The following is a 115,343-nucleotide window of genomic DNA, read 5'->3' as shown; positions in this document are numbered from 1 at the left end:
GGGTGCATAAATTCAAGTTCAGTATTTCTAATAACCTCACTATTTGTAATATGGAGTTTTTTCAATAAAGACTCAATAACACCCTTAAGCGTAAAGAAATCTGTATCTTTACCATACATACCTATCGTAAGCTTTTTGATTTCTTCTGGTAATTCATTTGTTTCTTGTATCAGATAAATCTTTCCTATTTCATAAAGTGCTGCTTCTTCTACTCTTCGATTGTAGTTGGTCGCAAGCGAGCTTAGAATACCATTTAATGTGGTTGTTCTCATAATACTAAAATCTTCCCCTAAAGGATTGGTGATCTTTAAAGTGTTTCTCAGACTGCTCATTTCATTAATGTTTAGCTTATCAAACACTTTTGGACTTTCAAAGGTATAAGTTAATGCCCCATGAATACCATACATACTCATAAAGTTCCTGATATCGTCACATACGGTTTGTTCAAAGTTTTTGCGCCCTATAGTTGGTTTGCCTCTTTCTAGAGTAGGCGTAATGCGGTCGTAGCCATATAGCCTCGCTACTTCTTCTGCCAAATCAGCCATCATCGTCACATCAGGTCTAAAGGTTGGAATTGTAACTTCTTTAGTTTCTGTATTTACTTTAAACTCTAGTACCCTAAAATAACCTGTCATTTCCTCCTCAGATAGACTTGTACCTAGAAACTTATTGATCCAATCCGGGTTATAGGCAATAGTAAGAGGTTTTCTAACATTTGGATAAACATCAATAATACCGCTTACAACTTCTCCAGCGCCAACTTCACCAATAAGCTGTGCTGCTCTTTCTAGGGCTAATGTAATCGTGTTAGGGTCAAGTCCTTTTGTGTATTTAGTAGAAGAATCGCTTCTAAGTCCAAGTTTTTTTGATGTTTGACGAATACTATAACCACTGAAATTCGCACATTCAAATAAAATAGTCGTTGTCTCTTCTGTAACTTTTGTATCTTCTCCACCCATTACGCCCGCTATAGCAACTGCCTTTTCCTGATCTGCAATAACCAGCATCGATGCATCTAATGTGAGCTCATCCCCAAAAAGTGTGGTTATCTTTTCACCATCATTTGCTGTTCTTACAATGATGCTGTGACCTGCAAGCTTATCATAATCAAAAGCATGCATAGGTTGTCCAAATTCAAGAAGCATATAATTTGTAATATCTACAATATTATTGATCGGTCTTAGTCCTGCTGATAAAAGCCTGTCCTTTAGCCATTTAGGAGATGAACCTACTTTTACATTTTTTATGATCCTTGCTGCATATCTAGGACATAGCACATCGTTTTTGATCTCGACTGTAGCCATACTCTTTGCATCTCCAGGTACTTCTTTTACCGTAATTTCCGGAAACTTAAAAGGCTTATTAAAAGTTGCAGCCGCCTCTCTTGCAATGCCAAGGATACTAAAACAATCTGATCTGTTAGATGTCACCTCATATTCTACTACAACTTCTCCTAGACCAAAGTAAGGTTTGACATCCATTCCTATTTCTATAGGCGTTTTAAAGATATAAACACCATTATGTGGTGCGTCTTCTATATCTTTCTCATCAAAACCAAGTTCTTCTACAGAACAAAACATTCCTTCTGAGCGTTCTCCTCTTAATTTGCCTGCTTTAATTTTAAGTCCCCCGGCAAGCGTCGCACCATCCAGTGCAACAGGAACGATATCCCCAAGACCTACATTGTCAGCCGCAGTTACAATCTGAAGTGGTCTTTCTCCTCCTACATCAACTTGCATAATACGCAGCTTATCTGCGTTGGGATGCGCACTTACTTCTAAGATTTTACCTGCTACTACCTTTGTAATCTCTTTACCGCTTTCTTCTACTGCTTCAACTTTTGATCCAGACATCGTCATCCGATCTTCAAAAGTCTTAAGATCTACATCTATATCTACATATTGTTTAAGCCATGACATTGGTACATTCATTTTATTTTCTCCTTTCCTTTGTCCTAGAATTGTGATAGGAAACGTATATCATTTTCATAGAATAGTCTTAAATCATTGATATTATATTTAAGCATTGTTAGACGTTCAAGACCCATACCAAATGCAAATCCCGAGTATTCATTTGGATCAATGCCTGCCATCTCAAGTACTTTTGGGTGTACCATCCCACAACCTAAAACCTCTATCCAACCAGTTCCTTTGCACACATTACAGCCTTTACCCCCACACATTACGCAACTTACATCTGCTTCAGCACTAGGCTCTGTAAACGGAAAATAATGCGGTCTGAATTTCACTTGTACTTTATCTCCAAAAAGCGCCTTTGCAAATTCTGCTAAAACGCCTTTTAGATCTCCAAAAGTTATGTTTTTATCGATAACTAATCCTTCTATTTGATGAAATACTGGTGAGTGTGTCGCATCTACTTCATCTGAGCGATAAACGCGCCCTGGTGCAATCATACGAATAGGAAGTCCTTGTGTTTCCATGGTATGCACTTGTACTGGAGAGGTAGCTGTTCTTAATACGATATTATTTGTAATATAAAAAGTATCTTGTTCATCACGTGCAGGATGTTCTTCGCCTAAGTTAAGAGCATCAAAGTTATAATAAGAGGTTTCTACCTCTCGTCCATCTATTATTTCATAACCCATGCCTAAGAAAATATTTTGAATTTCTTCGAGTGTCTTCTGCAATGGGTGCATATGCCCATAACTTAATACTTTTCCTGGCATAGTAATATCTATTGTTTCTTCATGCAGTTTTTGATTTTGTTCTAAGTTTTCTAACAAGCCTTTTTTAAGAACAAGACGCTTTTCAATTTCTTCTCTTACAATATTAGCAAGTTGTCCAATAACAGGTCTCTCCTCGGCACTTAGGTCTTTCATATTACGCAGAACTGCTGTAAGTTCACCTTTCTTCCCAAGATAGTATACTCTCAGTTCTTCAAGTGCACTTAAGCTATCTACCTGTTCTATACGCTCTATGGCACTCACTTTAATTTGCTCTAGTTGTTCTTTCATTGAGATTACTCCTTTCTGATTATAAAAATGATAAAGTGTTTTTTAAATAAAAAAGCTCCGCCCCTATAAAAGGGACGAAGCAACTCTCCGCGATACCACCCTGATTTTTATACATATGTGTCCTATAATATACACGTATAAACACTCATAAGCTTTAACGTAGCAACCGTTATTTCCTACTCCAAATTCAGAAATAAAGCTCAGATGTGAATTTCAAAAAATTATAGAACCTAAGGTACTTACAGCCAATGATACCTTCTCTCTATTAAGGATATAATTTTTCTACTATGCATCTTCATAGCCTTTTAAATTATGACATTCTATCATATATTTTACTATACATTAGTGCTTTGTCAAGTCAAACCTTTAAACACCTCACTTAAAATCTTATTTTGTCGATTGACCTCATTTAATTCTTTTGCTATGATAAGCTTAATATAAGCGGATAACGAAAGGAGCTTAACCTTATGAAAAAAAACAATAATTGTATTATCGGCCAATCTGGAGGGCCTACTGCTGCAATCAATGCTTCCCTTAGTGGTATTCTGCAGGAAATCCTAGCTTCAAATCTTTATGATACAGTCTATGGCATGGTAAATGGTATTGAAGGACTTTTACAAAATAAATACCTTAACTTATCTTCTCTTTTTGATACACAAGAAAAGTGCGATACACTGACAATCACGCCTGCTATGTTTTTAGGTTCTTGTCGTTTTAAACTCCCTAGTTGTGAGGATGCAGAAACTATTTATACTTCTTTGTTTGATTTTTTTGAGGCTCATGATATTAAGACATTTTTCTATATAGGTGGCAATGATTCTATGGATACTGTTCTTAAATTGTCATCTTACGCCAAAGCTCATAATAAAGCTGTTAATGTGATAGGCATCCCTAAAACAATAGATAACGACCTGCCTATGACAGATCACACGCCTGGTTTTGGTAGTGCTGCAAAATTTGTAGCTACCTCTTTACTAGAAATCGCTCATGACACTTACATTTACGATGTACCTTCTGTAACCATTGTAGAAATAATGGGGCGTAACGCCGGGTGGCTGACAGCTTCCGCTGTGCTTGCCCGTACCCATTACAGTCCTGCACCAGACCTAATTTATCTTCCTGAGGTGCCTTTTGATGCAGACCAATTTATAGAAGATGTGAAAAAACTTCAAGAAGTACGCAAAAATATTATTATAGCTGTTTCAGAAGGCATAAAAGCTAAAGATGGCAACTATATCTCAGCGTCTAGTTCAGCAGCAGACGCCTTTGGGCATAAACAACTTTGTGGGGTTGGCAAAACCTTAGAAAACTTATTGAAATCTACATTGAATTGCAAAGTACGCTCTGTCGAACTTAATGTCCTTCAGCGCTCCGCCTCGCACTGTGCTTCTGCAGCAGATTTAAATGAAGCTGTTCTTATAGGTCAAAAAGCTGCCAAACTAGGTGCAAGCGGTCAAACTGCTAAAATGTTATGTTATAGAAGAATAAGTAATACGCCTTATACTATCGAAGTCTTTGACGCAGATATTGCTAAAGTAGCTAATAAGGAAAAAAGCATTCCTCTTGAATGGATTTCTAAAGATTATAATAATGTTACCGATGATTTGACGGATTATTTAAGACCACTTATACAAGGAGAACCTGAACTTGTTTATAGAAATGGTATACCGCTTTACTGTGATATTACCCATTTACATCAAAAAGGTTACTTTACTAGATAAAAACACTTATTCTCCCATTATTTTTATAAATGTGGGAGAATTTTCTTTTTTTATGCGTATACTATACACCAACAAGTTAATTGATTGACATGTTTAAAATGCTCGGTGTACAATAAATGAGAAAAAATATATTAAAATGTATATTTATAACTATTTTAACACGCATGCTCAACTCATTTTTTATTAATATAAATTTTTTAGGAGGATTATTAAATGATTATCGTAATGAAACATAAAGCGTCTCAAGAAGACATTGCACAAGTAACTAAAGAAGTCACTAAATTCGGCTTAATGGTTAATGTATCTGAAGGCTCCGAAGTAACAGTTGTTGGTGTAGTTGGTGATAAATCAAAGCTTAATAGTGACGTAATCAATTCACTTTCAGGCGTAGATAAAATTGTTGCTGTTACTGAATCTTATAAACTTGCTAATAAAAAATTTCATCCAGATCCTACTATTATAGAGATGCCTAATTGTAAAATCGGCGGCAAAGAACTTGTTATTATGGCTGGTCCTTGTGCCGTTGAAAGCAAAGAACAGCTTTTTGAGTCTGCTGATGCTGTCCTTGGCGGAGGAGCTGCTATTCTTCGTGGCGGTGCTTACAAACCTCGTACTTCACCTTACTCTTTCCAAGGACTTGAAGAAGAAGGCCTTCAATTTATGCAGGAAGCTAAAGCTAAAACTGGTCTTTCTATAGTCTGTGAAGTAACGAGTATTCAAGCCGTAAATACCGCTGCGAACTATGTAGACATGCTACAGATAGGTGCTAGAAATATGCAGAATTTTGAACTTTTAAAAGCTGCAGGAAAAACTAAGATTCCTGTACTTTTAAAGCGCGGACTCTCAGCAACAATTGAAGAATGGCTCAATGCAGCTGAATATATTATGAGCGAAGGGAATCCTAATGTTATTTTGTGTGAACGTGGTATACGTACTTTTGAAACTGCTACCCGTAATACGATGGATATTAGCGCCGTTCCAGTTATTAAGTCTAAAAGTCATCTTCCCATTATTGTTGACCCAAGTCATGCCTGCGGTAAAAAGGAATATATCGCCAGTCTTTCTAAAGCAGCAATTGCTGCAGGTGCAGATGGACTAATGATAGAAGTTCATCCAAATCCTAAAGAAGCACTTTCTGACGGCCCACAGTCTCTTGATCCCCAAGAGTTTAAAACCCTTATGGAAGAACTTAAAATTATAGCAGCTGCATGTAATAGAACTTTATTATGAATATAGGCATTATTGGCTTTGGTTTAATCGGGGGATCACTTGCCAAAGCGATTAAAAAAGTTCATGCTCAAAACAGTTATATTATTGGTTATGATAAGCAGCTGACTTATACGAAAGCAGCTTACGAAGAAGGTGTCATAGATAGTATTGCAATGGATACAGAGCGTTCTTTTTCTAATTGCGCTGTTATATTTATATGTACGCCAGTTTCCTATACCTGTCAAACAATTGAAAAGTTGCTGCCCCATGTTGCAAATGATTGTATTATAACGGATGTAGGAAGTACCAAATATAATCTTGTTTGTGAAATTGATAAGCTGATAAAACAAACAACCAAACGTATTTATTATGTAGGCGGACACCCTATGGCTGGCTCAGAAAAATCTGGTTATGGTGCCTCTACCCCTTACCTTTTTGAAAATGCTTACTATATGCTGACACCAATGGGAGATACACCGGAATTCATTTTATTTATTCTACAAAAGATGATTGAAAGGATCGGTGCTATCCCGCTTGTTTTATCTGCCTCTTATCACGACTTTGCCACAGCTAATATTAGTCATATTCCGCATATAGTTGCAAGTAGTTTAGTGCATCTGGTAAAAGATAATGACGGCGACAGCAGACATTTACACGCACTGGCAGCGGGCGGTTTTAAAGATATTACACGTATTGCATCTTCAAATCCTGATATTTGGACAAGTATCTGTTTATCTAATAAACAGCAAATCAAAAAAGTCTTTAATAAATATGTCTCTATACTTAGCAAATTCTCTGAGGCACTTGATCTTGAAGACGAAAATCTTTTGTATTGTTTCTTTGATACAGCTAGAATTTATCGTAATACTTTTAGTGAAGGCGCTTCTAATGATGTTGCTAAAAGCTATGCACTTCACATAGATGTAAAAGATGAACCAGGTATTATTGCCTCTATTGCCACGCTGCTTAGTGCAAATCATCTTAACATTAAAAATATCGGTATTGTAAATGACCGCGAATTCGAATCAGGTGTCATCAAAATAGTTTTTGAAAGCAAATCTTCTATGCTGCGCGCTACCGAAATTCTTTCTCAGCATAAATACAATATTTATTACTAAAGGAGCTATTTTATGAACATTAATCCAATCTCTAGCTTACGGGGCATAATCAATATTCCTTCTGATAAATCTATTTCTCACAGAAGTGTAATGTTTGGCAGTCTTGCCCTAGGGACAACAACTATTTATAACTTTTTAATGGGTGATGACTGTTTATCGACTATACAGTGTTTTAGAGCACTCGGTATACCTATTTCAATTGATGGTACAACTGTAGTTGTTCATGGCAAGGGGATGCACGGACTTTCTGCCCCTAATGATTTATTAGACTGTGGCAATAGCGGTACTACTGTTAGATTATTATCTGGTATCTTGGCTGCACAAAATTTTGACGTGGCACTTACCGGTGATGCCTCTATCCAAAAACGTCCGATGAAACGTGTCATTGAGCCACTTAGACAAATGGGTGCTGACCTTAATGCTGCAAAAGATAACTTTTGTCCGATTCATATTAAGCCAAGTAAGTTAACCGGGATTACTTATCATTCTCCAGTAGCTAGTGCACAAGTTAAATCTTGTCTTTTACTGGCAGGACTCTATGGTTCTTCTCCTACAACTGTAGTAGAGCCTTCTGTTTCCCGTGACCATACTGAGCGAATGCTTGGGGCTTTTGGGGCCACTTTAACAAGACAAGATACTGCTGTTACCGTGGTGCCATGCGAAGAGCTTTATGCCACTGATATTACCGTTCCCGGTGATATCTCCTCTGCGGCCTTTTTCATGGTGGCCGGCCTTATTACACCAGATTCAGATATTACGATTAAAAATGTTGGTATTAACCCTACACGAAAAGGTATTCTTGATGTTTTACTGCAAATGGGCGGAGATATCACTGTTTTTAATGAAAAAATAGTTTGCGGGGAACCAGTGTGTGATCTACGGGTGAGATCCTCTAAACTTCACGGTACAACCATCGGCGGAAGTATTATTCCTACACTCATAGATGAAATCCCAATTTTGGCAGTTGCAGCTTGTTTAGCTGAAGGTAAGACAGTTATCCAAGATGCCGCTGAACTTAAGGTCAAAGAATCTAACCGTATTGCTGCACTTCATAGTGAGCTTAGTAAAATGGGCGCAGACATTACACCTACTGAAGATGGTCTTATTGTAAATGGTATAAAGGCATTACATGGTGCCGAACTTAATAGCTTTGATGATCATAGAATTGCTATGTCTCTAGCTATTGCCGCCTGCAATGCTTCATCATCTTCTGCTATCTATAATGCTGACTGTGTAAAAATCTCTTTTCCTAATTTTTACGAACTACTTCACGAGATTACAACACGCGAATAATCTATTCCAATGACAGATTTTTAAGATAATTGTACAATTATTAGCTTTTTTGAGACATTTAACTGTTAAATGTGGGCATCTTTACCAAATCAAATCATCATGCTATACTATAAACTGAAAGGTGGTGCCCCATGAAAAATAAATTATTCGTTATGCTTTTATTTTTATGGCTTATAGCTTATCCTGCATATGCTAATACGGCGTATGGCAATACAATGTATTCAATTAGCTTAAATGGACTAGCTTATATGCCTCAATATGCTGTTTATCAGCTTAACAACACGCTTTATCTATCTACAAGCGACCTTGCATCTCTTACATATAGCAAGATAACATCAGACAGTCCAAATACTTATACGATGAGTATCCAAAATCATACAATAGACTTTAGTCCGAATGAACGTATCGTTCGCATTAATCATAAACCAACGATACTTGTTCATATGCCTCTTATGCAAGGCGGCCAAGTCTATCTGCCTATTAATATTTTAGATACTGTTGAATATCCTTATCATGTGGATGAAAAAGAGAAGCACTTAGCGATTGTTCCCATTTCGCCTTATGCAAGAACAAGTGATTCCTATAAAGATCATATATTCTTTGATAGTAAAATTATCAATTTATCTGCTGCTATTAAAATGCTTGTTCCAGAAAATAAAGGAAATATTTTGCTCCAAGAAGCAAAGAAGAATGATTCTTATATCAGCTTTATTGATAATACAGATAAAGATTATTTACTTGATATCATGAGCTCTGATCTTCTAAAAGGCAAGTCACTTCAAGTTGCCTTTAGAGAAATAGATGTTTTATCATCTACGCCTAGTGTTTCAGGCTTAACCTTCATGCCCCTTAAAGTAAGCGTCGATCACACGCAGTTTACTGCTCAAATTGGTGAGGATTCTCTAACTTATAATTGTATCTGGGCAGCCTATATGCCTAGTGACAGTAATTTAAAGATAGATGTTTCTAAATCCTTAGATGCAACTTTAATGAGAATGCTTTACCAATATTATCGCGATCAATACGACCTCAAAGATGATTTATATTTTTCACCTGTCGTACCTATAAAAACTGGCCGTGTAGACTCACTATCCTTTACGACCTACTCTGATCATATTTTAGATCAGAACAATGTATATGATGTCATTATTTATAAAATAATAGATGCAAATACTATTACATATATGATAGACTTTATGATACATCATAAATGACCTGGTAAAAGGAGCCTCTTATCCATTTGATAAGAGGCTCCTTTTTAATTTCTAAATTCATCTTCTCGTACTATATCTCTATCCTTCAGTACACCTTGATAATTAATAAGTTTAGTAAGTTCTATAAATACTAAATCATATAACAAATCATGTCCTTTTTGACTAATAGAATAGCCATCGTCCCCTATGTATTCCATATAATCTCCTTTTGTGCTCATAATATGAAATAGATCAATAAGCGGACAATTATAGTTCCTAGCTATCTCTTTTATGACATAAACATATTGCTTAAGTCTATTATTTGTTCTGGAGGTTCCTGTAAGCGCTTCATTAACTGGAGCCGGCGTAATTAACAAAGGAATCGGTATACAGCCATTTAATCCAGTTCTGTTATTGTGTGCACGTATGGATGTAATGATTTCCTGCAGATTCTCTTCAAACTGTGTAAGACTAATTAAGTTATTTGAAATACTGCAGCTGTCATTAGATGAAAGATTTATAAAAACTATATTAGGATTATACACCAATACTTTATCTGTTAGATATCTTAGCATTTCTTTGGTCGTTGTCCCTTTTAGCACAGCATTATGAATATTCCAAGAAATCGCTGGATAATAAGTTGATAAATGATTATCTAACCGATAGATATAAGTTTCTATTAGTTTCACACTTATTTCTCCATATCCTACAATAGTTGTCCTGATCATCAGTAACTCCTCCATATTTGCTGGTAGTTATACAGGCTATACGCCTGTAATCTTTTATAAGCCTATAGATTCAACTTTTTTCTTCATTTTTTCTGTTTCCTTAGTATTTAATCTACTCACTATATAAATACTTACTATAGCAACTATAAAACCTGGTACGATTTCATAGAGCTGAAACAGTGCAATACCTTTTAATGTCTCAATGTTTTTAAATATTGGCCATATGATTGTTGTAATTCCTCCAAGTATCATCCCTACAGCTGCTCCATATTTATTAGTACCCTTCCAAAATAAAGCCATTAATATAACTGGTCCAAAGGTCGCTCCAAAGCCTGCCCAAGCATAAGAAACAAGATCTAATACTTGATTATTTGGATTAAGAGCAATAATAAGTGCAATAATGGCTACAACTACTACTGTTAAACGGCTTATCCAAATAAGTTCTTTTTCAGTTGCTTTAGGTTTAATAACCCCTCTATAAAAATCTTCTGAGATAGCCGATGCTGTCACTAAAAGCTGTGAATCTGCTGTACTCATAATAGCCGCAAGAATAGCAGATAACAAGACTCCTGCAAGAAGAACCGGTGAATAGTCTTTTACAAGCATAATAAAGATATGCTCTTTATCTACCACAACATCCTTAGCAAAAACAGCACTTCCAACTATCCCTATCACAACAGCACCTGTTAGAGAAATAATAACCCAGCTTATCGCAATAACTCTTGAACGTTTAATCTCTTCTGGATCTCTTACTGCCATAAAACGTGTTAAAATATGAGGCTGTCCAAAATAGCCAAGACCCCACGCGAGTGATGATATTACACTGACTACTGCAATAGACATTGAATTCGTTCCGCCTGATAGTATCTCCATATCCCAGAAGTTTAAAAACCCCTGTTGTATAGATGGAGAAATATTATCAATACCTCCATTTGCTGTAATAACCATAACCGGAAGTATGATTATTGCAAAAAACATTAATACACCTTGTATAAGATCTGTCCAGCATACAGCTAAAAAGCCTCCTAAAAATGTATAAGAAATAATAACAATTGTTCCTATGATAACTGCCCATTTATAGTTGATCCCAAATACACTATTAAGTAGCTTTCCTCCCGCTACAAATCCTGATGCCGTATACACCAAGAAAAATATAAGTATAAATAATGACGATGCTATCCTGATGATTTTTGAATTATCTTCAAATCTATTTTCAAAATAAGATGAAAGTGTAATTGAATCATTATACTTCTGTGTACTTACACGTAATTTTTTTGCTACAATCTTCCAGTTTAAATAAGTTCCAACAGCAAGTCCAATAGCAATCCAAGCCGCACCTGATACACCACTTACATAAGCCGCACCCGGAAGTCCCATAAGTAGCCATCCACTCATATCAGATGCTTGTGCACTTAATGAAGTCACCCATTTCCCTAGTTTCCTACCGCCTAAAATATAGTCTGATAAATTCTTGGTTTTAAAATAGAAATACCATCCTATACCAAGCATCATCGCCAGATACAAAGCAAAGGTCATTAAAATAATAATATTCTTATCCAAGCTTAATCCTCCTTTTTATAATGAAATAGGAAAGTTCGTCTTGCTTGCAAGGGACCAAACTTCACTATTTCACAAGCGCGTGCGCTTTTTGCACGCTTTCTTGTAAAACATTCTTATTTTGTATATTATACATTGTAATGCACCACATATCAAACTTTTAATGTATAAATCATCAATTTTGTTAAAATTTATAAAAAAACAGCTGCTCTACTCCAGCAGCTGTTTTACTAACTATTAAATATTTCAATAGCTAAAATAATTAGAGCATCTTTTTATATTATGATTATTCTAATAGCATACGTTTAATATTTTTTACTATTTTTTCTCTATCTGTTATAACATCATAAAAACCTTTGGCAGGATACAATCTTTGAATATCAACAGTCCTCATATCTCCTACTTGAAGCCTTGTGATAAAACTATTTGCAAAATCTTTAACTTCTATATCCATTTGAAATTCTCTATCAGCCTCCAAAGAATCTGGTTTTACCGAAGTTGTAGGTATAATAACAAATTTTGTCTTAAAATATTTAAATACATAACACCAATGTCCCCCGTAGAGCTCTTTTGGAAATCCCCTCGTTAAATTAAAATATGCGATTTGGTGAACCTGAGGCAGTTGCTTAGGCCTGTAAAATGTCGTTGAAGGATCTCCAGTCTGATTAGGTGTAAGTTCATCATAAAAATATTTAATTTGACCGACATGATAGTTAAGATCCTCTAGAAACCCCCGTTTTTGCTCATAGTTTTTAATGCTGCTAAATTCCAGCATAATTTTACGCATAAACTCGTCATTGTCCACATACATCCCCCTTCTCTCTCATTGTAATGCGACCAACTAAGAATTATTTATAAATACCCTATTTATTTTACCATGTCTTTCAATAAAAACAAAGTTATTTTGATACAATTCAATGAAATATTAAATATTTTATTGAATAAAAAGACAAAATCACATTCAAAATGTGATTTTGTCTTTTTATCTTTATTAATGTTTAAAATGTCTCATTCCTGTAAAAATCATTGCAATATTATTTTCATTGCATACTTTAATGGAATCTTCATCTCTTATCGATCCCCCTGGATGGATGATTGCTGTGACCCCTGCTTTTACTGCTGCTTTTACACAATCATCGTATGGGAAAAATGCATCTGAAGCCATAACACTTCCACGAACGCCCTCTTCACCTAAAAATTCTAATCCATGCTCTATCGCTTGATTTGTGGCCCATATTCTATTGGTTTGTCCACCACCCATACCTACTGACTGACCACCCTTTGCAAGTGCAATCCCATTGGATTTAACGTGTTTTACAAGTTTCCAAGCAAACATTAAATCTTGCATTTCTTTTTCTGATGGCGCTCTGTCCGTTACGATTTTTAGGTCCTCTTCTTTAAGAAGCAAGGTATCTTTACCCTGGACTATAAGCCCACCCCCCACTTTCTTCATATCTATTGTGAGTGCATCAACATACTCTATCGCCTCAAGCTGTAATACCCGTAGATTCTTTTTCGCTTTAAATACCTCTAACGCTTCATCATCATATGCAGGTGCAATAATAATTTCCAAAAATATTTTTGCCATTTCTTGGGCAGTTTCTGCATCAATCTTGCGGTTGGCAACTACAATCCCTCCAAAAATGGACACTGGATCTGCTGCGTATGCTTTTTGATAAGCTTTATAGAGTGTATCACTACTTGCAACACCACATGGGTTTGCGTGTTTTACAGCAACAACTGTTGGTTCTTTGAACTCTTTTAAGAGCTCTAAGGCACCATTGGCATCATTAATGTTATTGTATGATAGCTCCTTGCCATTTAGCTGTTTAGCACTTGCTAGAGTCCCTTTTGTTTTTCCTACTTCCATGTAAAAAGCAGCATTCTGATGAGGATTTTCGCCATATCTCATATCTTGCACTTTTTCAAAAGTCATCGTTAATTTTTCAGGTAGTGCCCTATCTCCTCTTTGCATTCTTAAATAATCTGCAATCATGCTATCATAGTTTGCAGTATGTTCAAATACTTTAGATGCCAGATAAAATTTAGTTTCTTTTGAAACTGTTCTGCCCTCTCTAAGCTCGTTTAATACAACTTCATAATCCTTAGGATCTACTACTACAGCCACATCTTGGTTATTTTTAGCTGCAGAGCGAAGCATAGTAGGCCCTCCTATATCTATATTTTCAATAGCTTCTTCTAGTGTCACACCTTCTTTTAGTATTGTTTCTTTAAATGGATATAAATTAACAACAACAATATCTATATTCCCAAGTCCCAGTTCTTTCATTTGTTTTTGGTGTTCCGCATTAGCTCTAATATTCAAAAGTCCAGCATGAATAGCTGGATGCAATGTTTTTACTCTGCCATCCAGACACTCTGGAAATCCTGTTATTTCAGAAATGCCTATAACATTTATCCCTTCGTTTTTAAGGGTATTATAAGTTCCGCCTGTTGATATAATTTCAACACCAAGATCTGCTAATTCTTTTGAAAATGCTACGATTCCTGTTTTGTCTGACACACTGATTAATGCTCTCATTTTATTGCCTCCTATTAATTTAATTAAATATAGTTTATTTATAAATAAAAACCGCCTGGGTAACTTATACTAAAGTTATGCCCAGGCGGTCGACTAAATTCAAACTATACTCCCTGTGGTGAATCCACTTATCCGCCAGTTGTATAGCTGCTTTTATTTAATTGAAATTATTTTTTCTTATTTCTTGTTTTTGAAAAATACATAGTAAATAATAGTTGCGATTACAATAACTGCTATTGTAAACTGTACGAATATAGTTTCTGCAAAAAACTTACCTAAGAATAAAACAGCAACCACTATAAGCATAAAGTTAAGTTTTTTGAAGTTTGCAGTAAGTAAGTTAATAATAACATATGAAACCACACCAAATACTATACCATCAGAAATACTATAAGTAAAGGCCATTCCCGCTATAGCTAAAAACGCTGGTATACCTTCACCGGCCTCGCTAAAATCGATCTTATTAATAGAGCCAATCATATAAAATCCAACAACAATAAGCGCAGGCGCTGTAGCAAATGCAGGAATCGCTAAGAAGATAGGAGATAGTAATAGTGAAACTGTAAACAAAACAGCTACTACCACTGCTGTAAGACCTGTCTTACCACCTTCTGATACCCCTGATGCACTTTCTACATAAGTTGTTGTCGTTGATGTTCCAAGAGCTGCACCAACTGTTGTTGCAACTGCATCAGCAAGCAAGGCTCCCTTTACTTTTGGAAGTTTACCTTCTTTATTTAAAAATCCAGCCTTTGAAGAAACACCTATTAAAGTCCCTAACGTATCAAAAACATCTACAAATAAAAATGCAAATACAATCGTAAAGAATTGTGGCGTTAAAATTTGGCTAAAATCAAATTTAAAGAATATTGGTGCAATACTAGGAATAGCTAAACCATTTGAGAAATTTGGAATAAGTGAGTATAAACCGCCTTCTATATAAGGCACATATAAACCTACAAGTTCTGAAATAAGTCCAAGACCATAAGTTATTAATATCCCCCAAAGAACTGAGCCTTTGATATTTTTAGCAATAAGTATGCCTGTAACAAGTACTCCTACTATAGTAAGTACAACTGTAATTCCAACATTATTAAAATTAAACTGTGCACCTTCAAATAACATATTCATTTTATTAATATCGAACATAGCTACTTTCGTTGCATTGTCCTTAATAACAATATTAGCATTTTGAAAACCAATAAAGGCTATAAAAAGACCAATTCCCGCACCCACTGCATGTTTTAGATTGGTAGGAATTGCATCAAATATGGCTTCTCGCACATTAAATAATGACATGATTAAAAAGATAAGACCTTCTATGAATACAGCTGTTAATGCAACTTCCCAGCTTATCCCCATCCCCAAAACAACTGAAAAAGCAAAAAAAGCATTTAATCCCATACCAGGAGCAAGTGCAAAAGGATAATTTGCAAAAACCGCCATACATAAAGTACCAAAAGCTGCTGCTAATGCTGTAGCTGTAAATAAAGCACCCTTGTCCATCCCCGTTGCAGATAAGATATCAGGATTAACCGCTAAGATATATGCCATCGTCATAAATGTAGTAATCCCTGCAATAACTTCTGTTTTAACTGTCGTATTATTTTCTTTAAGTTTAAAGAAATTCATATACACCCTCCTCTTAATATTCACGTAACTTCACATACATAATAACCCAAATATCAACCCGGGTCAATGTTTTTTTCGAACTTTTATTCCAAATACAACTATAATGTTCGGTTATTGCTTTAATTATTACTTACGCCATAATTTAATTAGATTTTTTTGATTCTATACCCTTATTTTAGCCTTACAATGAATATATTATCTTTATTTATATTCACCCTAATAACAATATGTTATACTACATGTAGCGCTTATATTTTACTCAAACTGCTAATGATTGCCACAGGCATAAATGTCTTTAATTCGATATTCTAACTCAGTAAAGTATAGACTTTTGTGAATAGGCTTATACTTTACTACAGAAAAAATAAATACTTAATATAACGAGGTTTTCTATGTATAATTATAAAATATTTATAGCTTATGATGGAACGAAATTCAATGGTTTTCAAAAACAAGTTCTTCACCCTGAAAAGACAATACAAGGTAAACTTGAAAATGTACTTTCTTTACTTTTTAAAGAACCTGTGCAAGTTATTGGATCGGGACGAACAGATGCTGGCGTCCACGCCAAAGAACAAGTATGTAATTTTCATACTTCCGTTCCGCTCCCCCCGGAAGATATACTCACCTACTGCGCACAATACTTACCTAAAGATATCGCTATACTTAACCTGACACTGGCATCACCTAGGTTTCATGCCCGTTATAATTCATCCCGCAAGAAATATTGCTATACTATTGATAATCAGTTTTTTGCAGATCCTTTTATGCTTAAATTTGCTTATCATATTCCGGATGAACTTAATGTTGAAAAAATGTCAGAAGCCTCCAAGAGGCTTATAGGCACTTATGATTTTAAAAGCTTTACCTCTCTTAAATCTAAAAAAAAATCAACAGTAAGAACCCTATATGATCTGAGCATAACAAAAGACAATCATCTGATTAAGATTTATTATGAAGCAGATGGTTTTTTACAGCATATGGTCAGAATTATAACAGGAACGCTTATTGAAGTAGGCCTGGGTTTACGCCAGCCTGATGATTTAACCATTATTTTGCAAAATGAAGCCCGTAGTACTGCAGGCCCCACCGCACCAGCCCATGGCCTTTGTATGGAAAAAGTTTATTATTAAATTAAGGAGATTATGTTCATGCAATCTTATGATATATCAAATAAGAAGGAACTTATGGCAAAACTCTTAAAATCGGATTTATTTGATACTTTTGAGGTAAGAGAAGTTATTTTGCATACTGCTTTTAAAATGGTACTAGAAGGCAGGCGCAACAAAGATTATTTTGATAAGGAGGATACTATTATAGATTCCCTGTATTTAGAATGGCGTGAGATGAGAAAAAATGTCTATGAACTCTTACAAGGCAATAAACCTCCTACCTATTTCAAAATTATATTAGCAGCGAGTACCGAAAAAACTGCTGTATTATCTCAAGATATAAATGCTTGCTACTTAAATATTCAATTTAAAGAAAATCATATTACTTGCAGCACCGGTGTAAGCTATAAACATTTTTCTCTTGATCAAAGTGCAGATAAGCTCTGGGATGAGCGTATAAAAGCGTTTCTATTTCAGTATCATTTTATAGAATAAAAGGGGGGATAGTAATGAATACGAATAAGCTAAAATTAAGTTTTTTACTGTTGCTTTTAATGACCATTATACAGTTTATTACAAGCTTATTCATTTTGCATAACCTACTTATAACTTCTTTATCATTAATAGCTTTTATCTTATGTTTACTAAGCTATGTATATATTACAAAGAAAACAAAATAACTATTAAAGCGGAATCTTCTATATGTCTATGAAAGATCCCGCTTTTTTATTTAAATTTATAAACTTAATGCAATAATTATATCATCTTAAGCCATAAAATAATTGTTGCTATCATTTTACAGCTTTTAGTTAACGATTTTGACTACTTAGCTCCCATTTGACTTTCTTGAGCTTGAATCATTCGTTTAACCATTTCTCCACCAATAGAACCTGCTTGTTTTGATGTTAAATCTCCATTATAGGTTTATCTCTTATATTTAATCCAAAATCTAGCTAATTTAGTATTGACATCTATACTAAAAAAGTTAATATTATAAATGAGCTAATTTTTAAATCAATTAGTTGCTAATATTAGAACTTAATCGAAGGAGGAACACATATGTCTAAACAAGGAAATTTATCTATTCATAGCGAGAATATTTTTCCTATCATCAAGAAATGGTTATATTCTGATCATGACATATTTACTCGTGAACTTATATCCAATGCTAGTGATGCAATTCTTAAGTTCAAAAAACTTTGTGATTTAGGCGAGATAAATGATCAGTTAAACGAACCATTTAAAATCACAGTTGCCGTAAATGAAGATCAAAAAACAATAAGCTTTTCTGATAATGGAATTGGTATGACAGAGGAAGAAATTGAAAAGTATATTACACAAATTGCTTTCTCCGGTGCAGAAGATTTTTTAGCTAAGTATAAAGATAAGATGGATCAGGAGCAGATTATTGGGCACTTTGGATTAGGTTTTTATTCTGCTTTCATGGTAGCTGAAGAGGTTGTTATTGACACATTATCTTATAAGGAAAACAAGTCTGTTAAATGGTCTTGTAATGGTGGCACTACTTATACCTTATCTGAAGGTTCAAGACAAACCCGTGGGACTACTATTACGTTATATATCAACGAAGAAAGTAAAGACTTTTTAAATCTTTATAAATTGACTCAGACTATAGAAAAATATTGTTCTTTTATGCCTATTCCTATTTATGTATTAGAGGAAGGCAAAGAGGCAAAAGAAGAAGAACCTAAACCTATTAATGAGACAACGCCTTTATATGTCAAACAACCTTCTGAATGCAGTGATGAAGCTTACAAAGAATTCTACCGCAAGTCTTTTATGGACTTTAACGAACCGCTATTTTGGATTCATTTGAATATGGACTACCCTTTTAAATTAAAAGGCATTCTTTATTTCCCAAAACTTGCCCATGAGCTTGAAACGATTGAAGGCCGTATTAAACTTTATAATAACCAAGTATTTGTTGCTGAAAATATTAAGGAAGTTATTCCTGAATTTCTGCTTCTTTTAAAGGGTATTATTGATTGTCCTGATCTGCCTCTTAATGTTTCTAGAAGCTTGCTTCAAAATGATGGATTTGTTAAGAAAATTGCAGACTACATTACTAAAAAAGTGGCTGATAAACTGATTAGTCTTTATAAAAAAGAAGAGGATAACTATAAGAAATTTTGGGATGATATTTCTCCATTTATTAAATACGGGTGTTTAAGAGAGTCTAAATTTTATGATAAGATGAAAGACTATGTCTTATTTAAGACAATACAAGATGAGTATTTAACACTTAATGATTATCTTGAAAAAAACAAAGATGTCGCCTCAAACAAGGTCTTTTATGTTTCTGATAAAAATCAACAATCTCAATACATTAAAATGTTTAAAGAAAATGATCTGTCCGCCGTTTATCTTGAGCATTCTATAGATAATGCATTCATTTCTCATATGGAGCGAGAAAATCATGAAGTAAAATTTGCACGCATTGACTCTGATATAGCCTCTACACTTAAAGAAGATGATGTAGATAAAACCCATGAAGAAAAGCTTACTGAGTTATTTAGAAAAACTTTAGCTAAAGATAATTTGAAGGTTTCTGTCGAAAATATGAAATCTAAGACAATTCCTTCTATGATCCTTATCTCTGAAGAAAGCCGCCGTATGCAGGAAATGATGAAAATGTATAATATGAGTGGTATGGGAATGAATCCTTTAAGTGATGAAATAACGCTTGTTCTTAATCAGAATCATCCGCTTATTCACACGATCTCTTATAAAGATCTTGGAGAAGAAAACACCAATCTTCTTTGTCTCCATCTTTATGACCTTGCAATGCTTGCCAACCAAACGCTTACACCAGATGCAATGCATGCATTTTTAGAACGCAGCAATAAACTGCTTGAAATGGCCATTCAATAAAACAAAAATTACGGGTGCATCATCACACCCGTAATTTTTGTTTTATTGATAAAAGCCTTCAGGATAATATGGATTAGGTACATAACAATTATCTATTCCAGCTGGTTTACATGTATCAAGTATCTTACATCCATATGACATAGTAAAAATGGTAAAACCTATAAGCAAAAAAGCACTCCCTGTAATTTTCTTACATTGATCATCTAAATTATTTGCAATTAATATACCAATTAGCGCAGAAAATATGACAACATTTGCTCCACATGTATTGAGTCCACATCTATTTGAATTAAACATATTTATACCACCTATTACTTATAATCTACTAATCAGTATATTATTTTTTTGAATTTTTGTTATTGTTTTCCATTATTTTTTTGATAATATTGCTTCTATCTCACAAACCTAAAAACTCTAAACTAATTAATACACTCTAAGTCTCTATTTGCCAGTAGCTTTTCTATATTAAATAAAGAAGGGCTATACTTATTAAATAGGTATAGCCCTTCTTCATTTATGGTTGTATGTTAATAAAGACTTCTTCTTGTAAAATCTCCGGTACTCCTATCTGTTTATCCATTTTCTCTGACTTACTAGGGATTACTTCATTCGATACTGAAGTACCCTCATCAGCCAAAAGCTTAGTATCATCTTGCTTTTCAAAAAAAGAATCCATTTCTTCTAGGACCAGCCCATTTATGTATAAGTATGCAGCAAGTTCTTTGCCTATGTATCTCACATGCCATGGTTCATACATGTATCCCGTGATATGTTCCTTACCCTTAGGATATCTAATAATAAATCCATAATGATGTGCATTTTCTGCCAACCATTTGCCTTCTTTTGTGTTTGCAAAATCTTGTGTTAAATGATATCTTACAGATTTAGCAGAAATATCCATAGCAAGTCCAGTTTGATGTTCACTATGCCCTGATTTTGCACTAACCTTTTCTGTATACGCTTCTCCATATTTGCTTATGTAATTATTATAAATAGTATTTTGCCTGCTATAAGATCGATATCCTGATATGGCAATTAAATGAATATTTTGCTTGGATGCCTGATTAAACATTATCTTTAAATAATAGGCTGCTGTGCTTTGCATATGCTTTTTCTCAAGCAAACCGACTTCCATAAACTTTACATTTGGGATCACAAGATCGGAAGGTTTATACGCTTTACCAACACCATTTTGCTTATTAACCAAAATATAAAAAGGATTATTTTTTGAATAAACCTGTGTATTCACCTGTGCCGCAGTTAAAAAACTATTTAATAGACAGATGATCATAGCCATCAAGATTATAAGTACTTTTTTTCTCATCTCTAGCCTCCAATTAATGTCAATTTTAGTGTTGATATACTTAATTATACTCTAAATTGACACTAATTGAAATATTAGGCTAAATAATTTGTATTTTATCTTTATTGCTATTTTTGCTTATAAAAGATCCTTCATAAGATCGCTTTCACTTCTAGCAGATAAGTAAGAAAGTGGTACATCAAATACAGTTTTTGCACCTACACTGCCTTCTTTATTCATTCTGAAAGCTGCTCTTGCATAAGCAACTAATACATTTGCAGTGAATTCTGGATTGCTATCTAACTTAAGCGAAAACTCAATAACATGATTGTGCTCCTCTTCATGTCCAGTTTTACCGCTTCTAAATACAAAACCGCCATGAGACATTTTTGCATGTTTAGCCTTAAGCTCTTCTTCACTGATAAAATGTACAATTGTATCATAATCTGCAAAATAATTTGGCATATTTTTAATAGTTGATTCAATCACCGCTAAGTCAGCACCTTCTTTGGCAACTACAAAACATTCTCTAATATGTTTTTCTCTCGTATTAAGTTTTGGATTTTTTGCATTTCTTACCTCTTCAACAGCCTCATCAACTGGAATGGTATATTGAATAGCATTTTTAACCCCTGGCACTCTTCTAATAGCATCTGAATGTCCTTGGCTTACGCCTTTTCCCCAGAACGTATAATCGTTACCAACTGGTAAAATAGCTCCCGCCATCATGCGTATCATCGAAAATAGACCTGGGTCCCATCCTACAGAAATAACGCTGGTTTTTCCAGCTATGCGTGCCGCATCATTTACAGCTTGATAATACTCTGGAATTTTAGCATGGGTATCAAAACTATCAATTGTATTAAATAACTTTGCAAGTTCTGGGCCTTGTATTGGAAGGTCTGTTGCTGAACCTCCACAAAGTATCATGACATCAATATCTGCTGTATAATGAACTGCTTCATCAATAGATAATACTTTTACGCCTTCTGTATGAACCCGAACCTCTTCAGGTGCTCGTCTTGTAAACACTGCCACAAGACTCATATCTGCATTTTGTTTAATTGCGGCCTCTACACCACGGCCAATATTACCATATCCAACTATCCCTACTCTTAGACTACGTATACTCACATTGCGCCTCCTTTATAATCTCTATTTAAAAATAACTGCAGTATCTAAGATCCACTTCCTTGTTCTACCCAACAATAGTAGTATCAAATAGTACTACTATAATACTACCTCTTTTTTAGGTTTTGTCAATATCATTTACTCCTTTTTATGGTAGAATAAAAAAATTTCTTCTATTATATATAAATAATTACTGGTATAGCTTGTGCTTATTACATTTAGATATCATAATGTCGACCTATTCTGAATAGTATAAAATTAAATAGTCTTCTTTAAATAGAAGCATTAATATTATTGTCCTATATTAATATTTTAAGGAGTGATCGTATATGAATGATATACCACAAGCAGAGGGGAAGTCTTTAGCCTTTACCGCAGCAAGCACTCATGGGCTTATTAACCTTTCTGATTATGCCGGTAAATGGGTAGTTCTTTTTTGCAACCCTGGTGAATTTAATGCTGTACACAGAAACGATTGGATTTCACTTATAAAATATGCCAAAGCATTTTCTAAAAAAGATATTCAACTTATTGGTCTTAGTACAGATAAAAACGCATCACACTTGCCATGGCTCTATTCTAACTATAGAAATGCTGTTTCCAGCCTCCCTTTCCCTATAATCGATGATCGCAAAAAAACTATTAGCCAAATTTTTGATCTTAGCAGCTCATCCGGATCTTCTAGATCAAGCAATGTAAAGTTATTTATTATCTCTCCTGATCAAACCTTAGTAAAAACGCTCAGCTATGCTTCACTTGGCACAGCTCAAATGAATGAACTTATAAAAACTTTAGAGGGACTGCAAAGCTCCTATCGGGCCTATGCACATAGTATAAATAACCAGCCCACTCCGTCAAATCCCAATTGTCCTGTTGTGCCAATTGTTGGTGAATATATTTTAGGTAATCCTGTAAATGTTGATCCTACCTTATTAGATTTTGTTATCTATGCTTTTGCGCTTATAAAACCGGATGGTACTTTTGAAGCATATTCCACAAGATATTTAAGAGAGCTTACTGATCTAAAAGTTGTTAATCCAAATCTTAAAGTCCTTATGGCTATAGGCGGTTGGGGTGCTGAAGGCTTTTCAGATGCAGCCCTAACCCCTACATCCAGATATAATTTCGCAAGAGAAGCAAGGCGTTGGGTAAATGAGTATAATCTTGATGGAATAGACCTTGATTGGGAATATCCTGGAAGTAGTGTTGCTGGTATCATCTCCAGACCTCAAGATACTGAGAATTTCACTTTACTTATTACTGCACTTAGAGACGTATTAGGCCCTGATAAATGGATTACCGTAGCAGGTACGGGGGATCGTTCTTATATCAATAACGTTGAGATTGCTAAAATAGCACCACTTATTAACTACTTTAATCTCATGGCCTATGACTTTAATGCAGGTGAAACGGGAGAAACAGCAGGTAGACATCAATCCAATCTCTATCCATCTAGTCTTTCTCTAGGCAATACAAGTGTAGATACTCAAGTTCAAAATCTTATAGCAGCAGGTATGCCATCCTCTAAAATTATAATGGGCCTTCCATTCTATGCACGTTATGGCGCAACAAGCACAAGAACTTTTGATGATATAAGGCAAAATTTCCTCAATGTAAATGGCTATACAGTCCGTTTTGATGATGTAGCTAAGGCTCCTTATATTGTAGGACCAACTGGTAATTTTGCTTATTCATTTGATAATCCAATTTCTATTTATTATAAAGGCCTGTATGTGCAAGAAAATTGTTTAGGCGGCTTATTCTCATGGCAGTCTGCTATGGACTCTGCAAATATTCTCGCACAAAGTATGTCCCTTGGTGTAAGAGATATTGAAGCACTTAGACAAATGTTGATCACAGACTATTCTTTTACTCCTTAATATTTTAGTTTAATTCTTAATACACATACAAAAATAGAGGGAAGTATTATACTCCCCCCTATTTTTTATTGGTTATTTCTATTATTCTTTCTATAACATCATTTTTCTCATATGTTTTAGTCAAAAAATCATCTATCTTTTTATAGTTAGGTGCCTATACTTGAATCCACCTATTAATGTGATATAAATAAATAGATTTCTCTTTAACCGGCAGCTTAGTAATCTCCTCTATCGCTTGAGTGTAAAGCTCCAGCTGTGTTTTATACTTATCTATAGTATACGCTATATTTTCTGTCATATTCTCATAATCAATATAATCTGTTTTATAATCAATAATAACAATACCGTCATCTTCTAAAAATAACGTATCAATTACCCCTTGTATGAGAATATCTTCATCCTCTGGATAACTTAGATCAATAGTTTTAGCTTGGGCAAGATAAATAAATTGTTTTTCTTTCCATACATGCTTTGCTTTTTTCATACGCCTAACCATATCTGATTCTGCAAACTGTACCAAACGTTTAAGATCTATTACTTGCAAGGTTTCTTCTTGTATTTTATGCTCACAAATAAGTTGATCTAGCGCTTCTTTTATTGCTTCTTCTGTCTGAGCGGTTAAAAAGTCTAGGTGTTCAAAAACACTATGAATAAGCGTTCCTCTTCTCGCACCTTTTATTTGCTGCACTTCATTAATAAATGCAGGGATTCTTTTGTCATCTTTTTGATGCGTAAGAGGAATTATTGTACGTTTTTGATCTGATTTATTTTTAATCTCAGATACTGACATTTTTATTGGAAGAACTATGGCATTTTTGTGTGGATACTCAAATGATAACCTTTTATAGATTTCTTCCTTATACGGCCCATACGTCTTTGCGGTATCCCATTCACTTATTATTCTTTTTTTATCTTCACTTATACTTGCAGATTGTTTATGCTCCATTATCAAATCCATTTTATGCCATAGAGCAAGAATCCATCTCGAGTCTCCTTCTAACGTATAATTCAGTTCAGTTCCAGCTGCATCTCTAATATCCGCAAAATTAGCATGTGCAAACAAGCTCAATCCTATCCAATTAAGATAAGAACCTGCTCTTTTAACGCCCAAAGAAAGTATCTCCTTTTTACCCCTCACACCAAACAGACTCCAATTTTTAGCCTTTTGCTTAAAATCCGATAGCGTTCCTGTAATAAACAGTTTTTCTTTAGCACGGGTTAGGGCTACATAAAAAACCCTCATTTCCTCGGAAATGTTCTCAGAAGTAATCTGATTTTTAACTGCTATTTTAGGAATCGTAGGATACCGTATATGTTGACTCGTATCTATAAAATCTGGAGCCAGTCCTAGTTCATTGTGCAACAGGACATTTTTTACAATATCATTATTATTAAACTTCTTAGCTGTATCACATAAAAATACAATACCAAATTCTAAGCCTTTACTTTTATGAATACTCATAATCCGAACTAGATTTTCATTATCCCCGACAAGTTTAGCCTCACCTATTGCATCTGAGGTTTCTTGTAATCTATCGAGATATTGAATGAAATTAAATAACTTGCCATTATGACTACTTTCAAATTCACTGGCATACTTTCTAAACATTTCTAGATTTGCTTTCTTTTTTGCCCCCGTTGCTAGCATCGTTACATATCTATAATAACCTGTTTCTACATAAATCCTGGCTATCAGTTCTTCAATTGAGAACTGACTGCATTGCATACGATATGCTGAAAGCTTCTTCATAAATGCTTGGATAGAATCTTTTGCCTCTTCCTTTTGGCAGTATACTCTTAACGCCTCATAAAAACATCCCACATCCGATGATTGTCTAATAACAACAAGGTCATCTAGACTTATACCAACGATAGGTGAACGTAGTATTGTAATAAGTGGAATATCTTGAAAAGGATTGTCAATAATCTTGAGCATTGAGAGCATTACCTGAATTTCTATAGCCTCAAAAAAGCTGCTGTTTACATCTGCATAGGCACCTATTCCTTTAGAAAGCAGAGCATTTTCATAGATAGAAGCTTTATTTTTAGTAGCCCTTAAAAGAATAACAATATCTCTAGGCTCTATTTTTCTATAGCTCTTCGTTTCATTATCAAATAAATGAGTAGGATTTGACTCTCCTTTTAAAAGTTTATCAATAAGGCTTGCCGTCATTAACGCTTCTAATTCTACACTCTTAAGATCTTCCAACTCATTGTCGTCACTTAACGCACTTCCTTGGCCTTCACTTTCTTTTGTCTCTAGGATATGCAGCTCTATCTGGTTTGCAGGCATAATATGATTTGTATCTTCTATATTGTCAGCCTGATAATGATTACCTACTTTTAGTTTTGCATAATCATCATATTCAAGATCGCCTACTTCTTTACTCATGAGTTGTTCGAATAGTTCGTTTATACCATTTAGAATATTTGCACGGCTCCTGAAATTTTGTGAAAGATCAATACATACCTGCCTAGCATCACTGCCTCCCTCTAGCAAATATTTCTCCCAAGTTTCATACTTGTTTGCAAAAATAAGTGGATTAGCTAATCTAAATCTATAAATACTTTGTTTCATATCCCCTACCATAAAACGACTAGGGCCATTTATCCCAGAAGCCTCAGCTATAGCGTTTAATATCATTTCCTGAACCATATTGCTATCTTGATATTCATCAATATAAATTTCTTTATAAAACTGGTTTAGCTCCTTAGCTGCATCTGTATACGTAATGCCTTCAAATTCACCTGCAGTGCTAAAGTGCGGTGTTACAAGCACTTTCATACATAGATGTTCTAAATCACTATAATCCACAATTCCTGCATTTTGTTTTGCTTCTTGATATCTGACTTCAAACATTTTAATAAGCTCTATTAATATTTTCATTAAGCTTCCGACTTGTGGCAAATGGTTGAGCACCTTATCATCACTAATAAACAATAAGTCTTCTTGTATTCCCCTAATGATATCTTTAGCCAGGTTTCTATAGTCCTTGACTCTTTCTTTAAGCAGTTCATCACATTCCTGTTTTTTTCGTGGCAGACTTGCAAATGTTATAGCTTGTACTTCTTTAACGATTTCGTCTAAACTCTGTGTTTCATTAATAGTCATCAATCGCCTTCTATCTTCTTCTATAACACCTAGGTAAAGTTCTGGTCCACTAGCTTTTTTACATAGTACTATAGCTTCTTCATAAAGTATCCTAATGTCTTTTATTTGACATAAGATATACTGTTTAATAGGCGCGCTCCAAGGCATCTGTTCCAGCGTATGATACTTTGCAGATAACAACCTTACTTTCTCATCCATCCACACTTGTGGAAAGGGTGTACTCTTTGAAAATGTGTAGATATCTAAAATAAGATTTGCAAGAGGAGACATCCCTTGAACACTGCCATATATTTCAGCTATTTTTAAAAAATCTTCATCTTCTTGTTCAAATTTCTCTTCAATCATTTCTTGCAAAATATCCATTTTCATAATACCAAGTTCAGCTTCACTTGCTACTTTAATATTAGGATCTATATCTAGTTTATGAAAGTATGTTTTAATGATCTTAAGACAAAAGGAATGAATCGTAGAGATTGAAGCTGTCTGTACAAGGGCTATTTGCCTTTCTAAATAAGCTATTGTCTCAGCAGCTACCTGCGTATTTTCTTGAAGTAATTCATCTTGCATAGCATCAATCTTGTCTGAGAGCTTACTTGTGATCCGTTCCTTCATTTCATTAGCCGCGGCACTGGTAAAGGTCACAATAAGAAAGCGATCCAGCTGTATTGGCTCTTCAGCACTGGATCCTGCAATTCTATTTATAACACGTTCAGTAAGCACTGCTGTCTTGCCTGATCCAGCAGCGGCTGAGACTAATATATCTGCATTTCTTTTATCAATTGCCGCTTGTTGTGGCTTAGTCCATGCCATTAGCCATTCTCCTTTCCTGTACATAACTTTTCCCATATAGTCTCTTTATTTAAATAATCCAGCTTATCATACATGTTATCTGGCTCATTTTCATTAAACTGACAGATTGTATGATATTTACAATATAAACAAGGATTTTTATCCCCTAGGCTAAATGGCTTTGCACTTACTTTCCCCTCCAAAATTTGTTTTCCTAAATTTTTAATGGTATTAATAATATGATTTTCTAAACTTTTAAACTGTTCTTCACTAGCTACTGATGAGCCTTTTTTAATCGTGCCGTCTTTGTTGATATTAACTGGAATAGTCATTCCTGTATTGGCCTTATCTAATGCATAAATGACGTCTAGTTCCTCTAAGGCCAACCCTGATAATTTAAACTGTTTTAGATTACTTGCATCAATCTCTTCATCCGTCATTCCCGGCTGGTAGTTAATATAAGGATTACTAATATGAAAATAAAATACGCCCCCAGGTTTATACTCCTTATTGAGTTTCAAATACGTATCTAAATATAATAAAAGCTGCAGCTGTAATCCATAATAAACTTCTAATAAGTTAAAGTTCTTATTCCCTGTTTTATAATCTAATATTTTAATATAGTTACTCTCTAAATCTTTATAGTAAACATCTACGCGATCTATTTGTCCTGTAATCACAAGTTTTCTTTCTTCATCAATAGCTATTTGAATAGGAGGAAGCACTTTTCCCTCAGCAAAACTAACTTCATAACTCACAGGAATAAATTCACTGTTTTTAAGATGAGCTGTCAGTGCATAAATTGCGCGTTTTGTCATTTTTTCTAGTTGTGCCGTGGTATATTTTAACTTTCCCGCCTCTTTATGTGCTATATGATATTGCTGCATTGCAAATAGCGCTGCATTTTTAACTGAAGTGTCTATTTGCTCTTTACTGGCATCCTTCCAAGTTGTTTTGAGCGTATCTAATTCTTTAGGATACTGCTCTAGCGCAGCATGAAAAAGCGTTCCTATTTTGGCATGATCCAGTGTAAAAAGCTTTCTTTCTTCTGCTTTAATGCCATAACGAATAAAATAACAGCATGCACAGCTTCTAAAACTCTCTAACTTAGAAATACTGGTATTTAAAGTAGTACCATATAATAATTTGGTTGTATGTTCATCTAAATAATGTTGCTGATTTGTATAAAATAGGTAGGATGATAACCCTAATAAACGTTCATGCCAGATTTCATCTTTACAATACCAGCTTACAATATCTTTCCATATATCATCCGTTACTCGGCCTTCAATATATTCTCTTAACATTTTTCCTACATATCCAAAAGTTGGTAATGGGCTATTTACATACGTTAACAAATCCTTTGCTATTTCTTTTTGCGCACTATAAAAAAGTTTCTTTATTTTATAATAGACTAAAGAAGGCCTTAATGATTTGCCGTTTTCATCCGCTAGTACCGCACTAATATAAAGCTTCTCAGTAGCTCTGGTAAGTGCAGTATAAACTGAAAAATTTGAAGAGTAAATCGGTTGATTAACTACAGTATCACAAAATTTTTCCTTGACATAGTGTCCTTGTTTACAGATCTTATTTAATGTCACCTTGTCCATATCTGAAAACAACTCAATTGTATCACATATTCTAGGAATAACGCCTTCGTTGGTTCCTAAAATAAACACAGCTTTTATTCTTGGAAGCCTTGTTCTGTCGATTGTTCCAATAATCACCTGATCCTGCGAAGGAGGTATAATACCCATTTTTAAATAGGAAAAGCTTGTGCTCACTATCTTTTTATAAGTCCCTGTCGTAACATATTCTTCACCCAAAATGGCAACCAATCTTTCAAATACATCTATCACTTGATCCCAAATTTGTGAGTTTTCAAGTTCTAATAATCTATTAAACGCTGCTTGATGCTGCACAATATAAGTTTGTACTTGCTCATACGCATGAATATCTTCTAAAAAGTAATAAACACTTTTTGTAAGTTCTGTTACTTTAATTTTTCCACTAAGTTTTATCTGATCTATGCGTTCTTCTAGTTGATCAATAGGTTTTAAAATGTTTTCTCTGATCTTGTTGATGTGCCTCTGATGTTCTGCATTTTCTTGATCAAATGCCCATATCTGGTGCCACTTCTTTTTCCCTTTTATGTCATATGCCAATATATAATTCTCTAAAATATCTATTTCATCCCTATTGCTGTTTAACATATAAGTCCTTAATAAAGTCATCATACTTTTGTAGGAATAGTTTGAAGTAATGACCTCTAATACCCCCTCAATAACAGCTATTAAACTGTTATTATGAATGCTTTTCTTCATATCTAGAAAGTAAGGAATATCATATTCATTAAAAATACTTTGAATACCTGATTTATAGGCTTCTAAATCCCCTACAATAACAGCGATATCCCGGTATCTGTAATTACTATCTCTAACTAACTCAATAATTGTTTTTGCAGCTTGTTCTATTTCCTCATTTTTATTAGCATATAGCGCTAAATGTAGATGATCACTTTGACTCTTAAAAGGTTGGACATAGGAATCTAAATAGTATTGTTCAAGATATGCCATCTCTCTTGATACATCCACCTTAGCATAGTCTGTTAAAAGATACTTTGTTGTATAAGGCACAGCTTCGTCCTCACAGGTATTTATAAGCTTCTGATAGGTTTTTATACTTTCATAAAATGGATTAGTTTCTCTTACTTTATCACTTAACCCATAGGATCTATCTGCTGGTAGTGTAATTTTTAAACACTTAGCTCTCCTAATAAGTTCTTTAATAACAGCAATCTGTGTATGTGTAAAACCATAAAATCCATCTACCCAAATCATAGCATCAGATAACTTATTACTTTTATAAATAGTCTGGGCAAGCAGACTAAGTGTTTTCTCTGCGGTTATAAATTGATCTTTTATATAAGCTTCAAAATATTTATAAATAAGTTGAATATCATGAAATTTACTTTTAAATAATGGTGTGGCTAGTTCGTCAGTAATAAGTTCTTGTAATACACTATCATCTATTGTATCTTGCTCAAATACAGTTATTAAACGATTGATAGATTCAATGAATCCAGTATGATAAATATTTTTTCTAAAAAATATAAGCTCTTTTTTATGGTCCTCTACTATTTTTTTTAGGATCATAATGCGTTCTAGGTCATCTATAACAGGAAGCTGCGCTTTTCCTGTTTCTTTAAAAACTTCCCTTGCCAAAGTATTAAAACTTATAACTTCTACCCTAAATAGGCCTGGATACAACCTTTTTGATAAGTCAATCTGAGTTTGAAGGTTAAATTGTTCTGGAACCAACATCATAAGATCTCTATAGTCACCTTTTTTAACTTCATCTTCTATTTGCCCATAACAGAAGGTTGTTTTTCCGCTCCCAGCTCTTCCTAAAACAAATTCAACTTGCATCTCATCCACCCTCCTTTTGCTTAAGTTCTATTCTAACATATCTTGATAGATATATTATAGCTATTGTTTAAGATACTCAAACAAAAAAATCCTCTAATGTATGACACTAGAGGACTATATAATCATTTTTTAGTCTAATCTGTTAAGATATGATTTCTTTAACAACTTGATATCTTTTGGATCAACATAAGGATATACACTTTCTGCACCATCCAGCATAATAAGGGCTTCATCCAAATAAGGTATGCTTTGAGCAGGTTCTTTTGTAACCTCTATACTAAGCTGTGCAAGCTGCTGAAAAAACTTTACTTTTTCTATAATGTATTCTTCATATGCCCCATGAATCCCTTTATCAAATCTGAATGTATTATCTTCATAAATACCCCTTAAGATGATATAAGCTTCTTGCGTATTACCTATTTCTTGCAGGAGCTTTGCCATGTATATTCTTGAATTCCAATGATAGGGATCTTGTTCTACATACTCCGGCAATACCTTTCTTCTAGCATTTAAATAGTCTTTAATCATTAATAATTGATCTCTATCCACTCTACTTCCCCCCAATAAAAAAAAACATTTATAAATTTCTTATATTATAATTTTATGTATAAATTTCTCTTATTGTTACATATTTCCAATCCCTCTGTCAAGTAAATAATAGTATCTTATAAAACTTATCCCCACAAAAAAAGAATGCCCCTAGAAGGACATTCCTTTGCGTAGTTATTTTCAATTATATCACACGTTTTGCACCAATAAATGGTTTACTGCCACTTGAGAATGCACTGCTTATAATGATACCAGTACGTTCATCATTTGCATGGATAATTTGTCCTCCGCCTATATATATGCCTACATGAGATACACGTCCCTTATAGCCATAAAATAATAAATCTCCTTTTTGAAGATTATTCGCATTGACAGCATAACCATTATTCGCATACTGCATGCTGGAACTTCTTTGAATACTCACGCCGAAATTTCTCATGATTTGCTGCGTAAATCCTGAACAATCTGTTCCTCTTGTTAAACTGCTGCCTCCATATACATAAGGATTCCCTAAAAATTGCTTAGCGTAAGATACAATTGAATCACCTAAGCTGCTTGATTTTGCTGATGTCGCAGTTTTTGTACTTGGTGTTCTAACAGCCATATTAACTTGCTGTTGACTTATCGTAACCTTTTGTACTTCTGATAACTGTCTTATGGGTAAATATCTTAATAAATCTTCTTTTACAAAATCTTTATGTACAAAACCTTCAAATCCTTCTTGGCTTATTTTATACCAATCATCTACTTTATAATGGACAGAAATTTCGTCTCCATGATAAAACTTTCCTATAATTGCCCCTTTATCTGTTGATGGATAGTCTCTTACATTAAGACCTCCTGCCACTTCTACAGTTGCAACGACTCTATGTACTGTAATGAATTCAGATTTTACATAAGCTGTAGACCCATCTTTTAAGGTAAGTCGTAACCAATCATTTGACTCGGTTACAATTTCTACTGGTACTCCAAGGCCTACTTGCTGTAGAATCCTCGAGTCTGTTGTTGCTTTTTCTCTTACATTTAATGTCCCTGTTGCTACTGTTCCATAAGCTTGTCCATAAGCTACACTTGGAATAATAGTTACCATAGCTGTCATAACAACACCTAGTAATATTTTCTGCAAACGCATAAATAAAGCCTCCTTAAAAATGATTTATTGCATTATGAATTGATTCATATGTAAAACACAATAAAATTTATTAACTAATTGTTACAGAATTATTATATACAAAATGGATATTTGTGTCAAGTTTTTAATTAAATTTAGGCATTTTCTGTCATTTTTATTAAAAACACCATAAAAAAACCTTTATTGTTCATTATGAACTAAAAGGTCTAATAAGCTAAATACCGAGCGCAATATTTTGTCTTTTTATAAAATACGCTAACTCATATTTTGAACTAGGCGCTGTTTCATAAACACAAAAATCTGGTGAGACAAGCTGAATGATTTTACGTGCTATTTCATGATCAAATGGTTGATGCGGATCCATCTGCTTAATATGATTTTTAAGAATTCTATTCTTACCGTATTTATCCTTAGTTTGTCTGTATTTTTGTAATGTATAATTATGGTCTCTTTGCATATAGTGCTTTGGAAGTGTCTTATTAAGATGTACAACTTTTATTGTATCTTTTAAGTCACCTAAGTTACTCATAACTTTTTCAATATAATTAAATGCTTGTAATTCCGTTGCAATTTTGGGGTTTGTTAAAATAAGATGCGATACATCTAGTACATATCCCTTATGCAGATACTTTACTTGTTCTATAAGGTATTGAACAAGTTCTGGGTTAAGATAAGTTAAGCCTGGCCACCAAAGGTTTTCAAATAGCAGCATGGGGCCGTCTTGATCTTCTCCAAATACTTCATTAATAAGTTCTATACTTGCTTTAATGATCTCTTCATCCGAATAAGTATAAGTAAATGTAAAAGAATCTTCTATAAGTATATGACTAATATGGAATACCATATATTTAGCGCCTAGTTGTTTAGCTCTTTGATACTGCAGTTTATAAGAATCTATAATAACCTGTTTGTCATACCCGCCATAATAATCATATACCGCTTCCCTGCTGCCTAAAATCTTACTCACTTTATCTATGTCTCCATGCCAGAAATCAAGCCACATAGGATAAAAAGATAAATGTACACCCTCTATAATGTCGGAAGGAATCTGTTCAATAGGGTAACTCGCTGTAAGACCAAGTTCAATGCCCTCTATATTATTTTTTTTAATAAAATCAGTTATATTTTTCCAGTCATTTTCAAACCATTGTAGTTGCGCTGGAACTGTAGACAGGTGAAATAATCTTTTCATAGCGTTCTTCTTTCTGTATTTATTTCTCTTTAAACTTACATACACCCATCTCTGTCGCTTGAGACGCAATACGTTTAAACTGCTCTAGCTGCGCCTTAGTAAGATTGTGTTTAGGTATTAACTGAGCATTTACTTCATCCACAAAAAATCTAAGATCATACTTTGTTTCTACAATCTCAATAAATAAATCCCATGGCATCTCGTCTTGTGTCGTCCCTAAATCAAGTATAATCTTGTCTAGTAAAAAAGTATACTTCACCCCAAATGCAAATGCAGGTGTCTGCATTTGAGTAAGCGTGATTTTCCAAGTTCTCCAAGGAATGAGCAGAAATATCATAACTGGAACGAGTAGTAACAGCACATGACTTGTAATAAAAATATCTAATGTAACTGTTCTATTGATCATTTTATAAATATATACACCTAATAATACAACTCCCAATAACATTATTACCTTATTTGCAATACCTCTAAATACTACCCACATATTATATCTTAATACATCTTTCACTTTAAATTCTACATTAATTAATAGTTGCTGATCTATAGCTTCCTTCATAAAAAATTATGCTCCTCTTTATTGATAATACTTGTACCTTAATACCCCATATAAATAATTATGGAGCTGTATGTAACAAAACAAGGCTTAACAGTTTATAGATTTCTCTAACTATTAAACCTTATCCTTTACAGTTGCTTGATATATTTAAGTATAAGCTGGTCGAGTTTTATACTCAAGATGAGTATATTTTCTTTATCTAACGTTAAACTATCTTGTTCTAACGCCTTATTGAGTTCCGCCCTTAACTCTTCTATTTCTAGCAATAGTTTTTGTAACATAGCCGCATTCCTTTACAACAATGATATCTTTTCTCTTATAGTATGGTATCTGATTCTGATAATATACCTCTAGCATGGCGTTCTGCCGTATCTTCTTATCACGATCCTGCTAAATTAATGGTTTTTTCTGTAAATTACTCATTACTCTATCATTAAGTGCTTCTGCAGCGTTATAGCCCATTTTCTTTTGTCTAAAATTAATTGCAGCTGTTTCACAAATAATAGCAATATTTCTTCCTGGTCTTATTGGAATCGAGTTTGTAACTACTTTTATACCTAAAATATCAGTGTATTCATTAATAAGTCCAAGGCGGTCATATTGTTTATTTTGATCCCAGAGTTCCAGCCTTATGACAAGATCTATATTTTTCATCTCTTTTACAGAACCAACCCCAAATATTTGTTTAATATCAACTATCCCTATCCCTCTTACCTCAATAAAGTGTCTGATTACTTCTGGTGCACATCCTAAAAGCGTATTCGCTGAAACTTGTTTAATTTCTACTGCATCATCTGCTACTAGACGATGTCCCCTTCGAACAAGTTCTAGTGCTGTCTCACTTTTACCTATACCACTTTCCCCAGTAATAAGTACGCCTTCCCCATAAATATCTACTAATACGCCATGCATAGAAATCCTGGGTGCCAACTCAACATGCAGCCATCTATTGGCCTCTGCTAAAAAACTGGTAGTTGGCAAGTCTGTCTTAAATATAGGAATGCCATTTTCCTTAGCACATGCCACCATACACTCAAAAGGTTCTATTTCTTCTCTGCATAAGATAATACATGGAATTTCTTTATACGACATAAGTCGTTTGATTTTTTTATCTCTTTCCTCCTCACTTATTTTTTCTAAATAAGTATGCTCTACTTTCCCAATGATTTGAAGCCTAGTTGCATCAAAGTAATCAAAAAAACCTGCCAGCTGAAGCGCAGGTCTGTTTACATCACATACGGTAATCTTTCTATCTTTATAATCAATGTCTGGGGTCAATAATTCAAGTTTAAATTGTTCTTTTAACTGACTTACTGTTACAAAATACACCTAATCTCCTCCTAATCTATTCTATCTTTCGATTTTATTATACCACCTATTGTTTGCTTTTGATACACTCTTTACTTAAGCATGTATATGAAAATACGCATAAATATTATCCGCAACTGCTTTAGAAATCCCTGGGGCCTCCTGAATTTCTTGAAGTGTTGCCTGACTTAAACGCTCTACACTTCCAAAATGCTGAATCAATGCTTTTTTTCTTTCTTTGCCTATACCCTTAATATCGTCAAGTACAGACTGTATCTGAGCTTTGCTACGTAATTTTTTATGATACTCTATTGAAAATCTATGCACCTCATCCTGTATTCTTGCAATAAGCTTGAAACCTTCGGTCTGCTTTAATAGTACAACCTCTTTTTCCTTATATAATAAACCTCTCGTTCTATGCTTGTCATCTTTTACCATCCCACAAACAGGAATATTAAGCCCATGTTTAGTAACTATTTTTTCTGCTGCACTCACTTGACCTTTTCCGCCGTCAATAAAAAACACATCTGGCACTTTTGTAAAACTATTTTCTTCTTGCTCATTACGCATTCTTAAGATACGTCTTTCAATAACTTCTTCTATGCTGCCATAATCATTAGCACCTACTACACTCTTAATCTTGAACTTGCGATAATCACTTTTCTTAGGTTTTCCACCTTCAAATACAACCATTCCACCAACTGATTGTATCCCTTGTGTATTGGATATATCGTAGGCTTCTATGCGATAAGGCGTCTTTTTAAATCCTAAAGCTTCTTTAAGTTCTGATAATGCACCTGTGGTCTTTTGTTCTTCTTGTTTTAAATGTTCTCCAAATCTTCCAAAAGTAAGTTCTGCATTTTTACTCGCAAGTTCTAAGATTCCGTGCTTTGTCCCTTTTTGTGGGATAATAAGTTTTACTTTTGACCCTTTTTTTGCAGTTAAGTAGCTTTCTAAGATGTCCATTTCATAGGGAACTCTCTCTATAATAATTTCTTTAGGTATAAACGTTGCATCAGCATAAAACTGAACAATAAAGTCTCTAAAAATAGTTTCTATAGTCTCGTCCTCAGTATCTTCTAAATAAAAGTGCTCTCTGCCTACTAACTTGCCCTGTCTTACAAAATAAACTTGTATAAGCGTATCTTCCGGACTTTTTGCAAAAGCAATAATATCTTGGTCAGCCATACTATTTGTCGTAGCATTCTGCTTTTGCTCTAATTTTTTTATGGCATGTATTTGATCTCTTAAAGCAGCTGCTTTTTCAAAGTTTAATTGTTCAGCTTCCTTTTGCATATCATCTTGCAGTTTTTTAATTATGCTATTGTACTTGCCGCTTAGAAAATCTTCCACTTCTTCAACCATCTCAGAATATTTGGCTTGATCTATGTGCCCCGCACATGGTGCATAGCACTTTCCAATATGGTAGTTTAAACAAGGTCTTTCTTTACCTATATCTTTAGGTAGATTTCTTGAACAAGTTCTAAGTGCCCATGTTTGCTTAATAATATCTACAAGTTCCCACATAGCCTGTACATCTGTATAAGGCCCGAAATATTTGCCCCCATCTTTTTTCATATGGCGAACAATCGTAAGTTTTGGAAAGGCATCTTTTATATTCAGTTTAATATAAGGATAATGCTTATCATCTTTAAGGCGGATATTATATTTAGGATTATACTTTTTAATAAAGTTACACTCTAAAACCAATGCTTCCATTTCAGACCGCGTCACAATATATTCAAAAGACCTGATGTTTTGAACCATTTTTTTTACTTTCAGCGAATGGTTTCTGGAGCTTTGAAAATATTGTTTGACACGGTTTTTAAGATTAATCGCTTTACCGACATATATTGTTTGATTGTCTTCATCCTTCATTAAGTAAACTCCTGGCTGATCCGGGAGCTTTTTGAGTTCTTCTTCTATATTAAACATAAGCTTCTCCTTTATGCATAACTAGGCTTTATCTTTCTCTATTATAGCATATCTCGTAATATTACTGCATTGTTTCAGTTGTATTAAATTAGTATATTTTGGAATAATACATTGAAATTATGGTAAATTTTATATATACTTAACTTAAATACAAATAATTAAATCAATAAATTTATTTAATTATTAAGGAGGATACCATGAAAAAATTTAAATCTTATAAAGTCTTATGTTTGACCTTAGGACTTGGCATTGCACTGTCTGGTACTGTTTTAAATGCTGCAAGCATTACAAAATCACTTAAAGCTGTTTATAGCAATATAGCTATATCATATAATGGGCAGACTAAAATATTAAGCAGTGAGCCTTTTTTAGTAAACGGCACTACATATGTACCCCTTCGTGCAGTAAGTGAGATCATGGGAGCTAATGTAAATTGGGCTAATAATACGATTTATATTGCAAGCCAAACAAGCTCCAATGTTTCAACTGAACAAGAGCTCGCGGCTAAAAACTTTGAGATTGCATCCCTTAAGCAGCAATTAGACGTTGCAAAAAAAGAACTTGAAACCTTTAAAGGCACTGGTACAGAAGGAAGTAATCTAACAACCGCTGCCATTAATAATACTTTAAGCAAAATTAAAGATACTTACTATGATGATTACAATATCGATTGGGAATTTAATCTTAGACTTGTCTCTAGCCGTTTAGAGCTAACTGTCTCTTATGACAGCAGATATGACAGCAGCGACTTTGCTAAAACAACTGAATCAAGACGCAAACAGTTTATAAGAGAAATCTGTTATGATATTGCAAGTGCTCATAAAGATACTGAAATTAGAGGAACATTAGAGGACAGCCGTACAGATAAAGAAGTTGCAACCTTCAGATATTCTAAAACAGGTTCTTATACCTATGAAGAAGAGTCTTATCTTTCACTTTCTGAGTTTGAAACAGAACTGGAAAGATACTATAAAACAATTAATATCGTAACACCTAGCATTCCCATTAACGCCATAGACCTGAGTGAAAGAAGCAGTACGTTGACAGCTACACTTAATGTGAATCTGAGAACGAGCGGTACGGATTACAGAGCAGCTTGGAATGATATTAGCCGTAGCAATTTAAGAAAGTATCTCGACGACATTATTGACGATATAGAAGATGAATATAGTACTTATGATAAAATTATTATTGTTGTGAAAGACAATTCTCTTGGCCTCATTGCCGACTACGAAAACGGCAGCCTTATCATCAATACAGTTTCTACTAGTAATTAAAATAAATATTTTAAATGATTCTTTATATAACTATGAAAGGGTAGCATATCACAATGTGATATGCTACCCTTTTGATTATCCCTTTAGATACTTTTTAAGAAACTGACCCGTATAAGACTTTGCCTTTTTAGCAACTTGTTCAGGAGTCCCTTCAGCTATTATCATACCACCGCGCATGCCGCCTTCTGGCCCCAAGTCAACTATATAGTCTGATGTTTTAATTACATCTAAATTATGCTCGATTACAACGACTGTATTACCAGTTTCAACTAATCGGTCTAATATCCCGATCAACTTATGAACATCAGCAAAATGTAGCCCCGTTGTAGGTTCATCTAAAATATACATAGTTTTGCCTGTACTGCGCTTACTGAGTTCTGTTGCAAGCTTAACTCTTTGCGCTTCTCCCCCTGATAGGGTTGTAGAGGGTTGTCCTAATCGAATGTAGGATAGCCCTACATCGTATAATGTTCTAAGTTTACGCTCAATAGCCGGTATGTTTTGAAAAAACATAAGAGCCTCTTCTACTGTCATATGAAGTACATCGGATATAGACTTCTCCTTATATTTTACTTCTAAGGTTTCTCTGTTATAACGTTTGCCTTTACATACCTCACAAGGTACATAAACATCAGGCAAAAAGTGCATTTCTATTTTTATCATCCCATCCCCTTGACACGCTTCACATCTTCCCCCCTTAACATTGAAGCTGAACCTGCCTTTTTGATACCCCTTCATTTTAGCTTCCTGGGTTTGCGCAAATAAGTCTCTAATTTGATCAAATACTCCTGTATAGGTGGCAGGATTTGACCTTGGTGTTCTGCCAATAGGTGACTGGTCTATATTAATCACTTTATCAAGATATTCTATCCCTTGTATTTCATCATGAAGACCCGGTTTTAATCTCGCCCCATTTAAGTCTCTTGCAAGTCTCTTAAGAAGAATTTCATTAATTAATGTACTTTTTCCTGAGCCAGATACGCCGGTAATACAAGTAAATGTCCCCAGCGGCAGACGCAGCTTAACATTCTTAAGATTATTCTCTCTTGCCCCTTTAACAGTAAGATACTCTCCACTTCCTATTCTTCTGATTGGCGGGATATCTATTTTCTTTTTGCCGCTAAGATATGCGCCAGTCTCAGACGACTCACAGGTCAAAATCGTATCAATAGGCCCTGATGCTATGACTTCCCCGCCATGTTCCCCGGCTCCTGGACCAATATCTACAATCCAATCTGCTGCATGCATGGTATCTTCATCGTGTTCTACCACAATAAGCGTATTGCCTAAATCTCTTAACCTAACAAGGGTCTGTATAAGTTTTTCATTATCTCGTTGATGAAGCCCGATACTCGGTTCATCTAAAATATAAAGTACCCCTACAAGCCCAGAACCAATCTGTGTTGCCAGCCTTATTCTTTGTGCTTCCCCGCCTGAGAGCGTACCGGCTGACCTTGATAAAGTCAAGTAATCCAGGCCTACATCTACAAGAAATCCAAGTCTGGCATGAATCTCATTAAAAATCTGTTCACCTATTTTTCTTTGTCTCTCATTAAGCGTAATAGTCTCAAAAAAGCTCTTTAATTCACCAATAGACACTTGCGTAATATGATTGATGTTTTTGTCTCCAACTGTAACAGCAAGAGCTTCTGGCTTCAGCCTTGCGCCTTTACAGCTGCTGCAAGGAATACTTGTCATAAAGTTTTCATACTCTTGCTTCATACCTTCAGAATTCGTTTCTTTATAACGTCTTTCGGTATTAGCCAGTACTCCCTCAAATACATAGTCATACTCTCTTGTCCCATATTCGCCGGTAAACGTAAATTTAATAGTATGTTTGCCTGTACCATAGAGGATTATATCTTTAACTTTTTGCGGCAAATCTTTATACGGTGTATCTAAGTCAAATTGATATTTTGCCATGAGTGCATTAAAAAGCGCATAGGCGTAGCTTTCAGGATTACCTATTGAACCCCATCCCATAACAGCTATTGCCCCTTGTCTTAAGGTAAGACTCTGATTAGGAATAACCAGTTCTGGATCTACCTCTAGTCTTTCTCCAAGTCCTGTACAAACCGGGCATGCTCCATGCGGATTATTAAAGGAAAAAAGTCTTGGCTCGATTTCATCTATGCTGATATTACAATCGGGACAAGAGAAACTTTGGCTAAATCGCATCTCTTCTTGCCCTATAACATCTACAACGAGCAGGCCTCCCGTTAACTTCATAACTGTTTCAATAGAATCTGTAAGCCGCTTTTCTATACCGTCTTTAATACTTAGTCTGTCAACTACTACTTCTATCGTATGTTTTTTATTTTTATCCAGCACAATCTCTTCTTCTGAAAGATCATAGATTTCTCCATTAATACGTACTCTTACATAGCCTTGTTTTTTAGCATGTTCTAAAACCTTCTCATGCAGGCCCTTACGCCCTCTGACTACAGGTGCTAATAACTGAATACGTGTACGTTCTTCAAGCTCCATGAGCTGATCTACAATTTGATCTATCGTTTGTTTTTTTATTTCTTTTCCACAATTGGGACAATGTGGGATACCTACCCTTGCAAATAAAAGTCTAATATAATCATATATTTCTGTCACAGTTCCTACTGTAGAACGTGGGTTTTTACTGGTTGTTTTTTGATCAATAGAGATTGCCGGTGATAGGCCTGTTATGCTCTCTACATCTGGTTTTTCCATTTGCCCTAAGAACTGTCTTGCATAAGCTGATAGAGATTCTACATAGCGTCTTTGCCCTTCCGCATAAATAGTATCAAAAGCAAGTGAAGATTTTCCAGATCCACTGAGTCCTGTAAAAACAATAAATTGATCTCTTTGAAGCTCTAAATCTATATTTTTAAGATTATGCTCTTTGGCACCTTTTATTATAATCTTATTTTTCATACATACCCCTTCTTAAATTATCCATAGTTTTAATCTATTATATCACATGCTTTTTATTTTTCAAACATATGTTCGAGTTTTTTTCAATAACTCTATGTCACACTTTTTTCCATAAAGAGCTTACGCTATAAATATCTCTTACTACTATTGATAGGGTAAAATAATTTGGTTCAGCTAGTATATACTTATATTGTTAATATTTATATTTTTATACTAGGCATTATATGGTAATTTGTTGTTGCATATTGTTGTTTAAACTTAATCATTGTATACTATTATAGTACGATTACACTATACACTCACATTGACACACTAATGAGTTGGAGGGCTCTGCATATGAAAAACAATAAACCTTTTTATCAACACATGAGAAAGATTAAGAGCGCCATACTTGTTTCATTTGTGCTTATAATGAGTACTTCTAATCTGTTGGCCAGCACTATTTCTGTTTCAGTTCAGAATAAAGCTTTAGACCTGCGTAGTAATCAACCTTATATTTCAGCATCAAACAGCACTATGATTCCCATTAGAGCTGTAGGTGAAGCCCTTGGTTTAATTATAGACTGGCAAGAACCTCACATCACATTATCTGGAAGAAACACCTTAACGCTTAAGAATACAGTTGCAAGAGCTAATTCTAGAACGAAAGCGCTCGTTATAAATGGTACGACATATTATCAAGCTATAGAAATAAAAAATAACAGAAGTTATATTAAGTTACGTCTTTTAGCAGAAGCTTTTGGTTACCAAGTTGATTGGAAAAATGGTAAAATAACAGTTTTAATCCCTAAAGCTATTGCCACACCTATAGACACCCATTCTATTATTACATTTGAAAATAAAATATTAGAACTCGTTAACATCGAACGTATTAAGGCTGGTCTTTCTTCTTTAACAATGGATGAGCCACTTAGAATTGTGGCTCGTAAAAAATCTGAAGATCTGCGAGTTAATCGTTATTTTGATCATATAAGCCCAACATATGGTTCACCCTTTGATATGATGACAAGCTTTGGTATAAGTTATACAATGGCCGGCGAAAATATTGCTATGGGCTACCAATCGCCAGAATCTGTTATGCAGGGTTGGATGAATAGTCCAGGGCACAAAGCAAATATACTTAAACCCGAATTCACATTAATAGGTATAGGCTATGATGCCAGCGGTCATTACTGGACACAAATGTTTATTCGTAAATAATCTTATAAAGTCCCGGCTCAATTTTATTGAATCCGGGACTTTGTCTATTTACTTCATTACTTCATTACTTGATTACATCATTTCTATTTCTATATCCATCACAACTGCTTCTGTATGACTTTCTATAAAACTAATGACCTTATCCAAACTGCGGCTTAACTGTGCCTCAGAATTAGAAACCATACTTATTCCAAGCATGATGGTCTGGTGCACATCAAGCAAATCAATCTCATTAATAGATACATTGAATTGATGCCTTGTTTTGCCTATAATACTTTGCACAATCATTCTTTTTTCTTTAAGCGAATGCACCCAGTCTGCGTATAACTTTATTTTTATAACCCCTACAAACATATCATACCTCACTATAATATTTCTTGAATTTATCTATGCTTATTATACTGTAATTGAATGTGCACTATGCAACAAGCTCTATTTTCATAATACATTGATATAATAAATATAATATAGAGAAACAACATATAAACTTGATTTATTCACTACTATAATGGTGTTTCTCAGAATGATTTCACATTAAATAATATCATGAATAACTTAAACTTTAAAATGTGAAATCTATACTATTATACTGTATAATAAGTATTATATTTATAGTTTATAAGGAGGGTGCTATGCTAGGATTAGCTTTAGAAGGTGGCGGCGCTAAAGGCGCTTTTCATATGGGAGCAGTTAAATCACTTCTAGAAGAAGGTTACACTTTTGATGCTGTAGCCGGTACCTCTATTGGCGCATTTAATGCAGCTATTATTGCACAGGGTGACTTTGAACTGGGTTATGAACTTTGGGAAAACATGACCACTTCGTTAATATTTGATATTGAAGATACCAAGCTGCAAAACCTGCTTAACAAGAACATAGACCGTGACACGCTATTTTATGTGTCTGCAAAGCTCAAAGAATTTGTTGCTAATAAAGGATTAGATACAGTAAAAATCAAACAACTCTTGGATAGTTATATAGATGAAGATAAACTAAGAGCTTCACCTATTGATTTAGGCATGATTACAGTTTCTTTATCTGACTTAAAACCACTGGAACTTTACAAAGAAGATATTCCCGAAGGTAAGATAACAGCTTACTTAATGGCCAGTGCTAATCTCCCCGTTTTCAAACTTGAACCTATAGCCGGAAAATATTTTCTTGACGGCGGTATTTATGACAATTGTCCTATTAATCTATTAATCCGTAAAGGATGTACCCGAATCATTGCCGTTAGGACATTTGGCATCGGTATCTCACAAAAACCTAAAAATACTAATACTACAATTCTTTCTATTCTACCTTCTGAAGATCTAGGAAAAGTTTTAATTTTTGACAATGCCCTTATTCAACATAATTTAAAGCTAGGTTATTATGATACAAAACGAGCACTTTATCAATTAAAAGGCACTAAGTACTATATCTATTCAACAGACAATATGTTTTTCTTAAATGTCCTGCTATCACTTTCTGCAGATACTATACTGCAAATAAGTAAGAATTTATCTCTTCAGTCATATACCCAAATGCAACCTGAACGCTTATTGTTTGAAAAGGTTCTTCCTAAGCTTAGCCGGCTTTTAAAATTAGATATGTGTAGCACTTATGAAGATCTTATTTTGAGCCTGCTTGAGCCTATCGCTTTAGAAAGTGATATAGAACGATTTAAAATTTATACTTTACAGAACTTTATTCATGAGCTGAGTGCAACTCCTAATAGTTTGGAAACAAACCTACAAAAAAAGCCTGTGCTTTTAAAAGTAGGCTTAGTCTTTATTCAACACATTGCAAAAGCATTGGCTTTATGAATAAAAATAAAGATATAGCATATCATCCTATGAAATACGCTATATCTTTATTTTATTACGCTTAAATGCATTTAACGATATATAACTTCCGTCCCTGGAAAATGATCCAACTCTTCAATATCTTTTTCTTCATATATTATTTTTATAGCATCAATCCACTCACCTTTAAAGTCCCTTTGTAAAAAGGATTCTTCTAAAGTAATTAATGTAATCTTTGAACCTGTACTGCCAGCATTTAAATACTGCATCCACGTCTTGTTTTTATCATTAGATTCTTGCTTCTCTTTTAAATTAATAACAGCTATTTTTTTGCCGTCTACCTGCTCAATTGCTTTTATTTCTATAGGGAAATTATCAAAGTACATCTTAGATAACTCATATGCAATAATTTCTAACTTCTTTTCTAACCTTAAATCCTCTTGTACGGATATAGTTTCTAATTCTTTTTTATTATACGTATCAGTATCTCCTGTAAAAAGTGCTAATTGATTTGACTCTACTAGATTATTCTCTTCTTTCTCAGTAGAACCCGTAGCATCCTTTTCTTTTGTATCAGCTGGCTGCGATACATTTTGTTGCGGTTTACTCTCACCGATCCCATTATTAACAGCACTGTCTCTTTGTTGAATTTGAGTTATAGTAAAAACTATACCAACTATTATAACTGCAACAGCTATAATTGATAAACCCCAAACTTTGTAGTTGTTTTTATTTTTCATTGTTTGACCTCCTTTTATAGCCTTATTTTAAAGTCTCTATACTGTGTCTTCGGTGAAGATGTGTATATCCATATTATACATGTTCTACTACATTTTATCAATTCTTTATAGCATCATCTTAATGATAGCATAGCCTGCTCATATTATCTATCCTTTATAGCAAAAGTGTTGGATTTTCCTCTAATCAATGTTAAACTATAGTTAATATTGACTGTACTATCCTTACTAAAAATAGTATATTCATTCATTTTAAGAATTAGGGAGGTATCACCCAGATGATTAAACTCGTAACTGACAGTACTTCTTACATACCCCAGGAATATATTGAAAAGTATGATATAAGTATTATTTCATTAAGTGTTATTTTAAATGGGAAAAGCACACGCGAACTCGAAATCGATACTGAAAGTTTTTATAACGAAATGCAAAATGCACAAGAAATGCCTACTTCTTCTCAGCCTGCACCTGAAGAAGTTTTCAAAACTTTTGAACGTATTATTCAAAATGGTGATTCTGCCTTAGGCATTTTCTTATCATCTGATATGAGCGGAACTTTTTCAGGCGCTCATATCACCCGTGATTTACTTTTAGAAAAATATCCACATGCCCAAATAGAACTGCTTGACTCAAGAACCAATTGTATGCAGATGGGTTATGCAGTTATTGAAGCAGCCCATGCAGCCTCTCTTTATAAATCTATGGATGATATCATAAAATCTGCGATGCACGTTATCACACACAGCACATTTTTATTTATTCCTGATACATTAACATATTTAAAAAAAGGAGGCCGCATTGGTACTGCCGCCTCACTGCTTGGCAACTTACTCCAAATAAAGCCTATTTTAACTGTACAAAATGGCATGACCACGATCTTTACTAAGGTACGTACCAAAAAGAAAGCTATAGATACTATGGTAGATAAATTTTTACAAGATATAAATGGGGCTGACCTTGGAGGCGTTATCGTCCATCATATTAACTGCCCGGAAGAGGGGGCGCTTCTTGCCAATAACATTAAAGAGAAAGTGCATATTGATGTTACTATTCAATGTATAGGTCCTGTAATAGGCCTGCATGTAGGCCCCGGATGTGTTGGTATTGCTTACTATACTAAATAATTCCTATTTTATCTGCTTACATACATCTTCTTTAACGCAACAAGCATATCTCGTAATTCAGCTGCTCTTTCAAACTGAAGGTCTGCAGCTGCTTTTTTCATATCTTTATCTACTTTCTTCATTGCTTTTTCTAGCTCTTGATGTGTCATACTTTCTGGTGCCTTATCTTTAAACAGCTCTTGCTCTTGTTTAACCATTTTAGTTGCAACAATAAGGTCTCTTATCTTTTTCTTAATTGTTTTTGGTGTAATATTATGTGTCTTATTATAGCTCTCTTGAATGGCTCTACGTCTTATCGTTTCTGAAATAGCACGTTCCATAGAGTTTGTAACACGATCAGCATACATAATAACTCTGCCCTGTGCATTTCTGGCTGCGCGACCTATTGTTTGTATGAGAGCCGTTTCTGAACGCAGAAAACCTTCTTTATCTGCATCTAATATTGCAACCAGCGAAACTTCTGGTATATCAAGTCCTTCTCGTAACAAGTTAATCCCTACTAATACATCAAATACCCCCAGCCTAAGATCCCTAATAATCTCAATACGCTCGAGCGTATCTATATCAGAATGCAGGTATTTTACTTTTACACCCATCTCTTTTAAATACTCTGTAAGATCTTCGGACATTCTTTTAGTCAGCGTCGTAACTAATACTTTTTCATCCTTGGCTGTAATTTTATTTATCTCACCTAAAAGGTCATCTATCTGCCCTTTAATCGGTCTTACCTCTACAATAGGATCTAGTAGCCCCGTTGGTCTTATGAGCTGTTCTGTGACTTCCAGTGAATGCTCTAGTTCGTATTGTGCCGGTGTAGCCGAAACAAATAAAATCTGATTAATTTTAGATTCAAACTCTTCAAATCTAAGAGGTCTGTTATCAAGTGCCGAAGGTAATCTAAAGCCATAATCTACAAGCACAGTCTTTCTTGCTCTGTCTCCATTATACATCCCTCTCACTTGCGGTACCGTCATATGGGATTCATCAATAATCATCAGATAATCCTTTTTAAAATAGTCAAGTAATGTAAAAGGCGTACTCCCTTCCTCTCTTCCAGCTAAATGTCTTGAGTAATTCTCTACCCCCGAGCAATATCCCATCTCCCTAAGCATTTCAATATCAAAATGGGTTCTTTGTGCAAGTCTCTGCGCTTCTAAAAGTTTATCTTCTGACTTAAGTTCTTTTAGACGTTCTTCAAGTTCCTCTTCTATTCTCTTAATAGCTAACTGCATCTTATCTGAAGAAATGGCATAAAAAGAAGCTGGAAAAATAGCAACATGATCTCTATATCCAAGAACTGCTCCAGTCAGAGGATCTATCTCAGAAATTCTATCTATTTCATCCCCAAAAAATTCTATGCGTAGCGCTTTCTCTGACATTGCAGCAGGAATGATCTCAACAGTGTCGCCTCTTACTCTAAAGGTCGCCCGGGCAAAATCCATATCATTTCTTGTATATTGAATCGCTATCAGTTTTCTAAGTACATCATCTCTGTCCATTTCTGCATGAACTCTTAATGAAAGGACTTGATTCGTATAATCAATTGGATCTCCAAGTCCATAAATACAAGATACACTGGCAATCACAATAACATCTTCCCTCTCACATAATGCTGCAGCAGCTGAGTGCCTAAGTTTATCAATTTCCTCATTAATGCTGGAATCTTTTTCAATATACGTATCACTATGTGCAACATAGGCTTCTGGCTGGTAATAATCATAATAAGATACAAAATACTCAACTGCATTATTTGGAAAAAACTCTTTAAACTCGCTATATAACTGCGCCGCTAAGGTTTTATTATGGGCAATAATAAGTGTTGGTTTTTGGACTCTTTCTATAATGTTAGCCATTGTAAATGTTTTTCCTGAACCTGTTACCCCCAGTAATGTTTGATATTTATTGTTTTGTTTTAAACTCTCCACTAATTGCTCTATAGCTTGTGGCTGGTCACCTGTAGGCATAAACTCTGAAAAAATTTCAAATTTATTCATAATTCTCCCCTTCTAAAAATAGCTTTTCTATTACTATAATACATTTATGGATTTCTTGCTATAGTCATTGTATACCTTTTACTTAAGTAAAACAGCCCCAATATCAAAAAGTCCTAATCTCTAGAAGATCTTAGGACTTTTTGATAGGTTATTGATAGGAAAAGCTTGAACATTCTGTTTCTCCGTGGTGGCTTGCATACTGTCCATTTACCTGGATGCCACCCGCCATACAGATATCATTTTGATTATAAACACATTGTTGAACGTTACAAGCAATACCTGTGTCAGTATTTGGGTCTATGTCTATTGCAGCATTTGTCATATTACCCTCATTATCACAAAAAGTATTGCAACATGTCTCATTGGATGCACTCGCCGTTTTTCCACTTACAGTAATGGCCCCCATCCCGCAGAAATTATTGGAATGGTGTAAACATGTGCGTACACTACATCTTAACTTGGGCATAGTCTCTCTCCTTCATACACATTATGATTATAGTGTGATTGAAATAAGAGAAAAATATACTTATAGTATAAGCATTATTTATTCCATTGACTTTTTGGTATAAAACAGAATAAGACAGGGGCCGCTGATCCATTAGGCAGAGCATAAATCAGTTCACTCATTTTATTTTCTTTTACAATACCGGCTACAAAAGCTTGCTTTGGCCCTTTGACAAAACCATTCTGGGGCATTGCATAAGCTCCTTTATCGGTATAAGCAATAGCACCTTTATAGATATTACTTCTAACATTAAAAAGTACACCTGTCTCTTCTTTAACCCTAAGCCTTAGCCAATATAACATCCCATAATTACCTTTGTTGATCACTTTTTCTCCAGTTAATGCATCATAGCCTTCAAGCCAATCTTCCATATTATTTGCAGGCAGTCCCAGCATAATCTTATAAGGCTTATCATTATTAATCATTAAATTATAATATCTATCTGCATTCTCAAAACTGCCTCTTGTATGTATACCATCTTTTGCAAGTATTGGTAAGGCGTCTATATCTGCAATCTGTGTATCTTGCCCAATGACTGCAATAGTGATATGTACTTCCTCGTTACTATAAAACTCTATCATGCCAGAAACAGTATCCCCACTATTCCACTGACGCTTTACAGTATCAAATAAATATTTTTTTTCTCCTGCAAGTAGTGTGTATTCATGATAAAAATCTTTATTTAAAAAATCAGCCAATGCCAATGATCCTGCGTGCAGAATATCATTTGTTGGACCTCTTGTCCCTTCTCGTCTTTTGGTTACTGTAATAGGTGTCTCATTTTTATTTTCCATCATAATAACTAAACGTTTATTTTCAAAACTATCATTCATTATATTTTTATGATGGTAAAGTACTCTGCCTGCACCTTGAACTTTATCTTTATACAAAATACCTTTTTGATTAACTGATTCAGGCGAGTTACTCATTAGAAGTTTAGCTCCTGTATTTGTAACCGTATAATCATCCACTACACTATAATTTTGATAATTAAACTGTGCATAATTATCTATAACACTTCCTATAATGCCCTTTTTAAACTTATAATCAAGTTCTGTTTGTATAATCTTATCGGTAATAGTAATTACCTTTTCAATCTTTTCACTCATATTACCATAAGCATCTTTAAGCTGAAGTTCAATACTATATTCCCCTGGATAAAAAAGGGCCCTTGGCTTTCCTATCGTGCTATCCTTTTGATTACTTTTTTTATCTATTATGCTATAACTCCATAATTCTTCTTCGATTGGTTCCCAAGCTTCATTCTCATAGGTATATTCAATATCTATTTCTTCTCCTTGAGCAAAACTTTCTTTAGGTAGTTGAAGTTTTGAAATAATAGGCGCTATATTAGGCTGTATACTAATACTTTGGGTAAACCACTCACTCCAGTTATTTTTACTATCTTTTACTCTTAAGGAAATATAATGTTCTCCTGGCGCAGGCTTTTCCAAAAAAGCTTCTAAACTTGAACTTCTATTTGCTTTGTCATGATCTATCTGCCATTGTCTTTCAATAATGGCATCACCGTCTTGGTCAAAACTTTGATCTAGTATTTTAATAGCTTGTCCCGCAACAAAAGTATTCTTTTCAAAAGCAAACTTCGCTACTGGTCTATTGCCTTCAACTTTTTGACTTATATCCTCGATCAAAGAAAACTTAACTGTACTAGTTACATTATCTAGTTCAAATAAAATGTTGAACTGTTCACTTATAAACTTAAAAGGCAGTAAAAGAGCCCCCTTTTGAATAATCGGAGCAGCTTCTAATTTGACCGTTTGGCCATTAATAGTGGCCGTCTGCTTTCCCTCTGTAAGGACAATCGTTTTATTATATTGCTTTAAGGTTATTCTACGGGTTTTGATATCAAACTGTCCATGTATATCAAGCATTTCATCTGCAATAAACTTAAAAGGTACATATAATTTATCCTTAATAATAGTTGGTGCGCTATTAAGTTGATACTGTTTTTGATTAATAAATGCGTATTTACTATCTATCTTAAGCTCAATACTTTGACGATCGGGCTCTATGTAAAACTTATTACCTACTGTTTGACTAAGTTCTGGCTCCTCTAAATACTCAGATGCCTGTATATAACTCATAGGACTGCAGGCTAATATAAATCCCATAGCTATACTTATTATCTTTTTTTTCATCCTCTGTCTCCTACTCTCATACTTTTTATGTCTTATTTACTCCAAAATATCTAGTTTTATTGGGTTATAAAGTATGATTATACCATAATTTGCTATATTTTGTTAGTTCAATTTATAACAAAGTTTTATTTTCTTCTTAAACACTATGTAAGAATGAGAAGCCCTAGCATCATACCTACTATAGTTGCAATTGTTGTGGTTCTTCCATTCCATATCTTTCTGGACTCTGGAATAAGTTCTTCACATACAATATACAGTATGATCCCTGCCGCAAGACCAAGGGCAGTCACAATATAATTAGGACTTATCCCACTTAGCACATAACCTAATATGCCAGCTACCCCCATAATACTCCCCAATATTAAGGGGATCATCATAACAAGTGATATTTTTACTTTTGCCTGCTTAAATGTAATAGCTAAAGCAATCCCTTCCGGAATACTATGCAGCATAAGTACAATAGCAAACTTTTGTATAGCTTCTGCCGACACATGAGATAAAGCCCCTAACGCAAACCCTTCTGGAATATTATGAAGCGCTATGCCTATAACGAGTGTAAACGCTGTTCTAATCATTTTAGAGCTATTTACTTTCATAAGTTTTTCGAGATAGGGCGTAACATCATCTAGTAACACCCCGATTGTTACACCTATCATAATGCCTATCATCACGAGATCTATTCTATTTTTTTCTATTGCTTGGGGCAGTATGTCAAAGCATATTAGTGCAATCATCAGTCCTGATGTGCCGCCAAATAACATCCCAATTAATCTATTACTTTTAACGCGAAATACATACAAAAGAATAATGCCGATTTCAAGTCCTATCCCTTCAGCAACAAGTGCAATAGCTGCAATAAGCCATATATTCATATCGATTCCCCCTCCTATAAATGTATGGACAAATCCAAAGTTTAGAACTAAAAAAGCTCGCCATCACGGCGAGCTTTTTAACCATTTGTTACTTGTTTTAATTTTTCTGTCTGATCTACAGTAGTGAGGGTTGATATAATCTCTTCTATATCTCCATTTAGTATTTGATCTAACCTATGCAGCGTAAGTCCTACTCTATGATCTGTTACACGTCCTTGAGGGAAATTATAAGTTCTAATACGTTCACTCCTATCCCCAGTACCAACTTGACTTTTCTTTTCTGCAGCTTGTTCAGCATTCTTTTTTTCTTGCTCCATTTCATAAAGCCTTGCTCTAAGTACCGTAAGGGCTTTATCTTTGTTTTTAAGCTGGGATTTGCCATCTTGACAGGATACAACAAGACCTGTAGGCACATGTGTTACACGAACAGCTGAGTCTGTTGTATTAACACTTTGCCCTCCATTTCCTGAAGATCTAAACACATCTACTCTAACATCGTTCATATTAAGCTCTACATCTACTTCTTCAGCTTCTGGAAGAATAGCTACAGTTACTGTTGATGTATGAATACGCCCCCCTGATTCAGTAGTCGGAATACGTTGTACACGATGTACCCCGCTTTCATATTTAAGTTTCGAATACGCACCTTGCCCCTTTATCATAAAGACAACTTCTTTAAACCCACCTATTCCATTTTCATTCAGAGACATAAGTTCTGTTTTCCAACGGTTACGCTCTGCATACATTGTATACATGCGATAAAGGTCTGCTGCAAAAAGTGCCGCCTCATCTCCCCCAGCACCACCTCTTATTTCTACAATAATATCTTTATCATCATTTGGGTCTTTAGGAAGGAGAAGTAATTTGATTTCATCTTTAAGAGGCTCTACTCTTTTTTTGTGTTCAGCTAATTCTTCTTTTACAAGTTCCTTGAAATCATCGTCTAAATTCTCATTTAACATACTGAGCGCTTCATCTATAGATTGTAACGTGTTTTTATATTCCTGGTACTTCTCAACAATGTCTCTTAAGTCACTATGTTCTTTCATTAATTTTTTCCATTTATCTTGATCGGCTATTATTTCCGGCTGACTAATTTGTTCACTTATAACATTGAATTTCTCAACTAAATCGTCTAACTGCGTAAACATGGGTCACCTCATTATTTAACAAATTTAAAGCACAGCTTAACTACTTTTAAAATAGTTTGCTATTACTACTCTATCTTTTCCGGTTAAATCTTTTATAATTTGTATATCTTGAAATCCTTCATTTATTAATATATTTGTTACTGCTTCTCCTTGGTTATAACCTATCTCATATGCCAATATCCCGTTTGGTTTTAAAAATGGCTTTACCTGATTAGATATTTTTCTGTAAAAGGTAAGTCCGTCTGCGCCATCTGTCAGCGCAAGCTTAGGCTCATAATCATTTACTTCCTGCATTAAGTCTTTGCATTCCTCTTTTGAAATATAAGGTGGATTTGAAACAATTAAGTCAATACTTTTAGGCTCGCCTTTAAAATCACTCAATAAGTCGCTTTTAATACAGTTTATTCTATGGTCTACACCATGATACATTGCATTTTTCAAAGTTACATCCAGTGCAGCTTGTGAGATATCGATAGCTGTGATCTGAACGTCTGGCATATAATGTGCCAGTGAAATACTAATACACCCAGAACCTGAACCGATCTCTATCATCTGATGCATTGGCTGCTTTTTGGATATATTAATAATAGCCTCAACTAATGTCTCTGTATCTTGTCTGGGAATAAGTACTCTTTCATCTACATAGAAGTCAAGTGCCATAAACTCTTGGCTTTTTGTAAGATATTGAAGGGGTATACCCTGTGTTCTTCTAGCTATAAGGTATAAGTATGATTCTTCTAGTTGGCCAGATACAATCTCATCTCTGTTTAAAATGAGTGTAATATCCTTGCAGCCCATTAAATAACACATAAGTAGCCTGGCATCGATCGCTGCATCTTGTTTGTGATAGGCTCTTAACGTTTGCTCACCTTGCATTATTAATTCATGTAATGTTGTATTCTGACTACTGCTTGCTAACAGACTCATCATTTTCGAGCACTCCTTTTACAGCTTCAATAGCAACTTGTATTTGCATATCATCTGGCTCTATAGTTGTAAATTCTCTTTGCAGCCACATACCTGGTTTACTTAAAAAATCTGCTAATTTATTGTCTGGAGATATTCTTGCCCATCTTACAAATTCATAAGACAACCCTGCTATAATAGGAACCATAAAAATACGTATAAGTGTTCTTTGCCATAAAATTTGTGTAGTAAATAACGTAAAGACTAAAATACTTGTAATCATTACGATAAATAAGAAACTTGTCCCACAGCTTTTATGAAGTCTGCTACAAGCTTTAACATTTTCTACTGTTAATTCTTTTTCATTTTCTAAACAATTAATCGTCTTATGTTCTGCCCCATGATACTGAAAAGTTCGTTCGATATCCTTCATTTTAGAAATGAGTTTCATATAGATGAGAAAGATAGTAATACGTATTATACCTTCTATGAGATTCTGAACAAAAGAACTTGTAGCTTGATGTCTAAATAATCTGCTTATAAGCATTGGCAGGACCATAAATAGTCCTATAGCAAATACAAAGGATAGACACATTGTGAGTCCCATTATAATCTTTTCGCCTTTATCACCAAGCCTGTTCTGTAACCAAACTTCAAATTTACTCGGCTCTTCAGCATCCTCTTCTTCACCATATAATTCTGCTGAAAAACTAAGTGTTTTCACGCCTAAAACAAGCGATTCAACGAATGTAGCCATACCTCTTAGAATAGGCAGCTTTAAGATTTTAATGCGTTCCATAATAGTTGTGGAGTGCTGAATATCTGTAGTGATTGTCCCATCTGCCTTTCTCACTGAAACAGCATAAATGTGACGCCCCTTCATCATTACCCCTTCAATAACAGCTTGTCCTCCAATATTTATCTTTGCCATTCGCTCACCTCCAATTTTTGCAAAAAAAAGGTTGAGACCATCCTCTCAACCCCTTTTGTAATTTCTTACTTATCGTATTTTTTATTAAATTTATCAATTCTTCCTTTTGCTGAAGCTGCTCTTTGTTTACCTGTATAAAAAGGATGACATTTTGAACACACTTCTACATTGATTGATTCTTTTGTTGAAGATGTTTCAATAGTGTTACCACATCCATTACAAGTAACTGATACTGCTTCATATTTTGGTTGGATTTCTTTATTCATTTAGATTCACCTCTTTCATCGTTCTTTTCTATATTAATTTTCAATCTAGCGATTTTGTGACAACAGTAGAATTATAGCATGAGTTCTTTGACATTGCAAGTATTTGCCTATCAATTTCAACTAAAAATTATAAAGTTTTTTTCATACGTTCTACAAAATCTTTATTGCTACCGCATACTAACATCGTATTAATTAAGTTTTCTGTAACCTCTGAGATATTATTGCGATTGAGCTCTTTGCGAATACTATAGGCAACGCTTACTTCTTCTGGCAATAAGAGCAGATCATCCCTTCGTGTTCCTGATTTATAAATATCGATAGCTGGGAAAATTCTTCTTTCTGAAAGAGACCTGTCTAAGACAAGTTCCATATTACCAGTTCCTTTAAATTCTTCAAAAATTACCTCATCCATCTTACTTCCTGTATCAACTAGAGCAGTCCCTAGTATTGTAAGACTCCCCCCATTTTCTATTTTTCTTGCAGCACCAAAAAACTTCTTTGGCATATGGAGTGCTGCCGGATCAAGTCCTCCAGATAGTGTTCTGCCGCTTGGCGGAATAGTAAGATTGTAGGCTCTAGCCATACGCGTAATGCTATCCAGCAAGATAACTAAGTCTTTACCTTGTTCTACCATGCGTTTCGCTCTTTCTAATACCATTTCTACGACTTGTTTATGATGTTCTGGTGGCTCATCAAAAGTTGATGCAATAACTTGAACATCTTTGCCTTGTATAGAACGCCTTATATCTGTTACTTCCTCAGGTCTTTCATCAATAAGCAGTACAATAAGTGATACTTCACTATGATTATGTGTAATTGCATTTGCAACATGTTTTAAAAGAACTGTTTTGCCGGCCTTAGGCGGCGCTACAATAAGTCCTCTTTGGCCTTTTCCAATAGGCGCAATGATATCGATAATACGGGTAGATAAAATATCTCTTTCATATTCAAGATGAAGTCTTTCATTTGGAAACACCGGCGTCAGTGTCTCAAAATTAGGTCTATATTTAGCCCGCTCTGGTCTGTCCCCATTAACTTTATGCACATATAAAAGCGCTCCTGCTTTTTCACCTTCTTTTGGCTTTCTCATATCGCCTTCTATCCAATCCCCTGTTTTAAGATTGAATCTTCTAATTTGAGAAATAGACAGATAAATATCATTTTCTCCGCGCATAAAGTTCTGAGATCTTAAAAAACCATACCCGTCTGCCATAATTTCAAGAATACCAGCACCCACCATGCGTTCGCTTTTCATTTCTATTTCTTGAAGCGCTGGTTCTTCGATCAGCAGTCCGTCTTCTTCACTTTCAGCATCCCGTTCATCTAAAAGCACCTTAGTCGTCTCTACTATACTATCCTGATTAGCCTTATCTTCTAAAAAAGAGGAGTTATGACTTTCTTCAATATGAGTTATCAGCTCACTTTTTCGCATTTTGTTAATATTTTTTATGCCTAAATCCTTAGCTTTTTGCCTTAGCTGAACTAAAGTTAATTCTTCTAAATTACTCATTAACCAATAACTCCTTTAGCTTCTTTAGTTTTATTAATTAGTTTAACATATATCACGCTTTTATTTCAAGCAAAGATTAAGAAACGTCTGTCCTCACTTTATTGTGTTTAGACTTTAAAATACCTATCTTCTATTTCCACTGCGCTTATAGGCTTGTTCCACAAAAAACCTTGTCCCATTTCACATCCGAGTCTGCTCATAATGTGCAGTTGTTCTTCATTTTCAATACCTTCAGCAATTGTTTTTAAATTAAGTGTTTTGGCTATAGAAATAATAGCTTCTACTATTGTTCGGTCTTGAGGATTCTTTACAATTTCTCTGATAAATGAAATATCTATTTTAAGATGATCAAACATAAATTTCTTGAGATATCCAATAGAAGCATACCCTGTCCCAAAATCATCAATGGATATTGTAAACCCATAGCTCTTTAATTCATGAATCACAAGTTGTGCGATACCTACATCCTCCATAACGGTTGACTCTGTAATTTCTAGTACGATATATTGCGGCTCAATCTCATATCTATTTAAAATGTTTTTAATATTCTTAGCAAGATTTGGATTTTTAAATTGAAGCGCGGATAGATTAACTGAAATAGGTACGATTTCATAACCCCTATCAATCCACTTTCTAATCTGCACACATACCTTTTCTATCACCATGATACCAACTTTTTCAATAAGATTCATCTTTTCAAGTAAGCCAATAAACTTTCCTGGCAGGACTAATTCTCCATTACCCATTAAACGCCTAATGAGGGCTTCCATCCCTACTATCTTATTGCTATTAAGATCTACAAATGGTTGATAATAAACTAAGAACTCATCATTTTCAACTGCAATCCTCATGTCTGATTCAAGAAGCATATTATTTTGAACTTCTTCTTGTATATCTTTTGTATAAAAAACATAAGAAGAGTAACTTATCTCTTTTTTTGCTTTTGCAAGTGCAATTTGTACCATCTTTACAAGTTCACCAGGACTAGTTGAGTTCTCTGGATAAAGTACTACCCCAGCCTTAAAAGCCATATACATATAACTGTTGTGGATTTTTATGGGCTCTTGCATTACTTCATTTAATGTTTCTAAAAGTTTCTTAGTTTCCTCTATATCTTTTATATTTTGATGGATAACTGCAAATGTATTATCAGTATATTTAAAGATTTCTTGGTCTTGATTTAAATAACTCTTTATTCTATGTCCTACTTCTTTTATAATTTTATCGCCTACGCCTAAGCCATATGTATTATTAATTTCTCCAATTTTTTTAATATCAATCAAAATTACAGTAAATTTATAACTATTTTTCCGCGATCTTTGGACTTGTTTATGTAAGCTTTCTAAGAAAACTTTTTCGTTTGGAAAATTAGTTAGATAATCTATATAACTTACCCTGTAAACTTCTTCTTTCATTCTTTGCGTTCTTGTAATATCCTTAGAAATACACACATAGTACTCTAATTTCTTCTCACTCCAGACTGCATTAAAAGAATTTGTTAAATAAATTCTCTTTTCATTCTTAATGAACCGATTTGTAACAAATTCAAATTTCTCACCTTCCATTACAAATTTTCTGATCTTTTCAAGAACTGTATCATCTGCTAAATCTACCCCTACAAACATGCACATATCTTGACCTAATATACTTGTTTTTGTACATCCGCAAGAGGTATATACATTTTCATTCGCATATACAATTTTGCCTTCTGCATCGCCAATGATAAGCCAATCATCTATCTCATCTATTACTCTTTCTAGTACATTTAATAATTTTGACTTGCTAATTTCCTGAGTTATTGGCATATTCAACCTCCTAAACCATGTACTTATCCTGTCTTGTTTTTATATGTGCTTATTCCCTGCCTGAAGTGCAATAACGCCCGTTCTGACACTCTCTATGATTTCATAAGCTCTTACAATATCTATAAATTCATCAATTTTTTCTTTAGTGTTACATATTTCAAATACAACTACCTGAGTGTCTATATCTATTATTCTAACATTAAATTGTCCAGTAAGATCTTTTATGTGCGGCAATAATGCTTCTTGGCTTCTAACTTTTATCAAGGCCAATTCTCTTATAATATCATTCTTAACATCTAAGTGTTCAACTTTTTTGATATCTACTAATTTCTCGACTTGCTTTTGTATTTGATAAATAGAATCCTCATTTTCTGTTATAGAAATAGTAATTCTTGATATCCTGGGATCATGGGTTTCTTCACCTGCAAAACTATTTATATTAAAACCTCTTCTTGTAAATAGCCCTGCAATCCTAGCTATTACGCCATAATTGTTTTCAACAAGTACTGACAAGATCCTATTTGTCATCTTCATTCCCACCTTATAAGTTATATTCTCTCTATATATTACGCTATAATCGCACTGTTTATTTCTATAAATAAAAGAAAAATAGTGGTAAATTGATATTATGCATTATATGGAATATTATATCACAAATATTTATTATATAAATATATTTATTCAATATCTGAAAAAATTTCATCATTCTAGACAGATTTATAGCAAAAAAAAGGACTTCTTGTCAGATTTCAGAAGTCCCCTTGATAGATATTTTACTATTTTTAAAACCTAATGCCTCTGTTGATTGAACTTAATTAACTTTTCCTGTACACACTTAGCTATTTGACTATATTCATACCCTGTTATGATTGTCATGCCTTCCTCAATCGTTGAAATGGCATAAATATGAAATAAATTCATTTTTACCGCATCTACTATTTCATCTTCTAACATAAGTTCTTTTTTATTTTGAATAGGGATGATAACCCCTTCATCGCCTTTAAGTCCTCGCTCTTTACATACTTTGAAAAAACCTTCTATTTTTTCGTTTACGCCTCCTATTGGTTGTATTTGTCCATACTGATTAACAGAACCAGTAGCCGCAATATTTTGTTTAATCGGCACGTGAGATAAACTTGATAATATAGCATATAGCTCTACACTAGAAGCACTATCACCATCTATACCTGAATAGCTTTGTTCAAAACAAATGTTACAATTTAATGAAAGCGGCATATCTTGCGCAAAATGATGGCCTAAAAAACCAGTTATAATTTGAATACCTTTCGTATGGATGTCTCCTCCAAGTCCTGATTCTTTCTCGATATCAATAATACCTAACTTACCTTTATAGGTTGTAGCAGTAATTTTCACTGGTCTTCCAAACATATATTCATCTATTGTATAAACGGCAAGCCCATTAACCTGACCTATTTTCGCTCCTTGCGTATCAATCAGATAAACATTGTTGGAGATTTTTTCATCTATCTTCCGCTCTGCCTTAGCTTTGATTTTCTCTCGTTGTTTAATAGCTTCACTAATACTTTCTTCATCAATAATCTCTTTTGAATAAATACTACTTTCTCTAACAAGATCAAGCAAAGTACCAATATTAGCAGGCAGCTTCTTTGGATTTTGAGTTATACGACTTCCATATTCTGCAATCTTAAGCACCCCTTTTAAGTTTACAGGGGGTAGTGATTCTTTATCGCATATTACCTTGATCATATTGGAAATGCTATATATTTGCTCTTTAGTATTATCGATTTGATCATCAAAATCAATTCTAATTTTAAATAACTTTTTAAAGTCATCATCATAGTTATAAAGGGCATGATACAAAGTATAACTCCCCAGAAGTATCAATTTAATATTAGATTTTAGAGGTTCAGGTTTAATAGAAGACGCAGTAGCAAGGTTTAAATCTTCTGGATTTTCTACATAAATATGCCCTGTTTTCAGCATTTTTTTAATAGCATGCCATCTATCTAAGTTTTCAATGATATTTTGAGCCCTTAATATAAGATATCCCCCGTTTGCCTGATGAAATAATCCTGATCGTATATTTGTAAAATCACTGTGTAGCATATTAAGTTCTGTATCTAAAAGCACTTTTCCCGTTAAAGTATACTGATCCAAATCACTATCTGTAATAACAGGGGCACCTTGCAGGCCGCTATGATCAACCAATAGATTTACACGATACTTTTTAACTAATTTTTTAACCTCATTTACACCAGTCCATGGAAACAGTTGTTTGATTTCTTTATTGTTTTCTTCTGCTTCAGACCCAAACAAATTTAAGTGTTCTAATAGATCGTCACAGACGTCATCCAAGTAATTTATGATTTGTGAAGAGAGCTTATACTTTCCTTTTAGATGTATAAATATAGCGCCTACTTCATTTAAAAAGATTTCTTTTTCCATATCATCTAGTTCCTGTAAACATACTTTTTCCTTTAGATTAATTCGCTCTGTCATTTCATCAGCTAAAGTATTAAGCTGACTTAGTTTATTATCCAATGAATCCTTCTGTTTTTTTGATAAGTTATTATACGCTTCCTTTGTAATAATATCTCCATCTTTACCTAAAGGTGCAAACCCAATACCCTCCTTAGTTGATTTAACTAATATATCTAACAACTGAGCTTTTTCATGAAGTTCCATAAGAAACTTCTCCTTTTCATCTTCTAGCTTATCTAATATAAGCTGTCTCTTTTTGTTAACCTCTGTACTTTGGAATATTATAGGTAATTCATGTATAATAAATTGGATAAATTCATCCATATCTTGCTTAAACTTTTTACCATTGCCAGCCTTTAACAATATAAGACGAGGAGCTTCGGGACTTATAAAATTATAAACATAAATAATATCTTGAGGAATGTTTCTGCTAAGTGTTTGTTTTTCTAAAAAATTCATTATTGAACTTAACTTCCCCACTCCGGATTCTCCACATATATATATATTGTAGCCTTTGGCATTTATTTTTAATGCTAATTCTAGTGCATTTAGTGCCCCTTCCTGCCCAATTATTCCATTACTACCTGGTAATTCTTCTGTTGTAGTAAAGGAGAAATCAGAAGGTTGATATGAAAGTTTAAGTTCGTTCCATTTGAGCTCGATATTATTATTCATATGGTTCCCCCCCTACTATTACTATATTCAATCAGCTTGATTAATTTCACAAAATCTTACATATTATTATAATATTCCTTTAGTTTCCGTATAATTCTACAATAAAATAACAGTCTAGCATACTATGCCAGACTGTTATTCTATCTACTTACTCCATTCACTTTTCGGAATGAAACCTATGAGCACTGGAGCCGATGATCCATTTGGAAGCATATACTCAAATGTTCTTGTCTGTCCTGCCTTTATGGTTCCGAGAACAGCTGATTTTGTAGTCTCTCCCGCAAAGAAGCCCTTTGCAGGCATAAGATGTGTCCCTCCATCCTGCCACTTAATTGCACCTCTAAATATATCTGCTCTTGGATTCAATATAATACCCATATCTTCCCCAGCAGTTATGGTAATATGATAGGAAACACCAAAATTGCCTCGATTTTGTACCATTTCTCCCGTTATAGCATCATAACCATTCACCCAGTCAGTAGTTCCTCTGCCTATAAGAAGTTTTTGCGCACTACCCTGTTCTAGATTGATTTTATAATAGATATTAGTCGTATCAAAAGTTCCTCTTGGATGAGTATCTTTTTCTAACAATGGCATATTTACAATCATATCTATTGTCGTTTTTTCGCCTATAGCAGCCGCTGTAAATGTTATTTTACCATCTGTTAGTATGTCCATAAGTCCTGATATACATTGTCCTTTTAACCATCTTCTACTTATTGAGTCATAAATATATTTCTTTTCACCAGGGTTTAAAGTGTGCTCTTCAAACGCTGATCCTCTTAAATAGTCTTGTAAAAGTACTTGGCCTATAAAAAGAGAATCTTCGCTTGGACCTTTTACCGTTTTATTTTGAATAATCATTTTTACAGGCTGGTCTGTTGTGTTTTCTGCAACTAATACAAGTCTTTTATTATCTAAAGTGTTTTCTGTAGACTGAAAATCATTAATATGATGTAATAGAATTCTTCCATTTCCAATAATGCTGTCTCTATAGAGAATTCCCTCACGCTTAACAACCTCAGGTGAATCACTCATCATGAGCGTTCCTTGAAGCACACTTTGATCATAAGGAAAAACTTCCTGATAGGATTGATAATTAACACTTTTAAAATTATCAATAATATCCCCGATGCTGCCTTCTGTAAACCTATACTCAAGCTCACTTCTTAGAACCTTTTCTGTTATGTGAATAATCAATTCTTTTTTGTCACTCATATTGCCATAAGCATCTTGAAGTTCTAAAGTAATGACATACTCTCCTTCTGCAAACAATGCTTTAGGTTTATCTATAGTTGCTTTAGATGAAGGCTGATCGAGTCGCCTATACGTCCATCTTTCAGATTGAATCTTTTCCCATGCTTCGTTTTCATATTCATATGTAAATGCTATATTTTCACCTTGTGCATATGCATCTTTATGCACTGCTAAGTGCGTTACTACAGGTTTTTCATTCGGTGCAATAAATACTATCTGTTCAGCCCATTCACTCCAGACCCCTCTATTATTTCTCACACGAAGGGCAATTTTATAACTACCCGCTCTTGGCGTTTTAAACATATTTTCAAGCTTCGGAGCGTTTAACTTTGGATCATCATTAATCATCCAAATCTTTTCTACTATAGAGCTTCCCGTTAAATCATAACTTGTGTCAATAGACTTTACAGCCTGCCCCGCAATATAAAATTCCTGATCAAAACTAAATTGTGCTACAGGCTTAATTTCTTCACCACTAGATTGCACAATAGATATCAGCCTAATTGTGCGATCTATTTCATTAAACTCAGTTGTAAGGCCAAAAGTTTCACTCATAAACCTTATAGGCAGAAGTGTTATATCATTTTCTATAATAGGTGGCTGATCAAGGGTGACCTTCTCCCCATTAATAGTTGCTGTAACTGCGCCTATCTGCACCACAACAATTTTCTGTCCTTTTGTAACTGAAACTTCTCTTGTCTCATTATGCCATACAACCTCAGCACCTAAAACTTGATCAACTACAAAACGAAGTGGCAGAAAAGTTCTACCTTTGATAACTTTAGGAGGACTAAGGAGCGTATACACCTCTCCGTTTACCTTAGCAGCATTTGAACCTAGCGTAAGATTTATCTCGGTAGTCTGAAAACTCAGTGAATCCTCTAAATCAATACCTGAATCTTCTATCACTTGTTCGTGCTCATTATATATTTGTTCATTTATTTGCTCACTCATATTATGTATCGGGTCATTAGTTGTTTCTGCTGCAAAAATATTATGACTTCCAAACAGGACAGAAACTACTAATAACACACTAGCTAGTTTTCTTTTCATCTCTTACTCCTTTATTTCATTTATTAAATATCTATCACACGGACACCATTGTACCATATTTATACATTTATTAAATTAATTGCCCTTACTTTGTGGGTAAAAAGTAACTTGTTTGTAACATATGGATTTACTTTTATACAGTTATGTAATTTTTATACAAAAAAATAAACTAGACTTTTAATAATTCATCTAGCTTATCTCCTGTATTTATAAGATTCAGTTTAAACTTAGAGCTGCAGTTGCATAATAATGGCATCTTCTGTTGGTATTTGATAGTAGTTTTTGCGTAAGGCAATCGCTCTAAAACCATAAGATTGATAGAGGTTTTGGGCAGCCTCATTGCCTGCTCTTACCTCCAGTGTTATCGTGTGTACTAACTTTTTAGCCGCCTCACTTAATAAGTGTCTAAGCAATATCTTACCTATTCCTATCCCTCTATAGTCTTTTGAAACAGCAATATTTGTAACTTCTCCTTCTCCCAAAACTATCCTCAGTCCAGCATAGGCGACTATTTTCTGATCCAATACTACAACACAATAAAACGCTGATAAATTATTAACTTCTTGTTCTAAAGAGGCTTTAGACCAAGGTATGCTAAAACTCTCACACTCTATCTGATAAACAGCCTCAATATCTTCCATTAACATAGATCTAATCAGCATTTTTAATCCTAGCCTCACGCTCTCTTTCAGCTTGTGACTTTCTAAGATACATCGGCACAAAGTCTGAAGCTGAAACCGTATTGCCTTTTTCATATTCTTTCTGAGCAATATCTACCAATACCCCAGCTCTTTGAAGATTAAGATAACTTGGCGCAAAGGCTGCATTATCTCCGAGTTCTGCTTCTATTTTATCTCTATACTGCCATACTGCATCTCCTAAAAAAATGATCCGCTCATTTTGACTACCAAGCTCTTGTAATAATTCATCTAAATCTATGGCATTATAATCCATAAGCCGTAAAAGTTCTTTGTCTTGCCACTTATAAGAAGCTGTATAGACTTGGTTTCTTCTTGCATCCATAATTGGACATATCCGATCAGGCGTATATGTTATATTATAAGCCATCACATCAAGAGTAGGTACACCTATCACAGGAATATCTAATGCTAATGCTAACGCTTTAGCTGTTGTCACCCCTATTCTAAGTCCAGTAAAAGATCCTGGACCGCTTGTAACTGCAATAGCATCAAGCGTGTTAAGTTCTAGACCTATAAGATTTTTTAGATGTTCCAGCATAGGCATAATCGTTTCTGAATGGGTCAGTTTATGACAGATATAATATTCTCCTATGAGTTTATTATCTTTTATATAAGCTATGCTTCCCGCTATACCCGACGCATCTATTCCTAAAATATTCATAACATCTTCTCCTTTACAGTAATTATTCTATAATCAAAACCTTTTGTTAAATCTTTTTCTATAGAGATCCATTTAGCATTTTTAGGAATAACTTCCTTTACATTATTTGCCCATTCAACTAGACATACACCTTGTCCAAAAAAATAATCTTCATAACCAATCATTTCAAGTTCATCAATATCTTCTATTCTATACATATCAAAGTGATAAAGTGGCATGTTGCCCTCGTACTCCTGTATAATCGTAAAAGTAGGACTCGTAATATGTTCTTCTATACCAAGGCCCTTGGCAAAACCTTTAGAAAATACTGTTTTGCCAACGCCTAAATCTCCTATTAAGCAATAGACTTCACCAGCTCTTGCTTGTTTGCCTAGTTGATAACCCTGTTCTAAAGTTTGTTCTTCTGATAATGTTTCGTAACAAATCATACCTTCATCCTCTCAATCCTTTTTATACCTATTAACTCATTTTAATACTAGGTTTTGAAACTTTCAACTCATTTTATAACCTGTACGTAAAATATTACCATATATTAGCTAATTATGCATAATATTTCGTTTAAGAGCAAATAATGACTTCATATATCATAAGGAGGTAAATAATGAGCAGATTACAAGGAAGTAAAACTTTATCTAATCTTATGGCAGCTTTTGCGGGAGAGTCTCAAGCTAGAACAAGGTACGACTTATACGCTGAAATTGCTTATAACGAAGGTCATCAGTATATTCACTCTATCTTTGAAGAAACTGCAAAAAATGAAATTGCACACGCTAAAATGTTTTTTGACTATCTTACAAACGACTTAAAAAACGGCACTTTTCCTGTCAATACCGAATACCCCATCGGCATGTTTCATACGATGGAAAATTTACTTTATGCCGCTGCTGGTGAACAAGATGAAGCAACCAATGTCTATCCTGCTTTTGCCAAGATAGCTGACGAAGAAGGTTTTAAAGATATTGCGAATACATTTAAAATGATCTCTGAGATTGAAGCGCATCATGAAGCTAGGTTTATGCAGTTTGCTGATGATATTAAAAATGGTATGCTCTATAAAAAAGATCAAAAAGTTTATTGGAAGTGCTTAAATTGCGGACATGTTCATGAAGCCACTAATGCCCCTAGCCTATGTCCTGTTTGCAAACATCCTCAAGGATTTTTTTATGTGGTTCAAAACCCTGTTATGGGCTAAAATAGTAAGAGCACATCACAATGCACTAACTGCTTTGTGATATGCTCTTACTATTTTTATTTATTTAAACTCACTATGCCCTCATCTTCATTAATAAAACTTCTAAATCTTTTATAAACTACAAGGGTAATAACCCCATTAACACTTGCTTTAATAAGATTAAAAGGAATAATAATAGGCACTAACATTCCCATTACAGCTTCTAAAGGTGCACCTAAGAAAATTGGTGTAAAAATAATATTCCAAACAACCATTGTTGCCGTCATCGTTAAAACACCAGAAACTAATGCGATGATAGCAGCTTTTTTTGTTTTATTACGTTTGTAGATATTACCTGCTACAATAACAAAACTGCCAGTAGCCAATATATGCATCACAATACCTATAATTCCGCTGGCCGCACTAACAGTTATGCCTTGTATAACAGATGCTATAACTGTAACAATAAATCCTGCAAGGGGCCCAAAAGCAAATGCAGCAAAAATAATAGGAATATCAGCTGGATCGTACTCAAGAAATGGCGCTGCTGGAAAAAGCGGAAACCTAATTAAATAAACTAATACAACTGATAGTGCTATCAAAACCCCCATATTTACTAATCTTTTTGTATTATTCTTCATATTTTATCTCCCTCTCATTTTTAATGACAATATAAAAAGCAACCCATTCACTCTACGGGTTGCTGCTAGTATGTATGTTTATTGTACAGACACATTAGTGCGCTATACGATACAACTCTTCTACCATCCAGACTGTATACTGTCGGTTTTGGAATTACACCAAATCAATGCATTAAATATAATGCATTCGCGGACTTTACCGCCGGTCGGGAATTTCACCCTGCCCTGAAGAATTAGATTAACTTTTTATATTCAATTTTAATCTTATTATACGCGATCTGCCAATTTGTTTCAATACCAGATTTATAAAAAGTCAAATATTTTATAGCACCGAGTAGTTGAATAGGTTTATTTTTTACGTTGTAAGATTTTTCATATAGAGGTATACTTTAGATAGATTTTGTTACATTAATATCAAGTCAATAACGCGCATATAAAAAACAGGAGGTATTTGTAGTATGTATAGTATTCAAGAGATTACTCCGCAAGTATTTTGGGTTGGGGGAAATGACAGACGCCTTGAGCGTTTTGAAAATATGTTTCCCCTGCCAAATGGTGTTTCATATAATTCATACCTTATTACTGATGAAAAGACCGCACTGATTGACACAGTGGATACATCAATTGGCGCATTATATCTAGAAAATGTTACCCATGTACTAAATGGCCGAAAACTGGATTATTTGGTGATCAACCACATGGAACCCGATCACTGCGCCAATATCGAAGAGATCGTACGCCGCTATCCCAATGTACAGTTGGTAGGCAATAAAAAAACTTTTCAGTTCTTAGAGCAATATTATAGTCTTAATATGTCTTCTAATTATTTAGAAATCCAAGAAGGTCAGGAGCTAGGGCTTGGCAAGCACACATTACGCTTTTACTTTGCCCCTATGGTACATTGGCCTGAAGTTATGTTCACCTATGAAATATCACAAGGCATTCTTTTCTCTGCTGATGCCTTTGGTTCTTTTGGGGCGCTATCTGGCAATGTATTTGCCGATGAGATAGATTTTGAAAATGTATTTGCCGACGAATCCAGACGCTATTATGCAAATATTGTAGGCCGCTATGGTATGCAGGTACAGGCTGCCCTTAAAAAGTTTACAGATGTAAATATTCGTATGATCTGTTCCGTTCATGGGCCTATATGGCGCAAGAATCTTGCTTATATTTTGGAAAAATATGATAAATGGAGTCGCTACTTACCCGAGAAAAAAGGCGTTGTTCTTTTTTATGCCTCTATGTACGGCAATACTGAAAATGTCATGAATGCCTTAGCGAATAAACTCGCAAAGCGCGGCATACAAGACATACGTCTGTATGATGTTTCAAAAACGCATCCATCTTATATTATCTCTGATGTATGGAAATACAGCCATATGGTTATCGGTTCCCCCACATATAACATGCATCTGTATTTCGTCATGGATGCATTGCTAAGAGAGCTCTCGGCACTTGGACTCAAAAATCGAAAAATTTCTCTTATCGGTAACCATACTTGGTCAAGTGGTGCGATTAAAGGCATGCACGAAATCATTGATACCATGAAAAATATTGAAATAGTTGGTGCACCGCTTGATGTCCGCTCCACACTTAAGCCCGAACGCGAACCAGAGCTCGACGCACTGGCTGATGCGATTTACGCATCATTAACCGAGGCATAACCTAACAAAATGTAAATACATGTATCTTACAATAACTTTTATAAAAAACATCTTGCCAGGGCAATATAAATATGGAGGTGAATATTATGAAAGTAAAAGACATTATGTCAAAAGAAATTGCATTTTTAAAATCAGAAGACTCGATCGAAAAGGCCGCTCAGCTTATGAAGGCTTATAATGTCGGTTCAATACCTGTATGCAGTGGCGAACAAGTCATTGGCATCGTTACAGACAGGGATATTACATTAAGAGCTGTAGCAACTGGTCAGAATTCAAAAGAACAGACAGTTGGTAACATTATGACGCCGCATACTATTGTAGGCAATCCAGAAATGAGTGTTGAAGATGTAGCACAGATCATGAGCAAAAGCCAAATACGCAGACTGCCTATTGTTGAAAACAACTCCCTAGTAGGTATGGTTGCACTAGGTGATATCGCGCTTGAGCCTACTTTCCAAGACAGTGCTGAAGATGCACTAACGCATATTTCCCATCCTGATAACACCCTAATGTAGTTAATCCTTTTAAAAAAATAAGAATAGAGGGGTTTTTTTCAAACCTTTTCTCTATTCTTTATTTTTTATATTAGGGCTTATTCTTTTCAAGAAACTGTTTTTTACTGTTATTGATATCCGTGATTGTTATGACATTAATTTGTTTTTGATTTAACTTCTCATCCCAAACTCTTACACTTTGCTATCTGATAAGATGATCAAGATACTGCTCTATCATAAGTCCATTTTTTAACGTTAATCCTTGACTATTATCTATTTCAGTAATGGCCCTTCCGAGTCCTTTCTCAGCCTCCTGGTCTAAAAAATAGCCCTTTTCTTTCAACAAATTCAGCGCGATATTAAAGATCTGCTTCTTATTATAGTCTTCAAAATCAACCCATATTGGAAATCTATAACTTAGGGCAGGGTCAGCCAATATGAGGTCTTTCATACTGCTTCTTTTACCAGATAGAATAATTGATGTTCTATTTTTATTTTTATCTATAAACTTGATGAGTTCAGTTGTTACTTTTCTTTCTTTTTCTTCATTGATAGATAAATCCCAGTGTTCAATAAATACTAGCTTACCTAAGCATTTATGAATGACATCCTCAATACCTCCTGGTTGATCTATAAGATCAGATAGTTCAGTTTTATGCATCACCACAATCTTCTTAGCTTTTATAATGCCCATACTATATAGCATTTCCGAGAGTATATTTAGTACAGTTTTTTTGCCTGTTCCTTTTTCTCCTGTAAAAATCATATGGTTAAATTTATTGAGATCACTGCCTATACCTAGTTTTTTTCTAGCCTCTTTTACTTTTATAAGTTTATACTGGCTTCTTAAAAAGGCCTTTGCTGTTTCATTAGCTATTAAAGGTTTTAATTTCTTTTCCAGATCAAAATTATTATCATATTCAGCAATATTGACTTTCTCAATATCTTTGGTAGTTATCAAGTTCATCTCATAGACACTCGTGTTTTCTTCTGCTATTCTTATACTTTGATTTCTTATGAGATTTTCTACATAATTCCTTACCATCCTGCCATTTCCAGATTGTGCATCTGCATTTTCATAAATATCAACAAAGCTTTTTTTAAGAGCTGAATAGGCGTTTTTAGAAAGCTTAAAGCCATTAGCTTCAATGATCTTTATAGCTATTTCTAGCAGTTCATCAGGACTATAATCTTCAAAGTTAGTCCATAGCGGAAATCTTGATCTAAGTCCCATATTAATGTCAAAAAAATCTTCCATTTCTTGCTCGTACCCCGCAAGTATAACAATGACTTCCCTTGAATAATCTTCGATGAGCTTTAGTAATGTCTCAACAGCTTCTCTCCCTAGGGAGTCATTTGCAAGTGTATAGGCCTCGTCTATAAATAGGATACCACCTATCAGCCCTATGATTCATCATTTAAAGCTTTTTGTATATTTATGAATTTATCTTTTGCAACTTGATGCTTCATTTAACTGTATCTCCCTTCTGTTTCCAACGACACGCATAGCCCTATATCCTATTAGTCTTTCAGCTTACGCCATGACCTTATCTAATATCCTTAAACCATACCGACGTCTACAATCACTTCATTAAATAGTTTTCACTGGCTTAAGCTTGCTGCTAACAGTCTTCTGCCATTAATTTCTGACGAAGAACCATTGGCAAAATCCCACCATGTCTGTAATAATCTACTTCAATAGCAGAATCAAAACGAACTAGTACGTTAAAGTGCTTTTGAGTGCCATCTGCTGCAGCAGCAATAACAGAAATCGTATCTTTTGGCTTTATGCCGTCAATTATCTTAATGTCAAAGATTTCTTCGCCAGTAAGTCCAAGGCTCTTGGCAGTATCACCTGAGATATATTGCAGTGGAAGAACCCCCATCATAATCAGATTAGAGCGATGAATGCGCTCATAGCTTTCTGCCAATACCGCTTTTACTCCCAGTAAACTTGTCCCTTTAGCCGCCCAGTCTCTAGATGAACCCATCCCATAATCTTTTCCGGCAAGTACTAATAACCCAGTCTTTTCTTCTTTGTATGTCATAGCGGCCTCATAAATGGTCATAATCTCTTGAGTTGGCCAATAAGTTGTATATCCGCCTTCAGTCCCTGGTGCAATCTGGTTGCAAATTCTAACATTGGCAAAGGTCCCCCGCGTCATCACTTCATGATTGCCTCTTCTTGAGCCATAAGTATTAAACTGTCCTTCTTGTATGCCTTGTGCCAAGAGGAATTGTCCAGCAGGCGTAGTTTTACCAATAGTACCCGCTGGCGAAATATGATCTGTGGTAATCGAATCACCCAGCTTTGCTAATACTCGAAGTCCTGAAAGTTCCTTTATCGTCTCCGTTTCCATAGCAAAATCTGCAAATAAAGGTGGTTTTCGGATATACGCAGAATCTTTTTCAAATCTATAAAACTTACTGTCTTCTGCGTGAATCTGGTTCCATAATAAACTGTTATCATAAATTGTCTCATATTCATTTAGGAATAAGTGGGGATTTACATAAAGCGAAACAGCTTCCTCTACTTCTGAAGAAGTAGGCCAGATATCTCTCAAATAGACCTCTTTTCCTTCATAATCGATGCCTAATGGCTCTTTTACTAAATCCCTATTAACTGTTCCCGCCAGTGCGTACGCAATGACAAGTGGAGGCGATGCGAGATAATTGGCTTTGACTTGGGCATGAATGCGTCCTTCAAAATTACGGTTACCGGACAAAACCGATGCAGCCAGCAGATCATTTGAATGAATAACTTCTGCTATTTCTGGCTGAAGGGGCCCTGAATTACCAATACAGGTAGCGCATCCATATCCTGCAATCTGAAAACCTAATTGATCGAGATAATCCTGTAGCCCTGCTTCCTTGAGATAGGCAGATACTACTTTAGAACCAGGCGTAAGGGATGTTTTCACATGCGCTGGTACTTTAAGTCCTCGTTCAACGGCTTTTTTAGCAAGGAGACCTGCTCCCAGCATCACAAAAGGGTTGGAGGTATTCGTACAAGAGGTAATTGAGGCAATTACTACTGCCCCCGTCTCCATAGTACTTTGCCTGCCGTCTCTCAAATTAAGTGTAATTTTCTTACTTAGAACTTCTTCTGATAACCCATGCCCCCTATTTCCTTGAGCCGCAGTAACAGACTGAAGAAATTTTTCTTGCATTTGATCCAGCAAAATCAAATCTTGTGGACGTTTTGGACCGGCAAGCGACCGCATTACAGTTTCCAAATTTAATGTCAAAACCTCGGTATAAATAGGTTCTTCTAGATATTCGTTAAACATCCCATTTTTCATCAGATAAGTTCTGACCAAATGTATATGTTCTTCATTCCTGCCAGTCAGCCGCAAATAGTTCAGTGTTTCTTCATCCACAGGAAAGAAGCCGCATGTCGCACCATATTCGGGCGCCATATTAGCTACCGTGGCCCTATCTGCTAAGGAAAGCTGTCTTACCCCTTCCCCAAAATACTCTACAAATTTATTTACAACCCCATGCTCTCTCAGCATTTGAGTAACATGCAGCGCCAAATCCGTGGCAGTGACGCCAGCTTGCAATTGGCCTATCATGCGTACGCCAATTACCTCTGGGATCGGTAAGTATGAAGGCTGCCCCAGCATACCAGCTTCTGCTTCTATGCCGCCTACACCCCAGCCTAGTACCCCCATTGCATTAATCATTGTGGTATGTGAATCTGTCCCTACCAATGTATCTGGATATACCAAAGTTCTGCCGTTTACTTCTTTTTGAAGAACTATTTTTGCCAGATACTCTAAATTTACTTGATGAACAATACCATTTGCTGGGGGCACCACTGTAAAATTATCTAAAGCTTTCTTTGCCCAATTTAAAAATTGATAACGTTCTTTATTGCGTTCAAATTCTAATATATTGTTTTTTTCAAGTGCATCTGAGCTTCCATAGCAATCTACTTGGACGGAATGATCAATAATGAGATCTACTGGAACTTCCGGATTAATCCGATTTATAAAAGCTTCTTGGTCAGAAGAATTTCTTTGCCGCGGGGTCCCCTCTCCAAACTCAGCCATTGCCATTCTCATAGCTGCTAAATCCAGTATAGCTGGTACACCCGTGAAATCCTGCAGAATAACTCTGGAAGGTTTAAACGGTACCTCTTCTCCTCCCCCTTTTTTCTTTATCCAATCAGCAAGAATCTTTATATGTTCCTCTCTAAGTACATAACCATCCTGTTGTCTAAATACTGCTTCTAAAAGAATCTTTATAGAATAAGGTAAATGTTTAATAGCATAGCCTTCTTCCTCTAAACATTCTAAGGCATAATAGTCATAAGTCTTATTTGAAATCTTAAACTGTCTGATTGCCCTGTCTTTTCGTTCATTCATAATAACCACCCTCTTAATCCTTAAATTATTTTGATATTATTATAAGACCTGAACTTAGTTGCATTGCGTTTTAACCAAAGGTTATTCCTACAAATAGTATAGCATAATTGTCTCTCAAATAACCTGATAATTCAAGAGCTTATAGCTTATAAGATTTTTTTAACAAAAAAATGTCAGCCGGTATGATCTACCAAACTGACAGCACTATGTATTGCTTAGAGAAATATTTACTGCTTTCTTTTTAAAATGAGTGTTTCTAGAGAGGGTATATTGTGGATACTCGCTCCCCTTAAAACATGATATCTATTTTCTGATAAGTTCATTTGAACAGCTGTATCGTTATAATTCTGTATAATAATATACTCTGCATTCTGAGATTTTCGCGAAGTTATTTCTATCCCCTCTGAGATCGTTCCTTCAATAAGAGGTTCTAGGTCAGCTTCTTTTAAAAGATGTCGGTATAGATCATCATAACATTTTTGCTCAACATCTGCGCCAATATAATAGGCTTGCCCTCCTCCAAATCTATTGACAGTCACTGCAGGATACCCGTGATAAAAATCATCTTGATAGATCATAAGGGCCCTAGCTGTTGTCACTTCAATGAGATCACACAAATGCTGACAGCGATATTTGGAGGCGATCTCATATATCGTATTTTCTGCAGGCACAAGGAAGTTGCTTTCCCCATCATAAAGTGCATCAATCTCCATGCTGCGCATGCCCATCACATCCAAAAGTCCATGGGGTGTTCCCCCAAGAAAACAGCGGTCATTTTCATCTACTATACCCGACCAATACGTCAGCACAAAGATTCCGCCCTGTTCTACAAATTTTCTTACGCGCTCTTCAAAACCACATCGGAACAAATATACCATAGGTGCTGCTACTATTTTATAGGCACTTATATCCTGTTCCATATCTATTACATCTACATTCAAACCTTGCTTACGAAATGCACTATATGATTTTTCAACAACCTCTTTATAGAAAAGTCCTTTGTTTCTAGGCCCCATGGCATCCTTCATCGCCCATCTATTTTCCCAATCATAAACTACAGCAACATCTGCATGCACTACAGTACCTAATAATTCTTTGATATTACCTAATTGCTTTCCAAGGTCACTTACCTCCCGAAATACACGGGTATCCTCTCCGCCATAATGGTCAATAACCGCCCCATGGAATTTCTCACAACTTCCGCGACTCTGCCTGATCTGAAAATAGAGTACACTGTTTGAGCCATGTGCCAGAGCCTGGAAAGAAGCTGCAGCTAACATATTTGGTTTTTTCAACTTACTGACACCCTGCCAATTGGTAGCACTTGGGCAAGATTCCATCAATAAAAAAGGCTTGTGCTTAATGCAGCGCATGATATCGTGCTGCATACCAGTTTGCATTGCAGTCTCATAGTCATTGTCCTTATGCCACGTGGGATAAGAGTCCCACGAAACAATATCAATAATATCCGCAAACTTATGATAGTTAAGTCCCTCATAGTCGTACATCATATTAATGGTAATAGGTTTATTGGGTTCTTCACTTTTTATGGCTTTAATCTCACGGCGTACAAAGTCAACTGTTTGATCTGTCACAAAGCGTTTCCAATCCAAATTAAGTCCATGAATCATAGATTCTCCTCTAGAAGATGGGCTTTCTATCTGAGCAAAAGACTGATAGATATGACTCCAAAATGTCGTGCACCAACTTTCATTTAATACTTCAATAGAGGCATACTTCTTTTGCAGCCATACGCGAAAAGCTTGTTGGCAAAGCGGACAATGACACTCCCCGCCATACTCATTAGAAATATGCCATAAAATTACCGCAGGATGCTTACCCAAACGAAGGGCAAGTTCCTTATTTATCCTTCTTACCTTTTCTCGGTACACAGGTGAAGTATAACAATGATTATGTCTGCCGCCAAAAAGGTTTCTATTTCTCGACTCATCTACACGCAATACTTCTGGATACAGCTCTGCCAGCCATTTAGGCCGTGCGCCTGAAGGCGTTGCTAAAATAACAGCTATTCCATGAGCATAGAGGTTATCCATAATATCTTCTAACCATGAAAAACAGAAGTTGCCTTCTTCAGGTTCTAATATAGCCCATGAGAAAACCCCTAGCGTTACCGTATTAATATGGGCTTTCTTCATATATAGAACATCCTTTTCTAAAATGTCAGGATATTTAAGCCACTGTTCTGGGTTGTAATCACCACCATATAGTATTTGAGAATAATCCATCGTCTCGCCCTCACATTACTTGTATATTAAATACCCTTAAAGCTAAATTTAAGTTCCATTTTCTTACTCACATCTAAAAGATATTCTTGATGTGTCTGAGCGCCCCATGAATCATCTCCTGCAACCCCCATCTGCTGCTTTGCCACGCGCACCACAGTATAATGAACAGGGGGCAATTCATAGGGATGCACAGCATTTTCAAGCTCATGGGGTGTATAGGGCAATGCTGAAAAACTTAAATTCTTTCCGCTAAAGCACATCCCTCGCCCTAATTTATCAGTTACCTTCGCATAATAAACGCCAATCTTGTTACCACACTCCTGCGGCACTAGGTATTTTGCCATATTATCACTTACTTCGTTATGATAAATACCAAGTTTTGCCCCATGGCACCTATCAGCATAGGTTTCTTCTGGTCCCATTCCAAACCATTCCACTTGATTATAATCCGCATCTAACTTAAACATTACACCAAATTCCGGCATATCTCTAAGTTCATTTACAGGGTCATAGACTAAATGGGTTTCTATAGTACCATCTCCATATACCGTATACGCTAACTGACAGCTTGCTGCTGGCTGTGTTGGTAAAAGATACGTATAGGTAATCGTCGCACAATGGTCTCTTTCTTCTAGCACTGGCGCTATCATTTCTCTTGCATCTTCTTTTTTATGAGAAACATACAAACTAGCCAATTTCCATTGTCCATAGCGGGCTGGCATGTTGTTTCCCATATCATTATCCGTAACCGCTCTCCAAAAGTTAGGTTTAGGTATAGCTTTTATCATTTCTACCCCAGCATAGCGATAAGATACTAAGCCGCCGCTTAACGCAGAGAATAGCACATCAAACGCTTCACCTTTTACTCCTATATTAAGTCTTCCATGAATCACTTTTATCGGTTTCTGACACACTTCTGGCTGTGTTTTGATCTCATAGACTTTTTGTCCAAAGGCAACTTCATGGCCTTTTTTGCCCCAAATTGTATCTTCTTTTAATTGAAAAGAAACAGTTATCGCATATATCCCCTCTGTATTCGGTATCACAATAGGTAGTTTAACTTCTCCTTTATACAAAGGTGCAATATGTGTTTCGACCCACTCTCTTTGCAAGAGTTTACCATTTTTTTCAACCAAGACAAAGCAATCATATTCATTTGTATTTAAGAACAAGTGTCTATTGACCACCATAGCCTTATCCTCATTTATTTCAACACTTATGTTCTGATAATTATATTTTACCTCCTGCATCTTAGGAGAACTCTCCCTGTTTGTGCCATATACGATACCATTTCCGGAGAAATTATAATCGCAGGGGCGTTCATCAAAATCTCCTCCATAAGCCTGAAACTCCCGGCCATAGCGATCCTTTTTCGTAATAGACTGATCGATATAATCCCATATAAAACCACCTTGGAATAACGGTTCTCTATCTGTGAGTTCTGTATATTTATGCATAGCACCACAAGAATTACCCATAGCATGCACATATTCACAGCATATAAAAGGCTTCTCTCTATTTTTAGCTAAAAACGCCTCGATCTTTGCCGCCGGAGTGTACATCTGACTTTCAATATCACTTGTGTCATTGTATCTGCGATCCCAGCAGACCCCCTCATAGTGAACAGGACGAGTAGTATCCCATGTACGGAATGCTTGAGACATTTCAAAAATATTTTTACCGCCATATGACTCATTACCGCAAGACCAAATTAGAATACTCGCATGGTTTTTATCTCTTTGATACATAGAATATGCCCGATCCAGGACTAGCTTAAGCCACTTTGGGTTGTCTCCCGGAACAGCCGTTTCCTTCTCGGCCACCCTCCGTTGTATAGGATCCCACATACCATGGGTTTCAAGATTGGCTTCATCTATGACATATAACCCATAAAAATCGCATAGCTCATAGAGTTTTGAAGAATTAGGGTAATGACTCGTACGAATAGCATTAATATTATTCTGTTTCATCGTAACAAGATCTTTTACCATCTCCTGCTCTGACACACATCTTCCTGTGAGCGCACTAAATTCATGCCGGTTGACACCCTTAAATACAATTCTCTTGCCATTTAGGCACATCATCCCATCTTTTATTGAAAAACTGCGAAATCCTATTTTTTGAGAAACCACTTCCTCAGTTTCACCCGCATTATTTTTCACTTCAATAATGAGATCATATAAATAAGGACACTCTGCACTCCAAAGCTTTGGACTTGTTACTCGAAAACTATAATGTGACAATTCATATAAATCTGCTTCTTCTTGAAATACAATATCTTTTTGGTCCATTAACCAAAAGCTGACTTGGCCATTATTTGTTGCCACTAAATCAACAGATAGCTCTGCGTTTTCATATGGATCATCTAGTATTGTCTGTACCTTCAAGTCAAAAATATGAACTTCCGGAGTGGCATATAAATAAACATCACGGTAAATCCCTGAGAAGCGGAAAAAGTCTTGATCCTCACACCAGCTTCCTGCTGTCCATTTGAATACTTGAACAGCGAGTTTATTCTCGCCTGGTTTGAGATACGGGGTCAGTTCAAAATCAGATGGTGTGAAACTATCTTCACTATAGCCCACATAATCCCCATTCAGCCATAAAGCCATACCGCTTTCAACCCCCTGAAAAGAAATATACACTTTCTTACCTTCCATGCGAGTTGGTAAAACAAAATATTTAACATAACACGCTGTAGGATTAAATACCGTTGGAATCTCCCCTGGATTAATCTCCTCCCGGCCATCCCATGGGTATTGCACATTGGCATACTGTGGCACATCATAGCCTTCCATTTGTATATGTGCAGGTACCCTGATATTATCCCAAACTTTACAGTCATAGCTTTCTTCGGCAAAGTCCTTAAGTGAAGCCTCATAATTTTTTGCATAAGCAAACTTCCAAATACCATTTAATGTATACCGAAAGCCTTCCTCTCCTAACTTTATAGCTTCTGAAGAAGGATAATAGTAATGATCTGAGTGTGCCTCTAAACGATTTTCCATAAAAATCTCTGGATTTTTTACAATTTCGTAGTTGAATTTCTGCATAGCAGCCTCCTATCTGATTAAGTTAAGTAGCTTATTTTACTGCACCGGTAATACCCTCTGCAAAACTTCTCTGAAGCATAAAGAAAATAATAACAGTTGGAATAGTACATAATAGAACACCTAACATCAGCATTCCATAATCTGTTACATAACCTTCAGTTAGGTTGGCAACCAGCATAGGCATCGTAATGCTTTTATTATCTGTCATAATAACCTTTGGCCATAAATAATTATTCCAAGCATTCATAAAAGTAATGGTCATCGCTGCTGCGTAGGTTGAACGCATCGTTGGAAAAAACATACGGTAAAAAATCTGAAACTCATTGAGCCCATCTATTCTTGCCGCCTCAATAATATCATGGGGAAATGCTCTAGCACTCTGCCTAAAGAGCATAATTAAAAACGGTGTTGAAAGAGTAGGCAAAACAAATCCGATCGTCGAATTTAAAAAGCCTGCCTTTGAAAACATTTGGAATAATGGAATCATCGTTGCCGCAAAAGGAACCATCATAGCAAGCAATATTACTGACATCACAGTATCTTTCGCCTTAGTGTGAAAAATCTCAAATCCATAACCAGCCAGTGAGCAAATAAATAGTGAAACTAACGTCAGGATAATAGCATACTTAAACGAATTTACCATAGCACCCCCAACATTTTGCGTAGCCAAAAGCCCCTTCCAATTATCTAAAAGTGCCATACCTGGAATCAACTTACCCCTTATAACATCAACGCTTTTATTTGTAGCTGCAGAGAGCATCCAATATAATGGAAAGACTGATATAGCAGAAACAATGGTTAAAAATATATATTGAAAACCTCTTTTTACACGGTTAGTCACGTTTGTCACCTACTTTCATCTGAACAAATGCTAAGATTGCTACTAATATTAAGATCAGATAGGCAATTGCAGCAGCGTATCCAAAGTTCGGAACGTACTTAAAGGAAATATTATAAATATAGTGCGACATGGTAATCGTTGCATTAGCTGGTCCGCCGTTTGTAAGGTTTACCGACTCATCAAAGAGCTGCAGTGTCCCATTCGTTGACATGATTGCCGTCAACAGAATCGTTGGTCTTAATAAAGGTACTGTGATTTTCCAGAAGGACTGAAACGAAGAAGCGCCATCTATTTTCGCTGCTTCATACACAGAATACTCAATGTTTTGCAGTCCGGCCAGATAGAATACCATGTTATATCCCGTCCATCTCCAAATAAGAGCGAGAATAATAACTGCTCTTGCACTACTCGCATTAGCTAAAAAGTTGTATCCCGAGCTGAGTATCCCTAGTTTGATGAGTACTAAATTAATTAATCCATCTACCGCAAATAAAGATCGAAAGATAATTGCATAGGAAACTAAGGATGTTGCACAGGGTAAGAAGATGGCTGTACGAAATAATCCTCTGAATCTTAAATTTCTGTCATTCAACATAGAGGCAAGAATAAGTGCCAAAATAAGCATGATAGGTACCTGAATGATCAAATACGTAAAGTTATTCTTTATTGCTTGTATAAATACCACGTCTTGGAACATACGTGCATAGTTTGTAACACCCGTCCATCTTATCTTGGCGCCAATCCCAGTCTTAAACGAAAGGATCAGCGCTTGAATCATCGGATAAAAACTCATCGATGCAATTAAAAGTACTGCCGGTAATAATACTGCCCATCCAAATAAATTCTGCTTCTGTCTGAGTTTTATTGCTTTTTTAAAATTATGCGTATTACGAAGGCTTATTGTTTTTTCTGGCTGACTCACTAAGTTCCCCTCCTTTTCTTGTATATAAGTATGGGGAACTGCCTGCTATAGGCTGCTCCCCATTTGTTTTTATTGCTGCGATACTAAAACTCTACTGCTGCATTGCAAACTCAATAGTTGACTGCGCTGTTTTTAATTCTGCCTTTAGATCTGCTCCTGAAAGTGAATTTGTCAAAGCTGTAGCTACAGCATCACGCGCTTCATAGTAGTACACACCTGTGTTATTGCTTGGTACTTTTGAGGCAAAGTCTGTAATCATTGAGTAAACTGACTGATTATTAAAGAATTCTTGTGGAACGCCATAAACCTCCGAGTCTCCTGCTGGGATATAAGTTGCCAAAGCACCTGATTTTGGAAGGATTGTTTCATAGAAAGCTACACTTCCAGCAAATGTCTTAGATAAGAAGTCTGCTGCAAGGTCTACATTTTTACAATTAGCTGTAACCGTCCAGCTAGAACCCCCATTGTTTGAGTAGTTAGTCGCACCATCTACGCCATCTAACTTAGGCATATTAGTGATTTCCCAAAGCCCCTTTTGATCCTGAGCTGTTTGAATAGATCCTAAAATCCAGCATCCATTTATTGTCCCTGCAACAGTTCCATCTGTAAGTGTGCCAATATATTGATCCCAGTCATTGACTTGAACTAGAATCCCCGAAGTTATCAGTTCTTTGTATGTAGTGAGTACATTTTCTAATACTTTATTATCAACAATATTAGGTTTGCCTTCATTATCAAACAAGCTAGCTCCCGCTGACTGAAGCATCATTACGATTAAATCTGATTCTCCCGCTTGTGCAGAAAGCAATGGTTTACCCGTTTTTTCTAATACTACTTTACCTTGCTCAATAAACTTAGACCATGTAATATCTGTAAAATCACTAGTTTTAAAACCTGCTTTATCTAAAACATCTGTTCTTAAAGCAGCAATAACTGCGCCATTATCAAAAGGAACCCCATAGTTTTTTCCTTCAACTGTAGAATATGCTACTTTAGATGCCCCAAAATCACTGAAGGCAATACCTACGTTTGTTATATCAGTAAAAGCTTCCGGATAACTGATGACATTTTTCTGAAAGGCATTATCCTGCATTAACAAAATATCTGGCAACGTACTAAGATCACCTGATGCTGCAGCTGTTGTTAGTTTTGTCTGAACATCCTGCCAAGGTGTTTCAATAACATTTAAAACAAAGTTTGGATTATCTTTTTTGTAAACCTCTGCAGCCTGCTCCATTGCGTAAATATTAAATGCAGGATCCCAACACCAAACAGTCAATGTGTTATCCTCAGCTGATGCCCCTGACTTTGTCTCTGCCTTTGCTTCTTTTGCTGGTTCAGCCTTTGTTGAATCTGTAGGTGTCGTAGCTTGACCGCAAGCTGCCATTGAAAGCGCCATACTTGCAGCTACCAATAATGAGAAAATTTTATTTTTCATATTTCACATCCCCCTTAATAGGCTATGCAAGTGTATCGAACCGCCTTATACTCACAAGATATTTTTAGTGTATATGTATAATTGCGCCCTATACATTCGCATGTTTATATACATATTATACCAATGATTAATTAGTATTGTTTTTATATTCAATTAAATTTTGTGCAAATTCGACCATTTGCTTTTATGTATTACCATCCCTTTTGCGCACTTATCTTATAGTTCAAAAGCTTTCCTTCAAAGTTCTCTGCCGACTGTTTCCATTGATAGGGAGAAGTACCTACCAGATTTTTAAAATTTCGATTAAAGGTCGATACTGTTGTAAAGCCTACCTTATAAGCAACATCCTCCATAGAAATCTGTGATTTTTTAATAAGCTCACATGCTTTTTGCACACGAATCAGATTAATATAATCCACCGGCTTCATATTCATCGATTCCAGAAACAATCTTCTAAAATGACTTTCACTCATATTGCAAGCGTCTGCCAATTGACTTATTTTTATTTCCTCCCTATAATTTTCTCCAACGTAGTCCAAAGCAGCAGAAATTTGAACTGCCTTTTGTTTTGTTCTTTTTGCTTTTTCCTCATGATCATCCAACCGTAAAAGTTCTACAATAAATGCCTGCATATAGCCTTTTACGCTCTCTTGATAATACGTATCCTTTGTCTGCATTTCTCTTATAATATTTCGCAAAATATTATCTAAAACTATATGATCCTTGGCATGTAATAAGAGGGCTTTACGATAAATCTGAGTAAGAAGTTTTTGAATAAAAGCTGCATCATCCTTATACGTATTGTTCAAATATTTCTCTATATCAAAATACATCCATTCCCAATAACCTTCTGTCCCCTTATCACTATATGTTGTATGAGACAGATTGGGCGGAATAATAGTAAACATGTTAGGCTCAAATCGAAAGCTTTGATTATCAACAATCACCTCTCCAGTCCCTTCATGGCAATATCCAATTTCAATAAAATTATGAAAATGAAGCGTGTCGATGCCTACCCCATATGCTCTTCGCCATGCTTCACCTAAAAGGGCTAGTACCATTTCATTATTTGGAATTTCGTAATATCTAAATTCAACTATTTGCTTCTTTTTGCTCACTCATCTCACCTCACCTCTAATTCTTTAAAATCATTATATCAAATATTTTTTATATTTAATACAATTGCTGTTATACTAAAGTACTAGTAGCAGTTAATAATGAATTTTTAGCACTAAATACACTTTATTATTTATAAAAAAACTGACTCCTATAAGTACAGAAATCAGTTTTTAGTCATATAATACGCTGTCATGTTCCACAAAAAGTTCGGTAAGCGCAGTTTGATGGTACAGGCAGTGCGGCATAATCCGCTTGCTGGGCAGAATATGCATAGGGTTTTGAAAGGACCTCCAGAAGCTTATTCATTACGCTGTAGTCTCCTCGCTTTACCGCGGCATCTATGGCATCTTCTACCCAGTGATTACGTGGAATAAGTGCAGGATTACTGTTCTGCATTAACTGATGTGCAGCGTCTATTGATTCGGGCTGCCTGCTAAGTCTTTTAAGCCATAACTCATGCCACTTATCAAACTCTGGGGTGTTAGCTAAAACCGTATCTTTCGGTCTATCAAAAGTTAATGCGCGGAAGGTATTGGTATAGTCTGCCCGATACTTTTGCATCACACTGTGGATATCTTCAATAAGCGCTTCATCCTGCTTTTCCTCATTAAATATTCCAAGTTTCGCTCTCATGCCTGCCATCCAGTAACGATGATATAGCTTAGTAAAATCTGAAATCGCATCTTGTGCTAGTTCTACCGCCTGGACTTGGTTCTCATGCAGCAGCGGCAATAGGGTTTCAGCTAATCTAGCAAGATTCCACACTGCAATATTTGGCTGATTGCCATAGGCATATCGCCCCTGACTGTCAATGGAACTAAATACCGTTTCAGGGTCATAGGCATCCATAAAGGCGCAAGGCCCATAATCAATGGTTTCTCCACTTATGGCCATATTGTCCGTGTTCATTACCCCATGTATAAAACCAACCAGCTGCCATTTAGCAATAAGCGCAGCTTGACGTTTGATCACTTCCTGAAGCAATACTAAATAGCGGTTCTCATCTGTATTAACGTCTGGAAAATGTCTTTGCAGTGTGTAATCAGCTAAGTCCTTCAGTTCCTGGGCAGTGCCCCATTTTGAAGCATATTGAAAGGTACCGACGCGCAGATGACTGGCAGCTACCCGGGTCAAAATAGCTCCTGGCTGTACAGTTTCACGGATTACCGACTCACCGGTTGTTACTACTGCTAGACTGCGGGTAGTGGCAATGCCGAGTCCATGCATTGCTTCGCTGATGATGTATTCACGCAGCATCGGTCCAAGTGCTGCGCGGCCGTCTCCCCGACGGGAATATGGTGTTACCCCTGAACCCTTAAGCTGAATATCAAACCGCTCACCCAAAGGCGTTATCTGTTCACCTAGCAGCACAGCACGACCATCTCCAAGCATCGTAAAATAGCCAAACTGATGCCCTGCATATGCCTGTGCCAGTGGCCATGCCCCTTCAGGCACCCGGTTACCAGCAAACAACTCTATGCTCTCTTCGCCTTCCAGTGCCCTGGTGTTAAATCCCAAGGATTCTGCCAATGGATGATTGAGAATGACCAGTTTTGGTGCATGTACAGGGGTTGGATTGAGGCTGGTAAAAAATAATTGTGGCAGATGGGCATAACTGTTATCTAAGTTCCATCCTGTTTGCGTTGTTGTTTTTTTTTCTGTCATTATATCTCCTTTTCTTATTCTTTTTTTATATCCTAGTTTTTTATTAAGCAACATGAATAAACTTGTATAGTATTTTTAGGCTCTACTTGCTAGCACAGCAAAATATCGCCCCTTTTAGTGTCTGCTTTTACCAACTTATTATACCTTTTGTGCACAAAACACCCTCAGCCTTCACTTAGGGTGCAAATCACTTAAACAGTATTTTTTATCACTATTTTTATATAACAAATCCTGCAATTAAAACTATTAATACGATCAATGGTGCCGGTAGCTTTTTTGTCAGTAATAATCCCGCCGTAAGCAGTGTAACCACTATATTATCTATTACAAAGCCACTCTTTTTCATTACAATGATTGCAGCTACGGTAATTAACCCACCAGCCACGGCGTTAATACCTTTTAAAGAAACTTTTATCCCTTTAATTTTTTTTAGGTTTTCCCATATCGGATAAATAAAATAAATTAGTAGAAGTCCTGGCAAAAAAATGCCTATCCCTCCTGCAACAGCACCTACTACTTGTGTTAATGCAGTACTACCCCTAGCAGCCATTCCCCCTGCATAAGCACTAAAACTAAACATCGGTCCTGGCAGTCCCTGTACAAGTCCATATCCAGTCAAAAATTCTTGATTGGTCATAAACTGATTCACTTCTACCAGCTCACTATGCATGACAGGTACCACCACCTGCCCGCCGCCAAAAACCAAGTACCCATAACGATAAAAACTCTCAAATAAATGCACAATGCGGTTATCCCATGTAACGCTCAGAACAATACTGCCTATCGTAAAAACCCCAAAAGCAATAAGATAGGGCCAAGGCGGATTCAATTTTACACGGTGCCATAGATTCTCCTCTTTTGAGGTCATAATACTCACTATTCCCCCTACGATTAGAACGAGTGGAAAGATCCAAGGCTCTCGTATAAAGTAAGTCGTTATGCCTCCTAGAAGTAATAACAACATAGTAATCTTATCAGTTACTACTTTGCGGCCAATGTGAAATGCCGCTACAATGATAAAACCAACAGCCATTGGACCAATATACCGAAGTCCATCTTGAGATATATTCATCCCCTGTAAGAATTGGTACAAAAACGAAAGCAGTGTCATCACCGTAAGTACTGGAAGCGCCCATACTAGCATGGTTAAAAAGGCTAACAATGGTCCGCCCGTTTTATAACCAATAGCTACAATTGTTTGTGTACTGGTGGGTCCTGGCAAAATACTGCACAAAGCAATAAGTTCAACGAGTTCTTCTTCACTAAGATAGTCTTTCTTGATAACCATTTGATCTGTAAAAACACCATAATGTGCTTCTGGTCCTCCATAAGCTCCCAAAGAGCACATTAATACATCTTTTAAAAAAGCTATCCACCGCACCCTGTTTTGACTTTCCAAGTTTTCTTTACCTTTCAAAATAAAATCCTCCTTTTCATTACTGGAATTGTTATTCTCCTAAAAATAGTGTCATTTCATATTTAAATATTCTTGCAACTAGTCACACTATAACAGTTTAATATCAATTATCGATATCGGTTTTCTATATTTAAATTATATAGGCACTAGGGGTAGAAAAGCAAGATTAAATTTCAAGGAAATTTCTACCAGACTTTACCTATTAGCTTCACTGCAGTCTAGCAGTGGTTTTAAACAATTAAAAAATACTAATAATATTGCACAGCATTGACAAAATACGTTTTACCCTTTATTATATTGAATATAAATTCAATGAACCGAGGTTCAACAAGTTGACTACACGATCAGAGCAGAAAGAAAAAAGACGACAGGATATTATGGATATCGGCTTAGACTTATTTATACGAAGGGGTTTTGTGTCTACGAAAATCAGTGATATAGCTAAACAAGCAAAAATGAGCGTCGGTCTTATGTTTCACTATTTCGAATCAAAAGAACAGCTTTATGAGGAACTTATAAAAGTGGGCATGTCAGGTCCACAAATGATTATGTCAGGTGACCACAGCGATCCACTTACCTTTTTTGAAAATGCTGCAAAACAGATTTTGGAATATGCCACCAGTGAGTCGTCTGTTGCAAAAATGTTTGTACTAATGCGTCAAGCGGGATATAACGATGCTGCACCCGATTCTGTAAAGGCAATTCTCAAAAGCGATAATACGCTTATACTCTCAGCAGCACTCATTGAAAAAGGACAGCAAGACGGAACCCTGCGAGAAGGTAATGCTTTGGCCCTCGCACTTGCCTATTGGTCCGCTATACAAGGGGTTTGTGAAGCGCTTGCACTTAACCCTAATACACCTTGTCCCGCAAGCGATTGGATTGTCGATATCATAAGGAGGCGATAGATATGAAAAAAGTTGTTGTTATCGGTGCCGGCATTGCCGGACTATCAGCAGGCATTTATGCACTGCAAAGCGGTTTTGATGTTACCATACTGGAGCAGCATACCATCCCCGGCGGTAACTGCACAAGCTGGAAGCGAAATGGCTATTTGTTTGAAGGTGGTCTGCACTGGCTTACCGGGTCCTCACAAAATACTCCGTTACATCAAGTATGGCTCAATATAGGGGCGTTAACCGACGATACCGCCATACATCTAAAGGACATTTTGTACACTTATTACTACAATGGACAGGAGGTCTACCTGTACCGCGATCTAGATAAACTGGAGAAACATTGGTCGACCCTTTCACCAGAAGATGCACCAGCTGTTCAATCATTATGTAGGGATATTAAACTGTTTGGTAAGGTTGGTATGCCCGTACAAGACATCAAGGGCGTTAAGGTACAGATCAAAAATAAAATGTCTTTATCCATGCTGTTTACACTTATCCCTCTTTTCTCTAAGCTGCGCAAGTATGAGAGTCTCTCAGTAAGGGAATTGAGTGAAAAGTTTAAGCACCCCGCTATCCGTACACTGCTTCAGAATATTGTTGGCGAAAACTTAACAGCTTCCGCTCTATTATTCACCCTAGGATGCTTTAGTTCTGGAGACGGCGGTTATGTAGAAGGTGGCTCGTTGCGTATGGCGCTTAATATCGCCAAACGTTTTACAGATTTAGGCGGTAACATTCAGTATACATCACGCGCAGAAAAAGTAATTCTTGCAGAGGGCAAAGCCGTGGGTGTACTGACAAAAGGGCAAATCATCCCAGCAGATGCTGTTATTGTAGCAACTGATACAGTTCGTGCTATTGACAATCTTTTTGATACGCCGCTGCACGAGCCATGGATGGACCAAATGCGCAGCAACGTTAAGTTTATGGCAGATACTTTTATCTGTCTAGGTGTAGAAGCCGATTTATCTAATTTGCCAGAAAATATGTTGTTTTCCTTAGAACAGCCGCTTTCTATTGCCGGCCAAAAACATTCTATTTTTGCATTACACAACTATGCAGCCTATGAGGGCTATGCCCCTAAAGACTGCAGTGCACTAACTACAATTTTTATGGGAGATACGTATAGCTATTGGAAGACACAAAAAGAGAATGGCACATACGAGACCGAAAAACAAAAAGTGGCAGAAGAAGTAATCCGTCTTCTTGAACAAAAACTTCCCCAAACAGCCGGCAAAGTTTCCGTTGTCAATGTAGCTACCCCTCTCACTTATGAGCGCTATTGCGACACTTACCACGGTTCATGGATGACACTTATGGAAAAAGGCGATAAAATGACCACTTACCCGTCTGTTTCAGAAAGTATTCACAATCTCTATTTTGCTGGCCAAAGAATTCAAACACCTGGTGGACTTCCTGTTGCTGCTCATACAGGCCGTAAGGCCATACAATATCTTTGCAAAGACACTAATACTGTGTTCCAAGGACAGCTATAACTTCGAAAAAGACTGTTATACAACTAACTTAATTTAGTAGTATAACAGTCTTTTTATTTAGATAAACATGTTGTTTCATGACGTTGCAAACTTAAATTGCTGAGATCTAATAATACTTGATAAAATAAAATTAATCACAAAATAAGTAAGACTTAAAATAATAAAAAGCATGAATACTTGATCAGATGTTACAAAACTTCCCATAAGGATCATCCCTCTGCCGGTGAGCTCCTCAATACCTGTTGCCCAAAGAAAAGAAGTGTCTTTGATAACTGTTACAAACTGTGAAAGCAGAGATGGCATCATATTTCGGATAGCCTGCGGCAGTATAATATGTGCCAATACCTGCACTTCACTAAAGCCCTGAGAATAAGCTGCTTCATACTGACCTACCTTTATAGAATTAAGTCCTCCTCTTACAATTTCCGCTATAATAGAAGCTGTAAAAAGTGTCAATGCCAATATGCCGCTGTTTACGGCTCCAATACGTACTAAAAATCGCATAGCGAGTATCCATAAGAGTAAAGGGGTATTTCTAAAAAGTTCTATATAGATAACACTGATTTTATTTAAAACTTTAATAGAACTATTTCTCATAACTGCTAAAACAACCCCCAGTGCTAAACTTAATACAATGGTTATAACCGCAATATAAAGTGTTAAACCAAGGCCATTTAGCAGGAATTTTATATTTACAGGTGTTAAAATACTACGCATCCGTTATCTCTCCTCTCCTACTAACACATATTCTTTTGTGCACGACTTACTTGTGCGACTTTTGGAATTTTCTTTACTAGCCAGTTCTAATCGTTTAGCTAATCGGGTTAGAGGATAACATAGGCAAAAATACAAGACACCTGTTGCTACATAAGCTGGCCCCCAATAAAGATTACCGCTTGACCACGAATCCGCATGATACATCAGGTCGCCTCCTGCAATAATTGCAAGTACAGAGGAATTTTTAATCAAATTGACAGAAACATTAGTTAAAGGTGGCAAGATAATCCGTCTTGCCTGTGGCAAGATAATAAAAAACATGGCTTCCCAATAAGTAAAACCTTGAGAATATGCTGCTTCCATCTGACCTTTAGGAATAGAATTAATCCCTGATTTAACAACTTCTGCAACATAGGCTCCTTGATAAATACCTAATCCTAAGAAACCTATAATAAATACTGGCAATACAATACCTATATAAGGGAGTCCATTGTACCAAAAGAAGATCTGAATAAGCAAAGGTGTATTTTGGATAAGCTCTACATAGCTCCTACTTATTGTTTTCAAAAAACTACTTTTTGAAGTAGAAAAAATACCAAAAATAGTCCCTAATAACAGCGCTAATAGCAGCGCTGTTATAGAAACACTTAATGTAGTAAGTAATCCATCTTTAAAGATAGACCAATCCAAAAATAGAGCTTTCCACTTTAAGAGTGAAAAAGGACCATTCATTATTTAATACCCCATTTTTCAATTAAACTATCTAGTTCACCGTTTGATTTCATTTCACTGATTAAATCATCTACTACCTTTGCTAAATCTGTATTTGATTTTTTGCTTGCAACACCATATTCCTGTGGACTAAATCTGTCTGCAAGAATCTCTGAATTCTCATCAAGATAACCGTTTAATATTGCAGCATCTACTGAAAAAGCATCTACTCTTCCTGACTCAAGTGCTGCTTTAATCTCTGGATAACTTGCATACTCTGAGAATTTAACGCTGATGCCTTGTTCTACGGCTGCTTCTTCTAAAGCTTTTTTGCTTGTAGCACTCTGAGCAACCCCTATAGCTTTGCCATCTAAATCTTTATAGCTTGTAAACCCTTTATCTTTTTTAACAAGTAAAGCAACACCGTCTACAAAATAAGGTTGTGAAAAGTTATAACTTTCTTTTCTTTCTTCTGTAATCGTAAAGGTTGCTATGACTAAGTCTAGTTCGCCACTGTCAAGAAGAGGCCCCCTTGTCTTAGCTGTAACAGCTTGAAATTCTATTTTATTCTCGTCACCTAATATTTCTTTAGCTATTGCTTTAGCTATATCGATCTCCATACCTTCAATAACTTGAGTCTCAGGATTCTTATAACCAAACTTAGGCACATCTACTTTAACCCCTACTTTAAGTACTCCTTTGTCTTTAATTTTTTGAATATTTGGAGTTGCTTCTGTTGACGCTGTTGGTGCAGTCCCTCCACCACTACATCCAGTAAATGCAGTCATAAGTACTAAGCTTAACACTAATACAAATTTTTTCATTTTTTATTCCTCCTTGTTTATTTTAAAATTTTACTTAAAAAACTTTTTGTTCTTGGATGAGTAGGTGCATTAAAGAAATGTTCTGGTTTGCCTTCTTCTAAAATTTCTCCCTCATCCATAAAAATAACTCTGTCAGCCACTTCTCTTGCAAATCCCATTTCATGTGTTACAACAATCATCGTAATTTTTTCATGAGATAAATTGACCATAACATCTAAAACTTCTTGGATTACTTCTGGATCAAGTGCTGATGTAGGTTCATCAAACAGCATGATTTTAGGGTGCATATTAAGAGCCCTTGCAATAGCCACCCTCTGTTGCTGTCCACCAGAAAGTTGTGCTGGGTACGCATGCGCTTTTTCCTGTAATCCTACCTTATCCAAATATTCCAAAGCCGTTTTTTGTGCTTCCTCTTTTTTTACCTTTAAAATTTTAATAGGTGCTAATGTGCAATTTTCTAACACCGTCATATGAGGATAAAGATTAAATTGTTGGAAAACCATAGCTGCTGATTCTCTAACTTCCCTTATAGGTGCCTTTTTAGCAGTTATTTCAATATTATTTACTGTGATACTTCCTGCTGATGGCTTCTCAAGATAATTGATACATCTAATTAAGGTGCTTTTACCTGAGCCGCTTGGCCCTATAACAACTAATTTTTCCCCCTCTCTTACCGTTAAATTTATATTTTTTAAAACATGTAATTTACCAAAATGCTTATCTACGTTTTTAAGTTCTATCATTCTACTCCCCCTCCTTAGCATTTTTAGTCTCAAAGATTGTTTTTAACTATTCTCAGCAACACCAAAAGAGGTATAGCACATTATAAAACGCCCTTGACACAGGGTCCATTTTATTAAGACTAATACCTCTTTGTATTATTTTATATTTAGTTAAACATAAATATCGCGCTTTGTATAATTATAATATAAGATTCATTTAATTACAAACATTTTTTTACTAAACATACTATACTTTCTCAATACTTTTTTATCCTATTATTCGCCCTACTTATTGCTACAAATAGTTCCATTCTTGGTCACTTCTTTATTTAGCTTTTTTGATATAGATTCATAAAAAACCTGAATAAAAATTTATTCAGGTTTTTTCTTTATATTTATTAGACTACTTTGGCGTGTTACAACCACAGTTGTTTTTGCTTGTTCCACTGGATGGACACCCAATACACTTGGAGCCTTTCTTCTTTTCAATTATAATTTTCGCAATTGAAGCTCCTACTATTGCTAATATAACCAAACTTACAATTATATTTGACATAAATCCCTCCTAAGCACTTAATGCAACTTTACTTTCTGACATTTTGTCACCTTTTTTCACTAGATATATTACACAACCGACTAATCCTGTTACAACAATCAACCCTGGGATGAAACCAGTACCGAAAGTACCTGTTGTGATCAAAGATCCTACTTGATAAGTAATAAATGCAAGACTATAGCCCATACCAAATTGTAATGCAATGCCACTCCATAACCACTTCTTATTCTCCATTTCAGCATTCATGGCACCAATAGCCGCAAAACAAGGTGGCGTAAATAAATTAAACATTAAGTATGCGAGTGCCGTTACAGCAGTTAACCCCATGATACTTGCAACACTTGCTCCATCAGATACTAGCGCAAGTTCTTCAGTATCAATAAAGTTTGTCATTGAGTATACAACTGCTAAGGTACCAACAACATTTTCTTTAGCAATAAAGCCAGTAATGGCTGCTGCAGCTAATTGCCATACACCAAAACCTAATGGCACTAATAAAAGAGCAAATGGCGATGCAATACTTGCTAGAATACTTGTGTTTTCTGCACCCTCAGCAATAACCTCGAATTGCCAGTTAAATGTTTGCATGATTTGCACGATAGCGTTACAAAGAAGTATGATAGTACCTGCCTTAATAATAAAAGCTTTACCTCTTGAAAACATAGTTATAGTAGCTCTTTTAATACTTGGAATTCTATATTCTGGCAATTCCATAATGAAAAATGATTTTGACTGTGTTTCACCAGTTATTCTTACGATCAACAAAGCTGCCACAATGATAATGGCAATACCCACAAAGTACATAGTAGTACCTACCCATGCTGCATCATCAAAGAAAGCTCCTGCAAATAATGCGATAACGGGTAGCTTAGCCCCACATGGCATAAAAGGTGTTAACATCGCAGTAGTTCTTCTTTGTCTTTCATTTTTAATTGTCCGCGTTGCCATAACCCCTGGAATAGCACAACCCGTTCCAATAATCATAGGGATAATTGATTTACCTGATAAACCTACCCTCTTGAAGAAACGATCCATAACAACAGCTACACGAGCCATATAGCCACAGTCTTCTAATAATGCTAGTATGAAAAATAATACCATTATAAGTGGTAAGAAACCAAGAACAGCCCCAACACCACCAATAATACCATCTAATAAAATTGCAGCAAGTACAGGTGATGTTGCGTCTCCTAATAATCCTTCTACCCACCCATAGAGTAAATCAATCCAACCAACAAGTATATCTGCTAGAAGCGGTCCTAAATGGGTTTGTGAAATTGAGAAAACCGCCCACATAATTAATGCGAAGATCGGAATACCTAACCACTTATGAGCTAAAATTCTATCCGCCGCATCCTGTTTAGTTTGACTATTACTGCTTATCGTTCTATCCTCTACCTTTGAAACAATTCCTTTGATAAACTCATAGCGTTTTTTGTCTGAAGCCTCAACAGAGTTTTTATCTGCCATATTTACACCTTTACTATTAAATGGTGCAGTTTGAGTCTCATCCTTCCTCTCTACTACTTGAGAGATAAGTTTTTCTAAGCCATTGTCACTTCCTTTTGTTGATACCGTTTCAATAACAGGACATCCTAGTAGTCTAGATAAACTATCTACATCTATCGTTGTTTTTTTCTTCTTGGTTAAGTCGCTCTTATTTAAGGCAACCACAACGGGTATCTCTAATTCAAGAAGTTGAGTTGTAAAAAATAAGCTTCTACTTAAGTTAGTAGCGTCAACGATATTAATAATAACATCTGGATTTTCATTTTTAACGAAACTACTTGTGATACTCTCTTCTGAAGTGAATGGCGACATTGAATATGCCCCCGGAAGGTCTACAGCTGTAATTTGGACATTTGTCCTAATAAGACTTTTCTTAATCTCACCTTCCTTTTTCTCAATCGTTACACCAGCCCAGTTCCCAACACGTTCAATTTTGCCTGTTAGTGCATTAAATAACGTTGTTTTTCCACTGTTAGGATTTCCTGTTAGTGCTACTTTCATATTTCTCTCCATATTCATCAATACTTGCCTCCTTAATTCCTTTAATTTTGTTAGCCCCAGCTAACTTTTTGGCAGTAAAATTTTATGCAGTTTGTAAAATCATATGTAAATGTTAATCTTAGTTAACTTTATTACCAAACAAAAGTTATATAATAATAGCTTCAGCCAAATCATTATCAATGCTATATCTTGCATCCTTTACGGTAATGACATAATTCTCAGCAAGTACAGATATCACTGTTACTGATTCGCCCTCATAACAGCCTAATGTAAACAAAAAATTCTTAAGTTCTTCATCATTTGTCTTAATATCTTTGATAGTATATTCCGTATTAAGCCTTCCTTGTGCTAGATTCATCACTGGCCCACCCACTGCTTTCTCTGTTTTACTTAAAGTTCGAGTCATAGACCTACTTCCTATGATATTATCCATAGCTACACCTCCAAAGTTTGTATTATTTATCAATATCTATATTGTTATTATGTAAGTATGCTTAAATAGCTTCTATCATATCATCACTTAACACATGCTCCAGTATACATGTATTTCTATCAACTTTCAATCCCAATTGATTGGATTTAACGTTTGATAATGATTATCATTCTTCTATAATATATCATATGTGTTTTCTTAGAGCAATAGATTTTAAATAATTTGTTACTATTTTTAATATACTTAACTGAATTTTCCCATAGGCTAATTATTTGAAATATCCTACCTTTAGTATTTTTATTGTTTTCTTGAAATCTTTTTTAAATAATCAAAGCCTTAGAGTGACTAATCTAAGGCTTCATGTGACTATAATTATTTACTTAACTTCTCTTTAAACTCATATATGGTGTTTGAGAAAATTTCTAGCCAAAAATATGCTGAAATTAAAGTTTCATACTTAGTGCAACCTTATTCTTTTCAGTATCTACAGAAAGAATTACCACATCTACAATGTCCCCAACTTTGACCACTTCCAGCGGATGCTTAATAAATTTATAGCTCATCTGAGAGATATGCACCAAGCCATCATGATGCACCCCTATATCTACGAAGGCTCCAAAGTCTACAATGTTTCTAACTGTACCTTTTAGCTTCATCCCCTCTTTTAAATCCTTGATATCAAGTACTTCGCTATGCAAGATCGGCTTTGGCATATCCTCACGGGGATCTCTACCTGGTTTCTCAAGCTCCTCAATTATATCTAAAAGTGTAGGCACTCCTGTCCCTAATTTTTGTGCCAATACTTCTGCATCTCCTACCTTACTTCGAATATCCTTAAAGTTTTTATTTTTAAGATCCTCCTTAGAGTATCCAAGTTCGTCAAGAAGCTTATTCGCAACATCATAAGACTCCGGATGTACCCCTGTTGCATCTAAAAAATTTTTGCCCTCTATAATTCTTAAAAAACCAGCACATTGCTCAAACACTTTAGGTCCTAAGCCTTTTACTTTTTTAATATCCTGTCTCTTAGTAAACTTACCATTTTCTTCTCTATAAAGAATAATATTTTGTGAAACTGTTTTTTTAATACCTGCTACGTATTGAAGTAGTGAAGCTGAAGCCGTATTAATATCTACACCGACTTCATTAACTGCGCCTTCTACTACGCCGCCTAAAGTGGTTTCTAGCCGTTTCTGATTCATATCATGCTGATATTGTCCTACACCTATTGCCTTAGGGTCTATTTTAACAAGTTCAGCCAGCGGATCCTGAAGTCTTCTTGCAATAGAAACCGCACTTCTAACCCCTACATCATCATTTGGAAACTCTTCACTAGCAAGCTTTGATGCTGAATACACCGAAGCTCCTGCTTCATTTACTATGACATAATGTATTGGGCGGCCTATTTCTTTAAGTAAATCAGCTGCAAACTTTTCTGTTTCTCTGGAAGCTGTGCCATTCCCTATAGACAGTAGGTCAACATGATAGGTTTCTATAAGCTTCTTAAGTTCTGCTTTTGCTTCCTCTACCTTATTTTGAGGCGGCGTCGGATAAACCACTGTTTTACTTAGTTTTTTACCTGTTGCATCAACTACAGCAATCTTACATCCCGTTCGGTAAGCTGGATCTATGCCCATGACATGATGTCCCTTAATAGGGGCCTGCATCAGTAATTGATAGAGATTTTTCTTAAATACTTCCAGCGCACCGTCTTCTGCACGCTCAGTAAGTTCATTACGAATATCTCTTTCTACAGCAGGAGCGATAAGTCTTTTATAACTGTCTGCTATGGTCTCTTCAAGCAGCGTCCTTGTTGTACTTTCTTTAAGAATAATATGCTTTTCGAGATAATTTACGATCTCCTCAATAGGTACTTCTATTTTTACACTAAGTATCTTTTCATTTTCTCCTCTGTTAATAGCAAGAATTCTATGACCTGGAAGCGTACTTACTTTTTCACTAAAATTATAATACATATCGTAAACCGTCTGCTCTTTCTCATCTTTTGCCTTTGAAACAATCATTCCTTGTTTAAAGGTTATCTTTCTAATATAGCCTCTGTACGACGCATTATCTGATATTTCTTCAGCCAGAATATCTTTAGCGCCCTCTAATGCTGCTTTTATGTCTTCTACACCTTTATCTGCATTAATGAAGGTCTGCGCTATGGTTTCTATATCTTTTTCTTTTTGCTGCATTATGATGATCGCCAGCGGCTCTAGTCCCTTCTCTTTTGCAATGGTTGCTCTTGTTCTTTTTTTAGGTCTGTAAGGCAAATAAAGATCTTCAAGCTGAGTCATAGTTGCAGAGGTTTCTATAGCACGCTTAAGTTCATCCGTTAACTTACCCTGCTCTTCGATACTTTTTATAATCTGTTCTTGACGTGCTTCTAGATTTTGAAGATATGTGAATCTTTCTCCAAAGTTACGCAGTACTTCATCATTCAGTCCACCTGTAAGTTCCTTTCTATATCTTGCTATAAAAGGAATGGTATTGCCTTCCTCTATGAGTTTGATAGTATTTTCTACCTGGCTTTTTTTTATATTAAGTTCGTCTTGTAAAATTTTTACGATATCCATTTTTTCTCCTTAGTATCTTATTTTTTTATTAAAAATCGGCATACTGTACCTTGATTCTGCCAAGCAGCATGTCAATATTTTCTTCATAGTCAATCACTTGAATCTGACTCTCTTCTAAAAATGGCTTATGTTCAAGTTGTATATAGACAACTGTCTCATTCTCCTGATTATAAAGGAGTCGAAGCTTTGCCTGATGCAGTTTAAGCACTTTATTAATAAACTCAAATGAAGCCATTTCATTAATATTATGACTGCTATAGTAGTTTTCCTCGTCACTGCAATAATACTTAGGAAGCTCAGTATAAGGGCTTCTTATACTAATCTCTGCTTGATTACTTGTCATTTTTATATCGATGTAAATAGTTGGCTCCTTTTTTTGATAATGCATTAAAAGTACAATGATATTTAAAATAGTACGTTGAATAAGTTCTTCATCAATGTAAACTTTTACTTCTTCTTCCTCAGTATCAAATAGGATATGCCACTCAGGATTATATCTTAGAAGTGCCATAGCCGTATTCTCAGCAACCGTTACAAGATTATAAGCACTATATTTTGGCTGAAGATGTCCTTCTGCAAGTTTATTATTATCAATAATCTGGGTAATCAACCTAGTTGCCTGATAACATACTTTTTTAATATGCTGTACCCCCTTGATTAAGGCCTCGTCATTTGCTTTGCTAAAATCCAGATTAAGTATATCCGCTGCACTTTGAATAACATTAATAGGTGTTTTTAATTCATGAGAGAGATTAATAATACTGTTTCTATCTCTTTCATTATCGTCTAACTGATCCTTCGTCACTTGGATAGACTGTACCAGTTCATGCCAAGGAAATAAAACTCTTTCATAAAAAATAGCAGCTACTAAATAATAAGTATATATAAACCTTAGCAGTATGATTATAAAATAATCGATAGGAAAAGTAACATTCATATAAAAAATAGAAACAACATGATAACTGCACTTAAATCCTAAAAATAAATACATGCGCCATATAATCTTCTTATCAAATTTGCCTACTAAATGATAATTTAAGTGACACGCCCATAAAATAAGTCCTATAACCATTCCCTCTATAAAATATATTTGTAATTGAAGCTGTTCCATAGAGCTATCCAGTAGTTTTGAGAAAATAGAGGTATAAATCATCATAGCAAAAAACAGCAACCTCACAAAATATACTTTTGTCTGATTAAATTCTTTATCTAGGTAACGGTAGGCTGCCAGCAAACAACTGATTTCAAAAATATCCAGCCCTAATCTAAAATTAATGTATAACTGGTCAACCTCAAGCCCATAATGATTTCTTATCATCATCAGAATAATAATGGAAATAGCTATATATCTATAGATTATAGCAAGAAACTTAAAAGTATTATTGGTGCTTTTACCCACACTATTTTTCATAAGCATAGTAGCTCCTATGCTCATTATTGCTATAAAAATATTCATTGTATATTTAAAAAAAGAGAAATCTAATTGTCCCATAACAAGATACATGAGTAAAATAACACCTATAACAAATGCACCCAGTATACCAATATCTTTTTTAACTTCTTTCATAATCCACATAGTTTTCACCACTATTATATTATATTTTCAGATCTGAAAATTCAACTTTAATTTTATCCTGTAATGCTTCTTTTTTAGTATCTGCATAATGAGAACACTCTATGTTCATCCCTTTATATTCTGGAAACTGCATACTAATCGTCGTGCCATAGTTTACTTTACTTATAACCGAAATTGTTCCTTTATGGGCTTCTACGAGCGACTTCACAATCGGCAGTCCAAGTCCGCTCCCTTCCTTTTTTCGAGTTGTCTGAGCGTCTCCTCTTTCAAATCGGTTAAAAATAGTACTCAGCTTATGACTCGGAATGCCAAGCCCGGTGTCTTTAACACAAAGATACACATTATCTTTTCTAGTATTAATATAAAGATATACTTTGCCGTTTTCTTTATTGTATTTAATGGCATTAGATAGCAGATTAAGCATAATTCTTTCTATAAAATCTATATCTATATAACAATAAATTTTATGTTTTTCTCGAATGAATTCAATCTGAACATGCATAGCGCTTGCGTAAGGTTCTATGGAGTCAATAATCTGCTGTATAAGTTCTGCAATATCTACAAGAACAAAATACGGTAACAGTACACCAGTTTCTATCTGGTTAAGGGCCTTAATATTATGAGCTAACTTTTCAAGCCTGTAGCCATTTTGTTTAATCATCTTTACATACTTAAGTTTTTTATCCTCATAATTTGTTTCAACTTTTTCTTGAAGATTTTGAGCAGCTTCATCAATTTGTTTCACATACTCTTGCAGCTTCTCGGATACCAAAATTAATATGTTTTTTTGTTTGGTATCCTCTATCAGCTTTTTTTTCTTCCCTTTTAAGTCCTTATCTTTACTCTTCCAAATAATATGCAGTGTATCATGATAAACAAAGAGAAAGACATTGACATAAATGATTACTTTAAGTATCGCTAAAAATGAGTCATAAACTAAATCAGTCCATTGATATAAGATTATATAAACGCCCTGATAAATCCCCTGCAAGGCTAAAACAAGTAAAAATCTATATACATTTGTACTATGGGGCTGATCAGCATTATTATAGCAAAAAACCATAGCGCAGCTAGTTATAATAAACAGTAATACTCTCATACTTATAACACTCATATCTTTCAAGTTATCGCTTATAAAAACAACTTCTGAAAAGTCTACTCTGTAACTTACTGCTATAGCCCCTATAAGTATCCCCAGACTAAGCATCATATACTTCTTAATATTTGTCATATGACTAACGTATCTAATGCCTGCAAGAAGACAAATAATCTCCAATAAATCTATCATAAATTGTGCTTTTTCGTTAGCATAAAGACCTTGTATTTGCATATGCACAAATACATTATGATAAAATTTTAAAATAAGCAGTACAGAAATGGCTGCATACCCTACACCTATCATATTGGCTTTGTTATTTTGTTTGTTATCTAAGTGGCTGAATACTACAAATAATCCCGACATACTTGATAAGATCATAAGCGCTGTACAAAGATTAATCCATATTGATTGTTTAAATACAGTATCCAAATTAAACGTTGCGATACCTATTATGATAATCATTTCTAAAGCTTGTTTAAGGGTTTTTATAATGATTTCTTTAATTACCATATGAATCTCCTCATACCTATAGAGAAACAACTTTACAACTTAAGTTATTCATATGATTAAAGTTGTTTCTCAGAATGATTTCACATCAAACAAGTTCCTGAATAAGTTAACCTTTAAAATGCGAAATCTATGTATTAAATAAATTATACTACTATTTATGTAACTCTTCAAATCATTAAATTTTAAATCTAATTTACAGAGTTATTTACATCTATAAATAAACTTATACTTTTTTGAGTTAAAAATGTCCTAAAAGATAGATTTTCTTATCTTTTAGGACATTTGAAAGACTAAGACTAATATTTAAGTTCTTCATTAATCCAAACTTTAGCCCCTTCATTATCAACCTGCAGCATCTGAACCTGCCAGTCATCATCTAGTGAGTTTAAATATTCTGCAATTTCTTTCCTAAACGCCACCACATTTTTAATTACTGCAATAAGGGTAGGTCCAGCCCCGCTTAGAAAGGCACCTTTAGCGCCATAGCACTTAGCCTGATTAATTATCTCAAACATATTAGGTATAAGCTTCGCCCTATAAGGCTCATGCAGGCGATCTTCCATGGCCAAACTTAAATTATCTATATCGCCTGTAATCATCGATGCTGCAAGAAGTGCCGCCCTAGATGAATTAAATACTGCGTCTTCTAAGGGTACCTCTTTTGGCAGAACACTTCTCGCAAGTTCCGTTGATAATATAAAGTCCGGTATCATCACTGCAAAGTGTATGTTTTCAGCAACATTAATTTTTACATACTTCATATCATTGGCATTCATTGCCCCAATCGTCATCCCACCTAGGAGGGCTGGTGTAGTATTATCTGGATGCCCCTCAATCTGGGCTGCCATTTGAACAAGCTCTTCTTTTGAAAAAAAACTTTGACTAAGTGCATTGCCAATATGCAGTCCTGCAACAATACAAGCCGCACTGCTCCCAAGTCCTCTGGTATGAGGAATACTGTCTTGCTGTATAATCCTTACACCTGGCATAGGTTTTCTAATATTATTATAAAAATGTTTTATAGTTGTATAAATAAGATTTGTTTCATCAGTAGGTATCTGGGTGCTCCCTTGCTGAATAACAATTTCAAAGCCTTGTTCAATTTCCTCTGCATAGACAATATTATACATACTAAGTGCCATGCCTATGCTATCAAAACCTGGTCCCATATTTGCTGTTGTAGCTGGTACTTTTACTTTAATCATAATGTGTAGATCTGCTCCTTTCTTGATGTATATAGAGAAACAACACATAAACTTGAATTATTCATCACTATAAAATTGTTTCTCAGAATGATTTCACATCACATATTATCATGAATAATTATAATTTAAAGATGTGAAATCTATAGAGAAGTACAAAAGGTGAGAGATATTTTTATCACTCACCTTTTGTCATGCATTACTTAATCAGCTAAATCAAATTTGCCATGTATAGCATTCATTGCTCTATGCATTTCTTTTTTATCTATAAGAATAGAAATTTTAATTTCTGAAGTAGAAATCATATGAATGTTAATACCACAATCATACATTGCTTCAAACATCTTAGAAGCTACACCAGTATTTGCTACCATTCCAGCACCTACAACTGATACTTTTGCTAAATTTTCATTGTAATCTACACTCTTTGCGCCCCAACGCTGCATATTTTGTTCAATAACTTCTTTTGCATCTGAAAGGGTTGTATCTGGTATTGTAAATGAAATATCTTTTGTATTATCACGTCCAATGGACTGTAAAATAATATCTACATTGATATTTTTCTTTGCAAGTGTTGCAAATATATCAAATGCCTTTCCAGGCGTATCTGCTAATCCTATTAAAGATACACGTGCAATCTCATCATCACCTGCTACCCCGCTAATTAACATCTCTTCCATTTTACATGCCTCCTTAACTACTGTTCCTTCTGCATTTGTTAAACTTGATCTTACTACTAATTCTACATTGTATTTTTTAGCTAATTCAACTGATCTATTATGAAGTACTTTTGCTCCTAATGACGCAAGTTCTAACATTTCATTATAAGTAATTTCGTCTAATTTCTTTGCATCTTTTACTACTCTTGGATCAGCTGTATAAACACCGTCAACATCAGTATAGATTTCGCACTGATCTGCATTAAGGGCTGCTGCAATAGCCACTGCCGTTGTATCAGATCCGCCTCTTCCTAAAGTCGTTATATCATCAAAGCGATTCATACCTTGAAAACCAGTTACCAGAACGATATTTCTTCTATCTAATTCTCTTCTTATTCTATCTGGTTTAATTCTTTTAAGTCTGGCGTTGCTATATGCTGAAGTTGTGATCATCCCTACTTGATAGGCATTTAAAGAAACACAAGGATATCCGAGTTCTGAAAGTGCCATAGCCATTAGTGCTACAGATTGTTGTTCGCCTGTTGAAAGAAGCATATCCATCTCACGTTTAGGCGGATTTTTGCTGATTTCTTTTGCTTTTGCAATAAGGTCATCTGTTGTATCCCCTTGTGCTGAAAGAACTACAATAACATCATTTCCTTTTTTATAAGTCTCAGCAACTCTTTTGGCTACATTATATACTCTTTCTGCATTTGCAACAGAGCTTCCTCCAAATTTTTGTACAATTAACACGTTTTTTCCTCCTCTAACAATTCTTAGTGTAATCTAAATATAATAATAGTAATCATATACCTGTTTATCCAAAACTCACTGTTTACTTATTATTTAAGAAATACATCCATTAATGTATGCCCTTTTTTAATATAATAATCTGTGTTCTTTGCGAAATGTTCTGTATATCGATTATCTTTATTAATCAGTGCACTGCCACTTTGATAAATCATATATGGGACAGGATCTCCCGTGTGTGTTCTGAGTCTTAGTGGCGTTGGATGGTCAGGCACCACCAACATCTTATACGCTATAGACTTATTATCCATTGCCTCTATAATAGGCGTAATGATTTTTTGGTCTATGTATTCAATCGCTTTAATTTTATTCTCTAATTCATTTCTGTGTCCGCATTCGTCGGGTCCTTCTAAATGCACATAGACAAAATCTTTATCTTCCTCAATAAGCCACTTAATAGCTGCATCTGCTTTCCCTTTATAGTTCGTATGCACATTACCCGTAGCCCCTTCAACATCTATTGATGTCATACCAGCTCCAATCCCGATTCCCTTTATAAGATCCACAGCGGATATAACAGCGCCTTCGACTTGATACTTTTCCTTAAATAAAGGCAGCTGTGGCTTAGTGCCTTCTCCCCATATCCAAATGCTATTAGCAGGTCTTAACCCTTTTTTCCTTCTTGCTTCATTAATCGGATGGTGGTTAAGAATAGTATAGCTCTTTTTCATAAGTTCCCAAATCAAGTCACTATTTATACCTTCTGGCTTATAATTTCCAATACGCTGATCTAAAATATCGTGGGGCGGTATAAGCTTGACTTGTGTACTGCCCTGATCCCAGACAAGCAAATGTCTGTAGCTTACTCCTGGATAAAATTTTCTAATTTCATCCCCTAACGCTTCTTCAATGGCTAGCAGCAACTCATTTGCTTCTTCTGTCGTAATCTCATCTGCACTATGATCTAAAATAATTTTATCTTCATAGTCCCCTTCTTCACTTAATGTCACTACATTGGTTCTAAAAGTAACATCTGTATCCTTTAAGTTTACGCCCATGCTGAGTGCTTCTAGAGGACTTCTCCCAAAGTAAAATACCGTTGGATCATAACCTAATACTGAAAGATTGGCTGTATCACTACCTTTTGCACAGCCATCTGGTATGGTTTTTACCATACCTATGGTGCTGTAGGGAGCAAGCTGATCTATCATCTTAGTCTTTGCATATTCTAAAGGTGTAACATCACCCAGTGCCTTTATCGGTTCATCAGCTGCCCCATCTATAAGTACAACTATATACTTCATCTTATCGCCTCTACTTATCTATACGTATTTTATTTAGGATAACTAAATCAGATAATTCACTCATCTTTTCTGTAAAGTTTGCTTCTGTATCAACATTTGTAATAAAAGCATATTCACCCTGAAGTGATGGAACCTCTTCTATTTCATTAAATACTTCTTTGATAATATCATCCATACGCTCGCTATGTTTTTTAAGTCTTATAAAATATTTAACCTTAACTTGCTCTTTGTCCTTAAGTTCAATTTTTTCTTTGTTCCAGAAAGATATAATATTGGTACCTGTATGTTTTGCTGCATCTACAATATCTGCAACCATGGCACTAGCTGTAGGAAGCTTACCTGCACCTCTTCCATAGAACATGACATCCCCAATAACATTGCCTTTAACAAAAATACCATTGAATACATCACTTACCATGGCAAGCGGATGGCTTTTTGCAATAAGCATAGGTGATACTCTTGCAAAGATACTAGCATCTTGTTTTTGACATGTTGCAAGCAGTTTAATAACATATCCCATATTATCTGCATAAACCATATCTTCTGTCGTGATCTTTGTAATCCCCTCAGTAGGGATGTCCTGGAAACTCACATGTTCCCCAAATGCAAGGGAAGAGAGGATAGCGATTTTACGGCATGCATCATAGCCTTCTACATCAGCTTCAGGGTTTTTTTCTGCATAACCAAGCGCCTGAGCTTCTTTTAAGACATCTTCAAAAGCTTTACCTTCTTGCTGCATCTTAGTAAGAATAAAATTTGTTGTGCCGTTAAGTATACCTGTAATTTCAAAAATCTCATCAGCCGTAAGTGACTGATTTAGCGGTCTTATAATAGGAATACCTCCGCCTACGCTAGCTTCAAACAAAAAGTTCACTTTGTTGCTTCTAGCTATTTCTAGGAGTTCTGCCCCATGTAGTGCAACAAGTTCTTTATTAGAAGTAATATAGCTCTTTCCTTTTAACAAACTTGTTTTAGCATATGTATACGCAGGTTCTATACCTCCCATTGCTTCTACTACGATTGCTATTTCCTTGTCATTTGCAATAATATCAAAATCTTTAATAACCAGTTTACTAATTGCTTCGCCTTCAAAACTTCTAATATCTAATATATATTTTATCTCTATGGGCTGGCCTGCTCTTTTGGCTATGCTTTCTTTATTTTCATTAATGACTTCTACAACGCCTTGGCCAACTGTTCCAAGTCCTAGTAATGCAATTTTCATATAATTACCTCCAATAATATCATGATCTGACTTCATATCATACTATTCTCTAGCCAGTATTTTTATTTGCTGTACGCCTCTTAATGTTTCTAATTCATTAATGAATTCTTCTATATTCATAATCATATTCGCTGTCTGCATACATAAATTGATAATAGCTATGCCATTCATGGGAACCATTTGGTTGATCGTCAAAACATTTCCTCCCACACTGGCAATATGATTAAGAACATCCGATAATATTCCTGGTTCATCTTGCAAATGGATCAGCATAGTAATTGCTTGCCCATTGCCTTTATCATAAAAAGGGAAAATAGAATCTTTATATTTATAAAAAGAACTCCTGCTAATCCCTATTTGTTCTGTAGCTTCTTGTACGGTCAACATAGTATTTTTTTCTAATAGTTTTTTCGCTTCTACTACTTTTAAAAAAATTTCTGGCAGTACATCTTTACCAATCACATAGAACTGATGTTTTTCTTTCATAATATTCTCCTTGTTCGCTTGTCGTGAACATTTGTTTCCCGCAAACATACTATATCATAATATTTTTTTCTTTTCAAGTTTATGTATTGTTATTTCAAGCTTTTTTATAGTTTTGTATAAATTTATAGATATTTTTCTCAAATATGCAGACAATATTTCTACTAAAATAAAACAAAATGGCACTTAATATAAGTGCCATTTTGTTTTATTTTAGTAGATTCGGTTAGTGAATGCTATAACTTGATATTTAAACAGTGTAAGTTATTGCATAAGATGATAGCCACTCTCAAAATACGCCATAATAGAATCATAAATAATTTGAGCCAAACGCGGCGAAAAATCAGGCTGTGTTAATTTATCCAAATCTTGTACATTTGACATAAACCCTATTTCAAGTAAAACAGCTGGCATAGTTGTATTTTTAAGTACAAAAAGGCCATTACCTGCTTTTGCTTTTCTATCTGTCATCCCTAACCCTTGCACCATATTCGCCTGAATCATTTTTGCAAAATACTCGGATCTTGGGTCATCCGGATTGCTGAAATAGAAAGTTTCAGTCCCATTAACCGCAGGGTTATTAATTGAGTTATTATGAATACTTACGAAAAGATGTGCCCCAATTTCATTTGACCATATGGCTCTTTCTTGTAAACTAGGTTTTACATCCGTTTCCCGAGTCATGTAAACTTTAAGATGAGGATTATTAAGAAGTAATTGGTAAACATCCATCGCGTAACGTATATTCAGTTCTTTCTCCATAATACCTGACGCCGATCTGGCTCCTGGATCACTCCCGCCATGTCCTGCATCTATAACAACTATCTGGCTGTATTTTTCACTTGGCTTTACAAATTGTATATGTATTTGATTACCTACTTCATAAATATTAACTGCACTTATTGTAAACGTATCTATAATGAGTTGTGTTCCTCCATTATAACTAACACTTACATTTTTGATACGTCCCTCCTGACTGACTAAATGGCCTTCATAAAAAAAGTCTGAGTAATCTCCATTTAAGTTCACAATTATTTTTCTTTCTCTAAATAAATCAATAACTGATATATCATTAATAGACAGACGTGATGGTTTTTCGAGTATCAATGTGTTTTCATTATGTACATAACTAATATTATTTAATGTGTTTTCTAAGTTTTGTGTAGGCGGAGTCTGTTCCACTGGTATGGCTTCTTCTGGAATAGGTAAGGTTTCTTTCGGAACAGTCACTGGTTTGTCTATTAAGACATTTCTCGTTTCACCTTGCCATATTACACCGTATCCTAGCTGTTCACTGATAAAACGAATAGGGATCATCAGCTTGTCATTAATAATTTTAGGAGGCATGTCCAAAAGTTTAATCTGTCCATTTACAAAAGCTTCTGGCGCATTAACTTCTAAAACTAATAATGAGGTCTGATCATACACATAAACTTTTTCTTCATCTGCTTTCCACTCCACAGTTGCACCCATCGGTTCAAATACCTCTCTGGCTGGCACTAAGACACGCTCACCTAGTTGTATAGGCGGCATAATTGTTGTTGCAATAGGTTGATTATTTATATAAAGGTTAATAGGCAGCAAATCATAAGGATGTGTTTTCCCATCATATGTAAGTTTTATAGGCTCTGCATGTACAATAGTATGTGCTGTACAAAAAATAAAGATTGCTGCAAGAGCTTTTTTGAGTTTAGAATTCATCACTTTCCTCCTTGTTCCTTTTCATATAAGTTACTCTATGTGTATTATACCAGAAAAAAATACCTATTACAAAATAAACTTCCATATTTTTGTATAAAATACGTTTTTTTTCAGTATCTCTATTACACAGTATGATCGTTTAATATTCAATAATTATGGCTATAATCTAACTATTATGAATACACTCTGAAAGGTTATTAAACGTTATGAAAAAAATAAGCGTTGTCATTCCTATGTATTCCGAAGAGGCTATGGTTATGCCTTGCTATGAAAAGTTATCTCTTATAATGCATGATATTACACTATATGCTTATGAACTTATTTTTGTAAATGATGGCAGCACAGATAATACTTTGCCGCTTCTTGAAGCTCTCTGCCTAAAAGATAACCATGTTAAAGTCATAAGCTTATCCAGAAACTTTGGACATCAGGCTGCTGTTACTTGTGGTATTACTTATGCCATAGGCGATGCAATTATCATTATAGATGCGGATCTTCAAGATCCCCCTGAGCTTATTTGCAATATGATAACCTTTTGGGAATCAGGCTATGATGTTGTCTATGGCCGAAGACAAAAGCGCAGTGGTGAAACATTATTTAAGCGTCTTAGTGCAAAAATATTTTACAGGTTTTTAAACTATCTCTCAGATATAAATATTCCTTTAGATACTGGTGACTTTAGGCTAATTGATAAAAAAGTAGCCCTCATTCTTATTCATCTGCCTGAGCATAATAGATTTCTAAGAGGACTTATTCCCTGGTGTGGCTTTAAGCAGATACCGCTCGCCTATGAAAGGCAGCCTAGATTTGCTGGTAAAACTAAATACCCTTTTAAAAAAATGATCCAATTTGCTATAGATGGTATTATCGCATTTTCTTCTAAACCACTAAGACTCATTATGAAACTTGGTATATTTGCTGTAATGATTGCACTTCTAATATTTTTATATTATTTTACAGCCCTTATATCCCCTCATATTATAGTTATTCCTGATTTTGCCTGGCTTATTATTATCATTTCTTTTTTTGGAGGGGTTCAGCTTGTCGCTATAGGCGTATTAGGGGAATATATTGGTCGCATGTATGATGAAAGCAAAAATAGACCTCTTTATATTGTAGATAAAACGTTTAACACCTCCCCCAAAAAAACATTTTAAAAGGACAGCTTGCTTATTAAGCTGTCCTTTTAAAATGTTTTTATATATTTGCATAAATCTCATGAATATTGCCATCTGGGTCCCCAAATAAAGCAGCTATTTGGTGAGGACTAGTATAGACAGGTGGCTGGATGCCTGCTCCACCCTCTTTAATAGCTTTGTCATATATATACTGTATCTCTGCTTCATTATCACACATAAAGCTTATTTGAAAACTTTGTCCTTGCCGTACTGATCCATAATCTTTACTGTACTCTTTCATAAGTTCTCTTTCGCAAATCGCCAGACAAATCCCCTTATCTTCAAACTCTACGTATTTCTCTAAATCCTGCTTGATTGCAATTCCCAAGACATTTGTATAAAACTTTTTCATACTGTTAACATTCTCTGTCCAAATTGTTGTTAAACCAAGTCGAATACTGCTCATCATGCGCCATCCCCTTATTCATTATAATTTCCCCTGTAAAATAATGTATATTTCACATTTTCTATTATAGCACTAAATTAATATCCTTTTTTGATTAAAAAACAAGATTAAATTTTAAATTTATATTATTAATTTAAAATCTTTTTAATAATCTATTATTAAATTTTCAAAATAAATTATTTAGAGATTGAAATTAATCTTAAAATTTAATATGATAGATGAGTAGTATGCAAATGCGTATTATAGCATAGAATACTACCTATAAACTTTGAATGGTGGTGAAATAAAATGAAAAAGAAACATTTAGCGGTAGTTCTTTGCAGTGCCCTAGTAATAAGTTTATTTACTGGCTGTGCAGCACCCAAACAGCAAACAAACAGTAAGTTTGAACCACTTAAAACCGATCTTAAAGTAGGTATGGTAACTGATGCTGGCACAATTGATGACAAATCCTTTAATCAGGGAACTTGGGAAGGCGTTCAAGGCTCAGGTGCAAACTCTAAATACTTAAAGCCAACCGGAACTACTGAAGCAGATTACTTAAAAGAAATAACAAATCTTTATGACGCTGGTTATAAATTCATTGTAACGCCAGGCTTTAAATTTGAAACAGCTATTTTCCAAGCACAAGATCGTTATACGGATGCAAAATTTGTACTTATTGATGGCTATCCTCACACAGGAGATTATACACCTGTTGTAAAAGAAAACACTGTTTCTATCTTTTTTGCTGAACATGAATCTGGCTTTTTAGCTGGTGTTGCATCAGCACTTCAAGTTAAAGATGGCAATTTTGGTTTTATTGGCGGAATGGAAATTCCAGCTGTTCAAAAATTCAACTGGGGCTTCCAGCAAGGTATCCAGTATGCTAATGAAAATTTAGGCACTTCTATTACAGTAAAAGAAGAAAATGTCGTTTATCAAGGTTCATTTGATAATGTAGCTGCGGGACAACAACTTGCGGCTCAAATGTATGATAAAGGCGTAAAAGCTATCTTTACAGCAGCTGGCGGAGTTGGTGTAGGGGCTATTACAGAAGCCAAAGAACGTGCTGCAAGCGGACAGGACGTTTGGGTAATTGGTGTAGATGTTGACCAATATGCAGAAGGTCTTGATGAAAAAACCGGTAAATCCATTATTCTTACATCTGCTATGAAATATATTGATGTCGCAGCCTATGATATGATCAAGGCTGAAACTGAAGGAACTTTCCCTGGTGGTGAGATACTTACATTTGATGCTAAAAATAATGGTATTGGTATTCCTGAAACTAATCCTAACCTCAGTAGTGATACTATCTCAAAAACAAATGATATTTTTGAGAAAATAAAATCTGGTGACATTATTGTAGCTAGTGAAAATGACGGCACACTTATTAAATAATCTTATAAATACGCTTATTACTTTATAAAATGATTTATATTAAAAAAAGACGGAATTCCGTCTTTTTTTAATATAATATCTAATAAATTAAAGGAAATGTTATATAATACATAGAGAAACAACATATAAACTTGATTTATTCATTACTATAATGTTGTTTCATAGAATGATTTCACATCAAATAACATCGTGAATAAGTCAGCCTTTAAAATGTGAAATCTATAGTAAAGGAGGCGAAAATATGGATTATATTGTAGAGATGTTAAATATTAGAAAAGAATTCCCAGGGATTGTTGCAAATGATAATGTTACACTTCAGCTTAAAGCTGGCGAAGTACATGCACTGCTCGGTGAAAACGGTGCCGGAAAATCCACACTTATGGGTATGCTCTTTGGCATGTATCATCCAGATCAAGGAATCATTAAAATGAACGGCTCCGAAATCAAAATTGAGAATCCTAATGTTGCCAATGATCTAGGTATTGGCATGGTTCATCAACACTTTAAGCTTGTCCACAACTTTACAACGACAGAAAATATTATTCTTGGTATTGAACCTAAAAAAGGATTAAGCGTAGATATAAAATCTGCTGCTGTTAAAGTCGCTGAGCTTTCTAAGCGTTATGGTTTAAATATAGACCCTTATGCTAAAATTGAAGATATCTCTGTTGGTATGCAGCAAAGAGTTGAAATCATGAAAATGCTTTATAGAGATGCTAAGGTTCTTATTTTTGATGAGCCTACCGCTGTACTTACACCCCAAGAAATCAATGACTTAATTGAAATCATGAAAAATCTAATTAAAGAAGGAAAATCTATTATACTTATTACCCATAAGCTAAGAGAAATCAAAGCTGTTGCAGACCGCTGTACTGTTATTCGCCGTGGTAAATGTATTGGTACAGTAAATGTCAGCTCTACAAGTGAAGCTGAAATGGCTAAAATGATGGTCGGTCGCCCTGTATCTTTTAAAGTTGCTAAAGCAGCCAGCAAGCCTGGCCCAACTATTTTAAAAATCGATAATCTATCAGTTCAAAATAACAAAAAGGTATTAGGTCTTAAAAATTTCTCTCTTGAAATAAGAGCAGGAGAGATTGTAGGCATCGCTGGCGTCGAAGGTAATGGACAAAGTGAACTCGTCGAAGCAATTACAGGTCTTAGAAAAATTGAAAGTGGTTCTATCATCTTAAAAGATAAAGTGATTAATCAGCTCTCTGTAAAAAAACGTATCGCTTCAGGTATTGCCCATATTCCAGAAGACCGGCATAAACGTGGTTTAATTCTTGACTATAGTGTAGAGGATAACATGATTCTAGAAATCTACCATCAAGAACCATTTTCTAAATATGGACTTTTAAACAGACAAGCTATTAAAAAGTATACCGATACAATTATTGATTCATTTGATGTGCGTTCAGGTGAAGGAGGCGCTTCTATAGCCCGTTCTTTATCAGGAGGCAATCAGCAAAAAGCAATAATCGGTCGTGAAATGGAATTAGATCCAGACCTGCTTATTGCTGTTCAACCCACCCGCGGACTAGATGTAGGATCTATTGAGTATATTCATCAAAGACTTATTGAACAGCGTGATAAAGGAAAAGCTGTTCTTCTTGTTTCCCTTGAACTAGATGAGGTTATGAATGTCTCTGATAAAATAGCTATCGTCAATAACGGGGAGCTTATTGGTACTGTCATTGCTGATGAAACAAACGAAAATGAAATAGGCCTTATGATGGCAGGTGTGAAAGGAGGCATAAATCATGAATAAAAAGGGAATGGTCTCTCTTATAGCAGTGTTCCTCGGATTAATTGCCGGTGCTTTTTTGATGCTCCTTACAGGGCATAATCCTTTTGTAGGATTTATGTATCTCATTCAAGGGGGTACATTAACTTTAGAACGTATTGGCAACACATTAGCTACTGCTACACCTCTTATTCTAACTGGACTATCTGTTGCTTTTGCTTTTAGAACAGGACTTTTTAATATCGGAACACCAGGTCAAATGCTGTTTGGTGGTTTCTGCGCAACTGTGGTAGGCCTCAGCAGTAACTTGCCTAGTGCCATTTTGGTGCCGCTTATGGTGCTTGCAGGTTTTTTTGGCGGGGCTTTGTTTGCCTTTGTTCCTGGTATTTTAAAAGCCATGTTTAACGTGCATGAGGTTGTTTCTTCCATTATGATGAACTGGATAGGTTATTGGATTGTCTATTATGCCATTAAAGCCTACTATAAAGGCAATATGGAGACTGAATCAAGACTTCTTGCAGACAGCGCTACGTTAAGAGCACCTTGGTTATCCAATTTATTTGGAGGCTCCTATATTAACCTAGGGCTTTTTGTAGCTATTATTGCGGCTCTTGTGATTGCTTTTATTTTAAACAAAACTACTTTTGGTTATGAATTAAAATCTGTTGGCTTTAACAGATACGCCGCTGAATATGGGGGTATTTCTGTTAATAAGAATATTATTCTTTCCATGATGATAGCCGGTGGTCTTGCAGGCCTTGCAGGGGTTGTACAATATGCAGGCAACGCAAATAACATCCAAATTGGTGTGATGCCGTCTCAAGGATTTGATGGCATTGCTGTATCACTCCTTGGAGCAAATACACCTATTGGTTCGTTGCTTGCTGCATTATTTTTTGGTCTTCTTTACTCAGGACGTGGTTTTATGAATGCCATGACGGATATCCCTCCCGAAATAGCCGATACCATTATTGCTACAATTATCTATTTTGCAGCAACAAGTATGTTGGTTGAACGATTCTTGGATAAGTTTTATAAGTCACGCAAAAATTTACGTTCTGATCAAACACCGCTTGTGGATACTGCCGTTAAAAACACAGATAATTTAAATACAAGCTATGGCTTTATGCCTCCCCATGAATCCGAAAAAGACCCCACTAAGAAGGGAGATGAATAATCATGTGGCAAACTATTGAACAAATATTCCCCTACGCCATTGCTTTTACTATTCCTCTGCTTATTACAGCCCTCGGGGCTCTTTACTGTGAACGCAGTGGTATCGTTAATATCGGTCTTGATGGACTTATGATAGTAGGCGCCTTTTCAAGCGGGCTCACTATCTTTTTTCTTCAGCATTCATTTGGCAGCAACCTCTGGACTATAGCCGTCGGACTTATCATGGCAATGGTTGTTGGTGCGCTTTTTTCACTGCTTCACGCCTTTGCAAGTATTAACCTTCAGGCTAATCAAGTTATAAGCGGTACCGCTATTAATATGATGGCTGGTTCGCTGACTATCTTTTTAGCGAGAAATATAACCGGAAGTGGTAATATTCGTCTGCCTGCTAGTCTTGGCAAACAAAATATTACAATTTTAAAGGATATTCCTTTTATTGGACCCTTATTCTTTAGAAATACCTATCCTACTACTTGGTTAGTACTCATTATTCTTATGGTATTTACTTTTATTCTGTATAAAACTTCTTTTGGCCTGCGCCTAAGAGCATGTGGTGAACATCCTCATGCAGCCGATGCAGCCGGCATTAATGTTACGCGTATGCGTTATATTGGCGTTATAATATCCGGAGCTTTTGCTGGACTTGGTGGTGGCATTTATCTTGTTACCTTTTCTGGTGAATTTAATGGCAGTGTAGCTGGCTTTGGCTTTTTGGCACTGGCCGCT

89 protein-coding genes, 1 pseudogene, 2 riboswitches and 1 other annotated feature (2 of these 93 running past the window's edge) are annotated in these 115,343 nt (G+C 35.3%); of the genes and pseudogenes, 23 read left to right on the top strand and 67 right to left on the bottom strand.

Annotated features, from left to right (window positions below; translation table 11 throughout):
* Positions 1–1,931, bottom strand: partial view of a phenylalanine--tRNA ligase subunit beta gene (gene pheT, locus BN3326_RS01315; RefSeq protein ID WP_069997316.1) — the 5' portion only. 457 nt of this gene lie to the left of the window's left edge; the window shows 1,931 of its 2,388 coding nt (coding positions 1–1,931); its start codon is at positions 1,929–1,931; its stop codon lies off the left edge, out of view.
* A gap of 23 nt (positions 1,932–1,954) precedes the next feature.
* Entirely contained in the window at positions 1,955–2,974 is a 1,020-nt protein-coding gene (pheS, locus tag BN3326_RS01310) for a phenylalanine--tRNA ligase subunit alpha (RefSeq protein ID WP_069997315.1), read from the bottom strand.
* A 67-nt stretch (positions 2,975–3,041) separates the two neighbouring features.
* Positions 3,042–3,282: a binding site (T-box leader), on the bottom strand.
* 159 nt (positions 3,283–3,441) lie between these two features.
* Between pheS and BN3326_RS01305 the strand changes: the two genes are divergently transcribed.
* From BN3326_RS01305 to BN3326_RS01285, 5 genes are all read left to right on the top strand, one after another.
* Complete coding sequence (locus tag BN3326_RS01305) at positions 3,442–4,695, top strand: 6-phosphofructokinase (RefSeq protein ID WP_069997314.1); 1,254 nt, start codon at positions 3,442–3,444, stop codon at positions 4,693–4,695.
* 213 nt (positions 4,696–4,908) lie between these two features.
* Positions 4,909–5,925, top strand: a complete 1,017-nt coding sequence (aroF, locus tag BN3326_RS01300; protein ID WP_069997313.1) for a 3-deoxy-7-phosphoheptulonate synthase — start codon at positions 4,909–4,911, stop codon at positions 5,923–5,925.
* On the top strand, positions 5,922–7,022 hold the full coding sequence (locus tag BN3326_RS01295; RefSeq protein ID WP_069997312.1) for a prephenate dehydrogenase/arogenate dehydrogenase family protein: 1,101 nt from the start codon (positions 5,922–5,924) through the stop codon (positions 7,020–7,022). The genes aroF and BN3326_RS01295 overlap by 4 nt, the downstream gene beginning before the upstream one ends.
* A 12-nt stretch (positions 7,023–7,034) precedes the next feature.
* Positions 7,035–8,315 carry a 3-phosphoshikimate 1-carboxyvinyltransferase gene (gene aroA / locus BN3326_RS01290; protein WP_069997311.1) on the top strand — a complete coding sequence of 427 codons (1,281 nt, stop codon included), beginning with the start codon at positions 7,035–7,037 and terminating at the stop codon, positions 8,313–8,315.
* Positions 8,316–8,446: 131 nt separating this feature from the next.
* Entirely contained in the window at positions 8,447–9,529 is a 1,083-nt protein-coding gene (locus BN3326_RS01285) for a hypothetical protein (RefSeq protein WP_069997310.1), read from the top strand.
* A 44-nt stretch (positions 9,530–9,573) separates the two neighbouring features.
* Here the strand turns inward: BN3326_RS01285 and BN3326_RS01280 are convergent, their stop codons facing one another.
* The 5 genes from BN3326_RS01280 to BN3326_RS01260 all read right to left on the bottom strand — a co-directional run bounded on the left by BN3326_RS01280 (position 9,574) and on the right by BN3326_RS01260 (position 15,973).
* Positions 9,574–10,236, bottom strand: coding sequence for an SGNH/GDSL hydrolase family protein (locus BN3326_RS01280; protein WP_069997309.1), 663 nt, complete (start codon positions 10,234–10,236; stop codon positions 9,574–9,576).
* 54 nt (positions 10,237–10,290) lie between these two features.
* On the bottom strand, positions 10,291–11,796 hold the full coding sequence (putP, locus tag BN3326_RS01275; RefSeq protein ID WP_069997308.1) for a sodium/proline symporter PutP: 1,506 nt from the start codon (positions 11,794–11,796) through the stop codon (positions 10,291–10,293).
* 283 nt (positions 11,797–12,079) lie between these two features.
* Complete coding sequence (locus BN3326_RS01270; RefSeq protein WP_083258447.1) at positions 12,080–12,598, bottom strand: hypothetical protein; 519 nt, start codon at positions 12,596–12,598, stop codon at positions 12,080–12,082.
* Between the two features lie 186 nt (positions 12,599–12,784).
* On the bottom strand, positions 12,785–14,335 hold the full coding sequence (gene purH, locus BN3326_RS01265) for a bifunctional phosphoribosylaminoimidazolecarboxamide formyltransferase/IMP cyclohydrolase (RefSeq protein ID WP_069997307.1): 1,551 nt from the start codon (positions 14,333–14,335) through the stop codon (positions 12,785–12,787).
* A gap of 72 nt (positions 14,336–14,407) precedes the next feature.
* Positions 14,408–14,488: riboswitch (ZMP/ZTP riboswitch) on the bottom strand.
* A gap of 24 nt (positions 14,489–14,512) precedes the next feature.
* The gene (locus tag BN3326_RS01260) at positions 14,513–15,973 is read right to left on the bottom strand and encodes an NCS2 family permease (RefSeq protein ID WP_442857194.1); all 1,461 of its coding nucleotides are present in this window, start codon (positions 15,971–15,973) and stop codon (positions 14,513–14,515) included.
* Between the two features lie 386 nt (positions 15,974–16,359).
* Here BN3326_RS01260 and truA point away from each other — a divergent pair, with 386 nt between their 5' ends.
* Together truA and BN3326_RS01250 are read left to right on the top strand one after the other, a co-directional pair.
* Positions 16,360–17,100, top strand: a complete 741-nt coding sequence (gene truA, locus BN3326_RS01255; RefSeq protein WP_069997305.1) for a tRNA pseudouridine(38-40) synthase TruA — start codon at positions 16,360–16,362, stop codon at positions 17,098–17,100.
* Between the two features lie 18 nt (positions 17,101–17,118).
* Positions 17,119–17,574 (top strand): DUF5721 family protein, encoded by a 456-nt coding sequence (locus BN3326_RS01250; RefSeq protein WP_069997304.1) that lies wholly within the window; start codon positions 17,119–17,121, stop codon positions 17,572–17,574.
* 327 nt (positions 17,575–17,901) lie between these two features.
* On the opposite strand, the pseudogene BN3326_RS21590 reads toward BN3326_RS01250, so the two are convergent.
* Positions 17,902–18,000: pseudogene (locus BN3326_RS21590) on the bottom strand (alpha/beta-type small acid-soluble spore protein); the annotation flags it as partial.
* A gap of 138 nt (positions 18,001–18,138) precedes the next feature.
* Between BN3326_RS21590 and htpG the strand changes: the two are divergent.
* Positions 18,139–19,971 (top strand): molecular chaperone HtpG, encoded by a 1,833-nt coding sequence (gene htpG, locus BN3326_RS01245; RefSeq protein ID WP_069997303.1) that lies wholly within the window; start codon positions 18,139–18,141, stop codon positions 19,969–19,971.
* A 42-nt stretch (positions 19,972–20,013) separates the two neighbouring features.
* On the opposite strand, the gene BN3326_RS01240 is transcribed toward htpG, so the two are convergent.
* The 3 genes from BN3326_RS01240 to BN3326_RS01230 form a co-directional block, all read right to left on the bottom strand.
* Positions 20,014–20,268, bottom strand: a complete 255-nt coding sequence (locus BN3326_RS01240; protein ID WP_069997302.1) for a hypothetical protein — start codon at positions 20,266–20,268, stop codon at positions 20,014–20,016.
* Between the two features lie 217 nt (positions 20,269–20,485).
* Complete coding sequence (locus tag BN3326_RS01235; RefSeq protein WP_069997301.1) at positions 20,486–21,295, bottom strand: M15 family metallopeptidase; 810 nt, start codon at positions 21,293–21,295, stop codon at positions 20,486–20,488.
* A gap of 117 nt (positions 21,296–21,412) precedes the next feature.
* Positions 21,413–22,402 carry a diaminopimelate dehydrogenase gene (locus tag BN3326_RS01230; RefSeq protein ID WP_069998385.1) on the bottom strand — a complete coding sequence of 330 codons (990 nt, stop codon included), beginning with the start codon at positions 22,400–22,402 and terminating at the stop codon, positions 21,413–21,415.
* Between the two features lie 332 nt (positions 22,403–22,734).
* On the opposite strand from BN3326_RS01230, the gene BN3326_RS21355 reads away from it, so the two are divergent.
* Positions 22,735–24,285 carry a glycosyl hydrolase family 18 protein gene (locus BN3326_RS21355; RefSeq protein WP_083258446.1) on the top strand — a complete coding sequence of 517 codons (1,551 nt, stop codon included), beginning with the start codon at positions 22,735–22,737 and terminating at the stop codon, positions 24,283–24,285.
* A 154-nt stretch (positions 24,286–24,439) separates the two neighbouring features.
* Here the strand turns inward: BN3326_RS21355 and addA are convergent, their stop codons facing one another.
* From addA to uvrC, 9 genes are all read right to left on the bottom strand, one after another.
* Positions 24,440–28,207 carry a helicase-exonuclease AddAB subunit AddA gene (gene addA, locus BN3326_RS01220; RefSeq protein ID WP_069997300.1) on the bottom strand — a complete coding sequence of 1,256 codons (3,768 nt, stop codon included), beginning with the start codon at positions 28,205–28,207 and terminating at the stop codon, positions 24,440–24,442.
* Positions 28,207–31,614 (bottom strand): PD-(D/E)XK nuclease family protein, encoded by a 3,408-nt coding sequence (locus BN3326_RS01215; RefSeq protein WP_069997299.1) that lies wholly within the window; start codon positions 31,612–31,614, stop codon positions 28,207–28,209. The genes addA and BN3326_RS01215 overlap by 1 nt, the downstream gene beginning before the upstream one ends.
* A 129-nt stretch (positions 31,615–31,743) precedes the next feature.
* Positions 31,744–32,163, bottom strand: a complete 420-nt coding sequence (locus tag BN3326_RS01210) for a hypothetical protein (protein WP_069997298.1) — start codon at positions 32,161–32,163, stop codon at positions 31,744–31,746.
* A gap of 184 nt (positions 32,164–32,347) precedes the next feature.
* Complete coding sequence (locus BN3326_RS01205) at positions 32,348–33,295, bottom strand: C40 family peptidase (protein ID WP_069997297.1); 948 nt, start codon at positions 33,293–33,295, stop codon at positions 32,348–32,350.
* Between the two features lie 214 nt (positions 33,296–33,509).
* Complete coding sequence (locus BN3326_RS01200) at positions 33,510–34,487, bottom strand: TIM barrel protein (protein ID WP_069997296.1); 978 nt, start codon at positions 34,485–34,487, stop codon at positions 33,510–33,512.
* Positions 34,488–34,506: 19 nt separating this feature from the next.
* A complete protein-coding gene (locus BN3326_RS01195) occupies positions 34,507–35,046 on the bottom strand; it encodes a YcxB family protein (protein ID WP_069997295.1) in 540 nt (179 codons plus the stop codon).
* 128 nt (positions 35,047–35,174) lie between these two features.
* Entirely contained in the window at positions 35,175–35,327 is a 153-nt protein-coding gene (locus BN3326_RS21085) for a Spo0E family sporulation regulatory protein-aspartic acid phosphatase (RefSeq protein ID WP_083258444.1), read from the bottom strand.
* Positions 35,328–35,436: 109 nt separating this feature from the next.
* Complete coding sequence (gene hprK, locus BN3326_RS01190) at positions 35,437–36,375, bottom strand: HPr(Ser) kinase/phosphatase (RefSeq protein WP_069997294.1); 939 nt, start codon at positions 36,373–36,375, stop codon at positions 35,437–35,439.
* Positions 36,376–36,450: 75 nt separating this feature from the next.
* Positions 36,451–38,289 (bottom strand): excinuclease ABC subunit UvrC, encoded by a 1,839-nt coding sequence (gene uvrC / locus BN3326_RS01185; RefSeq protein ID WP_069997293.1) that lies wholly within the window; start codon positions 38,287–38,289, stop codon positions 36,451–36,453.
* A gap of 197 nt (positions 38,290–38,486) precedes the next feature.
* Here uvrC and BN3326_RS01180 point away from each other — a divergent pair, with 197 nt between their 5' ends.
* Positions 38,487–39,566 (top strand): copper amine oxidase N-terminal domain-containing protein, encoded by a 1,080-nt coding sequence (locus tag BN3326_RS01180; protein WP_069997292.1) that lies wholly within the window; start codon positions 38,487–38,489, stop codon positions 39,564–39,566.
* 75 nt (positions 39,567–39,641) lie between these two features.
* Here BN3326_RS01180 and uvrA read toward each other — a convergent pair whose 3' ends face one another.
* Entirely contained in the window at positions 39,642–42,473 is a 2,832-nt protein-coding gene (uvrA, locus tag BN3326_RS01175; protein ID WP_069997291.1) for an excinuclease ABC subunit UvrA, read from the bottom strand.
* A gap of 336 nt (positions 42,474–42,809) precedes the next feature.
* Between uvrA and BN3326_RS22290 the strand changes: the two genes are divergently transcribed.
* Positions 42,810–43,673, top strand: a complete 864-nt coding sequence (locus tag BN3326_RS22290; RefSeq protein ID WP_069997290.1) for a stalk domain-containing protein — start codon at positions 42,810–42,812, stop codon at positions 43,671–43,673.
* 72 nt (positions 43,674–43,745) lie between these two features.
* On the opposite strand, the gene BN3326_RS01165 is transcribed toward BN3326_RS22290, so the two are convergent.
* Complete coding sequence (locus BN3326_RS01165; RefSeq protein WP_069997289.1) at positions 43,746–44,027, bottom strand: DUF503 domain-containing protein; 282 nt, start codon at positions 44,025–44,027, stop codon at positions 43,746–43,748.
* 278 nt (positions 44,028–44,305) lie between these two features.
* Here BN3326_RS01165 and BN3326_RS01160 point away from each other — a divergent pair, with 278 nt between their 5' ends.
* A complete protein-coding gene (locus tag BN3326_RS01160; protein WP_069997288.1) occupies positions 44,306–45,481 on the top strand; it encodes a patatin-like phospholipase family protein in 1,176 nt (391 codons plus the stop codon).
* A gap of 71 nt (positions 45,482–45,552) precedes the next feature.
* On the opposite strand, the gene BN3326_RS01155 is transcribed toward BN3326_RS01160, so the two are convergent.
* Positions 45,553–46,200 (bottom strand): hypothetical protein, encoded by a 648-nt coding sequence (locus BN3326_RS01155; protein WP_069997287.1) that lies wholly within the window; start codon positions 46,198–46,200, stop codon positions 45,553–45,555.
* A 275-nt stretch (positions 46,201–46,475) separates the two neighbouring features.
* Between BN3326_RS01155 and BN3326_RS01150 the strand changes: the two genes are divergently transcribed.
* The gene (locus tag BN3326_RS01150) at positions 46,476–47,321 is read left to right on the top strand and encodes a DegV family protein (RefSeq protein ID WP_069997286.1); all 846 of its coding nucleotides are present in this window, start codon (positions 46,476–46,478) and stop codon (positions 47,319–47,321) included.
* A gap of 8 nt (positions 47,322–47,329) precedes the next feature.
* Here the strand turns inward: BN3326_RS01150 and uvrB are convergent, their stop codons facing one another.
* The 16 genes from uvrB to tsaE form a co-directional block, all read right to left on the bottom strand.
* Positions 47,330–49,315 carry an excinuclease ABC subunit UvrB gene (gene uvrB, locus BN3326_RS01145; RefSeq protein ID WP_069997285.1) on the bottom strand — a complete coding sequence of 662 codons (1,986 nt, stop codon included), beginning with the start codon at positions 49,313–49,315 and terminating at the stop codon, positions 47,330–47,332.
* A gap of 148 nt (positions 49,316–49,463) precedes the next feature.
* Complete coding sequence (locus BN3326_RS01140) at positions 49,464–49,781, bottom strand: DUF1540 domain-containing protein (protein ID WP_069997284.1); 318 nt, start codon at positions 49,779–49,781, stop codon at positions 49,464–49,466.
* A gap of 74 nt (positions 49,782–49,855) precedes the next feature.
* On the bottom strand, positions 49,856–51,979 hold the full coding sequence (locus BN3326_RS01135; RefSeq protein WP_069997283.1) for a copper amine oxidase N-terminal domain-containing protein: 2,124 nt from the start codon (positions 51,977–51,979) through the stop codon (positions 49,856–49,858).
* Between the two features lie 143 nt (positions 51,980–52,122).
* Positions 52,123–52,851, bottom strand: a complete 729-nt coding sequence (locus BN3326_RS01130) for a ZIP family metal transporter (RefSeq protein WP_069997282.1) — start codon at positions 52,849–52,851, stop codon at positions 52,123–52,125.
* Between the two features lie 77 nt (positions 52,852–52,928).
* Entirely contained in the window at positions 52,929–54,002 is a 1,074-nt protein-coding gene (gene prfA, locus BN3326_RS01125; RefSeq protein WP_069997281.1) for a peptide chain release factor 1, read from the bottom strand.
* A 36-nt stretch (positions 54,003–54,038) separates the two neighbouring features.
* The gene (gene prmC, locus BN3326_RS01120) at positions 54,039–54,932 is read right to left on the bottom strand and encodes a peptide chain release factor N(5)-glutamine methyltransferase (protein WP_083258443.1); all 894 of its coding nucleotides are present in this window, start codon (positions 54,930–54,932) and stop codon (positions 54,039–54,041) included.
* The gene (locus BN3326_RS01115) at positions 54,907–55,839 is read right to left on the bottom strand and encodes a DUF1385 domain-containing protein (RefSeq protein WP_069997280.1); all 933 of its coding nucleotides are present in this window, start codon (positions 55,837–55,839) and stop codon (positions 54,907–54,909) included. The genes prmC and BN3326_RS01115 overlap by 26 nt, the downstream gene beginning before the upstream one ends.
* A gap of 65 nt (positions 55,840–55,904) precedes the next feature.
* A complete protein-coding gene (gene rpmE, locus BN3326_RS01110) occupies positions 55,905–56,105 on the bottom strand; it encodes a 50S ribosomal protein L31 (RefSeq protein WP_069997279.1) in 201 nt (66 codons plus the stop codon).
* A gap of 127 nt (positions 56,106–56,232) precedes the next feature.
* Positions 56,233–57,615: a transcription termination factor Rho gene (gene rho / locus BN3326_RS01105; protein WP_069997278.1), complete on the bottom strand. Its 1,383-nt coding sequence runs from the start codon at positions 57,613–57,615 to the stop codon at positions 56,233–56,235.
* Between the two features lie 107 nt (positions 57,616–57,722).
* Positions 57,723–59,420 carry a bifunctional diguanylate cyclase/phosphodiesterase gene (locus tag BN3326_RS01100; RefSeq protein ID WP_069997277.1) on the bottom strand — a complete coding sequence of 566 codons (1,698 nt, stop codon included), beginning with the start codon at positions 59,418–59,420 and terminating at the stop codon, positions 57,723–57,725.
* A gap of 39 nt (positions 59,421–59,459) precedes the next feature.
* On the bottom strand, positions 59,460–59,948 hold the full coding sequence (gene ilvN / locus BN3326_RS01095) for an acetolactate synthase small subunit (protein WP_069997276.1): 489 nt from the start codon (positions 59,946–59,948) through the stop codon (positions 59,460–59,462).
* Between the two features lie 261 nt (positions 59,949–60,209).
* Positions 60,210–62,558 (bottom strand): Lon protease family protein, encoded by a 2,349-nt coding sequence (locus tag BN3326_RS01090; RefSeq protein WP_083258442.1) that lies wholly within the window; start codon positions 62,556–62,558, stop codon positions 60,210–60,212.
* A gap of 144 nt (positions 62,559–62,702) precedes the next feature.
* On the bottom strand, positions 62,703–64,868 hold the full coding sequence (locus BN3326_RS01085; RefSeq protein WP_069997275.1) for a copper amine oxidase N-terminal domain-containing protein: 2,166 nt from the start codon (positions 64,866–64,868) through the stop codon (positions 62,703–62,705).
* 227 nt (positions 64,869–65,095) lie between these two features.
* On the bottom strand, positions 65,096–65,530 hold the full coding sequence (gene rimI, locus BN3326_RS01080) for a ribosomal protein S18-alanine N-acetyltransferase (protein ID WP_069997274.1): 435 nt from the start codon (positions 65,528–65,530) through the stop codon (positions 65,096–65,098).
* The gene (gene tsaB / locus BN3326_RS01075; RefSeq protein WP_069997273.1) at positions 65,520–66,230 is read right to left on the bottom strand and encodes a tRNA (adenosine(37)-N6)-threonylcarbamoyltransferase complex dimerization subunit type 1 TsaB; all 711 of its coding nucleotides are present in this window, start codon (positions 66,228–66,230) and stop codon (positions 65,520–65,522) included. Before tsaB ends, rimI begins: the two co-directional genes overlap by 11 nt.
* Positions 66,227–66,655, bottom strand: coding sequence for a tRNA (adenosine(37)-N6)-threonylcarbamoyltransferase complex ATPase subunit type 1 TsaE (gene tsaE / locus BN3326_RS01070; RefSeq protein WP_334292614.1), 429 nt, complete (start codon positions 66,653–66,655; stop codon positions 66,227–66,229). The genes tsaB and tsaE overlap by 4 nt, the downstream gene beginning before the upstream one ends.
* A gap of 176 nt (positions 66,656–66,831) precedes the next feature.
* Here tsaE and rbr point away from each other — a divergent pair, with 176 nt between their 5' ends.
* Positions 66,832–67,422, top strand: a complete 591-nt coding sequence (rbr, locus tag BN3326_RS01065; RefSeq protein WP_069997268.1) for a rubrerythrin — start codon at positions 66,832–66,834, stop codon at positions 67,420–67,422.
* A gap of 56 nt (positions 67,423–67,478) precedes the next feature.
* Here rbr and BN3326_RS01060 read toward each other — a convergent pair whose 3' ends face one another.
* Entirely contained in the window at positions 67,479–68,042 is a 564-nt protein-coding gene (locus BN3326_RS01060) for an ECF transporter S component (RefSeq protein WP_069997267.1), read from the bottom strand.
* A gap of 111 nt (positions 68,043–68,153) precedes the next feature.
* Positions 68,154–68,279, bottom strand: a riboswitch (FMN riboswitch).
* A 221-nt stretch (positions 68,280–68,500) separates the two neighbouring features.
* Here BN3326_RS01060 and BN3326_RS01055 point away from each other — a divergent pair.
* Positions 68,501–69,709 carry an FprA family A-type flavoprotein gene (locus BN3326_RS01055; protein ID WP_069997266.1) on the top strand — a complete coding sequence of 403 codons (1,209 nt, stop codon included), beginning with the start codon at positions 68,501–68,503 and terminating at the stop codon, positions 69,707–69,709.
* 86 nt (positions 69,710–69,795) lie between these two features.
* Complete coding sequence (locus BN3326_RS01050; protein WP_069997265.1) at positions 69,796–70,224, top strand: CBS domain-containing protein; 429 nt, start codon at positions 69,796–69,798, stop codon at positions 70,222–70,224.
* A gap of 181 nt (positions 70,225–70,405) precedes the next feature.
* Here the strand turns inward: BN3326_RS01050 and BN3326_RS01045 are convergent, their stop codons facing one another.
* The 10 genes from BN3326_RS01045 to chrA form a co-directional block, all read right to left on the bottom strand.
* Positions 70,406–71,461, bottom strand: a complete 1,056-nt coding sequence (locus BN3326_RS01045; RefSeq protein ID WP_069997264.1) for a hypothetical protein — start codon at positions 71,459–71,461, stop codon at positions 70,406–70,408.
* A gap of 364 nt (positions 71,462–71,825) precedes the next feature.
* Positions 71,826–74,573 carry an aconitate hydratase AcnA gene (acnA, locus tag BN3326_RS01040; RefSeq protein ID WP_069997263.1) on the bottom strand — a complete coding sequence of 916 codons (2,748 nt, stop codon included), beginning with the start codon at positions 74,571–74,573 and terminating at the stop codon, positions 71,826–71,828.
* Between the two features lie 227 nt (positions 74,574–74,800).
* Complete coding sequence (locus BN3326_RS01035; RefSeq protein ID WP_069997262.1) at positions 74,801–76,819, bottom strand: beta-galactosidase; 2,019 nt, start codon at positions 76,817–76,819, stop codon at positions 74,801–74,803.
* 26 nt (positions 76,820–76,845) lie between these two features.
* A complete protein-coding gene (locus BN3326_RS01030) occupies positions 76,846–79,872 on the bottom strand; it encodes a beta-galactosidase, LacZ type (RefSeq protein ID WP_069997261.1) in 3,027 nt (1,008 codons plus the stop codon).
* Between the two features lie 31 nt (positions 79,873–79,903).
* Positions 79,904–80,632 carry a carbohydrate ABC transporter permease gene (locus BN3326_RS01025; protein WP_083258553.1) on the bottom strand — a complete coding sequence of 243 codons (729 nt, stop codon included), beginning with the start codon at positions 80,630–80,632 and terminating at the stop codon, positions 79,904–79,906.
* A gap of 73 nt (positions 80,633–80,705) precedes the next feature.
* Complete coding sequence (locus BN3326_RS01020; RefSeq protein WP_069998381.1) at positions 80,706–81,614, bottom strand: carbohydrate ABC transporter permease; 909 nt, start codon at positions 81,612–81,614, stop codon at positions 80,706–80,708.
* A 112-nt stretch (positions 81,615–81,726) separates the two neighbouring features.
* Positions 81,727–83,073: an ABC transporter substrate-binding protein gene (locus BN3326_RS01015; RefSeq protein ID WP_069997259.1), complete on the bottom strand. Its 1,347-nt coding sequence runs from the start codon at positions 83,071–83,073 to the stop codon at positions 81,727–81,729.
* Between the two features lie 191 nt (positions 83,074–83,264).
* On the bottom strand, positions 83,265–84,191 hold the full coding sequence (locus BN3326_RS01010; RefSeq protein ID WP_242875917.1) for a helix-turn-helix domain-containing protein: 927 nt from the start codon (positions 84,189–84,191) through the stop codon (positions 83,265–83,267).
* 190 nt (positions 84,192–84,381) lie between these two features.
* Positions 84,382–85,857, bottom strand: coding sequence for a protein adenylyltransferase SelO (locus BN3326_RS01005; RefSeq protein WP_069997258.1), 1,476 nt, complete (start codon positions 85,855–85,857; stop codon positions 84,382–84,384).
* Between the two features lie 217 nt (positions 85,858–86,074).
* Positions 86,075–87,274: a chromate efflux transporter gene (gene chrA, locus BN3326_RS01000; protein WP_069997257.1), complete on the bottom strand. Its 1,200-nt coding sequence runs from the start codon at positions 87,272–87,274 to the stop codon at positions 86,075–86,077.
* Between the two features lie 377 nt (positions 87,275–87,651).
* Here chrA and BN3326_RS00995 point away from each other — a divergent pair, with 377 nt between their 5' ends.
* A complete protein-coding gene (locus BN3326_RS00995; RefSeq protein ID WP_069998379.1) occupies positions 87,652–88,182 on the top strand; it encodes a TetR/AcrR family transcriptional regulator in 531 nt (176 codons plus the stop codon).
* Positions 88,152–89,669: a phytoene desaturase family protein gene (locus tag BN3326_RS00990; RefSeq protein ID WP_242875915.1), complete on the top strand. Its 1,518-nt coding sequence runs from the start codon at positions 88,152–88,154 to the stop codon at positions 89,667–89,669. Before BN3326_RS00995 ends, BN3326_RS00990 begins: the two co-directional genes overlap by 31 nt.
* Positions 89,670–89,744: 75 nt before the next feature.
* Here the strand turns inward: BN3326_RS00990 and BN3326_RS00985 are convergent, their stop codons facing one another.
* The 16 genes from BN3326_RS00985 to BN3326_RS00915 form a co-directional block, all read right to left on the bottom strand.
* Positions 89,745–90,386: an amino acid ABC transporter permease gene (locus BN3326_RS00985; RefSeq protein ID WP_069997255.1), complete on the bottom strand. Its 642-nt coding sequence runs from the start codon at positions 90,384–90,386 to the stop codon at positions 89,745–89,747.
* Positions 90,387–90,389: 3 nt separating this feature from the next.
* Positions 90,390–91,118 (bottom strand): amino acid ABC transporter permease, encoded by a 729-nt coding sequence (locus BN3326_RS00980; protein WP_069997254.1) that lies wholly within the window; start codon positions 91,116–91,118, stop codon positions 90,390–90,392.
* Complete coding sequence (locus BN3326_RS00975) at positions 91,118–91,921, bottom strand: transporter substrate-binding domain-containing protein (RefSeq protein ID WP_069997253.1); 804 nt, start codon at positions 91,919–91,921, stop codon at positions 91,118–91,120. Before BN3326_RS00975 ends, BN3326_RS00980 begins: the two co-directional genes overlap by 1 nt.
* Before the next feature lie 17 nt (positions 91,922–91,938).
* Positions 91,939–92,664 (bottom strand): amino acid ABC transporter ATP-binding protein, encoded by a 726-nt coding sequence (locus tag BN3326_RS00970; protein WP_069997252.1) that lies wholly within the window; start codon positions 92,662–92,664, stop codon positions 91,939–91,941.
* A 382-nt stretch (positions 92,665–93,046) separates the two neighbouring features.
* Positions 93,047–93,199 (bottom strand): FeoB-associated Cys-rich membrane protein, encoded by a 153-nt coding sequence (locus tag BN3326_RS21585; protein ID WP_074463571.1) that lies wholly within the window; start codon positions 93,197–93,199, stop codon positions 93,047–93,049.
* Positions 93,200–93,208: 9 nt separating this feature from the next.
* Positions 93,209–95,209 carry a ferrous iron transport protein B gene (feoB, locus tag BN3326_RS00965; protein WP_069998378.1) on the bottom strand — a complete coding sequence of 667 codons (2,001 nt, stop codon included), beginning with the start codon at positions 95,207–95,209 and terminating at the stop codon, positions 93,209–93,211.
* Positions 95,210–95,354: 145 nt separating this feature from the next.
* Positions 95,355–95,642, bottom strand: a complete 288-nt coding sequence (locus BN3326_RS00960) for a FeoA family protein (protein ID WP_330389559.1) — start codon at positions 95,640–95,642, stop codon at positions 95,355–95,357.
* Between the two features lie 443 nt (positions 95,643–96,085).
* Positions 96,086–98,221 (bottom strand): Tex family protein, encoded by a 2,136-nt coding sequence (locus BN3326_RS00955; protein ID WP_069997251.1) that lies wholly within the window; start codon positions 98,219–98,221, stop codon positions 96,086–96,088.
* 28 nt (positions 98,222–98,249) lie between these two features.
* Positions 98,250–99,788: a sensor histidine kinase gene (locus BN3326_RS00950; protein ID WP_207646295.1), complete on the bottom strand. Its 1,539-nt coding sequence runs from the start codon at positions 99,786–99,788 to the stop codon at positions 98,250–98,252.
* A 28-nt stretch (positions 99,789–99,816) separates the two neighbouring features.
* Positions 99,817–101,406, bottom strand: a complete 1,590-nt coding sequence (locus BN3326_RS00945) for a sensor histidine kinase (protein ID WP_069997249.1) — start codon at positions 101,404–101,406, stop codon at positions 99,817–99,819.
* A gap of 296 nt (positions 101,407–101,702) precedes the next feature.
* A complete protein-coding gene (gene thrB, locus BN3326_RS00940; RefSeq protein WP_069997248.1) occupies positions 101,703–102,611 on the bottom strand; it encodes a homoserine kinase in 909 nt (302 codons plus the stop codon).
* A gap of 200 nt (positions 102,612–102,811) precedes the next feature.
* Entirely contained in the window at positions 102,812–104,020 is a 1,209-nt protein-coding gene (locus tag BN3326_RS00935) for an aspartate kinase (RefSeq protein ID WP_069997247.1), read from the bottom strand.
* An 89-nt stretch (positions 104,021–104,109) separates the two neighbouring features.
* Positions 104,110–105,321, bottom strand: coding sequence for a cofactor-independent phosphoglycerate mutase (locus BN3326_RS00930; protein WP_069997246.1), 1,212 nt, complete (start codon positions 105,319–105,321; stop codon positions 104,110–104,112).
* A 10-nt stretch (positions 105,322–105,331) separates the two neighbouring features.
* Positions 105,332–106,546: a homoserine dehydrogenase gene (locus tag BN3326_RS00925; RefSeq protein WP_069997245.1), complete on the bottom strand. Its 1,215-nt coding sequence runs from the start codon at positions 106,544–106,546 to the stop codon at positions 105,332–105,334.
* Between the two features lie 42 nt (positions 106,547–106,588).
* The gene (locus BN3326_RS00920) at positions 106,589–107,032 is read right to left on the bottom strand and encodes an ACT domain-containing protein (protein WP_069997244.1); all 444 of its coding nucleotides are present in this window, start codon (positions 107,030–107,032) and stop codon (positions 106,589–106,591) included.
* A gap of 261 nt (positions 107,033–107,293) precedes the next feature.
* Complete coding sequence (locus BN3326_RS00915) at positions 107,294–108,730, bottom strand: N-acetylmuramoyl-L-alanine amidase (RefSeq protein WP_069997243.1); 1,437 nt, start codon at positions 108,728–108,730, stop codon at positions 107,294–107,296.
* 206 nt (positions 108,731–108,936) lie between these two features.
* Here BN3326_RS00915 and BN3326_RS00910 point away from each other — a divergent pair, with 206 nt between their 5' ends.
* On the top strand, positions 108,937–109,887 hold the full coding sequence (locus BN3326_RS00910; RefSeq protein WP_069997242.1) for a glycosyltransferase family 2 protein: 951 nt from the start codon (positions 108,937–108,939) through the stop codon (positions 109,885–109,887).
* 40 nt (positions 109,888–109,927) lie between these two features.
* On the opposite strand, the gene BN3326_RS00905 is transcribed toward BN3326_RS00910, so the two are convergent.
* Complete coding sequence (locus BN3326_RS00905) at positions 109,928–110,314, bottom strand: VOC family protein (RefSeq protein WP_069997241.1); 387 nt, start codon at positions 110,312–110,314, stop codon at positions 109,928–109,930.
* A 288-nt stretch (positions 110,315–110,602) separates the two neighbouring features.
* Between BN3326_RS00905 and BN3326_RS00900 the strand changes: the two genes are divergently transcribed.
* From BN3326_RS00900 to BN3326_RS00885, 4 genes are all read left to right on the top strand, one after another.
* Positions 110,603–111,697: a BMP family lipoprotein gene (locus BN3326_RS00900; RefSeq protein ID WP_069997240.1), complete on the top strand. Its 1,095-nt coding sequence runs from the start codon at positions 110,603–110,605 to the stop codon at positions 111,695–111,697.
* A gap of 241 nt (positions 111,698–111,938) precedes the next feature.
* Positions 111,939–113,465 (top strand): ABC transporter ATP-binding protein, encoded by a 1,527-nt coding sequence (locus tag BN3326_RS00895; RefSeq protein ID WP_069997239.1) that lies wholly within the window; start codon positions 111,939–111,941, stop codon positions 113,463–113,465.
* Positions 113,458–114,618 carry an ABC transporter permease gene (locus BN3326_RS00890; protein ID WP_069997238.1) on the top strand — a complete coding sequence of 387 codons (1,161 nt, stop codon included), beginning with the start codon at positions 113,458–113,460 and terminating at the stop codon, positions 114,616–114,618. Before BN3326_RS00895 ends, BN3326_RS00890 begins: the two co-directional genes overlap by 8 nt.
* 2 nt (positions 114,619–114,620) lie before the next feature.
* Positions 114,621–115,343: the 5' portion of an ABC transporter permease gene (locus BN3326_RS00885; protein ID WP_069997237.1), read on the top strand. It continues 231 nt past the right edge of the window; only the first 723 of its 954 coding nucleotides appear in the window; the start codon lies at positions 114,621–114,623; its stop codon lies beyond the right edge, outside the window.

Source organism: Cellulosilyticum sp. I15G10I2, from assembly GCF_900095725.1.
Lineage (GTDB): Bacteria > Bacillota > Clostridia > Lachnospirales > Cellulosilyticaceae > FMMP01.
The sequence above is the reverse complement of the archived record's forward strand: the minus strand, read 5'-3'. Positions and strand labels throughout refer to the sequence as shown.

What these genes read in the sequence shown, in the direction of transcription:
- pheS (WP_069997315.1), bottom strand. Translation starts at nt 2,974, where the DNA reads ATGAAAGAACAACTAGAGCAAATTAAAGTGAGTGCCATAGAGCGTATA.
- BN3326_RS01305 (WP_069997314.1), top strand. Translation starts at nt 3,442, where the DNA reads ATGAAAAAAAACAATAATTGTATTATCGGCCAATCTGGAGGGCCTACT.
- aroF (WP_069997313.1), top strand. Translation starts at nt 4,909, where the DNA reads ATGATTATCGTAATGAAACATAAAGCGTCTCAAGAAGACATTGCACAA.
- BN3326_RS01295 (WP_069997312.1), top strand. Translation starts at nt 5,922, where the DNA reads ATGAATATAGGCATTATTGGCTTTGGTTTAATCGGGGGATCACTTGCC.
- aroA (WP_069997311.1), top strand. Translation starts at nt 7,035, where the DNA reads ATGAACATTAATCCAATCTCTAGCTTACGGGGCATAATCAATATTCCT.
- BN3326_RS01285 (WP_069997310.1), top strand. Translation starts at nt 8,447, where the DNA reads ATGAAAAATAAATTATTCGTTATGCTTTTATTTTTATGGCTTATAGCT.
- BN3326_RS01280 (WP_069997309.1), bottom strand. Translation starts at nt 10,236, where the DNA reads ATGATCAGGACAACTATTGTAGGATATGGAGAAATAAGTGTGAAACTA.
- purH (WP_069997307.1), bottom strand. Translation starts at nt 14,335, where the DNA reads ATGAGAGCATTAATCAGTGTGTCAGACAAAACAGGAATCGTAGCATTT.
- truA (WP_069997305.1), top strand. Translation starts at nt 16,360, where the DNA reads ATGTATAATTATAAAATATTTATAGCTTATGATGGAACGAAATTCAAT.
- BN3326_RS01250 (WP_069997304.1), top strand. Translation starts at nt 17,119, where the DNA reads ATGCAATCTTATGATATATCAAATAAGAAGGAACTTATGGCAAAACTC.
- htpG (WP_069997303.1), top strand. Translation starts at nt 18,139, where the DNA reads ATGTCTAAACAAGGAAATTTATCTATTCATAGCGAGAATATTTTTCCT.
- BN3326_RS01240 (WP_069997302.1), bottom strand. Translation starts at nt 20,268, where the DNA reads ATGTTTAATTCAAATAGATGTGGACTCAATACATGTGGAGCAAATGTT.
- BN3326_RS01235 (WP_069997301.1), bottom strand. Translation starts at nt 21,295, where the DNA reads ATGAGAAAAAAAGTACTTATAATCTTGATGGCTATGATCATCTGTCTA.
- BN3326_RS21355 (WP_083258446.1), top strand. Translation starts at nt 22,735, where the DNA reads ATGAATGATATACCACAAGCAGAGGGGAAGTCTTTAGCCTTTACCGCA.
- addA (WP_069997300.1), bottom strand. Translation starts at nt 28,207, where the DNA reads ATGGCATGGACTAAGCCACAACAAGCGGCAATTGATAAAAGAAATGCA.
- BN3326_RS01215 (WP_069997299.1), bottom strand. Translation starts at nt 31,614, where the DNA reads ATGCAAGTTGAATTTGTTTTAGGAAGAGCTGGGAGCGGAAAAACAACC.
- BN3326_RS01205 (WP_069997297.1), bottom strand. Translation starts at nt 33,295, where the DNA reads ATGCGTTTGCAGAAAATATTACTAGGTGTTGTTATGACAGCTATGGTA.
- BN3326_RS01200 (WP_069997296.1), bottom strand. Translation starts at nt 34,487, where the DNA reads ATGAAAAGATTATTTCACCTGTCTACAGTTCCAGCGCAACTACAATGG.
- BN3326_RS01195 (WP_069997295.1), bottom strand. Translation starts at nt 35,046, where the DNA reads ATGAAGGAAGCTATAGATCAGCAACTATTAATTAATGTAGAATTTAAA.
- BN3326_RS21085 (WP_083258444.1), bottom strand. Translation starts at nt 35,327, where the DNA reads ATGTTACAAAAACTATTGCTAGAAATAGAAGAGTTAAGGGCGGAACTC.
- uvrC (WP_069997293.1), bottom strand. Translation starts at nt 38,289, where the DNA reads ATGTTTAATATAGAAGAAGAACTCAAAAAGCTCCCGGATCAGCCAGGA.
- BN3326_RS01180 (WP_069997292.1), top strand. Translation starts at nt 38,487, where the DNA reads ATGAAAAAATTTAAATCTTATAAAGTCTTATGTTTGACCTTAGGACTT.
- uvrA (WP_069997291.1), bottom strand. Translation starts at nt 42,473, where the DNA reads ATGAAAAATAAGATTATAATAAAAGGTGCCAAAGAGCATAATCTTAAA.
- BN3326_RS22290 (WP_069997290.1), top strand. Translation starts at nt 42,810, where the DNA reads ATGAAAAACAATAAACCTTTTTATCAACACATGAGAAAGATTAAGAGC.
- BN3326_RS01165 (WP_069997289.1), bottom strand. Translation starts at nt 44,027, where the DNA reads ATGTTTGTAGGGGTTATAAAAATAAAGTTATACGCAGACTGGGTGCAT.
- BN3326_RS01160 (WP_069997288.1), top strand. Translation starts at nt 44,306, where the DNA reads ATGCTAGGATTAGCTTTAGAAGGTGGCGGCGCTAAAGGCGCTTTTCAT.
- BN3326_RS01155 (WP_069997287.1), bottom strand. Translation starts at nt 46,200, where the DNA reads ATGAAAAATAAAAACAACTACAAAGTTTGGGGTTTATCAATTATAGCT.
- BN3326_RS01150 (WP_069997286.1), top strand. Translation starts at nt 46,476, where the DNA reads ATGATTAAACTCGTAACTGACAGTACTTCTTACATACCCCAGGAATAT.
- uvrB (WP_069997285.1), bottom strand. Translation starts at nt 49,315, where the DNA reads ATGAATAAATTTGAAATTTTTTCAGAGTTTATGCCTACAGGTGACCAG.
- BN3326_RS01140 (WP_069997284.1), bottom strand. Translation starts at nt 49,781, where the DNA reads ATGCCCAAGTTAAGATGTAGTGTACGCACATGTTTACACCATTCCAAT.
- BN3326_RS01135 (WP_069997283.1), bottom strand. Translation starts at nt 51,979, where the DNA reads ATGAAAAAAAAGATAATAAGTATAGCTATGGGATTTATATTAGCCTGC.
- BN3326_RS01130 (WP_069997282.1), bottom strand. Translation starts at nt 52,851, where the DNA reads ATGAATATATGGCTTATTGCAGCTATTGCACTTGTTGCTGAAGGGATA.
- prfA (WP_069997281.1), bottom strand. Translation starts at nt 54,002, where the DNA reads ATGTTTACGCAGTTAGACGATTTAGTTGAGAAATTCAATGTTATAAGT.
- prmC (WP_083258443.1), bottom strand. Translation starts at nt 54,932, where the DNA reads ATGATGAGTCTGTTAGCAAGCAGTAGTCAGAATACAACATTACATGAA.
- BN3326_RS01115 (WP_069997280.1), bottom strand. Translation starts at nt 55,839, where the DNA reads ATGGCAAAGATAAATATTGGAGGACAAGCTGTTATTGAAGGGGTAATG.
- rpmE (WP_069997279.1), bottom strand. Translation starts at nt 56,105, where the DNA reads ATGAATAAAGAAATCCAACCAAAATATGAAGCAGTATCAGTTACTTGT.
- rho (WP_069997278.1), bottom strand. Translation starts at nt 57,615, where the DNA reads ATGAGTAATTTAGAAGAATTAACTTTAGTTCAGCTAAGGCAAAAAGCT.
- BN3326_RS01100 (WP_069997277.1), bottom strand. Translation starts at nt 59,420, where the DNA reads ATGCCAATAACTCAGGAAATTAGCAAGTCAAAATTATTAAATGTACTA.
- ilvN (WP_069997276.1), bottom strand. Translation starts at nt 59,948, where the DNA reads ATGACAAATAGGATCTTGTCAGTACTTGTTGAAAACAATTATGGCGTA.
- BN3326_RS01090 (WP_083258442.1), bottom strand. Translation starts at nt 62,558, where the DNA reads ATGAATAATAATATCGAGCTCAAATGGAACGAACTTAAACTTTCATAT.
- BN3326_RS01085 (WP_069997275.1), bottom strand. Translation starts at nt 64,868, where the DNA reads ATGAAAAGAAAACTAGCTAGTGTGTTATTAGTAGTTTCTGTCCTGTTT.
- rimI (WP_069997274.1), bottom strand. Translation starts at nt 65,530, where the DNA reads ATGCTGATTAGATCTATGTTAATGGAAGATATTGAGGCTGTTTATCAG.
- tsaB (WP_069997273.1), bottom strand. Translation starts at nt 66,230, where the DNA reads ATGAATATTTTAGGAATAGATGCGTCGGGTATAGCGGGAAGCATAGCT.
- rbr (WP_069997268.1), top strand. Translation starts at nt 66,832, where the DNA reads ATGAGCAGATTACAAGGAAGTAAAACTTTATCTAATCTTATGGCAGCT.
- BN3326_RS01060 (WP_069997267.1), bottom strand. Translation starts at nt 68,042, where the DNA reads ATGAAGAATAATACAAAAAGATTAGTAAATATGGGGGTTTTGATAGCA.
- BN3326_RS01055 (WP_069997266.1), top strand. Translation starts at nt 68,501, where the DNA reads ATGTATAGTATTCAAGAGATTACTCCGCAAGTATTTTGGGTTGGGGGA.
- BN3326_RS01050 (WP_069997265.1), top strand. Translation starts at nt 69,796, where the DNA reads ATGAAAGTAAAAGACATTATGTCAAAAGAAATTGCATTTTTAAAATCA.
- BN3326_RS01045 (WP_069997264.1), bottom strand. Translation starts at nt 71,461, where the DNA reads ATGGAAGATTTTTTTGACATTAATATGGGACTTAGATCAAGATTTCCG.
- acnA (WP_069997263.1), bottom strand. Translation starts at nt 74,573, where the DNA reads ATGAATGAACGAAAAGACAGGGCAATCAGACAGTTTAAGATTTCAAAT.
- BN3326_RS01035 (WP_069997262.1), bottom strand. Translation starts at nt 76,819, where the DNA reads ATGGATTATTCTCAAATACTATATGGTGGTGATTACAACCCAGAACAG.
- BN3326_RS01030 (WP_069997261.1), bottom strand. Translation starts at nt 79,872, where the DNA reads ATGCAGAAATTCAACTACGAAATTGTAAAAAATCCAGAGATTTTTATG.
- BN3326_RS01025 (WP_083258553.1), bottom strand. Translation starts at nt 80,632, where the DNA reads ATGCTCTCTGCAGCTACAAATAAAAGCGTTGATGTTATAAGGGGTAAG.
- BN3326_RS01015 (WP_069997259.1), bottom strand. Translation starts at nt 83,073, where the DNA reads ATGAAAAATAAAATTTTCTCATTATTGGTAGCTGCAAGTATGGCGCTT.
- BN3326_RS01005 (WP_069997258.1), bottom strand. Translation starts at nt 85,857, where the DNA reads ATGACAGAAAAAAAAACAACAACGCAAACAGGATGGAACTTAGATAAC.
- BN3326_RS00995 (WP_069998379.1), top strand. Translation starts at nt 87,652, where the DNA reads ATGGATATCGGCTTAGACTTATTTATACGAAGGGGTTTTGTGTCTACG.
- BN3326_RS00985 (WP_069997255.1), bottom strand. Translation starts at nt 90,386, where the DNA reads ATGCGTAGTATTTTAACACCTGTAAATATAAAATTCCTGCTAAATGGC.
- BN3326_RS00980 (WP_069997254.1), bottom strand. Translation starts at nt 91,118, where the DNA reads ATGAATGGTCCTTTTTCACTCTTAAAGTGGAAAGCTCTATTTTTGGAT.
- BN3326_RS00975 (WP_069997253.1), bottom strand. Translation starts at nt 91,921, where the DNA reads ATGAAAAAATTTGTATTAGTGTTAAGCTTAGTACTTATGACTGCATTT.
- BN3326_RS00970 (WP_069997252.1), bottom strand. Translation starts at nt 92,664, where the DNA reads ATGATAGAACTTAAAAACGTAGATAAGCATTTTGGTAAATTACATGTT.
- BN3326_RS21585 (WP_074463571.1), bottom strand. Translation starts at nt 93,199, where the DNA reads ATGTCAAATATAATTGTAAGTTTGGTTATATTAGCAATAGTAGGAGCT.
- feoB (WP_069998378.1), bottom strand. Translation starts at nt 95,209, where the DNA reads ATGAAAGTAGCACTAACAGGAAATCCTAACAGTGGAAAAACAACGTTA.
- BN3326_RS00960 (WP_330389559.1), bottom strand. Translation starts at nt 95,642, where the DNA reads ATGGATAATATCATAGGAAGTAGGTCTATGACTCGAACTTTAAGTAAA.
- BN3326_RS00955 (WP_069997251.1), bottom strand. Translation starts at nt 98,221, where the DNA reads ATGGATATCGTAAAAATTTTACAAGACGAACTTAATATAAAAAAAAGC.
- BN3326_RS00950 (WP_207646295.1), bottom strand. Translation starts at nt 99,788, where the DNA reads ATGAAAGAAGTTAAAAAAGATATTGGTATACTGGGTGCATTTGTTATA.
- BN3326_RS00945 (WP_069997249.1), bottom strand. Translation starts at nt 101,406, where the DNA reads ATGGTAATTAAAGAAATCATTATAAAAACCCTTAAACAAGCTTTAGAA.
- thrB (WP_069997248.1), bottom strand. Translation starts at nt 102,611, where the DNA reads ATGATTAAAGTAAAAGTACCAGCTACAACAGCAAATATGGGACCAGGT.
- BN3326_RS00930 (WP_069997246.1), bottom strand. Translation starts at nt 105,321, where the DNA reads ATGAAGTATATAGTTGTACTTATAGATGGGGCAGCTGATGAACCGATA.
- BN3326_RS00925 (WP_069997245.1), bottom strand. Translation starts at nt 106,546, where the DNA reads ATGAAAATTGCATTACTAGGACTTGGAACAGTTGGCCAAGGCGTTGTA.
- BN3326_RS00920 (WP_069997244.1), bottom strand. Translation starts at nt 107,032, where the DNA reads ATGAAAGAAAAACATCAGTTCTATGTGATTGGTAAAGATGTACTGCCA.
- BN3326_RS00915 (WP_069997243.1), bottom strand. Translation starts at nt 108,730, where the DNA reads ATGAATTCTAAACTCAAAAAAGCTCTTGCAGCAATCTTTATTTTTTGT.
- BN3326_RS00910 (WP_069997242.1), top strand. Translation starts at nt 108,937, where the DNA reads ATGAAAAAAATAAGCGTTGTCATTCCTATGTATTCCGAAGAGGCTATG.
- BN3326_RS00905 (WP_069997241.1), bottom strand. Translation starts at nt 110,314, where the DNA reads ATGAGCAGTATTCGACTTGGTTTAACAACAATTTGGACAGAGAATGTT.
- BN3326_RS00900 (WP_069997240.1), top strand. Translation starts at nt 110,603, where the DNA reads ATGAAAAAGAAACATTTAGCGGTAGTTCTTTGCAGTGCCCTAGTAATA.
- BN3326_RS00895 (WP_069997239.1), top strand. Translation starts at nt 111,939, where the DNA reads ATGGATTATATTGTAGAGATGTTAAATATTAGAAAAGAATTCCCAGGG.
- BN3326_RS00890 (WP_069997238.1), top strand. Translation starts at nt 113,458, where the DNA reads ATGAATAAAAAGGGAATGGTCTCTCTTATAGCAGTGTTCCTCGGATTA.